84 protein-coding genes, 3 tRNA genes, 3 rRNA genes and 2 pseudogenes (2 of these 92 only partly in view) are annotated in these 115,343 nt (G+C 44.0%); 39 read left to right on the top strand and 53 right to left on the bottom strand.

The window, feature by feature from the left end:
* The 8 genes from pulA to BWX39_RS02905 form a co-directional block, all read right to left on the bottom strand.
* Positions 1-225: the beginning of a type I pullulanase gene (pulA, locus tag BWX39_RS02870; protein ID WP_028906347.1), read on the bottom strand. It extends 1,689 nt beyond the left edge of the window; 225 of the gene's 1,914 nt are visible here — the first part of the coding sequence; its start codon is at positions 223-225; its stop codon lies beyond the left edge, outside the window.
* A 59-nt stretch (positions 226-284) separates the two neighbouring features.
* Positions 285-2,441 (bottom strand): glycoside hydrolase family 97 protein, encoded by a 2,157-nt coding sequence (locus BWX39_RS02875; RefSeq protein ID WP_244271504.1) that lies wholly within the window; start codon positions 2,439-2,441, stop codon positions 285-287.
* A gap of 120 nt (positions 2,442-2,561) precedes the next feature.
* Positions 2,562-5,255 (bottom strand): 4-alpha-glucanotransferase, encoded by a 2,694-nt coding sequence (locus BWX39_RS02880; protein ID WP_028906349.1) that lies wholly within the window; start codon positions 5,253-5,255, stop codon positions 2,562-2,564.
* A gap of 665 nt (positions 5,256-5,920) precedes the next feature.
* Positions 5,921-7,141, bottom strand: a complete 1,221-nt coding sequence (locus BWX39_RS02885; protein ID WP_028906350.1) for a BaiN/RdsA family NAD(P)/FAD-dependent oxidoreductase — start codon at positions 7,139-7,141, stop codon at positions 5,921-5,923.
* 175 nt (positions 7,142-7,316) lie between these two features.
* The gene (locus tag BWX39_RS02890) at positions 7,317-8,198 is read right to left on the bottom strand and encodes a carbohydrate kinase family protein (RefSeq protein ID WP_028906351.1); all 882 of its coding nucleotides are present in this window, start codon (positions 8,196-8,198) and stop codon (positions 7,317-7,319) included.
* A gap of 11 nt (positions 8,199-8,209) precedes the next feature.
* The gene (locus tag BWX39_RS02895) at positions 8,210-9,364 is read right to left on the bottom strand and encodes an MFS transporter (protein WP_028906352.1); all 1,155 of its coding nucleotides are present in this window, start codon (positions 9,362-9,364) and stop codon (positions 8,210-8,212) included.
* Positions 9,365-9,381: 17 nt separating this feature from the next.
* Positions 9,382-11,280, bottom strand: coding sequence for a GH32 C-terminal domain-containing protein (locus BWX39_RS02900; RefSeq protein ID WP_028906353.1), 1,899 nt, complete (start codon positions 11,278-11,280; stop codon positions 9,382-9,384).
* A gap of 26 nt (positions 11,281-11,306) precedes the next feature.
* Entirely contained in the window at positions 11,307-13,625 is a 2,319-nt protein-coding gene (locus tag BWX39_RS02905; RefSeq protein ID WP_028906354.1) for a TonB-dependent receptor, read from the bottom strand.
* A gap of 335 nt (positions 13,626-13,960) precedes the next feature.
* Between BWX39_RS02905 and BWX39_RS02910 the strand changes: the two genes are divergently transcribed.
* Positions 13,961-16,609 carry a hybrid sensor histidine kinase/response regulator transcription factor gene (locus BWX39_RS02910; RefSeq protein ID WP_028906355.1) on the top strand — a complete coding sequence of 883 codons (2,649 nt, stop codon included), beginning with the start codon at positions 13,961-13,963 and terminating at the stop codon, positions 16,607-16,609.
* 754 nt (positions 16,610-17,363) lie between these two features.
* Positions 17,364-18,245, top strand: coding sequence for a hypothetical protein (locus BWX39_RS02915; protein ID WP_028906356.1), 882 nt, complete (start codon positions 17,364-17,366; stop codon positions 18,243-18,245).
* Positions 18,246-18,375: 130 nt separating this feature from the next.
* On the opposite strand, the gene BWX39_RS02920 is transcribed toward BWX39_RS02915, so the two are convergent.
* Complete coding sequence (locus tag BWX39_RS02920; RefSeq protein WP_028906357.1) at positions 18,376-18,822, bottom strand: hypothetical protein; 447 nt, start codon at positions 18,820-18,822, stop codon at positions 18,376-18,378.
* Between the two features lie 197 nt (positions 18,823-19,019).
* On the opposite strand from BWX39_RS02920, the gene BWX39_RS02925 reads away from it, so the two are divergent.
* The 10 genes from BWX39_RS02925 (at position 19,020) to BWX39_RS02975 (ending at position 29,366) form a co-directional block, all read left to right on the top strand.
* Positions 19,020-19,523: an RNA polymerase sigma factor gene (locus BWX39_RS02925; protein WP_028906358.1), complete on the top strand. Its 504-nt coding sequence runs from the start codon at positions 19,020-19,022 to the stop codon at positions 19,521-19,523.
* Positions 19,520-20,251, top strand: a complete 732-nt coding sequence (locus BWX39_RS02930; RefSeq protein ID WP_028906359.1) for a hypothetical protein — start codon at positions 19,520-19,522, stop codon at positions 20,249-20,251. Before BWX39_RS02925 ends, BWX39_RS02930 begins: the two co-directional genes overlap by 4 nt.
* Positions 20,248-21,162, top strand: coding sequence for a hypothetical protein (locus BWX39_RS02935; protein ID WP_028906360.1), 915 nt, complete (start codon positions 20,248-20,250; stop codon positions 21,160-21,162). Before BWX39_RS02930 ends, BWX39_RS02935 begins: the two co-directional genes overlap by 4 nt.
* An 87-nt stretch (positions 21,163-21,249) precedes the next feature.
* The gene (locus tag BWX39_RS02940) at positions 21,250-21,618 is read left to right on the top strand and encodes a desulfoferrodoxin family protein (protein ID WP_028906361.1); all 369 of its coding nucleotides are present in this window, start codon (positions 21,250-21,252) and stop codon (positions 21,616-21,618) included.
* Positions 21,619-22,142: 524 nt separating this feature from the next.
* Positions 22,143-23,675: ribosomal RNA gene (locus BWX39_RS02950) — 16S ribosomal RNA — on the top strand.
* Positions 23,676-23,830: 155 nt separating this feature from the next.
* Positions 23,831-23,904 (top strand) — tRNA-Ile (locus BWX39_RS02955).
* Between the two features lie 21 nt (positions 23,905-23,925).
* Positions 23,926-23,999: transfer RNA gene (locus BWX39_RS02960), tRNA-Ala, on the top strand.
* 190 nt (positions 24,000-24,189) lie between these two features.
* Positions 24,190-27,098, top strand: a 23S ribosomal RNA gene (locus tag BWX39_RS02965).
* Positions 27,099-27,208: 110 nt separating this feature from the next.
* Positions 27,209-27,321 (top strand): 5S ribosomal RNA (rrf, locus tag BWX39_RS02970).
* The 16S, 23S and 5S rRNA genes sit together here with 2 tRNA genes alongside, the layout of an rRNA operon.
* Before the next feature lie 359 nt (positions 27,322-27,680).
* The gene (locus BWX39_RS02975; RefSeq protein WP_028906105.1) at positions 27,681-29,366 is read left to right on the top strand and encodes a SulP family inorganic anion transporter; all 1,686 of its coding nucleotides are present in this window, start codon (positions 27,681-27,683) and stop codon (positions 29,364-29,366) included.
* Between the two features lie 447 nt (positions 29,367-29,813).
* Here the strand turns inward: BWX39_RS02975 and BWX39_RS02980 are convergent, their stop codons facing one another.
* The 8 genes from BWX39_RS02980 to guaB all read right to left on the bottom strand — a co-directional run bounded on the left by BWX39_RS02980 (position 29,814) and on the right by guaB (position 40,599).
* Positions 29,814-30,488, bottom strand: coding sequence for a DUF6630 family protein (locus BWX39_RS02980; RefSeq protein ID WP_028906106.1), 675 nt, complete (start codon positions 30,486-30,488; stop codon positions 29,814-29,816).
* A 218-nt stretch (positions 30,489-30,706) separates the two neighbouring features.
* On the bottom strand, positions 30,707-31,867 hold the full coding sequence (locus tag BWX39_RS02985; RefSeq protein WP_028906107.1) for an OmpA family protein: 1,161 nt from the start codon (positions 31,865-31,867) through the stop codon (positions 30,707-30,709).
* Positions 31,868-32,036: 169 nt separating this feature from the next.
* On the bottom strand, positions 32,037-33,884 hold the full coding sequence (gene mutL / locus BWX39_RS02990; RefSeq protein WP_028906108.1) for a DNA mismatch repair endonuclease MutL: 1,848 nt from the start codon (positions 33,882-33,884) through the stop codon (positions 32,037-32,039).
* Between the two features lie 13 nt (positions 33,885-33,897).
* Positions 33,898-34,170 carry a hypothetical protein gene (locus tag BWX39_RS02995; RefSeq protein WP_028906109.1) on the bottom strand — a complete coding sequence of 91 codons (273 nt, stop codon included), beginning with the start codon at positions 34,168-34,170 and terminating at the stop codon, positions 33,898-33,900.
* Positions 34,171-34,185: 15 nt separating this feature from the next.
* Positions 34,186-36,129: an OstA-like protein gene (locus tag BWX39_RS03000; RefSeq protein WP_028906110.1), complete on the bottom strand. Its 1,944-nt coding sequence runs from the start codon at positions 36,127-36,129 to the stop codon at positions 34,186-34,188.
* Positions 36,126-37,559, bottom strand: coding sequence for a peptidylprolyl isomerase (locus BWX39_RS03005; RefSeq protein ID WP_028906111.1), 1,434 nt, complete (start codon positions 37,557-37,559; stop codon positions 36,126-36,128). Before BWX39_RS03005 ends, BWX39_RS03000 begins: the two co-directional genes overlap by 4 nt.
* A 16-nt stretch (positions 37,560-37,575) precedes the next feature.
* On the bottom strand, positions 37,576-39,003 hold the full coding sequence (locus BWX39_RS03010) for a peptidylprolyl isomerase (protein ID WP_028906112.1): 1,428 nt from the start codon (positions 39,001-39,003) through the stop codon (positions 37,576-37,578).
* Positions 39,004-39,114: 111 nt separating this feature from the next.
* The gene (gene guaB / locus BWX39_RS03015; protein WP_076123210.1) at positions 39,115-40,599 is read right to left on the bottom strand and encodes an IMP dehydrogenase; all 1,485 of its coding nucleotides are present in this window, start codon (positions 40,597-40,599) and stop codon (positions 39,115-39,117) included.
* A gap of 352 nt (positions 40,600-40,951) precedes the next feature.
* Here guaB and BWX39_RS03020 point away from each other — a divergent pair, with 352 nt between their 5' ends.
* The 5 genes and pseudogenes from BWX39_RS03020 to BWX39_RS03040 all read left to right on the top strand — a co-directional run bounded on the left by BWX39_RS03020 (position 40,952) and on the right by BWX39_RS03040 (position 45,200).
* Complete coding sequence (locus BWX39_RS03020) at positions 40,952-41,566, top strand: DUF6088 family protein (RefSeq protein WP_028906113.1); 615 nt, start codon at positions 40,952-40,954, stop codon at positions 41,564-41,566.
* Positions 41,567-41,573: 7 nt separating this feature from the next.
* Positions 41,574-41,792: pseudogene (locus tag BWX39_RS03025) on the top strand (nucleotidyl transferase AbiEii/AbiGii toxin family protein); the annotation flags it as partial.
* 278 nt (positions 41,793-42,070) lie between these two features.
* Positions 42,071-43,180, top strand: coding sequence for a site-specific integrase (locus tag BWX39_RS03030; protein ID WP_244271498.1), 1,110 nt, complete (start codon positions 42,071-42,073; stop codon positions 43,178-43,180).
* A 379-nt stretch (positions 43,181-43,559) separates the two neighbouring features.
* Positions 43,560-44,159 (top strand): tyrosine-type recombinase/integrase, encoded by a 600-nt coding sequence (locus BWX39_RS12355; RefSeq protein ID WP_244271499.1) that lies wholly within the window; start codon positions 43,560-43,562, stop codon positions 44,157-44,159.
* Between the two features lie 12 nt (positions 44,160-44,171).
* Positions 44,172-45,200: a site-specific integrase gene (locus BWX39_RS03040; protein ID WP_027952936.1), complete on the top strand. Its 1,029-nt coding sequence runs from the start codon at positions 44,172-44,174 to the stop codon at positions 45,198-45,200.
* Between the two features lie 138 nt (positions 45,201-45,338).
* Here BWX39_RS03040 and BWX39_RS03045 read toward each other — a convergent pair whose 3' ends face one another.
* The gene (locus BWX39_RS03045) at positions 45,339-46,238 is read right to left on the bottom strand and encodes an IS982 family transposase (protein ID WP_076123173.1); all 900 of its coding nucleotides are present in this window, start codon (positions 46,236-46,238) and stop codon (positions 45,339-45,341) included.
* Positions 46,239-46,380: 142 nt separating this feature from the next.
* On the opposite strand from BWX39_RS03045, the gene BWX39_RS03050 reads away from it, so the two are divergent.
* Positions 46,381-47,175, top strand: a complete 795-nt coding sequence (locus BWX39_RS03050) for a nucleotidyl transferase AbiEii/AbiGii toxin family protein (RefSeq protein ID WP_317041803.1) — start codon at positions 46,381-46,383, stop codon at positions 47,173-47,175.
* 641 nt (positions 47,176-47,816) lie between these two features.
* Here the strand turns inward: BWX39_RS03050 and recQ are convergent.
* The 8 genes from recQ to BWX39_RS03095 form a co-directional block, all read right to left on the bottom strand.
* The gene (gene recQ, locus BWX39_RS03055; protein ID WP_028904970.1) at positions 47,817-50,000 is read right to left on the bottom strand and encodes a DNA helicase RecQ; all 2,184 of its coding nucleotides are present in this window, start codon (positions 49,998-50,000) and stop codon (positions 47,817-47,819) included.
* Between the two features lie 94 nt (positions 50,001-50,094).
* On the bottom strand, positions 50,095-51,327 hold the full coding sequence (gene clpX, locus BWX39_RS03060) for an ATP-dependent Clp protease ATP-binding subunit ClpX (protein WP_014708843.1): 1,233 nt from the start codon (positions 51,325-51,327) through the stop codon (positions 50,095-50,097).
* Between the two features lie 3 nt (positions 51,328-51,330).
* Positions 51,331-51,996 (bottom strand): ATP-dependent Clp endopeptidase proteolytic subunit ClpP, encoded by a 666-nt coding sequence (gene clpP, locus BWX39_RS03065; RefSeq protein WP_014708844.1) that lies wholly within the window; start codon positions 51,994-51,996, stop codon positions 51,331-51,333.
* An 835-nt stretch (positions 51,997-52,831) separates the two neighbouring features.
* Positions 52,832-54,274, bottom strand: coding sequence for a trigger factor (tig, locus tag BWX39_RS03070; RefSeq protein ID WP_028904968.1), 1,443 nt, complete (start codon positions 54,272-54,274; stop codon positions 52,832-52,834).
* 263 nt (positions 54,275-54,537) lie between these two features.
* Positions 54,538-56,205, bottom strand: a complete 1,668-nt coding sequence (locus BWX39_RS03075; RefSeq protein WP_028904967.1) for a formate--tetrahydrofolate ligase — start codon at positions 56,203-56,205, stop codon at positions 54,538-54,540.
* A gap of 619 nt (positions 56,206-56,824) precedes the next feature.
* Positions 56,825-57,844, bottom strand: coding sequence for a S41 family peptidase (locus BWX39_RS03085; RefSeq protein ID WP_028904966.1), 1,020 nt, complete (start codon positions 57,842-57,844; stop codon positions 56,825-56,827).
* Entirely contained in the window at positions 57,844-58,662 is an 819-nt protein-coding gene (locus tag BWX39_RS03090; protein ID WP_028904965.1) for a DUF3316 domain-containing protein, read from the bottom strand. Before BWX39_RS03090 ends, BWX39_RS03085 begins: the two co-directional genes overlap by 1 nt.
* A 7-nt stretch (positions 58,663-58,669) precedes the next feature.
* Positions 58,670-61,507: a DNA gyrase/topoisomerase IV subunit A gene (locus BWX39_RS03095; protein ID WP_028904964.1), complete on the bottom strand. Its 2,838-nt coding sequence runs from the start codon at positions 61,505-61,507 to the stop codon at positions 58,670-58,672.
* 366 nt (positions 61,508-61,873) lie between these two features.
* Here BWX39_RS03095 and BWX39_RS12860 point away from each other — a divergent pair.
* The 5 genes and pseudogenes from BWX39_RS12860 to BWX39_RS03115 all read left to right on the top strand — a co-directional run.
* Positions 61,874-62,061 (top strand): annotated as a pseudogene (locus tag BWX39_RS12860) (IS30 family transposase); the annotation flags it as partial.
* Between the two features lie 123 nt (positions 62,062-62,184).
* The gene (locus BWX39_RS03100) at positions 62,185-63,735 is read left to right on the top strand and encodes a glycine--tRNA ligase (protein ID WP_014708850.1); all 1,551 of its coding nucleotides are present in this window, start codon (positions 62,185-62,187) and stop codon (positions 63,733-63,735) included.
* 26 nt (positions 63,736-63,761) lie between these two features.
* Positions 63,762-64,454, top strand: a complete 693-nt coding sequence (locus tag BWX39_RS03105; RefSeq protein WP_028904963.1) for an FKBP-type peptidyl-prolyl cis-trans isomerase — start codon at positions 63,762-63,764, stop codon at positions 64,452-64,454.
* A gap of 75 nt (positions 64,455-64,529) precedes the next feature.
* Positions 64,530-65,987 (top strand): MATE family efflux transporter, encoded by a 1,458-nt coding sequence (locus tag BWX39_RS03110; RefSeq protein WP_028904962.1) that lies wholly within the window; start codon positions 64,530-64,532, stop codon positions 65,985-65,987.
* Between the two features lie 35 nt (positions 65,988-66,022).
* On the top strand, positions 66,023-66,658 hold the full coding sequence (locus BWX39_RS03115; RefSeq protein ID WP_028904961.1) for a DedA family protein: 636 nt from the start codon (positions 66,023-66,025) through the stop codon (positions 66,656-66,658).
* Positions 66,659-67,169: 511 nt separating this feature from the next.
* Here BWX39_RS03115 and lpxB read toward each other — a convergent pair.
* Positions 67,170-68,312: a lipid-A-disaccharide synthase gene (gene lpxB, locus BWX39_RS03120; protein ID WP_028904960.1), complete on the bottom strand. Its 1,143-nt coding sequence runs from the start codon at positions 68,310-68,312 to the stop codon at positions 67,170-67,172.
* A gap of 51 nt (positions 68,313-68,363) precedes the next feature.
* Positions 68,364-69,134 (bottom strand): 5'/3'-nucleotidase SurE, encoded by a 771-nt coding sequence (surE, locus tag BWX39_RS03125; RefSeq protein WP_028904959.1) that lies wholly within the window; start codon positions 69,132-69,134, stop codon positions 68,364-68,366.
* A 110-nt stretch (positions 69,135-69,244) separates the two neighbouring features.
* Between surE and BWX39_RS03130 the strand changes: the two genes are divergently transcribed.
* The 5 genes from BWX39_RS03130 to BWX39_RS03150 are packed head-to-tail and all read left to right on the top strand — an operon-like array spanning position 69,245 to position 75,264.
* Positions 69,245-70,012 (top strand): ParA family protein, encoded by a 768-nt coding sequence (locus tag BWX39_RS03130; RefSeq protein WP_024998705.1) that lies wholly within the window; start codon positions 69,245-69,247, stop codon positions 70,010-70,012.
* Positions 70,013-70,053: 41 nt separating this feature from the next.
* The gene (locus BWX39_RS03135) at positions 70,054-70,962 is read left to right on the top strand and encodes a ParB/RepB/Spo0J family partition protein (protein WP_028904958.1); all 909 of its coding nucleotides are present in this window, start codon (positions 70,054-70,056) and stop codon (positions 70,960-70,962) included.
* Positions 70,963-70,985: 23 nt separating this feature from the next.
* Complete coding sequence (locus tag BWX39_RS03140; protein ID WP_028904957.1) at positions 70,986-71,759, top strand: DUF5683 domain-containing protein; 774 nt, start codon at positions 70,986-70,988, stop codon at positions 71,757-71,759.
* A gap of 40 nt (positions 71,760-71,799) precedes the next feature.
* On the top strand, positions 71,800-72,921 hold the full coding sequence (locus tag BWX39_RS03145) for a lytic transglycosylase domain-containing protein (protein ID WP_028904956.1): 1,122 nt from the start codon (positions 71,800-71,802) through the stop codon (positions 72,919-72,921).
* 33 nt (positions 72,922-72,954) lie between these two features.
* On the top strand, positions 72,955-75,264 hold the full coding sequence (locus tag BWX39_RS03150; protein ID WP_028904955.1) for a RelA/SpoT family protein: 2,310 nt from the start codon (positions 72,955-72,957) through the stop codon (positions 75,262-75,264).
* 190 nt (positions 75,265-75,454) lie between these two features.
* Here the strand turns inward: BWX39_RS03150 and BWX39_RS03155 are convergent, their stop codons facing one another.
* Complete coding sequence (locus BWX39_RS03155; protein ID WP_028904954.1) at positions 75,455-76,063, bottom strand: HU family DNA-binding protein; 609 nt, start codon at positions 76,061-76,063, stop codon at positions 75,455-75,457.
* Between the two features lie 764 nt (positions 76,064-76,827).
* Between BWX39_RS03155 and BWX39_RS03160 the strand changes: the two genes are divergently transcribed.
* The 3 genes from BWX39_RS03160 (at position 76,828) to BWX39_RS03170 (ending at position 79,125) form a co-directional block, all read left to right on the top strand.
* A complete protein-coding gene (locus BWX39_RS03160; protein ID WP_028904953.1) occupies positions 76,828-77,280 on the top strand; it encodes a hypothetical protein in 453 nt (150 codons plus the stop codon).
* 76 nt (positions 77,281-77,356) lie between these two features.
* Positions 77,357-78,037, top strand: a complete 681-nt coding sequence (locus BWX39_RS03165) for a hypothetical protein (protein WP_028910934.1) — start codon at positions 77,357-77,359, stop codon at positions 78,035-78,037.
* 143 nt (positions 78,038-78,180) lie between these two features.
* A complete protein-coding gene (locus tag BWX39_RS03170; protein ID WP_147285770.1) occupies positions 78,181-79,125 on the top strand; it encodes a hypothetical protein in 945 nt (314 codons plus the stop codon).
* A gap of 181 nt (positions 79,126-79,306) precedes the next feature.
* Here BWX39_RS03170 and ettA read toward each other — a convergent pair whose 3' ends face one another.
* Positions 79,307-81,004 (bottom strand): energy-dependent translational throttle protein EttA, encoded by a 1,698-nt coding sequence (ettA, locus tag BWX39_RS03175; RefSeq protein ID WP_028904950.1) that lies wholly within the window; start codon positions 81,002-81,004, stop codon positions 79,307-79,309.
* A gap of 65 nt (positions 81,005-81,069) precedes the next feature.
* On the bottom strand, positions 81,070-81,897 hold the full coding sequence (gene lptB, locus BWX39_RS03180; protein ID WP_028904949.1) for an LPS export ABC transporter ATP-binding protein: 828 nt from the start codon (positions 81,895-81,897) through the stop codon (positions 81,070-81,072).
* A gap of 137 nt (positions 81,898-82,034) precedes the next feature.
* Between lptB and BWX39_RS03185 the strand changes: the two genes are divergently transcribed.
* Both BWX39_RS03185 and BWX39_RS03190 read left to right on the top strand, forming a co-directional pair.
* On the top strand, positions 82,035-82,781 hold the full coding sequence (locus BWX39_RS03185; protein ID WP_014708830.1) for an MlaE family ABC transporter permease: 747 nt from the start codon (positions 82,035-82,037) through the stop codon (positions 82,779-82,781).
* 33 nt (positions 82,782-82,814) lie between these two features.
* Positions 82,815-83,582: an ABC transporter ATP-binding protein gene (locus BWX39_RS03190; protein ID WP_028904948.1), complete on the top strand. Its 768-nt coding sequence runs from the start codon at positions 82,815-82,817 to the stop codon at positions 83,580-83,582.
* Positions 83,583-83,804: 222 nt separating this feature from the next.
* Here BWX39_RS03190 and BWX39_RS03195 read toward each other — a convergent pair whose 3' ends face one another.
* The 21 genes from BWX39_RS03195 to rsmA all read right to left on the bottom strand — a co-directional run bounded on the left by BWX39_RS03195 (position 83,805) and on the right by rsmA (position 108,394).
* Positions 83,805-84,203: a hypothetical protein gene (locus tag BWX39_RS03195; RefSeq protein ID WP_028904947.1), complete on the bottom strand. Its 399-nt coding sequence runs from the start codon at positions 84,201-84,203 to the stop codon at positions 83,805-83,807.
* Positions 84,204-84,217: 14 nt separating this feature from the next.
* Complete coding sequence (der, locus tag BWX39_RS03200) at positions 84,218-85,531, bottom strand: ribosome biogenesis GTPase Der (RefSeq protein WP_028904946.1); 1,314 nt, start codon at positions 85,529-85,531, stop codon at positions 84,218-84,220.
* A 167-nt stretch (positions 85,532-85,698) separates the two neighbouring features.
* Positions 85,699-86,580, bottom strand: a complete 882-nt coding sequence (era, locus tag BWX39_RS03205; RefSeq protein ID WP_028904945.1) for a GTPase Era — start codon at positions 86,578-86,580, stop codon at positions 85,699-85,701.
* Between the two features lie 80 nt (positions 86,581-86,660).
* Positions 86,661-87,680, bottom strand: a complete 1,020-nt coding sequence (locus BWX39_RS03210; protein ID WP_028904944.1) for a beta-ketoacyl-ACP synthase III — start codon at positions 87,678-87,680, stop codon at positions 86,661-86,663.
* A gap of 6 nt (positions 87,681-87,686) precedes the next feature.
* Positions 87,687-87,872, bottom strand: coding sequence for a 50S ribosomal protein L32 (gene rpmF / locus BWX39_RS03215; RefSeq protein ID WP_004365469.1), 186 nt, complete (start codon positions 87,870-87,872; stop codon positions 87,687-87,689).
* 24 nt (positions 87,873-87,896) lie between these two features.
* Complete coding sequence (locus BWX39_RS03220) at positions 87,897-88,415, bottom strand: YceD family protein (RefSeq protein ID WP_028904943.1); 519 nt, start codon at positions 88,413-88,415, stop codon at positions 87,897-87,899.
* 394 nt (positions 88,416-88,809) lie between these two features.
* On the bottom strand, positions 88,810-89,979 hold the full coding sequence (locus tag BWX39_RS03225) for a sensor histidine kinase (RefSeq protein ID WP_028904942.1): 1,170 nt from the start codon (positions 89,977-89,979) through the stop codon (positions 88,810-88,812).
* Positions 89,980-90,124: 145 nt separating this feature from the next.
* On the bottom strand, positions 90,125-91,684 hold the full coding sequence (locus BWX39_RS03230; RefSeq protein WP_028904941.1) for a hypothetical protein: 1,560 nt from the start codon (positions 91,682-91,684) through the stop codon (positions 90,125-90,127).
* 49 nt (positions 91,685-91,733) lie between these two features.
* Entirely contained in the window at positions 91,734-92,687 is a 954-nt protein-coding gene (locus BWX39_RS03235) for a PorV/PorQ family protein (protein ID WP_028904940.1), read from the bottom strand.
* An 11-nt stretch (positions 92,688-92,698) separates the two neighbouring features.
* Positions 92,699-95,461, bottom strand: coding sequence for a S8 family serine peptidase (locus BWX39_RS03240; protein ID WP_028904939.1), 2,763 nt, complete (start codon positions 95,459-95,461; stop codon positions 92,699-92,701).
* 17 nt (positions 95,462-95,478) lie between these two features.
* Positions 95,479-97,083 carry a BACON domain-containing protein gene (locus BWX39_RS03245; protein WP_028904938.1) on the bottom strand — a complete coding sequence of 535 codons (1,605 nt, stop codon included), beginning with the start codon at positions 97,081-97,083 and terminating at the stop codon, positions 95,479-95,481.
* Positions 97,084-97,118: 35 nt separating this feature from the next.
* On the bottom strand, positions 97,119-98,738 hold the full coding sequence (locus BWX39_RS03250; protein WP_028904937.1) for a BACON domain-containing protein: 1,620 nt from the start codon (positions 98,736-98,738) through the stop codon (positions 97,119-97,121).
* Positions 98,739-99,057: 319 nt separating this feature from the next.
* On the bottom strand, positions 99,058-99,312 hold the full coding sequence (locus BWX39_RS03255; RefSeq protein ID WP_036860264.1) for a hypothetical protein: 255 nt from the start codon (positions 99,310-99,312) through the stop codon (positions 99,058-99,060).
* A 497-nt stretch (positions 99,313-99,809) separates the two neighbouring features.
* Positions 99,810-101,108 carry a DNA recombination protein RmuC gene (locus BWX39_RS03260; RefSeq protein ID WP_076123213.1) on the bottom strand — a complete coding sequence of 433 codons (1,299 nt, stop codon included), beginning with the start codon at positions 101,106-101,108 and terminating at the stop codon, positions 99,810-99,812.
* 11 nt (positions 101,109-101,119) lie between these two features.
* Positions 101,120-103,600, bottom strand: coding sequence for a bifunctional UDP-N-acetylmuramoyl-tripeptide:D-alanyl-D-alanine ligase/alanine racemase (locus BWX39_RS03265; protein WP_028904935.1), 2,481 nt, complete (start codon positions 103,598-103,600; stop codon positions 101,120-101,122).
* Between the two features lie 140 nt (positions 103,601-103,740).
* Positions 103,741-104,169 carry a Fur family transcriptional regulator gene (locus tag BWX39_RS03270; RefSeq protein WP_028904934.1) on the bottom strand — a complete coding sequence of 143 codons (429 nt, stop codon included), beginning with the start codon at positions 104,167-104,169 and terminating at the stop codon, positions 103,741-103,743.
* Positions 104,166-104,981: a GSCFA domain-containing protein gene (locus BWX39_RS03275; RefSeq protein ID WP_028904933.1), complete on the bottom strand. Its 816-nt coding sequence runs from the start codon at positions 104,979-104,981 to the stop codon at positions 104,166-104,168. Before BWX39_RS03275 ends, BWX39_RS03270 begins: the two co-directional genes overlap by 4 nt.
* Positions 104,982-105,463: 482 nt before the next feature.
* Positions 105,464-106,408, bottom strand: a complete 945-nt coding sequence (rsgA, locus tag BWX39_RS03280; RefSeq protein WP_028904932.1) for a ribosome small subunit-dependent GTPase A — start codon at positions 106,406-106,408, stop codon at positions 105,464-105,466.
* A 56-nt stretch (positions 106,409-106,464) separates the two neighbouring features.
* Positions 106,465-107,025 (bottom strand): ribosome recycling factor, encoded by a 561-nt coding sequence (frr, locus tag BWX39_RS03285; protein ID WP_014708810.1) that lies wholly within the window; start codon positions 107,023-107,025, stop codon positions 106,465-106,467.
* A gap of 76 nt (positions 107,026-107,101) precedes the next feature.
* On the bottom strand, positions 107,102-107,578 hold the full coding sequence (locus tag BWX39_RS03290; protein WP_028904931.1) for a GAF domain-containing protein: 477 nt from the start codon (positions 107,576-107,578) through the stop codon (positions 107,102-107,104).
* Positions 107,579-107,593: 15 nt separating this feature from the next.
* A complete protein-coding gene (rsmA, locus tag BWX39_RS03295) occupies positions 107,594-108,394 on the bottom strand; it encodes a 16S rRNA (adenine(1518)-N(6)/adenine(1519)-N(6))-dimethyltransferase RsmA (protein WP_028904930.1) in 801 nt (266 codons plus the stop codon).
* Positions 108,395-108,471: 77 nt separating this feature from the next.
* Here rsmA and BWX39_RS03300 point away from each other — a divergent pair, with 77 nt between their 5' ends.
* The 4 genes from BWX39_RS03300 to BWX39_RS03315 all read left to right on the top strand — a co-directional run bounded on the left by BWX39_RS03300 (position 108,472) and on the right by BWX39_RS03315 (position 114,255).
* On the top strand, positions 108,472-109,485 hold the full coding sequence (locus BWX39_RS03300) for a lysylphosphatidylglycerol synthase transmembrane domain-containing protein (protein ID WP_028904929.1): 1,014 nt from the start codon (positions 108,472-108,474) through the stop codon (positions 109,483-109,485).
* 50 nt (positions 109,486-109,535) lie between these two features.
* The gene (locus BWX39_RS03305; RefSeq protein ID WP_028904928.1) at positions 109,536-110,990 is read left to right on the top strand and encodes an aminoacyl-histidine dipeptidase; all 1,455 of its coding nucleotides are present in this window, start codon (positions 109,536-109,538) and stop codon (positions 110,988-110,990) included.
* Positions 110,991-111,240: 250 nt separating this feature from the next.
* Positions 111,241-112,167 (top strand): magnesium transporter CorA family protein, encoded by a 927-nt coding sequence (locus tag BWX39_RS03310; protein ID WP_028904927.1) that lies wholly within the window; start codon positions 111,241-111,243, stop codon positions 112,165-112,167.
* A gap of 207 nt (positions 112,168-112,374) precedes the next feature.
* Positions 112,375-114,255, top strand: coding sequence for a DUF349 domain-containing protein (locus BWX39_RS03315; protein WP_028904926.1), 1,881 nt, complete (start codon positions 112,375-112,377; stop codon positions 114,253-114,255).
* Positions 114,256-114,679: 424 nt separating this feature from the next.
* Here the strand turns inward: BWX39_RS03315 and BWX39_RS03320 are convergent.
* Positions 114,680-114,750: transfer RNA gene (locus BWX39_RS03320), tRNA-Gln, on the bottom strand.
* A 293-nt stretch (positions 114,751-115,043) separates the two neighbouring features.
* Here BWX39_RS03320 and BWX39_RS03325 point away from each other — a divergent pair.
* Both BWX39_RS03325 and BWX39_RS03330 read left to right on the top strand, forming a co-directional pair.
* On the top strand, positions 115,044-115,277 hold the full coding sequence (locus BWX39_RS03325) for a hypothetical protein (RefSeq protein ID WP_028904925.1): 234 nt from the start codon (positions 115,044-115,046) through the stop codon (positions 115,275-115,277).
* Positions 115,270-115,343, top strand: partial view of a DUF2335 domain-containing protein gene (locus tag BWX39_RS03330; RefSeq protein WP_028904924.1) — the beginning only. Its footprint extends 358 nt past the window's final position; 74 of the gene's 432 nt are visible here — the first part of the coding sequence; its start codon is at positions 115,270-115,272; its stop codon lies beyond the right edge, outside the window. The genes BWX39_RS03325 and BWX39_RS03330 overlap by 8 nt, the downstream gene beginning before the upstream one ends.

The raw sequence follows: 115,343 nt of genomic DNA on the forward strand, positions 1-115,343 counted from the left end.
AGTCTCCCAAACATTCTCCGATGTTTGCTTCATCTTTATCTTCTTTTCAACTTTTCCGCCTTTTCCTGCTTCGTATATACGCAGTGTGGGTTTCTTTGGAGCATTCAATTTGAACGTCGTTTGCTTTGGTGAGTAGCTTACTTCGTTGAAAACATTCTGCGCTTGTGCTGTCAGCGTAAACAGAAAAGTTGCCATTAGCGTGATTATGCTGTATTTTGATTTCATACCAGTTATACTTTTACTTTGTTAAGTTTCCTATTTTATTTAATAAAGCAATCCGTTTATTACATCTTTGTTGGTCGTTCAACTCGTTCTTCGCCATTCCAACGTGCCTCTAAAGATACGGCAAAGCCACCACCAGATGCCATTGTCAGCTTCAAGACATCGCCTTTCTTCACTTTCTTATGGGTGATTTTGTATGCCTTTGGATTGTTCTTGTAGTCCGCATCCTTAGCGTCAGCATAGATAGTGCAGTCGTAAACGTAATCCTTATCAAGGAAATCGAGTTTCAAAACACTCTTGTGTCCGTTCTCATCGCACTTTCCTCCGATGTACCAATCATTTGAATTCTTGTCTTGACGCGCAACGGTGATGTAATCAGCAGGCTCTGCTTCCAAGTAGATGCTTTGGCTCCAGTCGCAAGGAACATCTTTTATGAATTGGAAAGCATCGTTGAATTTCTTATAGTTTTCAGGCAAATCGGCTGCCATTTGCAGCGGACTGTACATCGTTACGTATAGTGCGAGCTGACCAACGAGCGTGGTACGCACGTAGCTTGTATTGTCGCTCCAAGTCTTTAGCTGCGTTTCAAGAATGCCAGGGGTATAGTCCATCGGTCCTCCCTGCAAGCGTGTGAAAGGTAAAATAACGGTATGGTCGGGACGACTGCCACCAAAAGCCTCGTATTCCGTGCCACGTGCACTTTCGTTGCCTACCATATTAGGATATGTACGGCACAGTCCTGTCGGACGAACAGCCTCGTGTGCATTCACCATAATGCGGTGTTTGGCTGCTTCTTTAATCACGTGCATATAGTGATTGTTCATTGATTGCGAGAAGTGGTGCTCGCCTCGTGGAATAATATCGCCCACATAACCAGTCTTTACAGCATCGTAGCCGTACTTGTTCATTAGGTTGAAAGCCGCTTCAAGGTGGCGTTCATAGTTCTGAGTGCTTGAAGAAGTCTCGTGATGCATCATTAACTTAACGCCTTTTTCGTGCGCATACTTGTTCAGATAGTCGATGTCGAAGTCTGGGTAAGGCGTTACGAAGTCGAAAACATAGTCCTTTGAATGTCCATACCAGTCTTCCCAACCTACGTTCCAACCTTCAACAAGTACTTGGTCGATACCATTTTCGGCTGCAAAGTCGATGTATTTCTTCACATTCTCGGTTGTTGCGCCGTGTCTGCCGTTTGGTTCAGCCTTGCTGTAATCGGTTTTTCCGAGCTGAACAGATGGGAATTCGTCTGTGTAATTCCAGCTGTTCTTGCCCACAATCATCTCCCACCATACGCCAATATACTTGGTTGGGTGAATCCAACTTGTATCTTCAATCTTGCAAGGTTCGTTCAAGTTGAGTATCAAGTTGCTCGAAAGCATGTCGCGAGCATCGTCGCTGACGATTATTGTACGCCACGGAGTTTCGCAAGGAGTCTGCATATAGCCTTTCATACCTGTGGCATCAGGTGTCAGCCAGCTTTCAAACACCATGCTTTTGTCGTCCAAATTCAAGTGCATTGTGGGGTAATTGACACACGCAGCTTCGTGAAGATTGATGTAAAGACCATCGTTTGATTTCATTTGCAAAGATGTTTGCACGCCAGTTTCCGAGAATACAGACACCGTAGAGTTATTCCAGTTCACAGCCTCGCGGAAGCGACTGCGTATTTCCGACAGTTTGCTCTCCTGTGTTTCCTGTTCTTGTGTGTCGTAATCGCCAGGAAGCCACCACGCCTTGTGGTCGCCTGCCATGGCAAACTGTGTATGTTCTTCTTTGATAACGAAATAATTGAGTTCCTTTTGCTGCGGAAACTCGTAACGGAAGCCCACGCCATCGTCGTAAACACGGAAGCGAACCATTATCTTACGGTTATTTTTAGGTTGCAGCAAGTGTACCAACATTTCGTTATAGTGGTTGCGTATCTCAGAGGTTTCGCCCCAAACAGGTTTCCAAGTTTCGTCGAACGACGTTTTCTGTGTTTCTGTTATCTCGAAACCGTCCATCAAATTAGTTTCTTCCATACCCTTGCTGGCGTGTTTGCTCTTTGCCAACTCTAAGCCAAGGAACGACTTTTTAATAACATCTTTCGTGCCATACTGCACCGTATAGTAAGGTCTGCCGTTGTCAATACCAAACCCTACAACTACTTTACCATTCGGGGAAGCTGCCGTTTTCCACTTGTCGCTGTTGCTTTCTACGTTTCCTTGTGCCATTGCCATAACGGAACAGCACAGCAATACAATCAATACCTTAAATCTATTCATACCTGCTTTTTTATTATCCTTATAAATACAAGCAGTGGGACGCAGTAAAAATACGTCCCATTGCCCTATTCTTTGTTATCTTCCTGACCTGACAATCAGTTCTGTTATATTCTTGTTGAAGTCCTCGTTCTTCATCAGTTGTTCTATGCTGACGTGCATTCGGTATCGCCAATAGTGTTTCGGATTGGCAGGAATGTTTATGCGTTCGGCATCGGCATCAGCCAATCGGAGGCGTTCGTCCATACTCATCCAGTCTTGAATACCGAGGATACAAAGCATACTTGGCGATGTTAGGTGTCGCTCTACAATATCTTTTGCCAACCAACCCGGCATCGGATGCGGTGCAGGACCGCCTTGGTGCAACATGGTATTGTAGTATTCCTGCGCCCTGTTCCAGTCTTCGTCCCACCATTGGCGCAGTGTTGCCATATCGTGGGTAGAGATGGTGCTCACACTGCGGTAAGGATTGGCACCTAAATGTCCGAACTTCACTTTCGGGTCTTTCGGCATTGACTGTATTTCGAGGCTCAATATGCGAAGCTCGTCCATTACCCAAGCCACACAGTCGGGCACCATTCCCAAGTCTTCGGCGCACACAAGCATACGTGTTGCGTTCACCAACTTCGGCAACTTCTTCATTGCCTCCTGATACCAGTACTGGTTGTTGCGGCGATAGAAGTAATCGTTGTAAAGCGTATTGAATGCGTGCTTGTCGCAATCGTACAGACTTTCGTAGATGAAATCCAGCTGTACGCTGATGCGTGGGTGGAATTTGTTCGGGTCTTTATGGTCGCGAACAAAGAGTACATCGCTGATTAAGGCATACAAACCATCGCGAATCCAAATATCCTTGTCGGTTTCCATTCCCTTGAAAGCTGCCTCTACTTTGCGCTGTGTATCAAATTCAGGGCGCATCTTGTAGCGGTTGCCCCACGTCTTTTCTATGTATTTATCGCGCACTTCGTTGGCGTGCTCACGGAAAATGCGGTCTATTACCCAATCGGTAATGAACGGTTCGGTGAACAGTTCTTCCTGCCAACGCAGTCCGTAGCCCTCCACTTCTTCGCGTGTCATACCCAACGATGGCGCAAACTGACCCAGCAAGCCGTGCACGGCGTGTACGGGGATTTCCCAAATGCGGAAGAAACCCAACACGTGGTCGATGCGGTAAGCGTCGAAATAGTTTGCCATATTCTGGAAACGGCGCAACCACCACTGGCAGCCATCGGCTATCATAGCGTCCCAATTATAGGTAGGGAAGCCCCAGTTCTGTCCGTTTGCCGAGAAACCATCGGGCGGCGCACCTGCCTGACCGTTCAGATTGAAGTAACGTGGCTCTGACCACACGTCGCAACCGTTGCGATTTACACCGATAGGAATGTCGCCTTTCAAAATCACACGCTTTGCCGTGGCGTATTCGTGTACAGCCTTCAGCTGACTGCTCAATATGAACTGCACGTAATAATAGAACTCCACGTCCTTGTAAGCCTTGTTGCTGCTGGTGGAAAGCATCTTCCTTTCCGATTCGTCCCATTGGTTGTGGTCGGGCCATTGCGCAAAGTCGGCGGTGCCATACTTCTCGCGTAGCATACTGTATTGTGCGTAAGGCACCAGCCAACTCTTGTTTTCAGTAAAGAAAGCCTTGAATTCCTTGCTGCCGATAGCAGCCTTTCCTTCCTGCTCGTATATAAGTTTCAGATACTCTCCCTTTAGTTCGTTCACACGCTCGTAGTCCATTTGCGGCAGCGCATTTAGCTGTCGGCGTTCTTTCTCGAAGCGTTCTCTCTGCGCTTTGTCTTTCAAGGCAGGCAGCGCGTTGAGGTCTGCATACTGAGGGTGCAATGCGAAAATAGAGATACAGCTATATGGATAAGAGTCTGTCCACGTGTGTGTGGTGGTGGTATCGTTGATAGGCAGAATTTGTAAAACCTTTTGTTGCGTCAGGCTCACCCAGTCCACCATCTTCTTTAAGTCGCCAAAGTCGCCCACACCGAAGCTACTGTCGGAACGCAACGAGAACAATGGCACCAGCGTACCTGCTACACGTGTTGGCGGCAGGGTGAAGTTGGCTTCGTTGAGTTCGTATATCAAAGCGTCGCCCTCTTCCATTGCAGGCAACTCTATGGTGCGGTTGTTGCAGTTTTCCCACATCGGAGAGTACTCCTTGTTGGGGTTTAGAATGGCAAACTTAAACTCCAACTTGTTGCTTGCCAACTGGCTTACGTCGAGACAGGCTGCCCATTCGTTTATGGCAACTTGCGTCATCTTCACCGCTTTCTTTTCTTTCCACGAGCCCATTAGTGGGTCGGCACCTATCAGACAGAGCTTGTCGCCTACACCGAGTTGCGGAGCACGCACCTTCAAGCATACGAATTTGCTGAACTTTTCCAACTTCAAGTTCTCTATCTTTGCGCCTACTACACAGTCGGTAACTGCTGAAGAATACAGGAAAGCGTTGTCTGGAATTTCGCGCCAGTGGTCGAATATCCTGTAATTCAACGCCTGCGCCGAATTGAATATTACGCGGTGGGGCGCAACGCTCCAGCCACGACGTTCTTCGTGGTCGCCAACGTGGACACTATAAAAATAGTCTACCACCGTTCCCGGCTTTATATCTCTGTTGATTTCTACTGTCCAAAGAAAGCCGTCGCGCGTGTGCATTCTGTACTGGCACACCGAATTGGTTCCCGACTCCTTGCAGTTTACGATATTCAGGACAAGTTCTTGTCCGTAATATGTCTTGTATTCTATGCTAAATTGTAAGTTCATATAGCTGTTAGTTATTTTGGCTCAAAGGTAACAATAATAAAACGAAACTGCAAAATCTTTTTGCACGTTTTTCGGCTAACCGAGTGCAAACGTTTGCAAATCTGAAAACGAATGTTGTATCACGCTGAACAATGTCAATCGTAAATCGGTTTTTACACACCTTGCTACTGCTTTCCCTTGCTTAGGAATCATCTTTCGTAGCGAGTTTGCGATGTTAATAAAAGTTACTAAGTGTTTACAAAAACCTCTGTAAAGTGGCAAATAACGGGCTTTTTCTGCACGAATGTTTTTCTTTTTTCAAATATCGCAGCCATTTGTGTGCAGTCCTAATTTATTGAATAACAATTGTGTATGCGTTTAAGTGTGATACGTGTGCAACAGCGTTGAGGCTAAAACTTCGTATTTAGAGCACTAAATCCGATTTATTGACTATGTTTTGCGTGCTGAAACAGCCGTTTTTGCAATGCAAAAGCGGCTCTTTTGCAAGGTAAAAGAGCCGCTTTCACTCGGCGAAACCTATTGTTTTGTTTTGCAAAGGAAAAATAAGCAGCCTTCAATGGCGTATTTTCTATTTTTTAGCAGCTTCTATCTTGTATTTTCAAAATTAACATTTATCGCTACAACTGTTTTGCTTTTAACTTTCGTTTGCAGTTATGCGTGTGCTTTTATACGCTTGCTTCTTGCCCTGCCACATAGCCAGTTGTCCACGCTGCCTGCAAGTTGAAACCGCCCGTAATGGCATCAATGTCGAGCACTTCGCCTGCAAAGAAAAGACCTTCGCACACCTTGCTTTCCAGCGTGTTGGGGTTAATGTTCTTTAGGCTTACGCCTCCACACGTTACAAACTCATCGCGAAAGCTGCCTTTGCCCGAAATCTGGTGCACGTCGTTCGTAAGTGTTTCCACGAGTTTGTGCAACGCTTTCTTTCCCAATTCGCCCCAACGTTTCTCCTTCTCTATGTCGGAACGGTGGAGCAGATACTCCCAAAGGCGAGTAGGGAGGTCGTATGGACGAATGTTTGCCATTTGCTTTTTCGGGTTTTCGGTTGCTATGGCAACGAGATTTTGCTCTACAAGCTGCGTGTTGGTTTCGTACACCCAGTTCACAGCCACTGCCGATTGGTAGTTGTTTTCTGCCAAATGGCGGGCTGCATACGACGATAGTTTCAGCGTGACAGGGCCGCTCATACCCCAATGGGTAACAAGCAGTGCGCCTTCGCTGCGGAACTTGGTTGCAGGAATGGACAGCAGAACACGTTCGACCACCGTTCCCATTTGGTTGCAGAATGCTTTTTCTGCAATGTTGAACGTGAAAAGCGATGGCACAGGCGGTTCTATCTTGTGCCCTAAGTCTGCCAAATACTGCAAGCCTGCGGCACGTGGCGAACCTCCTGTCGTGATAATCACCCTGTCGAATGTGCGCAAAGGTTTATCCTTGAAGTGCACTTCAATCTTTCCCTGCGCTTGTTTTGCTATGCCTGTGAGCGAATGGTGCAGGCAGACGGTAACGCCAAGACGTTGCGCCGTGTGCGTTAAGCAGTCGATAACGGTCTGCGAATCTTGCGAGCGAGGAAACACACAGTTGTCGTCTTGCGTAACCAACCGAACGCCATGCGCCTCGAACCATTGGTAGGCATCGCTGTAATCGAACCTTTTGAAAAGCCGTTTCAGCAGTTTGTCACCACGTGGATAAGCCTGCTTCAGGTCGGTTATGTCGGCAAACGAGTTGGTAAGGTTGCAGCGTCCGCCCCCCGATACGCCAACTTTCGCCAATACGCGCCCTGCTTTTTCAAACACGGTAACAGCGGCATTGGGCTGTGTGGTCTTTGCCGAAATGGCAGCGAAAAAGCCTGCTGCGCCTCCTCCTATAATCGCAATGTTCTGCATTTACTCTATTTCTAATTGTTTCTACGGTAGCTACAAAGTTACGATAATTGCTCCAAGCGCACAAACGATAGTGTGCAAAAAGACGGTTGGGTACATAAAAAGCAAGGCACAATTTGCTGTTTTGCATTATGCAAAGAACAAATTGCGCCTTTTATATAAAAGAAGGAGAGGGGTTTTATTTCGCCTTTTCTATCAGTTCTTTTGGCAGAATGGGCATTGCGCCATTTTGTGTACATACGTATGCACTTGCCTCAACAGCCAACTTGTGGGCTTCAGGAATACATTTGCCTGCGAGAATGGCTGCAGCAAACGTGCCTGTGAACGAGTCGCCCGCTCCAACGGTGTCGGCAACATCGACCTTCGGTGTTTCTTGGAACGACACAAGATTAGGGGCAAACACGTAAGAGCCGTTTACGCCACACGTCAGCACGAGCATATCAAGGTTATATTTGCCAATGAGCAGCCAGCATTTGTTCTCCATATCCAAGCCGGGATAGCCGAAAATGCGGCCAATAGCAACCAACTCTTCGTCGTTAATCTTCAGTATGTTGCATTGTTTGAGCGAGTTGCGGATAATGTTCTCGTTATAGAAGTTCTGCCGAAGATTAATATCGAAGATTTTCAGACAGTCGTCTGGCGTGGCATCGAGGAACTGCTGAATGGTGTTTCGGCTTACGCTGCTGCGCTGTGCGAGCGAACCGAAGCAGACGGCACGGCAGTTTTTTGCCACTTCTTCAATCTCCGAAGTGAACGGAATGTTGTCCCAAGCCACACCTTCCTTTATTTCGTAAGTGGGAATACCCGCCTCGTCGAGCGTTACTTGTACCGTTCCTGTGGGATAATCTACCACAGGCATCAGGTAGTTTACGTGCTTCTTGTCGAACTCTGCCAAGGTTTCTTCGCCCAATTTGTCGTTTCCTATTGCACTGATAGCAATGGAATCGTGTCCGAATTGTCCTGCGTGGAAAGCGAAGTTTGCGGGTGCTCCGCCTATCTTTTTACCTTCGGGGAGGCAGTCCCATAGAGCCTCGCCCAAACCAACGATATATTGTTTCATAGCTATTGTGTTTATTTTATTTTAGGAATGTATGTGAAAAGGTAGAGTACACCTATTGCCATAATGAGCACGGCACCTGCTTGTCCCATACTGTCGCTTGCAAAACCCATAAGCAAAGGGAAGATGGTGCCACCGAAAAGTCCCATTATCATAAGTCCGCTCACCTCGTTTTGCTTCTCGGGCACACTCTCCAAGGCACGTGCCAGCACCATTGAGAAGATGTTGCTGTTGCCGTAGCCGACAAGTGCAATGGCTGTGTAGAGAATGGCTTTGCTGCTTCCTACATATAGTCCGCACATACTCAATGCCATAAGAACAACGGAGATAATGAAGAAATGTTTCATCTTCATCGTGCGAAGGAAGAACGAACCCGTAAGACAACCGATGGTACGGAAGATGAAATACAGCGAAGTGGCAAAGGCGGCGTCGTTGAGTGTCATATCCAAACGTTCCATCAGGATTTTCGGTGCAGTAGCATTGGTGCCCACATCAATGCCCACGTGGCACATAATGCCGAAGAAACTGAATAGCACAGCAGGTTTGCCCAGCAGCTGAATGCACTCTAAGAAGCTGCTTGCCTTGCCCTCAATCTTCTCTTCTTCGATAGGTGTAGACACAAGGAAGAGCGATGCCAACACGCCTATAATCATATAAATGGGGAAGAGAACACGCCAGCCAAGACCGAAGGAAGGTATGGTGGCCATTGCGCCCCACATAGCAATGTAAGGTGCAAGGAACGAGGCAATCGCCTTGATGAATTGTCCGAAGGTGAAGGTGGCAGCCATATTGCCTCCTTGCACCACTGTCATTACCAGCGGATTGATAGATGTCTGCATCAGTGCATTTCCGATTCCGAGCAGCGAGAACGACACCAGCATAAGTTCATACGATTGCCCGAAGATAGGCAAAAGCAATGAAAAGACAGTTATGATGAGGCTTAACAGCACGGTTTTCTTGCGCCCAATCTTGTTCATCAGCATTCCTGTGGGTACAGAGAATATCAAGAACCAGAAGAAAACAAGCGACGGAAATACGTTTGCCGTTGCATCGGTGAGATTTAAGTCTGCTTTAACATAGTTGGAGGCAATGCCAACTAAGTCTACAAAGCCCATCGCAAAGAAGCAGAACATGATGGGAATGAGCTTTAAAGTCTTGGAATTGTTCATAGTTCAATAGCCTTTTATTAGAGTGATAGCTCACTGATTTTTATGTTGCGGAAGCTTGACGATGCCCCCTTGTTATAAAACTTAACCGATGTGTAAGGCGTTGTTGGGAACACAAGGTTGGTCATTGCGATGCGACCGCCATCGACAAAGATTTCGACAGAGCATTTATCCACGAATATATCAACGTGGTAGGTCTTGCCCTCGCACAGACTTAGTGGTGCCCAAGTACCAAGAGCGAAGTCGTTTTTATAGTTGATTGAGTTGAAAACACGGAACGGCGTGTTGCCCACTCCTTGATGAATATCGGCATAGTTCTTCTCTATGTCGTGAGGAACGGCAAGCTTTCCAAACTCGATGAGTCCGCTTTCGGTGCGGTCCATAACGAGCTTTCTCTCTTTCATATCAAAGTAGATGTTTACTTTTTCGCCTTTTGCGTTGTAGAGTTCGATGCCTGTTGTTGCCATTGAAGCGGGTGTTACGTCCATCTCAAGTTCAAAGGCATTCTCCTTACTCTTGATGGTGTTCTTCCTGTCGGTAATGGTTTTAACGTTCATTGCAGGCAGTGTAAGGGCGTTTTTGCGCAATGCCTTGACCTCGGGAGCAACGTTGTTGGATACATACAGCTTGCCGTCTGTGCCCGTGTAGAGCTTCAATTCGCGTGGCAAGGTGTTGGCACCACGATATTGTTTGATAGGTGTAATGTTGGCATACTGCCAGTTGCTCATCCACGCAATGGAGAGAACACGGTCTTCAACGCCAGAGAAACAAACGGTGGCATAGTTGTCTTTGCCGTAATCCAAGAAGTTGTATTCGTTCGGAGGAGTATCGCATTTGAAGTTCTTTCCGTCGAAATCGCCCACGAAATATTCCGTGGCTGAACCGCCAAACAAGCAGCCAGGGTTGATGTTTACCAACATAACGTACTTCATTTTGTTCTTGTCGCCATCGACAGGAAGCTGTACAAAGTCGGGACATTCGAACTGATTAGGTTGCATTCCGTAACCTTTTCCAAAGGCACTGACGTAGTCCCACTTCTTTAAATTGGAAGATTTGTAGAAGCGCATCTCCTTGTCGGCTGATATAATCATATACCATTTCTTTGCTGGCTCGTACCAGAAGATCTTCGGGTCGCGGAAGTCTTTCAGCCCATCGAACGGCGTCAAGACTGGATTATGCTCGTATTTAGTGTACGTATAGCCCTTGTCGGTGCTGTAAGCCATACACTCTATCTGCCCGTTCTTGTCGCTTGCGGAGGTGTAGAGGGCTATAATGGCATTCTTTCCGTAGCCCGCCGTGTTGTCTTTATCTATTACGGCACTTCCAGAAAAGATGTGTCCTAAGGTGTCGCGGGCGATTGAAGGCTTCTCTTCTTTCCAATGAATGAGGTCTGTACTGGTAGCGTGGCCCCAGTGCATATTGCCCCATTTCGAGCCGTAGGGGTTGTATTGGTAGCAAAGATGATAGATACCGTCCATATAGAACATGCCATTGGGGTCGTTCATCCACCCGTATGAAGGTGTGTGGTGGTAAGATGGACGATAGAAATCGGTATTTGCCGTGTTCCATTCGTTCGATAGTTTCAGTACGTTAGGCTTGTAACAGATGGCGTCGTGCTTGAGATTGAGAATCTTAACCGTTGCCCTTGTGCCACTGCCCAACTCGAATGGGACGTAGTAATCTATCTTGTCTTGTGCCAAACGCACGTCCATCCACGTGTCAGCAGGGTTCGATGTGTCGAGCAGAACCCGTGCTTCGTCTTTCGCTTCTTCTATTGGAAGCAGCAAATACTTTGTTGGATTGGTGATGTTCAGTATGGTTGTGTCGCCTTTCTGCGACATTTGTATGGTCTGAGCCTTCGCTGATGTGGCTGCTAAAGTCATAGCAGCACACATTATATACATGTTGGTACGTTTCATAATTGAATGTTTAAGTCGTTAGAAGTTTAGAATTTGAGCGATGCAGAGAGTTCTACTGTGAATGGACGGAGGTAGCTGCCTGTCATCAAAACGTTGGAAATGTCTTTCGCATCTTCCTTCGTTATCAGCTCTGCGCCTGCTATACTGCCCTTTGCACCTGTCTGGTTGAGGAAGTTTACAACCGTGCAACCCAACGCCAACTTGTTGTTCACCTGCCAGTTTACGCCGCCGAAGGTTTCCCAATGACCGTTGAAATAGTAGGCGTCGTTGATGTTTGCGTAAGTCTTACTGAAGTATCGGAAGCTTGCCCACAGCTTCAAATCCTTTGTAAGCATATAGCTTGGGTCGAACTCGATAAGCACTTTTGGTATCTCGGCAACAATGTTTCCTGTTGCATTAATCTTGCCAACGTATCCATCAGAGAACGTAATGGAAGTTTCATACTTCTTGTAAGTCGGTTCCTGATAGGTGAAAAGGAAGTGTATATCCAATCCTTTCAATGGGTGTGCAATAAGGTCGGTTGTCCACCCCCAAGTTTTTATATCGTATGTTAATGGTGTCGCCATAATTTCGCCACCATGTTGCAAATTTAGTGTAGAATTGTTGTTTGTCTTTGAAATATAAGAGAACAGCGAAGTTAATGTTAGCCATGAATTGTTGTAATATACACCTGCTCTTCCTAAAGGCACCGCTACTTTTCCTGTATTTGGTAATGTTGCTGGAGCGAACGATTCAAAACGAAGATGCTGAACAATATAAGTAAAGTCGCCAGTAAGTCCAAAGTTATTATTAATTTTATAGGTTGCAGCAGCCGAAACATCATAATTAAACCAATTGTAATCTATTGGATTTGGTGTAATTTTTGTTCCATCGGGAGCAATTGCACCAATATAGTAATCTGCAAATCTGCCAACATAGCCACCAGTGGCATTTTTAACAGCTGCATTAACACCTTTAAGTTTCTGGCTTTCTAATCTGAAACCATAGTAAAGATTAAGTTTAGGCGTTACGTCCCAATCGTGAATCATGTATAAAGCTAATTTGTTTTCGTGTCCACGATAGAATTCTGAAGCATTCTTATTAAAATCGTAGAAGTAGGTTGAGTGCTTATTTGTGTCGTAAAGTCTGACTGGAAAGCTCCCATCTGACGGCACACTTTGGTCGTACATAGATGTGTTTGAACGGTAATCGATGTGGTAATACCACTCGTTTATACCTAAACGTAAGGTTGAAGTAGTAAACTTTTTCTGTAATTCTGATGTTAAAAGAAATTCGTTAATGATTCCTGAATTTAAACTTGACATTCGCGATTGGACGTAATCGCCTGTATAAGGTGTTGTTCCTCCAGTTATAGTTGGCATTACATAATTGTATGCTGTTGGATTGTCTTTTATATTTATAAGCGACATAGGGCTTTGATAAACTAAAGCTCCACGTGCGTGGTCGTATCGTGCTGCTATTTTCCAGCTATATCCATTATCCCAATTGTATTTATTTGTTAAAGAAAATTCACTCGAACGGTTTACTGTGGCATCATACATCGTAGTTTGTTTCAGTTCGCCCGTGTTCATATCACGATATGTAATCGTGGCATCGGTGGGCAGATAAGATGTAGTACCAAGCTTGAACTTGCCATATTCCTTTACGCTACCATCGCCAACATATATGAAAGGTGCCGATTGCGTGGCGTAGTTGTACACTGGGTGCGAATTAGAATAGTGGTACATTGCCGTAAATTCGCCTCGGTTGTTATGGTAACGTTTGGTAAGGGCAGCCTTGTAGATTTGTGTACGGTCCTGCAACTGGCTCGATTTTATTTTAAAAGTGCCAGGGTCGAAGTCCTGATAGATACTTGTGCTGTAGAACCAGTTGTTGCCGAAACCGCCATTGGCGTTCAACGAGAACTCCTGCAAGCCGAAATGGTTGGTCTTGTAGTTGAACGTGCCGTGAAATCCCTCCTCTCCAAGTTTGGTAAATGAACTGACCGCATAGCCGATATTACCTGTCGTAAGGGCTGTTTCCGATATTTTTAAGAGTCCGACGTGTCCCAGACTCGCATCAGAACGCCAAATAGTATTTACGCTATGCGGATTGGTTGCATAGGTAACGGGCAGTCCGTTCTCAAGAACATTTACATCTGACATAGGGAGTCCAATCTGTATTTCGCGTGGTCCATTTGCGCTTGCGGCGTTGAGCATTACGTTTCGATTGCTTTCTTCCTTCGATTTCTCTTCACTTTGTTTTTCGTTTTTCACCTGAGCAACAGCCCCTGTAAAAAAGAATGCTAAAGCAATAACAGTAGTTACCGTCCTTAGTTTAGTTGAAAAATAGGTAATCATATTCATTATAGATTTTAATGTTATCTGTTAGTGTTGAACTTGCTGCAAAGTAAGTGTATATTTGTAAAAGGCAATATAAAATTTGTTGCACAGAGTGGTAAAATTGTCTTAATGCAACAAATGTGTGTGAAGTTGAAAGATTATTGCTCGTATTGTACTGTAAAAAGCGCGAAGCAGCAATCTTGAAAGGTTGAAAATAAAGGCTGACGATGATAAAAATATGTTGTATTTTCTTTACTTATAATTCTTATTAATACACAAAAACTTGTATCTTTGCAGATATATCATCTTGAGAAAGAGTAGTGTAGAAAAAAGGAAACAACTAAAACGACAAGGAAAAGATGTATAAAAAGGCTCACATAGTTCTGTGTTTTGTGGGATTATTGGTGCTTGCGGGCTGCAATAGAAACACAAAAAAGTATGTTATCGGCGTATCGCAGTGCTCCGAAGATATATGGCGTAACAAGCTGAACGACGAATTATTGATGGAAACCTATCAGCATAAAGACGTCGAATTGCTGTTTGCTTCGGCAAAAGACAACGACAAACTGCAAACCGAACAAATAGAGAAGTTTATTCAACGAGGCGTAGACCTGCTCATTATATCGCCCAATCAGGTGCACTCCATAACGCCTGTGATAGACAAAGCCTACGATAAGGGAATACCCGTAATACTGTTTGACCGAAAAACCGACTCGCAGAAGTACACCGCCTTTATAGGTGCGGACAACGTAAAGGTGGGAAAAACAATAGGAGAATTTATTGCAAAGACCCTGCACGGCGAAGGAAAGGTGATAGAAATAAAAGGATTAGACAACTCTTCGCCTGCCATAGACCGCCACAAAGGTTTTGTTCAGGCATTGAGCAGATATCCTGATATTCACTTGAAACGCACCCTTTCTGGTGAATGGACAAAGGAATCGGGCTACAAAAGCATAAAAAGTGCAATTGCAGATGCCAAGGATTGCAACATTGTATGGGGGCAAAACGACCGTATGGCAGAGGGTGCGCAGCGCGCTATGGCAGAAGCAGGCGTACATAACGTGCAGTATGTCGGAACCGATGCGCTGCCAAGCAAGGGTGGTGGCATAGAAGCTGTGCACAACGGCAAGCTGCTTGCATCGTATATCTATCCCACTCGTGGCGATATGGTGATGCAATTGGCAATGAGAATTTTGAAAAAACAGCCATTTCATCGGGATAATTACCTCAAGGGAGCATTGGTAACGAAAGACAATGCCAAGGTGTTGCTGCTGCAAAACGAGGAGATGATGAAGCAGCGAAGCAGACTTTCTGACTTGAATAGCAAGGTGGATATTTACCTTGCACAATACAATCACCAGAAAATATATATGTTTTTGGGCGGCGTTATCATTGCGTTGCTCATCGGACTTATTGTTTACATCTACCGCACCATTATTCTCCGTCGCGAATTGGAAGAGCAAGCCACCAACGCAAAGCTGCAGTTCTTTACCAATATCAGCCACGAATTGCGCACGCCATTGACGCTTATAGCCGACCCAATAGAGCATATCGTGAACGACAAGAACTTAACGAAGCAGCAGCGCAATATGTTGCAGATTGTGGAAAAGAATGTTTCCATTCTGATGCGCCTTGTAAACGAAATCCTTGACTTCAGAAAGATACAGAACAAGAAGATGGAACTGACGCTGAGCGAGTTTGAACTGACAGACTATCTGAAAGAGTGGGTAAGTACGTGCGAGTCTATTGCAACGAAACGGAAGATAAAAGTGGAGTTGATAACCCCTGCGCCCATTCGTCTATGCGCCGATATACATAAGGTGGAACGCATTTGTTACAACTTGTTGAGCAATGCCTTAAAGTACACAAGCGAAGGTGGAAGCATAACGATAAAGGCGAAAAGTACCGATGAAACCGTCGAAATTTGCATCAAAGACACAGGCAAGGGAATTGCAAAGGAAGACATAAAACACATATTCGACAGGTTTTACCAAGTAAGAAACAGCAACAAAGACGGCACGGGCATAGGTTTGGCAATTGTAAAGGCATTTACCGAACTGCAAGGAGGTACCGCAAAGGTGGAAAGCGAAGTGGGAAAGGGCAGCGAATTTACAATAACTCTGCCGAAACGTGTAGCAGGCGACAACTTCCAACCTGCCGAAGAAACGTACACAATGAACGATTTCTTGGACGAAAGTTCAGCCGTAACCGATATTTCAACCGAAAACAAAGTGTCGAAAATAACTTCCGACCGTCAGGAAGATAAACCTCGTGTGCTCGTTATCGACGATAATGCAGGCATTCGTGCATACGCAACTGCGCTGTTGGGCGACGAATACGATGTAATGGAGGCGTCTGACGGAAGCGAAGGACTGAAGAAGGCTGTCAGGGAAGTGCCCGATGTTGTTGTTTGCGATGTTATGATGTCGGGAATGGACGGTTTGGAATGTTGCAAACACTTGAAATCCGACAGTCTGACGTGCCATATTCCTGTGATTTTGCTTACTGCCAAGACGCTGGACGAGCATCGTGCAGAAGGCTATGCGTATGGTGCCGATGCCTATCTTACCAAACCTTTCAATGGGAATGTGCTGAAAGCGCGCATTAAAAACCTGATTACCAATCGGAAACTTATGAAGATTGTGTTTGGAAACGATGCGCAACAAGAGCCGATGGAAGCGGTTGCGCAGAGTGCAGAAAGTCAGTTTGTAGAGAAGTTCCGCACCATAATACAAGGCAACCTTGGCAACTCAGACTTGAATGTGGAAACTATCAGCCACGAGATGGGTATCAGCAGGGCGCAGCTGTATAGGAAAATAAAGTCGATAACAGGCATTTCGCCCAACGATATAATTCGCGAAGCACGTCTGAGACGTGCCGACCGCTTGCTGGAAACTACCGATAAATCGGTTTCGGAAATAGCTTACGAGGCGGGTTTCTCGTCGCCGTCGTACTTCACAAAGTGCTATCGAGAGTTTTTTGGTCGCACGCCCAACAAGAAGCATTAAAGCTTTTATGGCGCAATGTTTGGTAGACAATGTGTGCGTAGAGGCTAAAACGTTGTAAAGAATGGCAATGTTTGGTGTCTTGGTTGTTCTTTGTTGTGTTGCAAAGAATATCTGTTTATTTGTTAATATATATAAAATCTAAGTCTTGAATAGTTAATTTTCTGACCGTGAAACATGCCGATACTCGTATTTTTCTGCACAGCAAGCAAGTCGATTGCAAATAAGGGCACTTTTTGCGTGCAATATTTATCTTTCTGTTAATCAGTGGTTAAGATGCTGTTGTGGGTATAAGTGTGAATTGAATAAGCCTTTTACGTGTGGAGTATAAGGCATAAAATATTGCAAAACGAACAAAAACGTGTGGTGAAAGCTGCACTTTGACCTTTCAAAAGAGCCTCTTTTGCACGGTAAAAGCGGCTCTTTTGCAATGTAAAACCTATGCTTTTGCAAAACCATTCTTTCTTTTTAAGTTTTCAAGAGCTGTTTTCATTGTTTCACGTTTCTATTTCATCGTTTTCCCTTGCGTTAAATTCAATGGTGGGTTTTAAATAGTCTTAACACTTTTGGATAACTTTTCAAGGTTGTAGACAATAAGGAGTTGATTTGCAGATAGGTGTTGGAAATATGATGAATTGTGCCCTTGGCACAAAGCACAATCATAAGTTTAATTCTCAAAACATTGGGTAAACAATTGTGGTTATAGGATTTATTGCTTATTTTTGCAGTAGAAAACAAGAATTTTAAAAGACAAACTATGAGAAAGTTTTTATTGCTTTTGTTTACGTTGGCAGTGTCTTTAGGTTGTACGTATGCAACGCCCAAAGTGCCTAAGAAGAAAGTGCAAAGGAAGAAGACAGCATTGGTGAACGTGAAGACTAAAGCGAAAGACGATGCCAATGTTAGCAACCCAAATCTGCCAGTAATAATACAAGAAGATAGATACGGGTGTTACTATGCGGATACAGCGTCTTGCAACGAATTCTCTACAGCAGGAATGGTGAACTGGGCTGGCGAGAGAAAGAAATTGTATGACAAGAATGCAGATACAGTAAAGAAGTGTCTTCAGGCATTGAAGCCACAAACAAGTGTTGTTCCTGCTAAGAATGCAGTGGCGTTTCGCAAAGCAATGGACAATGAAATGAGGTCTTGGAGGAAGTTGGAAGCATTGATGCGCGATTTCGGTAATATTTCCATTGAAGCTCAATACGTGTTGAATGACGGTACGATTTGGTTAGTTGTCGGTGCTGGTATGCATAGCGATTTGAGCTATACTCGTTTTGCTTGTCTGCAAGAAGACTTGAATACTTTAAGCGGTGTGTTGGTAAAAGCAGCAAAAGAAGACAAAGGGTTGTTGCTGGACACACTTTATGCACAGATGCAGTTGCTTCGCCCGGTTGTAAAAGCACAGCCACTGAAAAAGAAATGGAAATATACAATGGCTGAAGCAAGAAAAGAAGCACAGCGACTCAATTATTCGTGTTCCGTATCTACCGTTAAAAAGGTGATGGGGGAATGGCTTGAAGCCCGCAAGACGGTTGGCGGTTTGTTGGCAGAACCTTATCGTACAGCCTACAATCTGCACACTACAACAACCGTTCACTCGTTTATTGAGCTTTTTATGGACATAGACCAATGATGGAATATGATGCGGTTTTAGTTGCAATATGATGAAATAATATGAGTGGGATTGCCTGTTTAAGGGCAATCCCACTTGCGTTTTTTTAGAAGTTAATGGTGTTTTTGCATTAGAAAATTATGAACCATGATTATTCTTGTTCGAAGTAGAATTGGTCGAAGATGTCGCCTGCTGTAACTTCAACAGTTACATAACGTTTTGTATTGGTCTTGTTTGGAACAATGGTTACGGTTAAAACGTTTTCCTTGATGTTTGCTGTTGTCCAACCTCCATATATATTGTGTTGGTCGCTTTTAGGCGAAGTCTTGTCGAAGTTTCGCCAATCGTAAGTATTTACGGTGTTATTCACCTTCTCTTCAACTGAGCAAAGCCAAAAACCGTTGTAGTTTTTGCATTTAAAATGGTAGGTACCACCTTTTTTCGTAACAGTAAAAACTTTCTTTGCCTTTGTTAGTAATGATACTCCTTCGTATTTCCATTTCATAGATTCCCATCGTCCAATAGGTTCATCAGAGGTACATGAAATAGTGAAGATGCTGATAAACAGTGCTGTGATGAAGTAACTTAATCGTTTCATTGTTCTAATTTAAAGTGTTATAATAATAAATTAATGATAATAATAAAATGTAACAGTCCGTTTTATACTGCATCACAAAGGTATAAAAAATAGAAATGAGAAGCAGTATATAAGTGCTTTTATTGTTAAAAAAGACTAATTGCGGTTTGAAAAAGCCACGATAATGTGTTATATAGGTGTAAGTTGATAAAACATAAATGAACGAAGAAGCATTTGCACAGATTGTTCCTCAACTTCGGTGTTGTGCCATAAAGGCAGGAAGAAGAGTGGGAGCTACGGAAACAGAGGCGGAAGACATAGCGCAAGACGTTATGCTTCGTCTTTGGCAGATGCGCAATGATTTGGGCAAATTTGTATCGTTGGAAGGCTTGGTGGCGCGAATGGCGCACAACTTAACGCTCAATTTGCGCAGGGCTGGTAATGCTGAAACGATAGGGAACAGCGAAACTGCTTGTATTGCTGATGTGCAGCTATCGCCTTCAGACGTTTTGGAAGCAAAGGAAAACTTGGAATGGTTGGAGAGAAGAATAAACGATTTGCCAACAACCGAGTACACCATATTATATATGCGGCAGGTGGAACAGCGTTCCAACGAGGAGGTTTCGCATTTGTTAGGCATCGCATCAACATCGGTCAGCACGTTGTTGGCTCGGGCGAGGCGAAGGCTGTTGGAAGATATAAAAAGGAGGAAAGGAAGATGACATTATATAATAAGAAAGATATAGCAACGCTGCTCGACAAGTTTATGGCGGGCGCAACGACGATAGAAGAAGAGCAAACACTTGCCGACTATTTTCGTTCGGAACAGCGTGTGCCTGCAGAATGGGAAGACTATAAAGATATGTTTGCTTACTTTGACAATGGAATGGTAGAAGTAAGTGAGCAAAAAGAAGATATTGCCAAAGCACGACCTGCTGCAATAGTACTGTGGAAGCGGATAGCGGTTGCAGCTACTCTGCTGCTTTTGATAGGATTTGCAGGCGTGTGGATAAATAACAATGTCTTTAAATATAATAAGGTGGCTGAGAAAACGGCAACTGCACCAATAGCAAAACGGCAATTGGAAACTGAAGACAGGCAGTTGGCGAAGAACGAAAGCGAAATGCAGCAGTCTTCAAATCTTGATAATCAAGAAATAGCAGCGGCAAAACCGATTGTAAATAAGAAAACTGTGAAGGTGCGAAAGGTTCAAGCATTGAATGGTGATGCGAAGGAACAATATCGTGCAAAGGCAGAACAAGCAATCGAAATAGCTCGCCAACAAGCTGAAGACGATATTGCAATGGTGAGCAAGGAGATTTCCGATGCACAGACCAATGTGTATGTTGCCAGTCAGCAAGCGCAAGGCATTAAGGTGGTTTACAATGAAAATGGAACAATTTATTATAGGAACTGCAGTTTGAAATCGAAAAATATTATTGAGTTATGAAACAGTTAAAAGCAATATTAACAGGCATCGCATTGGCTGTAATGCCAACGCTAGCACAGGCACAAGCACATATAGAGAGTGCCTATAAAACGTTTTTGAAAGAAAACGAAGTAGCGAAGTATGAGTTTAGGAAAGAGCAGCGAGAAGATAAAACCAAGCAAGACTTTCTGAATATTTATTCTTTCACGCTTACGAAAAAGCAGAAACAGCAGATAGAAAATTTGCGAAAGGCATTCGACAGCGACTCGAAGGCTGCCTATCAGTTGGTGTCTGCGAATAAGGGAAATAAGCTGGCATCGTATAGATTGATGGGACCCGATAGGACAGAAGTATTTGTTGGCGAGAAGTATGATAATATGATACAGTTACTGTTCAGCGACCCTACCGACTCGTTGCGTCGTTATGGTTATGCCTTGGAATGGACGGACAAGGAAGACGGCACAACTGTTGGAAGAATAATCAGTTGCTTGTCTGTTCAGCCGAAGTATCGCAAGAGCGAGCAGACCTACAATGTGTTTAACGATTTTGCCAAGAAAGGTAAGCCTCTTAGAAGTTTTAATAGAAATGTAAAGATACAGGGCAATGCGGGTAAGAGTGGCAATTATCTCTCGAATCAAATCGACGGTAACACTTATTACGAAATAAATGGTGTGTATAAAATGGCTTCTGAACTGAGCAATACGGAGTGGTTGTCGCAGTTCAATGCAATGAAAAGGTTGGTATATAAAGTTCCCAACGGTATACAGACCTCTTATTATATATCAACAATTTACGACTTGTGTAGAGCTTCTGAACAGTTAGATGCCGATACGAAGAAGTTGGTAAAATCAGAAATAGAATCTATGCGTGCAAAAGTGAAAGATAGAATGCTGAAAGAAGTGCTTGCAAACGCTGCAAAGAACTTGAAATAAAGTTTTTGTATTTATTACAAAATAAATTTGCGCATTACAAAAGATTTCGTTATCTTTGCAGCACAAAAACATTAACAAGAATATATTATGGCAAAAAGAAACGAAATTTATAAGTGTTCAGAGAGTAACAATATCGTAGAAGTTATCATTCCATCAGATAAAGACCTTTGCGGATTTGAGAAAATAGTAGAGAATACAACTGATGCAGCAACGGAAAAGCACGTTCCTGTTGTTGAGAAAATCGAAGGTGGCTACCGTGTAACTGTGGGCGAGGTTGAACACCCTATGACAGAAGCACACTCTATTCAGTGGATTGAGCTCATTACAGAGAATAACGAAGTACTTCGTAAGTATCTCGAACCAACAGAAAAGCCTGTTGCAGAATTTAAAACAGACGCAAAAGAAGTTTACGCTCGTGAATATTGCAACCTTCATGGTTTGTGGAGGTCAAAATAATTAAATCAAGTAAACCATCATAAGTGTAGAGCTGTCCGCAGTTAATGCGGGCAGTTTTTTTATTTGTGATGTCTTCAATAATTAGATGTCTATTTTTGAACACCTATTTATATATAAGGTGTTATTTGCTCCTTTTGTTGATTTATATCAAATCTCTCCTGCAAAATGCAGTTTTTTTCATTTTTCTTCTTGAAACATTTGGTTCGTATTGTTTTTTGTTATACCTTTGCACTCGCTTTCAAGAAATGCCGCCCTGCGGTTTCTTTTTAGCGGATTCGTTCTTTGAAAAGATTTACATATACAGAGAAGTAGTACAAGAAGCGTCTGCCGCGTCTTTGATGTTGGCAGATGGGTAAAAGAAACGTCCTATCATTTTTCTTGATTTTGGTGTTTTGAACTTGATACTTCGGATGAAGGTTCTGAGCAGAGACAAATGGAGTGCGTCGCCTCGCTGGTAAGGCAATGGGTTTTTCCTTGTTGTTCCTTACAAGTGTTTGTGATTGCATTTTTTTATATGATTTTTTACAATGGAGAGTTTGATCCTGGCTCAGGATGAACGCTAGCTATAGGCTTAACACATGCAAGTCGAGGGGAAACGGCATTATGTGCTTGCACATTCTGGACGTCGACCGGCGCACGGGTGAGTATCGCGTATCCAACCTTCCCTCCACTCGGGGATACCCCGTTGAAAGACGGCCTAATACCCGATGTTGTCCACATATGGCATCTGACGTGGACCAAAGATTCATCGGTGGAGGATGGGGATGCGTCTGATTAGCTTGTTGGTGCGGGTAACGGCCCACCAAGGCTACGATCAGTAGGGGTTCTGAGAGGAAGGTCCCCCACATTGGAACTGAGACACGGTCCAAACTCCTACGGGAGGCAGCAGTGAGGAATATTGGTCAATGGACGTAAGTCTGAACCAGCCAAGTAGCGTGCAGGATTGACGGCCCTATGGGTTGTAAACTGCTTTTGTTGGGGAGTAAAGCGGGGCACGTGTGCCCCTTTGCATTTACCCTTCGAATAAGGACCGGCTAATTCCGTGCCAGCAGCCGCGGTAATACGGAAGGTCCAGGCGTTATCCGGATTTATTGGGTTTAAAGGGAGTGTAGGCGGTCTGTTAAGCGTGTTGTGAAATTTAGGTGCTCAACATCTACCTTGCAGCGCGAACTGGCGGACTTGAGTGCACGCAACGTATGCGGAATTCATGGTGTAGCGGTGAAATGCTTAGATATCATGACGAACTCCGATTGCGAAGGCAGCGTACGGGAGTGTTACTGACGCTTAAGCTCGAAGGTGCGGGTATCGAACAGGATTAGATACCCTGGTAGTCCGCACGGTAAACGATGGATGCCCGCTGTTAGCGCCTGGCGTTAGCGGCTAAGCGAAAGCATTAAGCATCCCACCTGGGGAGTACGCCGGCAACGGTGAAACTCAAAGGAATTGACGGGGGCCCGCACAAGCGGAGGAACATGTGGTTTAATTCGATGATACGCGAGGAACCTTACCCGGGCTTGAATTGCAGACGCAGGATACAGAGATGTTGACTCCCTTCGGGGCGTCTGTGAAGGTGCTGCATGGTTGTCGTCAGCTCGTGCCGTGAGGTGTCGGCTTAAGTGCCATAACGAGCGCAACCCCTTTCCTTAGTTGCCATCAGGTGATGCTGGGCACTCTGGGGATACTGCCACCGCAAGGTGTGAGGAAGGTGGGGATGACGTCAAATCAGCACGGCCCTTACGTCCGGGGCTACACACGTGTTACAATGGCCGGTACAGAGGGACGGTGCGATGCAAATCGCATCCAATCTTGAAAGCCGGTCCCAGTTCGGACTGAGGTCTGCAACCCGACCTCACGAAGCTGGATTCGCTAGTAATCGCGCATCAGCCATGGCGCGGTGAATACGTTCCCGGGCCTTGTACACACCGCCCGTCAAGCCATGAAAGCCGGGGGTGCCTGAAGTTCGTAACCGCGAGGAGCGACCTAGGGCAAAACTGGTGATTGGGGCTAAGTCGTAACAAGGTAGCCGTACCGGAAGGTGCGGCTGGAACACCTCCTTTCTGGATTGGGCTTTTGTTTGTTCGTATCTTATATTGTTCGATACACTTTTTTTGAGAGAGGGATATGGAGTTTCCCTTCTTGTACCTGCGTCTTTGTTTACATATATGGAAATGAAGGAAGCCGTGGTAGTAGCCTGGAGGCTCTTACCCAACTCAGTCCTATAGCTCAGTTGGTTAGAGCGCCACACTGATAATGTGGAGGTCGGCAGTTCAAGTCTGCCTGGGACTACACTTCTTTTATGTTCTTTTCGGGGGATTAGCTCAGCTGGCTAGAGCACCTGCTTTGCAAGCAGGGGGTCAACGGTTCGAATCCGTTATTCTCCACTTTTTCGATGCATCTCATGCTTCATGCGTTTTGTTGCATTGACATCGTTCTTTGACTTATTGACACAAGCAAGACTGTAAAGTAAGACATTTCATTCCGCTTTTTTGTGGAGTGGTTATAGATTTCAAGATACAGCTGAAAGTATGAGCAACCCTGTGGCGCGTATTTCATATATGTGCCACTTGGCGAATAGAAAGTAACTAAGGGCGTATGGCGGATGCCTAGGCTCACGGAGGCGATGAAGGACGTGATAAGCTGCGATAAGCTCCGGGTAGGTGCAAATGACCTTTGATCCGGGGATTTCCGAATGGGACAACCCAGCACTCTGAAGGAGTGCTATCCTGATTTTCGTTCAGGAGGCTAACGCAGGGAACTGAAACATCTTAGTACCTGCAGGAAAAGAAAATAACTTAATGATTCCCCCAGTAGTGGCGAGCGAACGGGGAACAGCCCAAACCCACGACGTGGCAATGCGCCGTGGGGGTTGTAGGACCACGTTGTCGTACTCTGATTGTGAGGAGAACGTTCTGGAAAGAACGACCGTAGCGGGTGACAGTCCCGTATCCGAAGCATGACGAGGCGTAGTGTCATCCTGAGTAGCGCGGAACACGAGTAATTCTGCGTGAATCTGCCGGGCCCATCCGGTAAGGCTAAATACTCCCGTGAGACCGATAGTGAAGTTAGTACCGTGAGGGAAAGGTGAAAAGCACTCCTATTAGGAGAGTGAAATAGTTCCTGAAACCATACGCCTACAAGCGGTCGGAGCATATTTTGTATGTGACGGCGTGCCTTTTGCATAATGAACCTACGAGTTACCATGCCCAGCGAGGTTAAGGGGTTCAGCCCCGTATCCGCAGTGAAAGCGAGCCTGAACAGGGCGTTCAGTTGGGTGGGGTAGACGCGAAACCAAGTGATCTACACTTGACCAGGTTGAAGTTCCGGTAACACGGAATGGAGGACCGCACGGATAAGCGTTGAAAAGCTTCCCGATGAGTTGAGTGTAGGAGTGAAAGGCCAATCAAACTTGGAGATAGCTCGTACTCCCCGAAAGGCATTTAGGTGCCGCGTGCGATGTTCTCCGTGAGAGGTAGAGCGACCGATAGGTCAAGAGGGCTTCACCGCCTATCGAGACCTGACGAACTCCGAATGCTCACGGATGGTAGTCGTGCAGTAAGGGGGCGGGTGCTAAGGTCCGTCCCCGAGAGGAGAAGAATCCTGACCGTCGTCTAAGGTCCCCAAATTCTGTCTAAGTTAGTCTAACGAAGTCTGGTCCCGGTGACAGCTAGGATGTTGGCTTGGAAGCAGCCATTCATTCAAAGAGTGCGTAACAGCTCACTAGTCGAGGGTCCGGGCGTGGATAATAATCGGGTATGAAGTCAGATACCGAAGGCGCGGGATAGCAATGTATATTAAAAGTATCGGTAGGGGAGCATTCCATATGCGTTGAATGGTGATGGTGATTGATCCTGGAGCGTATGGAAAAGCAAATGTAGGTATAAGTAACGATAAAGGGGGTAAGATTCCCCCTCGCCGTAAGACTAAGGTTTCCCGGGCGATGCCAATCATCCCGGGGTTAGTCGGGTCCTAAGTCTCAGCCGAACGGCGATGGCGATGGCAGACACGGTCAATATTCCGTGACTTGCCCATTCAGCGATGTGGAGACGGAGCAGTGACACTGTCGCGCCCTTACGGATATGGGCGTTGAAGGCTTTAGGCTATGATGGGTGCAGGCAAATCCACACCCTGAGCTGATGGTCGATAGTACGGTTTTCCCCTCGGGGCGAACCGATAGCACAGGTAATCATACTTCCAAGAAAATCCGCTAAGCTCAATGTTTGGGCAACCCGTACCGCAAACGGACACACGTAGTCGGGTAGAACATACTAAGGCGTTGAGAGATTCATGGTTAAGGAACTAGGCAAACTGACCCCGTAACTTCGGGATAAGGGGTCCTCGTTTTTTACGAGGCGCAGAGAATAGGTCCAGGCAACTGTTTAACAAAAACACAGGGCTGTGCCAACTCGAGAGATGATGTATACAGCCTGACACCTGCCCGGTGCTGGAAGGTTAAGAGGAGAGCTCAGACTTTTGTCGAAGGCTTGAATTGAAGCCCCAGTAAACGGCGGCCGTAACTATAACGGTCCTAAGGTAGCGAAATTCCTTGTCGGGTAAGTTCCGACCTGCACGAATGGTGTAATGATCCGGACGCTGTCTCAATCATGATCTCAGTGAAATTGTAGTATCGGTGAAGATGCCGATTACCCGCGATGGGACGAAAAGACCCCGTGAACCTTTACTACAGCTTAGCATTGACCTTGGTCATCCGATGTGTAGGATAGGCCGGAGGCTTTGAGGCGCGCACGCCAGTGTGCGTGGAGCCATCCTTGAAATACGGCCCTTTGGCTGTCTGAGGTCTAACGCGCTTGTTGCGCGGACATTGCTTGGTGGGTAGTTTGACTGGGGTGGTCGCCTCCAAAAGCGTAACGGAGGCTTCCAAAGGTGCCCTCGGGTCGATTGGTAACCGACCTCACAGAGTGTAATGGCATAAGGGCGCTTGACTGGGAGGCAGACATGCCGAGCAGGCAGGAAACTGGGGCATAGTGATCCGGTGCAAGTGTATGGAAACTGCATCGCTCAAAGGATAAAAGGTACTCCGGGGATAACAGGCTGATCCCCCCCAAGAGCTCATATCGACGGGGTGGTTTGGCACCTCGATGTCGGCTCGTCACATCCTGGGGCTGGAGAAGGTCCCAAGGGTTGGGCTGTTCGCCCATTAAAGTGGCACGCGAGCTGGGTTCAGAACGTCGTGAGACAGTTCGGTCTCTATCTATCGTGGGCGTTGGAGTTTTGCGTGGTTCCGCCACTAGTACGAGAGGACCGTGGTGGACAGACCTCCGGTTTGCCAGTTGTGCCGCCAGGTGCACCGCTGGGTATCTGAGTCTGGTATGGATAAGCGCTGAAAGCATCTAAGTGCGAAGCCTTCCGCAAGATTAGAACTCCTCATTAGGGTCGTCACAGACGATGACGTTGATAGGGTGCAGGTGTAAAGACAGCGATGTCAAAGCCGAGCACTACTAATTGCCCGAAGCTTTCATTCCGGTGTTTATTCTTTTTGCTGTACGCGTGTCTTGTATGGCTTGTTTTACATATCCTTGCTTGTGGCATGGTCACCCTTACTGTGTGCTGAGGAGCACACTGATGGTTTTTATCAGGTGGTTATTGCGTCGGGGTTCCACCTCTTCCCATTCCGAACAGAGAAGTTAAGCCCGATTGCGCCGATGGTACTGCAATGCAATGTGGGAGAGTAGGTAGCTGCCTTTTTTTGTATTGAAGCCCCGACTGCGATGAGTGGTCGGGGCTTCTTGCGTTTGTATGGGTTTAGTGAAAGCTGGTATAAGGAAAGGTTATACCTTTCTTTAAATATAGGAATAAGGAGAGTTCCTTTCTTCGAGATGACTCTTATACAACTATCAGGATTGAAAGAAGCCTCAAATCCTACCAGTTTTTTGTAGTAAAAATGAGATAGAATTGGTGGAGAGTGGTGATGAAACAATTCCTTCCATTGTAGTGTTAGGATAAGAACTTACTTGTATTTGCGACAGGCGAACTATTACTTTGCTATGTGGTATATTTTTGCTAACTTTGCAGTTATAACATTATTCTAAATAAGTTTAAGAGAAATGAAGCTATTTGGATACGCTCCCGTATTTTGGACATCTTTGAGAGAATACAGCAAAGAGAGTTTAAGTGCTGACGCAATGGCAGGTATCATTGTTGGCATTGTTGCATTACCTTTAGCCATTGCTTTTGCAATAGCATCGGGCGTTTCTCCAGAAAAAGGTATTATAACAGCCGTAATTGCAGGATTCATTATTTCTGTTTTTGGTGGCAGTAAAGTGCAAATCGGTGGTCCTACTGGTGCTTTCATCGTTATTGTTTATGGCATTATTCAAGACTATGGCTTCGATGGACTTATGGTAGCCACCATTATGGCTGGTTTATTTCTTATTTTACTTGGTTTTCTGAAGTTGGGAACCATCATAAAATACATTCCTTATCCTATTGTAGTAGGTTTTACGGCAGGTATTGCCCTTACTATTTTTACTACTCAAGTGAAAGATTTGTTTGGTTTGACGGTAACCAATATGCCTTCAGACTTCTTGAGTAAATGGGTAACATACGGTCAATCGTTAAGTACCATCAATTGGTGGAGCACTGCGGTTGGTTTTTTAAGCATAGTTATTATTACGAACACAAAGCGTTTTTCAAAGAAAATTCCGGGTTCGTTAGTTGCAATTGTTGTCATGACTTTGGCAGCTTGGATATTGCAGCAATATTGTGGGGTGTGCTCTATAGAAACCATTGGCGACCGCTTTACTATTAGCAATAAATTGCCCGAACTGTCTTTGCCAACTATCAACTTTGAAATTATGAAAGGTTTGGTAGCTCCTGCGCTCACAATTGCCTTGCTTGGAGCTATTGAGTCGTTGCTCTCTGCCACTGTTGCTGATGGTGTAACAGGTGAACGGCACGATTCTAATTCTGAACTGATAGGGCAGGGACTTGCCAATATGCTTGTACCATTGTTTGGCGGAATACCTGCTACGGGTGCTATTGCACGTACAATGACCAATATAAACAACGGCGGTAAATCGCCTCTTGCAGGTGTTGTTCACGCTATCGTGCTTTTGCTAATCTTCTTGTTTATGATACCTTTGGCGCAATATATACCAATGTCGTGTTTGGCGGGTGTATTGGTTGTAGTGGCTTACAATATGAGCGGTTGGAGAACTTTTGCAGCTTTGCTTAAAACACCTAAGTCGGATATTGTTATTTTGCTTGTTACCTTCCTCCTTACTGTGGTATTCGACCTTACGGTTGCTATCCAAGTAGGCTTGCTTATTGCTTGTTTGCTACTGATGCGTCGTGTAGCGGAAATAACAGACGTGCGTCTTATCACCGATAAGATTAATTTGAACGATGATACCGATGTGCTGTTGGATAAGAAGTATCTTACCATTCCCGATGGTGTGGAAGTGTACGAAATCTATGGTCCTTATTTCTTTGGACTTGGCAACCGTTTCGAGGAACTTATGTCTACTATGGGTGATAAGTCGAAAGTCCGTATTATTCGTATGCGTAAAGTGCCGTTCATTGATTCTACGGGACTTCATAATCTTGCTGTAATGTGCGAACAATCGCGTAAACAAGGCATACCAATTGTACTGTCGGGTGTCCTCCCGAATGTAGAAAACGTATTGTTGAAAGCCAAATTCGACGAACTTTTAGGTCGTGAGAACATTTGTAGCCATATCAATTTAGCACTGGAACGTGCACAACAAATCGTATTGACTGCAACGAAATAATATTTGTCGTATTATGTTGTTAGATAAAACTTTGGTATCATATAATATCTGCGGGATTGCTTATTTATAGGCAATCCCGCATTATTTTATTGTAAAACTAAGGATTTCTCTTGTTTCTAAATTTCTTTACGAGTAAATAATAATTTATTTACACGTAAAGAAATATTTACTTACGTGTAGAAAAATATTTATTTACGTGTAAGTAATTTAGTAAATAAAATATTTGTAGAGAAAATGCATTATAGAACGGAATAAAAGTAACTGATGCCTATGCTGATACTTGGGTTATTCTTCGCAGAGTTCTTGTAAACTTTAAAATCGCATTGAAGTTCTTCCGATGTTCAATGCGATTTTTTGCTGTGGGTACAGCCCCCAAGTTCATATCCTATCAGCATAGTAACAGCGAGGTATCGTATGGCAAGTCTTTGGAAATACTGGAGATAAGAGTTAAGGAAATAAAACAGATTCAAAGCTAATCAGTGACTGAAAGCCGAGAGGTTTCCACTGCTCGTTAAGCAGAAGGCACCATTGGGAAATGTCGCCATCGGCTGCTAAAGAAGCATCATCAATGGGAAGATTATGCTGTTGCAGGCATCTCAGGCCTCGCATTTTCCATAGGAATGTCTCCAAATCGTCTTTCCAGTCGAATCCAGCAATGAAGTTGGCGTTGCCAATCGCAAAGAGCATAACTATACTTCGTAGATTTGTATCGTTATCTTCTTCTTCATACCAATCGAATAACAAGTCTTGATAATCGTATAATTGTTCTGGAACAGCTTTTATTTCCATCTGACAGAAAGTCTTGGGATTCTCTAAACTCCGAAGAACGACCTTCATTATCTCTTTGTCCTCCCCTGTAATATGCTTTGCTAATTTTATTAATTCTTCTTTCGTAGCAGGAAGTGGCAGTCTTGGTACAGAAGGTTTATCCTCTTTTATACTATTTGACTTCGAAAACCAACCTATGAATATTGGGATACCGAATAGCAAGGCTCCAAACACACAGATGCTGCCCTTGATATATTCACCATGCTTGAACATACTGATGGCTCCCCACAGCATCGCGAAAGGAATTACAGTGATAGCAATACTGATGCAACCATTGGATAGTTTCTCTTTCATATTCTTCGGATTAGTTATGTTTTTTATTTTATCTCCTTATCGGTTTCAGTTCTTTGATGATACCTGAATGGGAATAAAGAGCTATATTTCTTCAAGAAGAATCCTGCTTGATTAAAAGACAAAAAAACTACGAAGGTATTTTTATTTGTCTTAAACAAAAAGAGGTCGTGCCAAATAGACACGACCTCTTTGTATTTTAAGTCTTATAAAACTCTTTATTAGTCTGTAACCTGAACAGTTGCACGACGGTTGAAAGAGATTGGTGTCAATGTTTCTACACCACCCTTACCAACTTGAGTAATCTTGTTAGATTGAACACCCATCTTAACAAGTTCGCCTGCCAAAGTCTTAGCACGTTCTTCAGACAACCATTGGTTGCGCTGTGGAGTACCTGTTGCGCTATCAGCATAACCTGTAACGAGGAGGTTGTTGTTGTTCTCAACAGCATACTTAGCAAGAGCACGTACGTTTACGAGGTCCTTCTGAGAAGCGATGTTTGTCTTGTCGATGTTGAAGAATACTGAGATAGGAGTAGAAATCAATTCCTTAACAGATTCGCTTATAGTCTCAACTGGCTTCTGGTTTGCAAGTGCTTCGCGGAGACGAGCATTTTCAGCTTCAGCATCGCGGAGACGTGAATTCAAAGCATCGAGAGCAGCTTGATGTTGTGCATTGATAGCATCGAGGTCTGGAGTCTTTTCCCAACCAGACTTGCCGAGGTTGAACTGAAGACCCAATTCAGCATAGAGGTTGTTGTCGTGTGAGTCCCAACCACGATTGCCGTACCCTTGGTCGTAACCATCAAGGTCGCCTTCGTAGCGATTCCAACCAGCTTCGGCATAGATGCGTACAACTTTGCTTACACGCCAAGAAGACTGAATACCTGCGCTAATACCTGTAGCATAATAGTTCTCGCTCATAGAACGACCAACACCAGCACCAACAAAAGGAATAACATTCCAAACGCGCTTTTCGTTGTAACCGCAGAGCATATTGCTAAGGTTGAACATAGCCTGACCTTGTGTAATCCAATACTTGTTGTCATTGTCTACTTGTGAAGTTGGCGAATCATTAGCTCCTACGCGCTTACCCCAAATACCTTGTGCCTTGATACGAAGACCAAGACCTGGAGTGAACCATTTACCAATAGCTACTGCTGCACCTGGGTTGCTGCGGAAATCCTTGATAGGACTTCTGTCCAAGTGAGCACCATGTTCCTGACCAGAATACCATGCATTCCAATCTGCACCTACCTGAACAAACCAATTGCTCCAAAATGAATTGGTGGCAACACTATGCTTTTTTGTAGGCACTTCTTCTTGAGCAAAGCCAGCCATTGATACGCTAGCAAATGCTAATACCATTAAAAATTTTTTCATAACTTTTATTTTATTATACAATCAAATTATCGTTTATCTTGTAATTAGTAAGTTAGAACTTATCGAATTATGTGGCAAAAGTAAGCATAATTTTTTATATAAGCATCATTTCTAACAAAAAAAGTGCTTTTTTTAGGAAATATTTTTAATAAAAGGGGATATTCTCTCCTTATTCCAGCATCTTTTCAATGTCAAGTTGCTTTAATATTGTCAATATCGTCTTGCCAGTTGGGGTATAGTTTACATTATTGCAAGCAAACAGCTCGTTTATTAAATTCTCCATTTCCTCGTTTCCTAAGACCTGCCCATGCGGTATGGCAGCATTTCGTGCAAGGCTTAAAGCTAACGCTTTGTCTATTTCTTCGTTCACAGAACTGCCATCTTCAAGAGTTGATGCTACCATATCGCCAACAAGGACTGATATGTTTAAGCCCTCGATACCAGCAGGCACGCCATTCACAGCATAGCTTCCACCGCCCATATTGCTCAGTTCAAACCCCATTGTTTGCATTTCTGAAAGTACCTTTTGTAATGTAGCTTCGTTACTTGTAGGCAGGTTTACCATTTCTGGAAAAAGCATCTTCTGCGTGTGGGAAGTATGTTCTTTCAGTTGTTTCAGATACTGTTCGTATAATATACGTACGTGCGCGCGATGTTGGTCGATAATCATTAGTCCCGACTTTACAGCAGTCATAATGTAGCAACCTTTATATTGATAATGAGCGGGCGAACGCTCTTCAGCAACGCTCGCTTTACCAACTTCGTTGGAAGTGAAGATTGACTGTTCGTCAGATTGGTTCGGAGCAGATAATACATTCTCTGTATCTGTTGAAAAGTCTTCATTTAACCCCTTATAAAGTTCTTCCCATTGTGTTTGCGATGCAGCAGAAGACTTGCTGCTCTTAGTTTCTTTGAATGGGTTGTAACTTGGATTGAAGTTTACGGTAGGCGCACTTACGTTTGCTGAAGGATTGAAAACAGGAATGTTAGGCTTACCTTCTGTATCAAAATCAATAGCTGGTATATCGTTGAACCTGCCCAATGCTTCTTTTACTGCAGCCATAAGAATTTGCCAAATAGCTTGTTCGTTCTCAAACTTTATCTCTGTTTTGGTGGGATGTATATTTACATCTATATTCTCTGCGGGCACTTCAAAGTACAGGAAGTAAGGTACCTGTTCGCCAAAAGGCACCAAACGTTCGAAAGCATTGGCTACTGCTTTATTGAAGTAGGGGTGTTTCATATAGCGGTCGTTCACAAAGAAATATTGCAATGCACCTTTCTTCTTTGCTGATTCGGGCTTGCCAACAAAACCATAAATGCGACAAAGTGTTGTTTCCACTTCTACTGGAAGTAGGTTTTGATTGAGTCGCTTACCAAAAACTTCAACTACTCGTTGGCGTAAGCTACACGCTTTCAGCGAAAATATTTCAACTCCGTTGGAGTGTAGCGTAAAAGTAATGTTAGGATATACCAATACGATGCGTTCGAAAGCAGAGATGATATTGTTCAGTTCTGTTGTGTTCGACTTTAGGAACTTGCGTCGTGCAGGCACATTAAAGAAGAGATTTTCTACTTTGAAGTTGCTACCTACGGGACAAACGCAAGGTTCTTGCCCAATGAACTTGCTGCCAGAAATAGAGAGCGAAGTACCTATATCGTCTTTTTCTTGGCGTGTTTTTAGTTCTATCTGGGCTACCGCAGCAATAGAAGCTAATGCTTCGCCACGAAACCCCATTGTAGTTAAAGCAAAAAGGTCGTCGGCTTTCCGTATTTTAGATGTGGCGTGGCGTTCGAAAGAAAGGCGCGCATCGGTTTCCGACATACCTTTCCCATCATCAATAACTTGTATTGACGTACGCCCAGCATCGACTATCAGAACGTTTATTGTCTTTGCACCAGCATCAACAGCGTTCTCTACCAATTCTTTTACTACGGAAGCTGGACGCTGTATAACCTCTCCTGCAGCAATTTGGTTTGCCACACTGTCTGGTAAAAGTTGTATTATATCGCTCATTTTTCTCTCTTTCTTACATAACATAAACTATCAATAGAACTGCCAGAATAGTTAAAACTGCTGCAATTCCCACTATTGTCATAAAGCGGTTGTTTGCCTTTTGACGAGTATTTCGCTCACTATGGAAATCGAAACTAATTTTTCTATCGTTTGCTCCCATTTCCTTTTCGCCTTCACCCTCTAACTTTACCTGCTCTTTTAGTTTGTTCAGACGTTCTTTTCGTTCATCGACGTAGATATATTCGTGATGAAATCGTCGTGGCTTTGGTAAATTAAAGAATATCATAAAAGCGAAAAACTATTATTGGTTAGCAATCTGTTGGCGTGGTGGCGTAGCCACTTCGCTTGGGCGAATATCTGTATCGTCTTTTCGTGCCACCTTTCTAAATATGTCGTACTTGTCTTTGGGTCTTACGGCTTCGTACCAATGAAAGTTTGGAAGCAATGTTTTATCGGGTGGAATTTGAGTGATAGGGTACAAGGTAGATGTGAACTTGTTTGTCCAAATCTTCTCTAACTGTCGTTGGGGAGACATATAGATACGCATCGTATCGGTTTCCAAATAGTTCAAACCTATAAGCGAACTGTCTCTTTCTTCTATTGGATAGTATATCGTTACCACGTTGCTAATGGCTTGTGCTGTCCTTATTTTGCCTTCAACAAACTGTGCATGCATTGTTTTCGATGCTATTTGGTTGTAATGTTCCTTGTCGTTAAGTTCTTCTATTGATAGCGCATTGCCTAAAATATGTGCCTCGCGAATAGTAGAATCGTTCATAAACACTTTAATAGAGTCACCTAACAATTGTCTGTTATCACTCCAAACGATAGGCTCTTGGTACATTACCAAGCAAGAATCTTTCGTGTTGGCAATGAAAAAGCCACATACGGCTTGTATATCGGTACGATAGGCACGCACATTATCTACACCAAAAATCTTACGATATGCTTGTGGCGTATCAATATTAAAGGCTTTCATGCTAATGGTATCTGCGTGAATAAACAATGTATCGTTACTTTCCGAGAAGTCTTTGGCAACAGGACCAGGGGTCCCACCGTATGCAATGGCTGCCGTATCGGTGTAATGAACATAATCACCCTTAAATGCGTGCTTACTTTTATAATCTATATAGTCTACATTACCTTTGCCTTCGCCAACGTGCGTCTTGCTATTATATAATAGGTGGTCGCCCGTTATGGTGCGTTTCTTTAGGTCGTCTACAATCTTTACGTTGCCATGTCCTTCGCTGTGTCCAGTATTTGCATTGTAAATAACGTCTTCTCCAGTTATGGTGCGTTGCTCTTTGTGGTCGATTATCTTAACTTTGCCATGTCCTTGGGTATGTCCAGTCTTGCTATTATAAGTAACATCTTCGCCCATTATGGTGCGTTTGTTTACCTTATCGTTTATCTTTACGTTGCCATGGCCTTCTGCATCGCCTGTTGTACTGTTGTAAATTATATTGTTTCCTTCGATATCACGCTGTGGCGATTTAATTGTAGAATAGCCATTCAGCTGCATATAATCGGTTTTGCTGTTGTATGTTCCATCGTTCGTATGCACAACCTCGCCTCGTTTAGTACGAATAACCGATTTCCCCAATACGTTCATCAAGCCCGTATCGGTATTTCCGCGCGCCGTAGGAGTATTGATATCATACTTCGGTGTGTGTATTACAACATTGCCATAGAAGTTTGCATCGTGTGTGTTGGTGTTGTAATCGCCTTGGTCAGCCACTACCACGCTGTTGCCATAGGTCAATGTGCCACGTCCACCGAAGTAATTGGCTACATTTGAAACCATATTGTAATCCAGACTATCGCACTTCAGCGACTTAAGTGGTTGGCGCACAACAACCCTTTCGCGTGCTCTTAAGGTTTGCAAATAACCATCGTAATAAGCTCGCTGGCAGGTGATATGTGTGCCGTCTTTGCGTTTTAAGTCTACATTCCCAAGTGCTTGAAACGTACTTTGCTGTTCGTTAAGATAAGCACTATCGCACAACAAGGTCATGTCCTTATATCGAAACTTAACGTTTCCCTTTGCTATTTGCACGTTAGGCATCTCCATTTGGTTGTAACGCAAGATGTCTGCGTGGTCAATATACACCTTAGCTCCCTGCTTCTGCTTATCTTTTTGTGCAGAAACAGAGAGCGACACGCTTAGTCCAAACAGGCATAGAATCAAGTAATTGAAGATTCTATGCCCGTATAAGTTCGTTATTCCTTTGTTATTTCGCCTCATCTAATCCAACCTTCATATTCGAAATCACAGTCTCGATACTCTGGTGCCATCTTAACATAAGTTTCTTTTACCTTCTTTTCAATCCATTTGTGGATAATGTCCTGACGCTTTTTCGCAATAACAATATCCTTCATGGGTTGTAAGTCTTCAGTAATTGTGGCACGATGTTCGTCTACTCTGCTCTTCAATTTAATGATAGCACAAACTTCTTTGCCTCTTGCATCTATCATTTTGAAAGGTGCTGATATATCGCCAACCTTCATTGTTTCTACAACACGGGCTATTTCGGAAGGCAGGTCTTTCATTGCAAAGTGAGAAGTACGTGCCATTCCAGTAGCATTTATCATAAGTCCGTGATTGTTTCTCGTATCCTTGTCGTCTGAAATGAAAGCAGTAGCTTCATCGAAAGTGAACTTTCCTGCTTTAATATCATTGGAAATAGAATCCAAACGATTGGTTGCAGCCTCTAATGCTGCATCTGATACTCTCGGTTTCAACAAGATGTGACGGCAATTTATTTTATCGCCACGACGGTCTATCAACTGTATGATATGGTAACCGAAGTCGCTTTCCACTACCTTTGAAATCTTCTTAGGGTCGGTTAAGTTGAATGCTGCAGCTGCAAATGCAGGGTCGAGCATACCACGCCCCATATATCCCAACTCGCCACCTTTACGTGCAGAGCCTGGGTCTTCAGAATAAAGACGTGCCAATGTCTCAAAAGAAGTTTCTCCATTCGTTACGCGTTCCGTATAATTGCGGAGTTGATCTTTTATTCTACTTACTTCTTCTGCCTCTATCCTTGGAGTTTGCGTTAGAATTTGTACTTCAACATTGGTTGGAATCATAGGTATGCTGTCCGTAGGAAGTTTTTTAAAGTATTCGCGCACTTCTGCTGGCGATACCTTTACTTCGCCTACGAGTTTCTCTTGCATCTTCTGTACCAATTGACGATTCTTGAAATCGTCGTGCAAATCTTGTCGTATCTGTGCAATACTCTTGTGTTGATACTCTTCCAACTTCTCTTTTGAACCTATCTGAGGAATTGCAATCCAAGCGTTGATTTGCTGTTCTACGCCTTGTGCTATTTCCGATTCGGTTACAACAATACTGTCTAATGCAGCCTGAGTCAAGAAAAGCTTTTGTACAGCAATCTGTTCGAGAATCTCACAATTAGGATTTTTCTTCCATTTTACGCCTTCAGCTTCGCTTTGCAAACGCATAATTTCGACGTCAGACTTAAGAATAGGCTCATCGCCCACTACCCATAGCACCTCATCGACAACACTTTCGGGGTTGGCAGCCTCGACTTCTGTTGAGTCGTTTTTCGGTACAAACTGAGCAGTAGATAGCAATCCAGCTGGCAAGCCCATCATTGTAATGGCAGTGCCAGCAAGAATAGATGCTACACAATATTTTCTTATATTCATAAAATTCTTTTCAACATTAATGCTTGTTTACGGTAGCCAATACTTCGCGATTGACTGTTACCGCATATTTCTTGCGCAAATCTTTCACCCATTCTTTTTCCAACACCTCTTGGTAGTCAGATACTACTTGGCTGCGCACATCGTCCAATTCTTCTGGAGCTTTGAGTTTCTTTCCATAAACAGCATCAATAGGATAGTCCTTTACAGGTTTAACTTCTGTTTTTTGCTTGAAAATCTCTCTATCTACCAATGCGTTGTCGCCAGCTTTGAACAGTCCTTTCTCTACACGAACACGGATTGTGCTATCATTGTTGAATGTAGTGCGTAGTGTTTTTCCCCATTCTTTAAATGGAACTTTTGCAATACAGTTCTTCACAGCCTTTACATCGCCTTGATTTTGCACGTGGTAAGCAATGCCTTTGAAGCGTGGTTCTTTCCACGCATAGTTCTTTTTGTTCTTCTTAAAGAACGACTGTAATCCTTCTTCGTCAGCCGCAGCTTTGTCCCAAATGGTGCGAGTGCTCATTTCAATGAGAAGAAGTCCGTCGTGATATTCTCTGATAAGATGCTTCAAATTAGCATCTTTGGCTTCCATTTCCGCAAGTCTCTTTTCCACCAACTGTTGTGGGGTTACGCCATTTCCTGCCTCTACCGCCATATCCTTCAGCTTTTGGTCAATGATTTGTTCGCGCAAGTTGCGTGCCTCAATGAAGTGATAAATGTCTGCTTTTAAAGAGTCGTATGGTTGAAATTCCTCTTTTTCGATATACTTAATGATGTGATAGCCAAATGGCGACAGCACGGGGTGGCTTATTTCGCCTGGTTTCATAGAGAACAAAGCTGTTTCAAAGCTCTGTACGGTCTGTCCTTTCGTAATCAAAGGCAACTCTCCGCCACGTGCTGCTGAACCAGGGTCGGAAGAATATTTCTTTGCCAATTCGGCAAAGTTACCACCTTTTTTCAGCACATTATATATAGAGTCGGCTCTGTTGGCAATTGCCGTTTGCTCGCTGTCGGTGGCTTTTTGCTTGAGTGCAAGCAAGATATGCGCACAGCGAACCAAGCCGCCACTATTTTCTATTCTGTCTCTTGTTTCCTTATAAATCTTCCGTGCCTCTGCTTCTACGTCTGCATCGGTAATCATTGATGGGCGTACCTGCTGGTCGCGATAAGTCATAAACTCCTGTTTAAAAGAAGTAAGCGTATCGAGTTTCGCATCTAATGCCGCTTGCACTTTCAATTTGTAATTGATAAACAAGTCTACATATTCTTCTACCGACTTCTTGTCAATTACTCCTTCTGTATTATTCTTGTTGTAAGAATACTCAAATTCAGAACGATTAATGGGCTGACCATTTACAGTCATGATGACAGGGTCGTTTTGTTGTGCAAAAACCATCGTGCTGCTAAGCAGTGCGGCAGCGAAAAATGCTATTATTCTCATTTCAAACGATATTCATTCTATGCCTCGCTTGTATTGAGGCTTGTTTTAAACTTATTATTTATAGTGAAACGATATTCTTTTCTCATTATAACGAGAGCGGAGCTTGTTTTATTATTCGGGACGCGAATAGTTTGGTGCTTCGCTCGTTATGGCAATGTCGTGTGGGTGGCTTTCCATCACGCCAGCGTTGGTAATGCGTGTGAAACGTGCATTGTGAAGTTTCTCAATCGAAGCTGCACCACAGTAACCCATACCCGAACGCAAACCGCCTACAAGCTGATAAATCACTTCTTGTACGGTACCTTTGTATGGTACACGACCTGCAATGCCTTCTGGAACAAGTTTCTTGTTGTCGCTAATGTCGCCTTGGAAGTAGCGGTCGCGCGAACCGTTCTTCTGTTCCATAGCTTCCAACGAACCCATACCTCGATAGCTCTTGAACTTACGTCCGTTGAAGATGATGGTATCGCCTGGCGATTCTTCTGTTCCTGCTACCAACGAGCCTATCATTACGCTGCTGCCACCTGCTGCCAAAGCCTTTACCACATCGCCTGAATAGCGTAAACCGCCGTCGGCAATCAGTGGAATATCGGTATTTTTCAATGCCGAATAGACATCGTAGATAGCACTCAGCTGTGGTACACCTACACCAGCAACCACGCGTGTGGTACAGATTGAGCCAGGACCAATGCCTACTTTCACTGCGTCAGCACCGTTTTCAACAAGGAACTTTGCAGCTTCACCCGTTGCAATGTTGCCTACTACAACATCAAGGTTAGGGAAAGCCGTCTTCACATCGCGTAATTTGCCAATCACACCTTCAGAATGTCCGTGTGCCGTGTCGATAACAATAGCATCAACACCTGCTTCCACCAATGCCGAAGCACGCTCCATCGTATCGGCTGTAACACCCACACCAGCTGCAACGCGCAAGCGTCCTTTCTCGTCCTTGCACGCCATAGGCTTGTCTTTCGCCTTTGTAATGTCCTTGTATGTAATCAAACCCACCAAATGGTTGTCTTTATCGACAACTGGCAGCTTCTCTATTTTGTTCTCTTGCAATATTTGTGCAGCCGCTGTAAGGTCGGTTTGCTGATGCGTTGTTACAAGGTTTTCGCTTGTCATCACCTCGTCGATGGTCTTGTCAAAGCGGCGTTCGAAGCGCAAGTCGCGGTTTGTAACAATACCTACCAAGTGGTTGTCTTCATCAACAACAGGAATACCACCGATATGGTATTCTGCCATCATTGCCAAAGCCTCTCTTACGGTTTTTTCTCTACGAATGGTAACAGGGTCGTAAATCATACCATTCTCGGCACGCTTCACGATAGCAACCTGTCGTGCTTGCTCCTCGATGGTCATATTCTTGTGTATCACACCGATTCCACCCTCACGTGCTATGGCAATAGCCATCGAACTTTCCGTTACGGTGTCCATCGCCGCTGTAACGAAAGGAATGTTCAGTTCTATGTTACGTGAGAACTTGGTTTTCAACTCCACCCCTTTGGGTAGTATCTCTGAATAAGCTGGTATTAAAAGGACGTCATCGTAAGTCAATCCGTCCATTACGATTTTATCTGCAACAAATGAAGACATAGTGTATATTAGAAAATTTATTGCGTGCAAATTTACTAATTATAATTCATTTCAGCAGGTATTTTCCCACTTTTCTACCTTGTATTAAAAGTATTTAACGCATTTTTCTGCTTATCTTATAATCACTTGTTTCGGTGCATCAGCGAAACGACAAGCGCATAGGGTTGCCTGTTTCAACTGGCAAGACTCAAATATTATAGGAACAATAGTTTTATTGTGATAGCAGGATAAGCTATAAAAAAAGTTTTGTTTGAATTGATTTCCTACAGAATTGTTCTTGAAAAACGCTGAAATATGATAAGAAATACCTATCTTTGCATTTGAAAAATCATCAAAATTTCAAAGGTTTTGTATGGAAGAAAAGCATTCAACAGGAAAAAATATCACACTGAAAGCTCAAATAGAGGCTTTGCCTAAAGACAGTGTGCTTTTTCGTTCGGACTTTCCAGAGTACCATTCTGAATTTGTTGGAAGTATCTTGGCAGAACTTACATCAAACGGATTGTTGGTAAAAATAGCCCAAGGAATATATGTAAAACCGAGAAAAAGCCGTTTTGGTCAAGTTCTGCCATCTATTGAGAAAATAGTTCAAGCTATAGCGACTCGGGACAATGCAGAGATATTGCCCTCTGGAATGACAGCTTTAAATGCTTTGGGACTTTCAACTCAAGTGCCAATGAATTATACTTATCTGACTACTGGTAGTGAGAGAACAGTAAAATTAACCAATCATCAGATAGTCCTCAAGCGTGGAGTACCAAAGAACTTTTGTTATGAAACACGTTTGATAGCCTTACTGGTACAGGCTTTAAAGACGATTAAACAGGAGAATATTGGCACCAAGGAATTACAAGTGATACGTGAAATCATTTCTAAGGAGCCAAATAAGGAAAGCTTAGCAAAGGACATTGATATGATGCCTGTTTGGATGAAGAGGATTGTAAAACCAATGCTTAATAACAATTAAGAGGGATATGGGTAAATTGTGGTTAAGCAACAGCATATTGGATCGTCTTGCAATGTTGCAGCAGACGGAAATCAGACATTCGGGAATCAACCAAATAGCAATAGAAAAGGACTGGTGGGTAACAGTTACACTTAAGGCATTGTTTCAAACAGACTGCTCCGAATCATTAATCTTCAAAGGTGGCACTTCTCTTTCCAAGGGCTTTAACATTATCGAACGCTTTTCTTATCCAAAGTAAAATGTTATCCAAAGTAAGCACTACGATATAATAAAACTCTCTGTTTTTCAGTTTTACTTTTGATAATGTTGTTTTGATAAAAATTATTGCTATATTAAGGGCTGTGTTTATCACCCTAATTAATAATAGCAATAATTATGTATAACAAATCAAAGGACATCAGGCAATTGGTCGCCGAGACAGTTCTGTTTCTCCAAGACCAAAAGTATTCGTCTGCGTGTATTGAGACACATCGCAGACGGTGGCGAGACGGCATTATTTCGTATATGGATAGCCGTGGTATCACACAGTACTCATCCGTAATAGGCGAAGAGTACCTTTCTTTGGCGACACGGGATGTTGCCCCTTCTACCAAACGCGCACGATTGCGCAGTATCCACATGCTTACGGAATATTTGGAAACAGGAGGCATCCGCAGACGAATTGTGCATTTGGTAGAGCATCCGTTGCCAGGTGAGATAGGACAGATAGCACAAGAGTATCTACAGGGGATGCAAGCGGCAAGAAAGAACGAACTGACAGTGCTCAATCACCGTAGAATGCTGAGCTATTTCATATCTGGACTCAGTATCAAAGGGATATACAGAGTGGATGACGTCTCCGAGAGAGACATACTAGATTTTGTGGACAGTACTCCAGTGGCTAAAAGTCACCACTATTACACAATTAAGAGCTTTACACGTTTCCTATTCGAAAAAGGTTATACGTCCGCGAATCTCAGCTATGTGATTGAGCGCAACAATTTTCCCCATCATGAGAAACTTCCCTCTGTGTACAGCGCAGAGGAGGTGTGCAGAATAGAGCAGTCGGTAGAGCAGTCAAGCCATGTTGGGAAGCGGGACTATGCGATATTGCTCCTTGCATCCCGTCTCGGACTTCGGGCCTCTGACATCGCCAACCTCACATTTTCTAACATTAACTGGGATAAGAATCTGATGGTACTTGTCCAGTCAAAGACAGGTAACCCTATCGAACTGCCCTTGTTACGCGAGGTTGGAGAGGCTATCGTCAATTACCTGCGCTACTCACGTCCTGTGTCTGACCTGCCCAATGTATTCCTAACAGCCTGTGCACCCTATCGGCCGATGACGCATATCAGCCTGAACGGTGTCATTTCCAGAATCATGCAAGAATCCGGCATAGACATCACTGGGCGCAAGTTCGGTCCCCATTCCATGCGCCATTCTCTTGCGAGCAACCTCTTGAAAGCGGGTGTCTCTATTCCGATTATATCAAGTGCTCTTGGCCATAAGAGTTCCCAAACTACGATGGGATATTTGAGGATCGACGCAAGTAACCTGAGGAAGTGTTCCCTTGACGTACCAGAAGTGCCAGACTCTTTCTATGAGCAGAAAGGAGGTGCGTTTTATGATTGACTATACATATAAGAGCGTATTCACTCCATTTTTTAGAGATTTTATACACGTCAAAGAAGCCATGGGATTCTCCACTCCCAAGATTGAGTATATACTCAAAGATCTTGATATGTTTTTCCTCGGGAAAGGCGTGGAGGAGCCAATCATCAAGAAAGAGATGCTTGTTGCCTGGCGCCAGGGCAAAGCAAATGAGTCAGAGCGAACTCTTTATGACAAGTGGTCAATAATCTCGCAATTTTCAAGATACATGTGTCACCTTGGCTTCCCTTGCTATGTCCCTCACATGCCGAAGAAGAATTTTGGGCCAGGATCGTACATGCCGTATATCTTTACACATAAACAAATATCGGCGCTTTTCAAGGCAAGCGATGGCATGGTCATGTCTTATAACAATATGGAGAGCAAGATGTTTTGCATTCCTGCCCTGTTAAGGACTCTATACGGTACAGGTATGCGTATCGGTGAGGCTTGTTCACTGGTGAATCAGGATGTAGACCTGAAGAATGCACAGATTCTGACACGAAAGACGAAGAACCAACAGCAGCGTATCGTTCCTATCTGTCAATCGTTGGCTACCGTACTGGAACAGTATAGGCAGTATCGTGATAGAATAGCAATTCCTGGAATTTCACTACCTAATGCACATTTCTTTGTCGCTCCGAATGGGCGAAGCCTAAGCCCAGGCAATATGCATGACTGGTTCCGCAAACTTTTGAAAACATGCGGCATACCATTCATTGGAGGCAACCACGGGCCGAGGGTACATGACCTCCGCCATACGTTTGCCGTCCACTCGCTCATGCAGCAGGTGAGGGCTGGCGCTGATATTTATTGCGCATTACCCATCCTGTCTGTATATCTGGGACACAAGACCTTGTCAGGAACAGAGAGATATGTCCGTCTGACACAGGAGATGTTCCTGACATCATCAATCTGGAAGAGTCCGTTTCTTCTTACGTGTTTCCGTCAATGCCCTTAATGAAGAGAGCCGATGAGTGACAACAGTTTCGCAAGGCACCTGACAGCCTTTTTCACAGAATATCTTGCCAGTGAACGGGGATTCAGCCACAATACGATAAGGTCGTACAGCAACACCTTTGTATCCTTTCTGTCCTATATGGAATCTGCCTGCCATGTCAAACCGGAGAGGATGGAACTGAAATACGTCAACAGGAGTAACGTGCTCTCGTTCCTAGACTGGCTTCAGGACAACAACGGGATTAAAGACACAACCCGAAACCAACGGCTGGCGGCCATCCATGCCTTCTGTCGCTATATGCAATATGAGGATGTTGCCCATCTTGAGCAGTGGCAGCAGGTCTTGTCCATCAAGATAAAAAAAACAGTCAGGCACAGCGTTAATTACCTTTCCCTTGAAGGAATCAGACTGCTTTTGTCGCAAATACCACATGACACAAAATCAGGCAGGCGTGACCTTGCAATCATATCGTTACTTTATGAAAGCGGGGCACGTGTACAAGAACTGATAGACCTCACTCCGCAAGATTTGCACTTGGACAGTCCCTGCTATGTTACTCTTTATGGAAAAGGAAGGAAGAAACGCCTTGTGCCGATACAGAATCCGCAAGTGGCCATCATCAGATCATACATAGCAGAGAACAGGCTTGACCTACAGTCCGCTAACTGTAGACCGCTTTTTCAGAACAACCGGGGCGGCAAGCTTACCGGGGCAGGTATCACGTTTATACTTGGGCGACATGTGGCTAACGCTAGGATAGTCAACCCTGAGTTGATTCCCAAAAGAATTACACCACATTGTTTGCGGCACAGTAAAGCCATGCATCTATTACAGGCAGGAGTGAATCTTGTGTACATAAGGGATATACTTGGTCATGTGTCCATACAGACAACGGAAGTATATGCAAGGGCAGACTCTAAGCAGAAAAGAGAAGCACTTGAGGCGGCATATACCGAAGTCCTGCCTGCTTTGGGAGAAGAAAAGACATCGTGGGAGAGGGACTCCGAACTGAGGTCTTGGCTGAAAAGCCTTGGCAAGTAACAACAAATATTATCCAAAGTAGTTTTCAAAAGTAACCGCTATGACTTGTTAATTTATAGAATCAGTTGAGGACTTACTTTGGATAACATTTTACTTTGGATAAGATAGTTTATCATTAACGTGAGTTCGATATAAGCTCTATGCAATTATTCTGCTTTTATCAATTATTTCTATGTTCATTTCTGGCTTCTTTGGCAACAGATTGTATGCAATGAGTCCTGCTATCAGATTTGTTGCAAAGTTATCAAAAGAGCGATGTCTGGTGTGTTCTATCTGACATACATTCTTCAGTTCATCGTTCACCGTCTCTATCACAGAACGCTTTCTGAGCAACAACTTATCATACAGGCTCATCAGGGAGTTCTTCATGTTCTTCTTTATCTTTGTCACTAAATGTATATTGTCCACAAAGAGCATCTCAAAGAGGTTCTGACTGATATACCCCCTGTCTGCGAAGAGTTTCCCAAACAACCTCTCGGTGAAGCGTTTGTCCTTCAGTGGCTCCCTGTCATCTACGTTTCCTGGCGTGAGCTTCCACTGGATAATCTCTCCCTTGTCATTGATGACAAGATGTAGCTTGAAGCCGTAGAACCAGCCCATGGTGCACTTTCCCTTTGCCGCCCAGCCCCTCATGGTCCTGTGCTGCCGCTCACGCTTGATGTGGCAGGAAGCCAGTGGTGTGGAATCAATGATGGATATGCCTGAACACTTGCCCAGTGCACATGTCTGGAGAAACAGCAACAGGTGCAGTGCGACCTGTGCTTGTCGCTCGACGAAGCGGTTGTAGGAAATCCGATGTGGGAAGTCTCCACGCATATGCTGGCAGATATAGCCTAAGTAGAAGGACTTGAGGTCTCGGAAGCGGTGAGTGTGGAACAGGACCAGAATGGTCATGATTTCACTGTCTGACATACGGGAAACACGGTTACGGTGCCGCTTGCCGGGTACCTGAAGCGTATGTTTTTTCAACTCTGGAGTAAAATACTTGCAAAAATCGTCGAATATACAGAATATTTCTATTAAATTTGTATCAGTCATAGGAGTGGGTATTTGTTTGTAACTCTTTGGTTTACAAGTATAAAGGTACAAAAAATATTCCACTCCTACAACTTTTAAAACAACTTTCTTATATCGAACTCACGTTATCATTAGTTCTGATAATTTTTCGGAAGACATTGATTTGGCTATTAGTCATTCGTTCTTTGGTATTGAGAAAACGAGCAAGAACCAACGTGAAAAGTTGCGTAAAACAGCACGTGCCTATATTCACGAAGTACTTTCTACGCAATTAGATGCTAAGTTGAAGGCTATGGGAGTTTCTGGATATAGTATAGAAAATATAACACAAGTCCAAGATAAGAATGGTGAATGGCGTCCGATAGATTCTGATAAAGACCCTACGGTTATTCTTTTGCACTATCCGTCGATTGTTGAAGATGCTATCTCATACATTCCTTCTCGTGTAAAGATTGAAATCAGTGCTCTTTCTATGGACGAACCGTCTGAACAAAGAGAAATCCATTCATTGATTGAAGAATGTTTTGAAGGTGAAGATGCTGGTGCTATCAGTAAAGTCAGAACTGTACTACCTACTCGCACTTTCTTGGAAAAGATATTTTTAATAGCCGAAGAATTTCAGAAGGATAAGCCGAGGCATCTTCGAATGTCCCGCCATTTATACGATTTGGAGAAGCTAATGGATACTCAATATGGTCGTGATGCTTTGTCTGACGGCTCTCTATACAATGAGATTGTAGAGCACCGTAGAACGTACTATGCCCTAAAATATATAAATTATGACCTTCATACTCCTTCTACCATTAATTTTATGATACCAGAGAAAGAGTTGGAATTATGGAAAACTGATTATGCCGCAATGAAACAATTTTTCATATATGGTCAATCTCTTGAATTTAATGAACTAACACAAAGGATAGAAGAACTGAATGAGCGAATAAAGAAAATCGTATTTTGAATAGAAAGCATTTTGTATTTGCTTCTTTTATATTTCCTATTTAATCTTGATGTGGCAGAAAAGAAGTATATTGATGTAAAGTTTTTCATCAGTATAGCTTATCTCTGATTTGTGAATAAAACTCAAACAGATGGCTTGAATTGTTAAAAGTAAGGCGTGGAACATCGCTGAGAATCGCGTTTTTTGAGCAAAAAGTTTTTTGTTTACGAATATTTGAGTTTTTCACGTGCAATAGATAAGCTGCTTGTAATCAGCGATAAAGCTTGCGAGTGGGATAGCAGTGTGCAGTTGTAATACTGCTTTTATAATACAAAACGAACAATATAAAGGAGATAAAGGATAAAAAAGTGTTACCAAACCGCCACTTTGGCGTTCTAAGACAATAGCTTTCACCGAGCAAAACCTATTGTTTTACCTTTCAAAACCGCTGCTTTTGAAAAACGGAAACGAAGTTTTTGGTTTTTCAATGCTATTTTTATTGTTTCACGGAAATATTAGCTCATTTTCCAAATGTTAAAAGACGGAGCGAGAAACTACCGCTATGCTACCTACATTGCCGTTGTGTTTTACCGATAAAGCTGTGCGACAAGGGCAAAAAGAAACCGCCCTTTCCAAATGGGAAGAGCGGTTGAAAATTCCTGTTAGTTTGCCATTTCGGATATGAACTTTATGCGAACCAAGCGAATTTCTTCTTCGGTGTAGTCCTCGTCAAGTTCTTTGAGGGCTTCGTTGATGCTGTCGGTATGGCTGTTCATAAAGTAATCGTAGATGTCGTCTATCTTATCTTCGTCGTAAATATCCTTCAAGAAGTAGTCGATGTTGATTTTTGTGCCACTGTACACGATTTCTTCTATCTTTGAAAGTAGCTCGTCGAAGCCGAGACCTTCGGCAACAGCAATGTCGTCCAACGGCAGTTTACGGTCGATACCTTGAATTATCTTCACTTTCTGCATCGATTTCTTTGCCACGGTGCGCACGCGCAGCTCTTCTGGACGCTCGATGTTCTTTTCCTTGCAATACTGTTTAATGAGCTTGCAGAACTCTTCTCCGTAGCGTTTTGCCTTGCCCACGCCTACGCCCTGTATATTTTGCAGCTCCTGTTCGGTAATGGGATACATCATAGCCATTTGGTCTAACGATGGGTCTTGGAAGATAACGTAGGCTGGAATGCCCAGTTTGCGTGCCAAATGCTTGCGCAGGTCCTTCAGCATTGCGTAGAGTTCAGGGTCGGCAACGCTTGTTCCACCTACCATACTTTCGTCTATTTCGTCGGTTTTGAACTCTTTGTCCATTACAATCATAAACGATTGTGGGTTCTTTAAGAAGCGTTTGCCTGCTGCCGTGAGCTTCAGTAAGCCGTAGTTCTCTACGTCTTTCTTCAGAAAACCGTCCAACATAGCTTGGCGAATGACAGGATTCCACACCTTCGGGTCTTCTTTTTCGCCGAGTCCGAACTCTTCGAGAAGGTTGTGCTTGTGGTCTCTTATGTCGTCAGTACCACGACCTTTGACAAAGTCGATAACATATTCTTGGCGGAAATTCTCCTTCAATGCCTTCACCGCTTGCAATACGATGGACAATGGTTGCTGGGCTTCTATCTTTTCTTTAGGGTGCAAACAGTTGTCGCACATACCGCAATTGTCTTTCGGATATTCTTCGCCGAAGTAGTGGAGCAGCAGTTTGCGGCGGCAAACCGACGATTCGGCGTATGTTTCGGTCTCTTGCAGCAGCTGTCTGCCTATGTCTTGCTCGGCAACGGGCTTGCCTTCCATAAAGTTTTCGAGCTTCTTGAGGTCGTTTTTCGAGTAGAAAACAATACATTTGCCTTCTTCTCCGTCGCGTCCAGCACGCCCTGTCTCTTGGTAATAGCCTTCCAAACTTTTCGGAATATCGTAGTGGATAACGAAGCGAACATCGGGTTTGTCGATGCCCATACCGAAGGCAATGGTTGCAACAATGACGTCGATGTTCTCCATCAGGAAGTCGTCTTGCGTCTTTGAGCGCGTTTCCGAATCGAGACCAGCGTGATACGGTTCTGCCTTTATTTCGTTGGCTTGCAGCACGGCAGCCAGTTCTTCCACCTTTTTGCGTGAAAGACAGTAGATGATACCGCTCTTGCCGAGGTTCTGCTTGATGAATTTGATAATCTGCCGATTGGTATCTTCCTCGTTCTTCTTGGGTCGTACCTCGTAGTAAAGGTTAGGACGGTTGAACGAACTCTTGAATTCGGCACAGTCTTCGATGCCCAAACTCTTCACAATATCTGTGCGCACCTTGTCGGTAGCTGTGGCAGTAAGGGCTATTATCGGGGCTTTGCCAATCTGGTCTACGGCTTGTCGTATCTTACGGTACTCTGGTCGGAAGTCGTGTCCCCACTCCGAGATACAGTGCGCCTCGTCTATGGCATAGAAACTGACCTTCACTGTCTTGAAGAACTCTATGCTGTCTTCTTTGTTTAGCGATTCCGGTGCAACATAAAGTAGCTTTGTCTTACCGCTTTGAATATCGGCTTTAACGTTGTCAATCTCTGTTTTCTTCAACGAAGAGTTCAGATAATGCGCCACGCCATCTTCCTCGCTGATACCATTAATGACATCTACTTGATTTTTCATCAATGCTATCAAAGGGGAAATAACGATTGCCGTGCCTTCCATTATGAGTGAAGGCAATTGGTAGCAAAGGCTCTTACCGCCACCCGTAGGCATCAACACGAAGGTGTCGTTGCCCTCTAACACGTTGCGGATAATAGCCTCTTGTGCACCTTTGAATTTATCAAAGCCGAAAAAGTGCTTTAGCTTTTCTGTGAGATTGACTTCTTTTGCCATGTTAATAGTTTAGTGTCCCTTATATAGAAAGGTAGGTTTGTTGTCGTCGCACCCACACCATTGTGTTGGAATGAATGCAACGTTTGTGTGGGGTTCAGGCTGTTTCGAGTTTGTTGAGCTTCGCTTTGTCCAATTGTTGTTGTGCATATTGGGCTGTTACCTCGTACTTCTTCACTTTCTTTGAAGGCAGTTCAAACATCGTGTCCATCATAACTGCCTCGACAATAGAGCGAAGTCCACGTGCGCCCAATTTGTATTCCACAGCCTTATCAACGATATAGTCGAGCGATTCTTCAGTAAATGTAAGGCTAATGCCGTCCATTTTGAAGAGTTTTATGTATTGCTTGACAATCGAGTTCTTTGGTTCGACAAGTATTTTGCGCAGTGCTTCCTTGTCCAATGGGTCGAGATAGGTAAGCACAGGCAGACGTCCGATGATTTCGGGGATAAGTCCGAACGAGCGTAAGTCTTGCGGAAGCACATACTTCATTAAGTCCTTCTTGTCTATTTTCGCCACATTCTGCACCGAGTTGTAGCCTACGACGTGCGTGTTGAGGCGTTGTGCTATCTTGCGTTCTATGCCGTCGAATGCGCCACCGCAGATAAAGAGAATGTTTCGCGTATCTACGTGAATGTAATCTTGGTCTGGGTGCTTGCGTCCGCCCTTTGGTGGAACGTTCACCATTGTGCCTTCGAGCAGCTTCAGCAGTCCTTGCTGCACACCTTCGCCACTTACATCGCGTGTAATGCTTGGGTTGTCGCTCTTTCGTGCTATCTTGTCTATCTCGTCGATGAATACAATTCCTCGTTCAGCAGCAGCCACATTGTAGTCGGCTACCTGCAGCAAGCGAGAGAGAATACTCTCCACATCTTCGCCCACATAACCTGCTTCGGTGAACACGGTAGCATCGACAATGGTGAAGGGAACGTTCAGCAACTTGGCTATGGTGCGTGCCAAGAGGGTTTTTCCCGTACCTGTTGAACCTACCATAATGATGTTGCTCTTCTCTACTTCTATGCCGTCGTCGTCCTTTGGCTGCTGCAATCGCTTGTAATGGTTGTAAACCGATACGGCGAGATAGCGTTTCGCTTCGTCCTGACCGATGATATATTCATCAAGATAAGCCTTTATTTCTTTTGGTTTGGGTACCTTGTTCATATCAATATCGGCGACATCTGAACTTTGTTTGCCCAATACTCCAGACTCTACAACGATATTGTTGGCTTGCTGCGCACAGTCTTCGCAGATGTAACCTGTGAGTCCTGTGATGAGAAGCCGTACTTCGTTCTCGCTCCTTCCGCAAAAACTACATTTCTTCTGAGGCATTGTTTACTTCTTTCTGATTAATACTTGGTCTATCATACCATAATCCTTAGCTTCCTCAGCCGTCATCCAGTAGTTGCGGTCGCTATCGTTCCACACCTTTTCGTAGGTCTGGTGAGAGTGGTTGCTGATAATGGTGTAGAGTTCTTTCTTGAACTTCATTATCTCTTTTGCCTCGATTTCGATGTCTGAAGCCTGACCTTGCACACCTCCGAGTGGCTGGTGTATCATAACGCGGCTATGCGGCAATGCCGAACGCTTGCCCTCCTGACCCGCTACAAGCAATACGGCTGCCATAGAAGCTGCCATACCTGTGCAGATGGTAGCTACATCGCTGGAAATGAACTGCATAGTATCGTAGATGCCAAGTCCTGCCGTTACGCTTCCACCGGGCGAGTTGATGTAGATGGAAATGTCTTTCCCAGGGTCTACAGAGTCTAAATAAAGAAGCTGTGCCTGCAGTGTGTTGGCAGTATAGTCGTCAATTTGTGTGCCGAGGAAGATGATACGGTCCATCATTAAACGCGAGAACACGTCCATCTGTGTTACGTTCAACTGGCGTTCTTCCAATATATATGGGTTAAGATACTGGTTTTGCATACTTGTAACCTCGTCTAACACCATACCGTTTATGCCCAAATGTTGGGTTGCATACTTTCTAAAATCGTTCATTTTGTATCCTTATATTATTTTAATTAGACAATAACAAAAAGCGAATATGCTGCTTTTGTTTATTGCCTTAAATACAAAGACTGTGCCATTGCAAAAGCGGGCGTCTTGTGTATTCTAACACAAAGATAAGAAAAAAATGGCAATTACTCAATAAAAAACTACTTTTTTAATTCTACCGATTGTAGTTTTTTCGCTCTTTTGATAGAAAGAGAACTGTGCAAGCCGTATTTCGGGTAGTTGATAGATTGGCAGGGGGCGGGCAAATGGTTTTACTTTATCTGAATAAGCTTGTCCTTTCAGGCATCTTTCTGCTTCGCTTGTATTCTGTATTTTATAAACGGAAAAAAGATAAAAATGGTGTAAATATTTTTCACAAGCGTAGCTATTGTGTAACCGTTTTATTATCAGTGTGTTATAAAACCTATTGTTTCGCATTGTAAAAGAGCCGCTTTTGCACGGTAAAAGCGGCTCTTTTGCCTTGCAAAACCTACGCTTTTGCAACGTCAAATCGAAATTACCGTTTTCTTAACGAATTATCTTTACAAAACCACCGCTTCAATATAGGGGTGTGAGTCATCTCGTTTCTCATATTCACAACGATTTTTCTTCGGTGTCAGGAACGTGACGAATCACGCCCTTACCTGCCGATGTGCATTGTAAAAACATGAGTCCTATTATTTAAAAGGTTGGACACCGCTTTATAAAACATAAAAAAGCAATATCCTTTCCAACGGCCTTCTCGATTGAAAGTTTGTGGAAAGGATATTGCTTTTATTATTCTATATCCATTATTTGCTGTGCAAGGCACAAGCATTAATGGTTTGTAGGCATTGTTTTACTTGTCTTCCTTTTCAGCTTTGTCAGCCTTCTTGGTTCTCTTTGCCTTTGCTGGCTTTTCTGCTGCAGCCTCTTCTGCAGGCATCATAAGCTTATTGAACTCGTCGAGAGAAACAGACTTCTTCTTCAACTTGACAACAGATTTCAATGCCACAGAGAGCTTACGGTCGAGCGCAGCCTCAATGAATGAGTCGATGTTCTCGCGCTTCTTCATCATTTCTTCAACATAGTTGTTCACGTATTCGTCAGGAACGTTGTTCATACCGTATTGTGCAAACTGCGCACGTGCCATTTGTGCAGCACTTTCGCGTATGTCGGCGTCTTCAACCTGAATGTTGTTAGCCTTTGCAATCTGGTCTCTAACGAGGTGCCACTTAAGTTCCTTGATGCTTGGCTCGTAGTTCTTTTCTACAAATTCAGCACCCTTGTCTTCGTTGTTGGCAAGCATAACACGCTTCAACAATGCGTCTGGGAACTGGAGGTCGCCCACTTTCTTGTCTGCGTATGCACGCAAGTCTTGCATAAACTTGTAGTCTGAATCTCTTTCAAGTTGCTTGCTGATGCCTTCAGCGATAGCAGCACGGAATGCAGCCTCGTCGTTGATGTTTGCTTCAGCACCGTAAACGCTGTCCCAAAGTTCCTTGTTGTTCTCTGCATTCACGAAGCGAGAGATTTCAGTAATCTGATATGAGAAGTCGCCAGTGTGGTTTTCAACCTCCTTGCGGTCAATCTTCAGCAACGAAGCAATCTCTGCGTCGCCTTCAGGGTAAGCCTTGCGTGGGTTGAAAGTGATAATATCGCCCAGCTTACTGCCGTCGAAGAGTTTCTTTTGGTCATCTACCTTGATGTATTGAGGCATCATCACAGCACCTTCTACGGTGATACCACCTTCGAGTGTGTTGCCGTTTGCGTCAAGCTCACGAATGTCTCCCTTAAGCATATCGCGCTTTTCAGGCTCAAATTCTTCAGCCTTGTCGTAATGTCCTGCACGATTTGCGAACATTTCCACTTGCTGGTCGATGAGTTTATCGTCTACCTTTATTTCGTAGTAGTCAATGGTATCCTTGTTTGTAAGCTCGATATTGAATTCTGGTGCAACGGCAATGTCGAACTTGAAGGTGTAAGGAGCTGGCTTTTCAAGCTCTACTGCTTCTTGTGTTTCAGAAGCCATAGGCTGTCCGAGCATATGGATTTTGTTGTCTACAATATATTTCTGAAGGTTTTCACCCAAGATTTTATTAATGGCGTCCATCTTTACCTGTGGACCAACTTGGCGTTTCAGCAAACCCATTGGCACTTGCCCCGGACGGAAACCAGGAATGTTAGCACGCTTGCGATAGTCTTTGAGTGCCTTCTCAACTTCTTCCTTGTAATCAGCTTCTTCGACAACAATAGTCAAAAGACCATTCAGTTTGTCGGGGGTTTCAAATGAAATTTTCATCTTTGAAGTATTATATGTTTATTGTTTAATTATCAAATGTATAAGTTTCAAAGGCAGAACGATAGAACGTCTACCCACTTCGAGGCGCAAAGGTACTTAAATTTTGCCTAACTACATAATATATAGAGATAAAAAAAACATTTTTAAGAATTAGCCTTACTTATCATCTCTATTGCCAATCGTAGGCAGACAAGGCTGCAAGACAGAAAAAAGCCTCGAAGAACATCAACGTTCTCCGAGGCTCGCAAGTTATGGATAATGCTTTATGACAAGCCTTCTATTACGCCATTCACTACGTGGATATTCTCTGCCTGTGGTTTTTTCGGCAAACCAGGCATACGCATTATGGTACCAGCAATGGCTACAATCATACCTGCACCAGCGTTGATGACAAAGTCGCGAATGGTAATGGTGAAGTCGGTTGGTACTCCGTAAGCCTTTGCATCTTCAGAGAACGAGTACTGTGTCTTCGCAATACATACGGGGAAGTTCTCGAAACCGAGTTCCTTAATGCGCTGCAAGTCTCGTTTAGCGGCAGGGCGAAGCACCACTTTGCCTGCTCCGTAAACCTTCTTCGCTATCTTTTCAACCTTTGTAACAACATCGTCGTTCTCATCGTAAACGAAGTTCAGCGGTGCAGATGGGTTCTTTTCGATGGTATCGACTACCAGATGTGCCAATTCTTCTGCGCCCTTTCCACCTTCGCCGAAGGCTGTATTGATGGCAAAACCTACGCCCTGTGCCTCGCAATGTGCTTTTACGAGTGCCAATTCTTCGTCGGTGTCGGTGGCAAAGCGGTTCAAGCAAACCACAACGGTTTGTCCGAATGCCTTCAAGTTGGCGATGTGCTTGTCCAAGTTAGGAAGACCTGCCTTCAAGCCTTCTACGTTTGGCTTGCTGATTTCTGCAACATCGATACCTCCGTGCATCTTCAAAGCCTGTGCAGTAGCAACGAGAACTGTAAGCACTGGAGAGATTCCTGCCTTGCGACACTTAATGTCCAAGAACTTCTCTGCGCCCAAATCGGCACCGAAGCCAGCCTCTGTAATACAGTAATCAGAGCAGCTCATAGCCATCTTGGTTGCCAAAACGCTGTTGCAACCGTGTGCAATGTTGGCAAATGGGCCACCGTGTATAAACGCCGGTGTATTTTCGATGGTCTGTACAAGGTTTGGATTGATAGCTTCGTGTAAGAGTGCAACGATAGAACCTGTAACATTCAGTTCGCGCAAGTAGAGCGGTTTGTTTTCAAGTGTGATACCGAGGATAATGTTATCGAGGCGGCGATGCAAGTCTTCTTCGTCAGAAGCCAAGCAGAGAATAGCCATAATCTCCGATGCAGGTGTAATATCGAAACCGCTTTCGCTAAGCAAGCCATCGGTGCGGCTGCCCAAACCCGTGATGACGGTGCGCAGATTGCGGTCGTTTACGTCTAAAACACGACGCCACCATATTTCTTTCATACCGAAGCCATCGTCCTGATGCTGGTACAAATAGTTGTCCAACATTGCAGAAATCATATTGTTAGCCGAAGTGATGGCGTGGAAGTCGCCTGTGAAATGGAGGTTGATTTTCTCCATTGGCAACACTTGCGCATAGCCACCGCCTGCAGCTCCACCTTTCATACCGAAGCAAGGGCCGAGCGAAGGTTCGCGAAGGGCAGGTATGGCATTCTTGCCAATGCGGTTCATACCAAGTGCCAAACCTACGCTAACGGTGGTTTTACCGATACCCGCCTTTGTTGGAGTGATGGCAGTAACAAGAATCAGCTTCGACTTCTTTACCTTTTCATCATCGATAAGTTGATAAGGAACTTTAGCAATGTGCTTGCCAAATGGTTCAAATTCGTCTGCTGGAATATTTGCTTTCTTTGCAATACTATCAATTAATTCAAGTTTTGCCTCGTGAGCAATCTCAAAATCTGTTTTCATTTGTTTGTTCTTCTTTTTAAAAATTATTAGCGTTAACTGATGACAATTAGTTGTTAATTGTTGCCAAAAGTATGAATTTTATATCTTACTACCAACTTTTTGACGATGTTTTTATACTTAAAAATACATAATCGCACATTTTTGAAACATTGTGCAATGGTATTGCAAACCGCAGATAGCAATATTGCAGACCATAGAGAAATTGCAACGACTTTCGTGCAGAGAACTCCGCATTGACGAAAATCTACACGGACTTGTTGGAAGAATGTAAAAATGGAAATGTAGAAGTTTAATGGGAATAACTCGCTTAATGAATGAAAAGAAGCCCATAAAGCTGTAAATATTTTTCACAAGCGTAGCTGTTGTGTAACTATCTTGTTACCAACGTGTTATAAAACCTATTGTTTTGCATTGTAAAAGCGTAGGTTTTGCACGGTAAAAGTGGCTCTTTTGCATCGCAAAACAGCCGCTTTCGCAATGTCAAATCGAAATTATCAATTTCCTTGCAAATTATTTTTACAAAATCAGTGGTGTTTTCAGCAACTGCAACAAGCAGAAAAAGGATAATCAATACCCTGAAAACGCATCGACTGTTTCGTGAAAATGGCTCACCTTATTATTATATAAGGTGGCGTGCAAACTCTATGATGGTGTCTTTGCCACGTTGGAAATCTTCGGAAGTAAGGTCTACCTTATAGTCTGGGTCTATGCCAAATTCGGTCATTTGCTTGTCCTTGTCGTACATCGGACAAGCTGAAAAGCGCACCGACCAACCATTAGGAAGCTCGGCAGAGAAAGGCAATCCTGCTCCTCCGCCAGTGCGGTCGCCCACCGTTTTCACATTTGGGAAACAGCGCATATACTTTACAAACTCGTTGGCAGCCGAGAAAACGCTGCGGTTCGTCAGCACGAACACAGGCTTTTGCCAACGTATGCCTTTCCCAGGCTTTAAGATTTGCTGCTTCATGGGCGAAAAGTCGCTGTGCCCTTTTCCCGTTTTGTGTTGCATATAGCCTACAAGTACCGACTTGTTGGTGAATCTTGCAGCCAGTTCCTCCGCATTGTTGAGTGCACCTCCGCCATTGTTTCGCACATCTATGATAAGGGCTCTGCAAGGTTGGAAGTAGAGAAGAATGTCGTTGAGGTTGCCCGCACCTATTCCACGTTGGAAACTTTCGCAGCGCAAATAGCCAATGTTGTCGTCGAGAATGGTATAGTCCAATCCGCTCGCTATCAAGTAATCGGTTTTCAGGTATTTACGCAAGAGCGAGTCGGAATAGTTCTGCGGATAGTCTTCGCGCCACGACCAATAGCGCGCAGCGTTGAAAGAGGTGTATAGATTCACGTGTCCGTCTTTCAGTTCGGACAGCATATTTGCCATAACTTCAAACTGTTGGCGTTCTGTCATCGAATTGTCGAACTGCTTCAAGTACTTTTCTCGCACTGCATTCCAGTCTATTCCTTTCTGCTCAAAGAAACAATAGTGCTCGTCGAGTATCTTCCAAAGTGCCTCGGCATTGCCCTGAACGGTGTTCGGGTATTCGTCGTTGGTAACGCAAGATGAGAGGAACGACATTATAAATAATGTGTATGCAAGCACAAAAGCTGTGTGGCGGAAGGGGCGTTTATACTTTTTCATTACGGAATAATCTTTGAAATAGAGAACTTTCGCACGATGCCTACCACAAGAAGGTTACTCCACGTGTGGTATTTCAAACCGTTTATGCGTGCTTGCTGAAAGTCGCCCAGATAGCCAAGGCGCAACGTGGTGTGGTGCAAAGTAAAATCGAGGATAAGCATTTGCCGAAGCGAGGGAGCGGAAACAAGGGTGGTGGGCACGATATTGTGGTCGTAGTCGCCCTTTGAAAATATTTCGTAGTAGCTTTGTCCGAAGTTAGGTGCAAACATCAAACCTACGAGCGGAGCTTGCACTTCGTATCGAACTTGGAAGGGCTTGCCCCACAAACGGAACGCATAGGCAGCCGAAGCCGACGGCGACAGATTCACGTTCAGATACGCTTGTGCAGGGTTGTTTCCATTGCGCATATTGTATAGAAAGCCTAAGTTGGCATCGATGCCGCCGCCAATCGTTGCTGCGAGTGTGCCATAGCCCACAGTCCATTTGCCAAAAGTGTAGTGCAGGTTGTACTGAAAGTTATACAGTCCGCCTATATTGTTGTTTTTCTCCGAAGCGTTGTGCGTGTAGGACAGGTGTGCTTGGTGGATAATCTCACGCAAAATGGGCGTGCCGTTATCACGTAGCGTATGCGAAACATAGCGCAGCTCGCTGCCTGTGTATTCGCTTGGCGAGAGATAGGTGTCTAATTGATTAACGTGCCCAATGCCAACAAGCTGCGCTTTCGTAATAATCTTCTTGGAACACAGCGTGTCTTGCGCATCAACAGCAACACCGTATAGCAACAATGAAAAGGCAAGGAGTACTTTCTTCAACACCATAATAACTTTAATTATCAAAGAATTGCAGACTCAATTGTTGCTCTCCGCCGTTGTCTTCCTTCGGTTTTTCAGCCTTTGCGACAGGTTCCGACGGTGCTTGTGCTTCGGGTTCAGCTTGCTTTGCAGGCTGTTCTTCTATCGTTTCGGCTTCCGTAGGTTCTACTGTTTCGATTTCTTCAGCCTCTTCCGATTCTGGGAAACGAATGGGCTCGAGTTGTTTAATCTTGCTTACTTTGAAGGTTGTAAGACGTTTGCCCTTTGCCTTGAAGCCTTTTACGCCCACAAACTCTTCGGCATCTATCACTTCCGTGCCACGTGCTGCATCGCTTCCGCCGTACGTTATCTCTGCACGAGGGTAGGCATCGTCGGTCAGGAATACGAGTTTGGACTTCGGATTGTCGCCAATCACACTCTGATGGCGTGTCGAATTTTCCATACAGAAACGCTTTAAGTAGGGATAACCGTTGTTGTCGGCATCGTAAACCACCGCTGTCCACGGCTTTTCGGGGTTGAATTTCTCGATGCGGAAGATGTTATCCTCGTAGTGGTTGGCTGCATCGAAGTTGGTAGTGTAGAACTCTCCATTGTTGAGAACTACAAGAATGGTGTCCTTATCGTTAAATTCGCCCAACAAACGACCCTGCTCTTCGTAGTTGATACGATTGACATCGGCATCGAACCACACCTTTCTGCCACCCAAGGTAGATACTCCGTGTGCTTTCAAAGATACACGGTCTACAGTTTCTTTCGTAAGCAACACGCCGCGGGCAGTCTTCGATTTGATAAGCACATTGGAGAAATCGCGCTCGAAATAGCGCATCAATCGTGCCCTGCCAGGTTGGTCTTTCAATATAATCTTGATGGTTTCGGCTTCTCCGTTCGGGTTAGCAGTAAAGTAAAACACTCTCGAACCCGGCTTTCCTTGCGTAAGGTCGTAATCCCTGTCGCGGGTAATGGAAACCACGTTGAAACGCTTTATGTAGTAAGGACCTTTTTCGCCGTCGCGATAAACCGCATTGTAAATGGTACGGCGGTCGTTGCGCTTGAACACTTGCACGTGCATAACGCCCTTTCCGACAAATACTTTGTCGGCAATATGAATGATGCGATACTTGCCGTCGCGGAAGAAAACGATGACATCGTCAAGGTCGGAACAGTTCTGAACGAACTCTGCTTTCTTCAAGTCGGTGCCTATGAAGCCACCCTTTCGGTCGATGTATAGCTTCTCGTTGGCGTCTACTACCTTTGCAGCGACAATGGTATCGAAACTCTTTATCTCCGTTCGGCGTGGGTAGTCCTTGCCGTATTTTGCCTTCAAATGCTTGAACCATTCGATGGTTACACGCACCATTTCGCTGAGGTCTTTGTCTATTTCGGCTATCTCGGCTTCTATCTTTTGGATTAATTCGTCGGCTTTGTCCTTGTTGAATTTAAGAATGCGCTGCATCTTTATCTCGAGCAAGCGGAGTATGTCCTCGCGTTTCACTTCACGAATGAAGTCCTTTTTAAAAGGTTCTAACTTGGAATTGACGAAAGCAACCACCTCGTCCATTGTTTTAGAAGTCTCGAACTTCTGTTCCTTATAGATGCGTTCCTCTATGAATATGCGTTCTAACGAGTTGAAGAAAAGCTGTTCTTCCAACTCGCCCTTCCTTATTTCGAGTTCCCTGCGCAACAGTGCTTGCGTGTGGTCTACCGAATGTTTCAGTACGTCAGACACGGTCAGGAACTGCGGTTTGTTATCGGCAATGACACAACAGTTGGGCGAAATGGAAATCTCGCAGTCGGTAAAGGCGTACAAAGCGTCCATTGTCTTGTCGCTCGAAGTGCCTGGTGTCAGGTGTAATTGTATCTCCACTTCCGACGCCGTCATATCTTCTACCTTGCGTATCTTTATTTTTCCCTTTTCAACAGCTTTGGTAATCGACTCTTGAAGCGAACTTGCAGTCTTGGTGAAAGGTATTTCGCGAATGACAAGCGTCTTGTTGTCAATCTTCTCAACCTTGGCACGCACCTTCAAGGAACCGCCCCGCTGTCCGTCGTTGTACTTTGAAATGTCGATGCTGCCGCCTGTTGGGAAGTCTGGATAAAGCTCAAACTTCTTTCCGCGTAGATAGCTTACAGCGGCATCGCATATTTCTGCCATATTGTGCGGAAGGATTTTAGACGACAATCCAACAGCTATGCCTTCTGCACCTTGCGCCAACAGCAATGGAAATTTGGCAGGTAGGGTAACGGGTTCTTTATTTCTTCCATCATAAGATTGCTGCCATTCGGTGGTCTTAGGGTTGAAAATGGTCTCCAATGCAAACTTGGACAGACGCGATTCGATGTATCGGGGAGCTGCAGCACGGTCGCCAGTGAAGATGTTTCCCCAGTTTCCTTGCGTGTCGATGAGCAGGTCTTTCTGTCCCATCTGTACGAGAGCGTCGCAGATAGAAGCATCGCCATGTGGGTGAAACTGCATCGTATGGCCTGCAATATTGGCAACCTTGTTGTATCGTCCGTCGTCCATTCGCTTCATAGAGTGGAGAATACGGCGTTGAACAGGCTTCAATCCATCGTCAATATGGGGCACGGCACGTTCTAAGATTACATAACTTGCGTAATCCAAGAACCAGTTTTTATACATTCCTGATAGGTGCTTGACAGCCGAAGCATCGAATCTGTCGGTTGGAACATAGTCGTTTCGCAACTCGTCCGCTTCGTCTTCGTCCGTCATTTCAGCATCGGCAAACACTTCTTCATCGCTTTCTGTGTCTGCCATATTGCCGTTATTGCCCGTTGTTTCTTCGTTCAGTGGGTTTTCACCCTCGTTGTTTTCAATTATCTTATCGTCGTCCATAAACAGTTGGATTGTCTCTATTTTTGAGGCTCAAAGGTACGAAGAAAACTCGAAATATGCAAATTAGAGCAGCGAAACAAACATCTATTTATTATAGGTGAAAGGAAGCCATAATGAATCTGAACGGAGTTGATGTTATTTCCCCTGCTTGTTTTCTTCTTTTTCTTAGGGGATTGTATTATCTTTGTACGTAGAAAATAGAATTATTTAAGCTTTGAGAAAAATTTATCAGAACTGTGATAATAATTTATCTAAGCTTTGATAAATTTTTCTCAAAGCTTAGATAATTCGATAGAATGCGTATAGAATTATGATTTTGTAGGCATCTAAATATGATTTTATACGTATCTAAACAGAAAAGGAAGCAAGAAAGGGAACATTGAAAACACAAATAAGCTCATCAGGCAATACATACCAAAGAAAGCAAACTTCGATGATTTCACAGACAAAAAGATTGCGACCATACAGAAGAAAATAAACAGAAGACCTAAATATCCAAACACCAAAATGCGAGTTCTACAGAAAAATATAATAATTTTGCACTTGCTGGTTGACTCTACGAATTAATTATAACGTCATTCTTTCGCAAACTTTCACAACTTTTAGTTCCCTTATTCCGTTAAAAAGCCGTAACTTTGTGCCAAATTCCGAATAAACAAAGATAAAAGAAATATATTATGGCACAAGAGGATACATTCAAAAAGATAGTAAGCCATTGCAAAGAATATGGTTTTGTTTTTCCAAGTAGTGATATATACGATGGTCTTGCAGCGGTTTACGACTACGGTCAGAACGGTGTAGAACTTAAAAACAACATCAAGCAGTATTGGTGGCAGTCAATGGTGTTGCTCCACAACAACATCGTTGGCATTGATTCGTCTATCTTTATGCACCCTACGATATGGAAAGCAAGCGGCCACGTTGATGCTTTCAACGACCCTTTGATTGACAATCGCGACTCTAAGAAACGTTACAGAGCCGATGTGCTGATAGAAGACCAGCTCGGCAAGTACGAAGAAAAGATGGATAAGGAAATCGCCAAGGCTGCAAAGAAATTTGGCGACAGCTTCGATGAGGCGCAATTCCGTGCCACCAATCCCCGCGTATTGGAGTATCAGCGTAAGTACGATGAACTTCACACACGCTTTGCCAATGCGATGGAGGCTTCAAACCTTGAGGAATTGAAGCAAATCATACTTGATGAAGGTATCGTAGACCCTATTAGCGGAACAAAGAACTGGACCGATGTGCGCCAATTTAATCTTATGTTCTCAACCGAAATGGGTGCTTCTGCCGATTCATCAAGCACGATTTATCTGCGTCCAGAGACAGCACAGGGTATCTTTGTTAATTTCTTGAATGTTCAGAAGACCGGTCGTATGAAACTGCCGTTCGGTATCGCACAGATTGGAAAGGCTTTCCGTAACGAGATTGTAGCGCGCCAATTCGTGTTCCGTATGCGCGAATTTGAACAAATGGAAATGCAGTTCTTCTGCCAACCGGGCACGGAAATGGAATGGTTCAACTATTGGAAGCAGTATCGTTTGGCGTGGCACCAGGCTCTTGGTATGGGTAACGAGAACTATCGCTATCACGACCACGAGAAGTTGGCGCACTATGCAAATGCTGCAACCGACATCGAGTTCCATATGCCATTCGGTTTCAAGGAAGTAGAAGGTATCCACTCGCGCACCGATTTCGACCTTTCACAACACGAAAAGTACTCGGGCAGACAGATAAAGTACTTTGACCCAGAACGCAATGAGAACTACACACCTTACGTTGTTGAGACTTCTATCGGCGTAGACCGTATGTTCTTGAGCATTATGTGCCACAGCTACACCGAAGAACAGCTTGAAAATGGTTCGAGCCGCATCGTTTTGAGCTTGCCAGAACCGTTGGCTCCTGTTAAGTGTGCAGTGCTTCCGTTGGTAAACAAGGACGGTCTGCCAGAGAAAGCACAAGAGATTGTGGACGATTTGAAGTTCCACTTCAACACCACCATCGAGGCAAAGGACTCTATTGGCAAGCGTTATCGTCGCCAAGATGCCATTGGTACGCCTTTCTGCGTTACCGTTGATGGCGACACGCTTACCGATAACACAGTTACTCTGCGCTATCGCGACTCTATGAAACAAGAGCGTGTGCCTGTTGCAAAGCTACGTGAAATCATTGAAGACCGTGTTTCTATAACTTCACTGTTGAAGAAACTCGACGTAAAAGAATAAGACTATATTTACAGTAGAATAGAATTATGCAAAATAAAAACGAATTAAGAATGCGCTTGCAAAGCCTCTTCTTCTCTGCAACTTTGCTGTTTGCAGCTATGTTTTCGGTTGGTTTGCTCTCTTCTTGTTCGGAAGATGAAAAGGAAAACGAAGAGTTTGCCAACTGGAAATCCAAGAATACGACGTATTGGACAAACCTTTACAACACAACAAAGCAAAAGATTGCCAATGGCGACACGTCTTGGAAGCTCATCTTAAATTATACTTATCAGGGACAAACAGTAAATGAAGGAACAAAAGACTATGCACCCGAGAACTACATTATTGTTCACGAGTTAGAGAAAGGAACAGGTTCGGGCTCACCATTGTTCACCGACTCGGTGCTTGTTCACTATCAAGGACGCCTCATACCTTCGCCAACTTACACTGCAGGAGTAGTTTTCGACAGCAGTTGGGGCGGCAATGGCTTGGTATTCAACCCTAAGACATCACGCCCAGCCCAGCTTTTGGTGGGCGGAGCTAAAGGTGCTGTTATTGATGGATTTGCTACTGCTTTGCAGAAAATGCACATCGGCGACCATTGGGTGGTTTACATTCCTTACCAGTTAGGCTACGGTGCTAGGAAGAATGGAGCTATTCCAGCTTATTCCAACTTGATTTTCGATTTGCGTCTGCACTCTTATTACAGAGCAGGAACAAAAGTTCCCGATATTATTTAAGGACATACCAGCCAGCTCTTAGCGAAGACTTACGGTGGGCATATTGTCTGCCTTCACAACCCTACCTTATATATTATGGTGTTCAGCAAGACTGTAACCGATGCGCTCTTAGAGAAAATCAGGAACGGTAATTCTATGACGATGGGCGAGAAATTAAATCTCATCGTCCAATTAAGTATTCCGTCCATTCTCGCACAGGTTACTGCTGTTATGATGTTCTACATCGACGCCTCGATGGTAGGTTCGTTGGGAGCAACCGCTTCGGCTTCAATCGGATTGGTAGAACCTGCCACGTGGCTCTTTGGCTCGTTGGTTGCAGCGGGCGGAATGGGCTTTTCGGTGCAAGCCGCACATTTCATTGGAGCCAACGACTTCGAGAAAGCGCGCGCCGTAATGCGGCACGGATATATCTTTGGTTTGGCTTTCAGCTTTATACTGATGGCTGTTGCCGCACTGTTGGCTACGCCGTTGCCCCGTTGGTTGGGCGGTGGTGCCGACATTCAGCACGACGCTTCCATCTACTTTCTCATCTTTTCGTTTGCAGTGCCAGTGCATTTGGTAGAGTATTTATCGGCTGCAATGTTGAAAGTGTCGGGCGATATGCGCCACCCAAGCCTTATCTCCGTGTTGATGTGCGTTATGGACGTGGTCTTCAACTTCATCTTAATCTTTCCTACGCGCACCCTTACCGTATTGGGATTTCAGTTTGAAATGTTCGGATTAGGCTTAGGAGTCAAAGGTGCTGCCATCGGTACGCTACTGTCGTTTGTCGTAGCTGCCATTCCTTTAATCTATTTTGCCATCTTCCGCAGTCCTATATTGGCGTGGAAACTCGACACCAAACGTTTCGTATGGGTGTGGGATTACATCGTCCACGCTGTAAAGATAGGTGCGCCTATGGCGATGCAATACCTTCTGATGAATGGTGCACAGGTGGTTTCTACTATGATTGTCGCACCCTTGGGCAACTTTGCTATTGCTGCAAATTCGTTTGCCGTAACAGCCGAAAGCCTGTGTTATATGCCAGGTTACGGTATTGCTGAAGCAGCAACGACGCTTGTCGGACAAAGTGTCGGAGCGAAACGGAAAGAACTTTGCAAGAGTTTTGCCTATATGACAATCTTCATCGGTATGGCAGTTATGGCGTTTATGGGCGTGGTTATGTACATCTTCGCTCCCGAAATGATAGGAATGCTCTCGCCTGTGCCCGAAATCAGAGAGTTGGGTGTTGCCGTTCTGCGCATCGAAGCCTTTGCCGAACCATTCTTTGCTGCAGCCATCGTAGCTTATAGCGTATGTGTTGGTGCTGGCGACACGTTCAAACCATCGCTAATCAACCTTGGCTCTATGTGGTTCGTGCGCCTTACGCTGGCTTATGCCCTCGCTTCCACCTATGGCTTGCGTGGTGTTTGGTTTGCAATGGCAGTAGAACTTACGTTCCGTGGTTCTATGTTCTTGATACGGATTTACCGTGGCGGTTGGCTGAGAAATATTGCCGACACCCCACAAACAGAACAAGCGACAGTTTCATAAATACAGAATTATATTATTAAAAGAAATATTTTAAAATGCATTGGTTTTCGTCTCTCTTAGACACACTTAATTATTGGACAATCTTCCTCGGTATGTATATCGAAGGAACAGTTATCCCTTTCCCTTCCGAGCTCATCGTTTCGCCCGCTGCCTACCACGCTGCAGCAGGGCATCTTAACGTGTTCTGGGTGGTTATAGTTGCCACATTAGGCGCAGTTGCAGGCTCAACAACCAACTATGTTGCAGCTTATTATCTCGGACGACCTATTATTTACCACTTTGCAAACAGCAAATTCGGGCATCTCTGTTTGTTGAACGAAGACAAAGTGAAAACTGCCGAGAAGTATTTCTACGACCATGGGGTTATAGCAACCCTTACAGGGCGACTTATTCCTGGTATCCGACAAATCATCTCGATACCTGCAGGCTTGTCAAAAATGACCTTTTGGAAGTTCCTGCTTTATACTACCATCGGTTCAGGAATATGGAACTGTGTACTTGCCATACTCGGCTGGTATCTTCATTCTGTTGTTCCAGAAAGTCAGCTCACAGCAAAAATAGAAGAGTATAACGACTATCTAAAATACGTTATCTTAGGTATCGTTGCCTTAGTGGCTGTTTATTTCGTGGTAAGATACTACATAAAGAAAGCAAAAGCAAACAAGCAATAAGCACAAACGAGGGTGCATAGAAAGCCCAAACAGCTGCACACTCGTTTCAAAATCCTCCACTATTCATAGCAACGGCTCTGTACACTGCATTCTTCAGCAGCGCACAGAGCCGTTTGTTTTCACTATTTTATAGCGTTTCCACCATATTCTCTCTTTCCCTTGAACGCGGTTTCAACTTATCAAAATTTTTGTTTCACAAATTATTTACACGTAAATAAATATTTTTCTACGTGTAAGTAATAATTTCTTTACGTGTAAATAAATATTTCTTTACGTGTAAGTAATTTATTAGTGTTCGGCAAAAACGATATAAGATGTTAGAACAAGCAAGGGTAAAGCATGCAAAAAACGCTCCCAAACCTATATGACGATGAGGCTTGGGAGCGTGGAAGAAATGTATTTGATATAAAAAACTATTTTCCTTAACTATGTCTTTGAAAGTCTTTTCTGCTGCGCTAAATTTAAAAATGCGTCATTCTTTCAATATCAAAAGCAATGAGCGACAGTCCATTTACTGCTTTCGTGTTAATAAATACACCATCAGGTTGGCTGCATTGTCGGGTGCAATGTGGTCGCCAAGCTTTTCTTTCATCTGTTCATACTCGGCAAGCATAGTCTCGCGATAAGGCTGTTCGGGTAGAATGCGATAGAGTTCATTGGCAATATTCTTTATTTTAAATCGGTCGGCAAGTAGTTCCTGCACTACTTCCTTGTCGGCAATGAGATTTACCAACGATATGAAGCGCACCTTTATGATGTGTTTGAAAGCAAAACGAATAAGGTTTGGCAGTGGTGTTTCGTAGCAAACCACTTGTGGAACATTAAACAGAGCTGTTTCTAAAGTTGCCGTTCCGCTTGTTACAAGGGCGGTTGTGGAGTGCGAAAGCAGTTCGTACGTACTGTTTTTTACAATCTTCGCATCGTGTTTGCTTATAAATCGATCGTAGTAAGTAATGTCTATCGACGGTGCACCTGCTATTACCATTTGGTAATCTTCAAAGCGTGAGGCAGCTTCGAGCATCGACGGCAGGTTGTCTTTTATCTCTTGCTTCCTGCTTCCTGCTAAAATGGCAATGATAGGCTTTTCGTTTAGACCGTTACGACTGCAAAACTCCTCCTTTGTTTCTGTGTACTGACTTTTGAATGTGGCAACTTCTTCGGCTGTGGGATTGCCTACGTAGTGTATTTTATAGTTGTGTTTCCGTTCGTAGAAGCCGATTTCAAACGGCAAGATAGAGAACATCTCTTTCACATCTCGCTTTATTGCGCGAATACGCCACTCTTTCCACGCCCATATTTTGGGTGAAATATAGTAATAAACAGGAATTTTGGTATTCTTGTGAACGAACTTTGCAATCTTCAGATTAAAGCCTGGGTAGTCTACAAGTATTACCACATCGGGCTGCCACTTCACAATGTCCTCCTTGCAGAACTTCATATTCTTCATAATAGTAGGCAAATGCAACAGCACAGGAACAAATCCCATATAGGCAAGTTTCTTGTAATGGCGCACACACGTACCGCCAACGTTTTGCATTAAATCGCCACCGAAGAAGCGAAACTCTGCCGCTTCGTCAAATTTCCTAAGCGATTGCATCAAGCGCGATGCGTGCAAATCGCCCGATGCTTCGCCAACTATCAGATAATACTTCATTCTTCAGACGGTTATTGTTAATATATTAATCAAAGAGAATTGTATTTGAACTTACTGTTCCCACGCTTTCAGCTTGTCCAACACATCGTAGTCGGTAATGTCGATGCGTGTTGGTGTTACCGAAACATAGCCTTCTTCCAATGCCCAACGGTCGGTATCGGTTGCCAAAGGCTCGTCGTTGCGATATTTGCCCAGCATCCAATAATAGTCAAAACCCCTTGGGTGCTCGCAGCGAAGAGTTTCTTTTATCCAGCTACCGTACCCCATTCGACAGACTTTGATACCCTTGAAGCTGTCGCGGATAGGGAAGTTTACATTCAGGCAAACACCCTTGGGCAAACCATCGCTCAACACTTCCTTTACTATCTTTACGACATAGCTGCGGAGATGTTCAAGATTGGCATCTGGGTTGTAGTCGCACGACGAGAAAGCAACGGAAGGAACGTACTTTAAGCAGCCTTCTCGGGCAATGCCCATTGTGCCGCTGTAATGCGTATTCACCGAAGAGTTGTCGCCGTGATTAATGCCGCCGAGTATCAAATCGGGGCGTCTGCCATTTAAAATCTGCTCGAAAGCAATCTTCACACAGTCTACAGGAGTTCCTGTACACGACCATACTTCACAGTTAGGTATGTTGTTGCGGCGATTTAAACGCAGGCTGTCGCTTGCTGAGAAAGCACACGAAAAACCTGAACGTGGTCCCTCTGGGGCACAAATCAAAACTTCGGCAAAGTCAGAGAGAAACGAAGCCAATGTTTTAATGCCATTAGCCTTATACCCATCGTCGTTGGAGATGAGGATAAGAGGTCGTTTGCAATTCATAAATTTTATTTTCTTTTGCCTGCAAAAATACGAAAAAAGGTTTATAAATAGTGCTTTCTCGCTTAAAATATGTATCTTTGTCGGCAAAACAAGTATAGGAAAAGAAGAAAATGGGAAAAATAATCGCAATGGCAAACCAAAAGGGTGGTGTAGGAAAAACAACCTCTACCATCAATCTTGCTGCATCGCTGGCAACGCTTGAGAAGTCTGTTCTCGTTATCGATGCCGACCCACAGGCGAATGCTTCAAGCGGTTTGGGCGTTGATATTAAAGAAGTGGATTGCTCGTTGTACGAATGTATTATCGACCACGCTGATGTTCGCGATGCCATTTATACCACAGATATTGAAGGAATGGACATTGTTCCGAGCCATATCAACCTTGTTGGTGCGGAAATAGAGATGCTGCAAATAAATAATCGTGAAGAGGTACTGGAGAAACTCTTAGCTCCTATTCGCAACGATTACGACTATATACTTATTGATTGTAGCCCATCGTTGGGTCTGATTACCGTAAACGCCTTGACAGCAGCCGATTCTGTCATCATTCCCGTGCAATGCGAATACTTCGCACTCGAAGGAATCAGCAAGTTGCTGAACACGATTAAAATCATAAAGAGCAAGTTGAATCCGAAGCTGGAGATAGAAGGTTTCTTGCTTACGATGTACGACAGTCGTTTGAGATTGGCACGTCAGATATACGATGAAGTGAAACGCCACTTCCAAGAGTTGGTATTCAAAACCGTTATTCAGCGCAATGTGAAACTCTCTGAAAGCCCAAGTCACGGCTTGCCGGTAATTCTTTACGATGCCGATTCTACAGGTGCAAAGAATCATCTTGCCTTGGCGAAAGAGATTATAGAGAAGAATAAGAAGTAAGGGAATACGATTTTATCCCTTTGAAACTTATCAATAGAAAAATGGCAGTACACAAGAAATACAATAGAAATGCGAAAACAAACGCACTTGGCAGAGGCTTAGATGCTTTGATTTCAACAGAAACAGTAAGTACGCAAGGCAGTTCGACCATAAACGAAGTGCCCATCGAGCAAATTGAAGCGAACCCTAATCAGCCACGAAGAGAGTTCGACCAGATAGCATTAGAGGAACTTGCGAACAGCATTAAGCAGCTTGGGTTGGTGCAACCCATCACGCTTAGACAGTTAGACGAAAGCAAATTCCAGATTATTGCAGGCGAACGACGTTGGCGTGCATCGCAGTTGGCAGGGCTTACAGCTATCCCTGCTTACATTCGTACTATCAAAGACGAGAACGTAATGGAGCTTGCGCTGGTGGAAAATATACAGCGCGAAGACCTGAACGCCATAGAAATAGCCCTCGCATACGAGCATTTGCAGGAAAAAAGCGGTATGACACAAGAGCGAGTTGCCGAACGAGTAGGAAAGAGTCGTGCTGCTGTTGCCAACTATCTACGCCTACTGAAACTTCCTGCACAGGTGCAAATGGCTTTGCAAAAGAAAGAAATAGATATGGGACACGCACGTGCGTTGCTCTCATTGAACAGTCCTTCGCAGCAAATAAAGCTGTTCCACGAAATTCAGAAGAACGCTTTTAGCGTGCGAAAGGTGGAAGAACTCTGCCAACAGCTTAACAATGGCGAGGATATACAGACTGCCAAGAAGAAGATTGCGGCTAAATCGAAACTCCCAGAGGAGTTTAACATCTTGAAAAAGCGTCTTTCCAACTTCTTCAATACGAAGGTGCAGATGACTTATGGAGCTAAGGGTAAAGGTAAAATCAGCATACCTTTTGCTTCCGAAGAGGAGTTACTGCACATTATGGAAGTAATGGACAAACTGCAAAAATAAGCGAAAACATAGTTTAAAGTTACGTGAAGCAACTTCAAAATATATTCCACGCTTTGTCGCTAACGTTATTATTGGCGATAGGTTGCACTGCAACAGCAAGGGCACAGGTAGTTTATGACGACTCCGTAAAGATTTTATATCCCAAGGCAGACAGCGTTATAACGATATTGAATGCTGAAAACGGTAAGGTGGAAACCGACTTTTCACTCTCGGCAGAGAAGGCTTTGAAACTTAATAAGGTAGCAGCCAAAGACAGTATGTGCTTGATGAAAGACTGGAGCAAGTGGCGTCCGAAGCCAAAAAAGGCTTTATGGTTGGCGATTGCATTACCTGGAGCAGGGCAAATCTATAACCGTAAGTACTGGAAGCTGCCTATATTTTATGGTGGAATAGCAGGTTGCGTCTATGCAATGACGTGGAACAACCAGATGTATCGCGACTATCAAAGAGCCTATATAGACATAACGGACGACGACCCCAATACGCAAAGCTACAACAAGTTCTTGCATTTGGGTTCAAAAGTAACGGAAGAGAACAAGAGTTTCTACCAAAATCTGTTTAAAAAGCGTAAGGACCGTTATCGCAGATGGCGCGATTTAAGCATTTTTGCCACCGTTGCCGTCTACGCTTTGTCGGTGATTGACGCATACGTAGATGCGTCGCTTTCCGACTTCGACATCTCCGACGACTTGTCGTTGCGTATCGCACCTGTTGTAATGAACGGCAATTCACCTACCACCAAGACTAATTTGTTTAAGAGTTCGGCAATAGGCATAGGGTGCAGCCTGACTTTTTAGAAAGCAAATACAAGGTTGAAGTGCCACGAAAAAGAGAATAATGATAAAAGAAAGAAACATATTTGCCATTGCATTGCTATTGATGAGTGTTTGTGCCACATACGCACAACACCAAGTAGTGAAGGACAACCGTGGCAGAACCATGCAGATTTATATTCCGAAAGCCGAAGAAAAGGCGGGCGGACTTGAAGTAGAATACACCGATACAAAGTTCTACGGACAGAAAAACGAACTCAATTCTGCTGCATCACCAATAGAAATGGAAGATGAGGCAGCTGCCATCAGCCGTCTTATCAAAAGAGTTACAAGCTCGTTGAGCCTCACTTATAATCCCGAAGTGCAGAAATACATAGACCGATATGTAAAGCAGGGCCGCCGTTCTACAAGTTGCTTGTTGGCACGAGCAAGCTATTATAATCCTTTTTTCGAGGAAGCGTTGCGCCATTACGGATTGCCAATGGAACTAAAGCATTTGCCTGTGATAGAGTCGGGGCTGAATCCGAAAGCCATTTCGGGCAAGGGCGCAGCAGGCTTGTGGCAGTTTATGCCTACAACGGGACGGCAATACGACTTGCAGATAAACACTTTCGTGGACGAACGGCTCGACCCTATCAAGTCTTCGTATGCCGCTGCGCGTATGTTAGCCGACCTTTACAATCGTTTTGGCGATTGGTCTTTGGCTTTGGCAGCCTACAACTGCGGTCCTGGAAGGGTGAGCAATGCTATTGAGAAAGCAGGCGAAGCAGCCGATTTTTGGCAGATTTACGAGTTCCTACCCAAGGAAACGCGCGGTTATGTGCCAGCTTTCATCGCTGCCAATTACGTAATGAACTATTATGCCGAATACAACATACTGCCCGAACCAACGGGTTTACCCGAAAAAGCAGGCAAAGTCGTGGTTACAGAAGACATTTCTCTCGCAAAGGTTGCTGATGTCTTGAATATGGATATTGCCGATTTGCGTATGTTGAACCCGCAATACCGACAAGGCATAGTGAAGACGACAGACGGCACGGCAACCCTTTTGCTGCCATCGGAAAAGGTGAAATGCTTTACCGACAATGTTTCTCGATTGTATGAGAACGGCGAAAACTCAGAAAGCCAACGCTTGGAAATGGCTGCAAGAGTCGTGAAAGGAACAATGTACAACCCACATAGTTAATCGACTAATAATACCAAAAAGAGAACAACGGATATGGAGAAAGAGAACGAAAGCAACAAAATTGACGAGGTAAAAGAAGACCAAATCATCGAAGATGCGTTTCAGCACCTGTTGAAAACTTATTTGGCATCGCCTCATCGTAAGAAGGTAGACATCATAACAAAGGCCTACCACTTTGCCAAGCAAGCTCACAAGGGCGTGCGCCGCCTTTCGGGCGAGCCTTACATCTTGCACCCCATAGCTGTTGCACAGATAGCTTGCGAAGAAATTGGCTTAGGTTCTACAAGTATTTGTTCGGCTCTTTTGCACGATGTAGTGGAAGATACAGACTACACGGTAGAAGATATTGAAAACATATTCGGCGCAAAAGTCGCGATGATAGTCGATGGCTTGACAAAGATTTCGGGCGGTATCTTTGGCGATAAGGCTTCTGCGCAAGCCGAAAACTTCAAGAAACTGCTCCTCACAATGAGCGACGACATTCGCGTTATCCTCCTCAAGATATGCGACCGCCTGCACAATATGCGCACCCTCGCTTCGCAACCCGCCAACAAGCAGTACAAGATTGCAGGCGAAACGCTTTATATCTACGCTCCATTGGCCAATCGTCTGGGGCTCAATAAAGTAAAAACCGAACTCGAAGACCTTAGTTTCCGCTACGAACACCCCGACGCTTATAAGGCGATAGAGTCGAAAATAGCCTCTACACAGGCACAGCGCGACTCGCTTTTCGACAATTTCACCGCTCCTATCCGCGCAGAACTCGACAAAATAGGATTGGATTACGAGATTAAAGCCCGCGTGAAAAGTCCTTATTCCATTTGGAATAAAATGCAGACAAAGCACGTTCCGTTCGAGGAAATATACGATATTTTAGCCGTTCGCATCATCTTTAAGCCCAAGAGCAGGGAAGAAGAAGCCAACGAATGCTTCAAGATTTATGTGGCAATCAGCAAGCTCTACAAGAGCCACCCCGACCGTTTGCGCGATTGGGTGAACCACCCGAAAGCCAACGGCTACCAAGCTTTGCACGTTACACTGATGTCCAAGTTGGGTCAGTGGATAGAAGTTCAGATACGTTCCGACCGTATGGACGAAATTGCCGAGCAGGGTTTTGCTGCCCATTGGAAGTATAAGGAAGGCACAGAGATAACCGAGGACGAGGGAGAATTGAACGATTGGCTGCACACCATAAAGGAAATACTCGACGACCCACAGCCCGATGCCATGGATTTCCTCGATGCCATCAAGCTGAACCTCTTTGCTTCCGAGATATTTGTATTTACACCGAAAGGCGAAATTAAGATGATGCCAGCGGGTTGCACCGCTCTCGACTTCGCTTTCCAGATACACACGTTCATTGGCAGCCACTGCATTGGTGCGAAGGTGAACCACAAACTCGTACCGTTGAGCCACAAACTGCAGAGCGGCGACCAAGTAGAGATACTCACATCTAAGGCGCAACGTGTGGAAAAGTCGTGGATTAACTTCGTGTCTACCGCTAAGGCGAAGGGCAAGGTATTGGCAATCTTGCGCAAGGAAGCACGGGAAATACAGAAAAAGGGCGAGGAAATACTCGAAGAATGGCTGAAGAAGCACGACTTTGAAATGTCTACTTGGGTGCTCGACCGACTTTGCAGCTTGCACGAAATACAGAAACACGCCAACCTTTTTATAGCCGTTGGCGAAAAGTCGATTATCCTTGGCGAAGCCGATTTAGACGAGTTGCAGGGCAAGAACAGGCACAAGCAAGACAAAGACGACAGCGTGTCTACGTGGCGCAAGTATGTTCCATTCCTCAACCGCAACAAAACTGCCGATGCCACAGCTGCTGACGGTAAAGTAGACGAAAAGGCAGTGTCAGGCTTAATCGTCGTTGATAAGGACCTGAACAAGAAGAAACCAATCTTCATAAACGAAGACAACATTGCTCGATACATCTTCCCAAGCTGCTGTCACGTTATTCCGGGCGACGACGCTATGGGCTTTATCGACAACAACTCCCACATCGAAATCCACAACCGTGCGTGCCCAGTGGCTGCAAAACTGAAAGCGAGCTTCGGTTCGCGCATTCTCGATGCAAAGTGGGATATGCACAAGAAATTGTTCTTCGATGCTACAATAGAACTGCGAGGCATAGACCGCCGAGGCATATTGCTCGATATATCGAAAGTAATTTCCGACCAGTTGGGTATGAATATGCGCAAGATAACGCTGAAGAGCGACAACGGAATCGTTGTAGGCACTATTGATATGGGTGTTCACGACCGCGAAGATGTCAAACTCATCAAGGACAGTTTGCTGAAAATAGAAGGTATGCAATCTGTTTTAGAGATTTTGTAGAATATTTCCGCTTGGTTGAGAAACTTCTTATACCACAAAAAACGTCTGCGGGACTGCCTTTTAATAGGTAGTCCCGCAGTTGTTTTATGGCAAAACAAGCCTTTGCCCTCCTTGTTGTACGCTGCAAACAATCGCGTACACCCATTATAGGAGCACGATTTATCACCTTCCTATCATACATGAGTGCCCATTACCCTTGGCTTTCTCCTCGCACATACGCCTTGCGATAGCGCGAACCGACATCGCGGAGCTTGCCTTCCGCTTCCAGTCGGGCAGCAATGCGGTAGGCATTGGCAGAGGAAAGGTTGAGGCAGTCGCGCAGGTCGGCAACTGTGATGAAAGGCTTAGCGGAGAATAAATCATCGAGAGCCTTGTCTGTGAGCTCTGCCGTTGGCACGGAAGAGGTGCCGTGCCGATAAGTAATGTTCTCAAACTTGGTGTGCTGAAGCGTGTCCAACATTTCAATGTCGGGACGAAACTTCACCGTGCGAACCTCGGCGTTCCGCAGCCGATGGCGGTGCGTGCGCGGGTCTTCGTACACGTTGCCCCTAACGGCGAGCGAGAAGTAGCCAATTCCAGGCAGGTGTACGCCGTTGCCAGACATCAGTTGGTCGGCAATCTCGTCTTTCAAAGCAGCTATCGTTCCGATAACGTCAGCTCGTGTAAGTGTGGTTGCTTCTTGTATATTCTGTCCTATACGCTCCAGTCCCACCATTTGGTTCTCTACAGTTACAGCCCTGTATTCAGCCTTTTCCGCCGACTTGCTGTGATTCTTTATAAGTTTGTAATTTACACTCATATATCGTTCTATTTAATTCTTTCTTGCTTCCTTTTCTGTTTAGATACGTATAAAATCATATTTAGATACCTACAAATTCATAATTATATACGCATTCCATTGAATTATCTAAGCTTTGAGAAATACTTATTAAAGCTTAGATAAATTATTATTACAGTTCTGATAAAAACTTCTTAAAGTTTTGATAATTCTACTTTCTGCGTACAAAGATAATACAATCCCCTAAGAAAAAGAAGAAAACAAGCAGGGAAAATAACATCAGCTCCGTACTCTTTCCATTTCTTCCTCTATATTTGCATCATTCCAAGCTTATGAATTTTTAACTTTTCTCTGCAAATATTCGTCATACTATTTGCTTTATTGAGATTTTATACTTATTTTTGCAATTGTTCTTGCACCAATTTACGTACTCTTGTACATTATTGGCAACGGAACCATATATGATAAGGCGTTTACTTGACGCTTTGTTCTTGACACTTGGAAACTTCGCAACTTTCTATCACAGTCAGGAATGAAGCAACGGTAGATGTCCATGGATGTGTATAAATCACCGATTTCCCTTATATGTTATATAAGGTATGATTCGGTTCTTACATATCGGCGTGGGCTTCTGCGTTGCTCGTTCAACTGTGATGGGCAATGCGAAGGCCTCCAAGTGTGGGACGGGTAACAAGTACAGACTCCCACGCTTTTTTCGTATATGATACAACTAAATTATTAAACAAGATTCTATTGGGAGTTAGAATCATAACCCAATTATCTGTATGAATAAAGTTTTATATTTCTTCTTGACATTACTTATTTATTATTTCGTTCTTGTAACTCTTGTAACACTTAGTAGTTTTCCAAACACCGGGCATCATTTTCTTCTTAAAGATATTTCTAATATCTTCTTCAGTGGCTTAATATCAAATATTTGTGGCTATGTTCTTTATAAGAAAAAATATGAAAAAAGATACGATTTGGTATTGCAAAAATATAGCAACGATCATTTCCTGTTTATGGCGTGTCAATTGATGGGTATGTTAGCTATTGGAACTTTCTTGTGGCTATTCTTATTTGGTGCCGGAATAACAGATGGGACAACCTATCAAAGTATCTTGGCTATTTGCTTATTTGTATTTTTCTTCTCGCCAAGCCCATTGAAGATAGTGAGGGCTAAACAACATAATTATTATAATAAGCATGTAAACGATGATACAGAACATAAAGACTGAAAGTCCATATAGTGCTTAAAGTTAGTGTAGGAATAGTTAATTATAAGTTTGGTAAAGCAATTATAAAAAATGATTTATGAAACAAAAAATTGTGTTTACTTGTATGACGATATTACTTTTTGGATGTAAGGAAAGCGTGCGAAATGATTTAGATTTGTATGGTAATACTTTTATCAATATAGATTCTAAAGAATTTAAAGTTCCATCAGACTGGATACGATATAATCTGATGGATAGCGCATGTAGTATTATGATGCCACCAAATATGAAAGAAACAGTCTGGGATGGTTTTCATTTTATAGACAAGTCAGAAGGTACAATTTTTTCATTTAATGATACAACTGATAGTCTAGAACATTTTTATTCCCGAGTGGCGATAGATTACTTTAGAGCGAACCAAGGTACATTTGCAAAACGAAATGAATATCTTGTTTTAGACAAGGAGGCTTATACAGCACTTGACAATATGGTAGATGCAGAGCTAGAAAGTCCGGACTTAATCCTTAATGGACCATTCTATGATTGTTCTGAAACAAATCAAATGCCCAGCACGGATAACGGATTTACTAGCACATACTATCTTGATACATATTATAGACGAAGGGGACTTACTGGTAATGGACCAGTATCAGTTCATATCTTTATTATGCAGAATGATGATAAGATGGTAAAAATGATGATTTCGTATCATGACAAAGATTCACTCACTTTTAATAACCTCTTCCAGTCTATAAAAACCTTTAAATGGAATGAGTAAACATAGATTTTAATTAGAATCTAAACAAATTGTTAGAAATTTTTTTTGTTTTCTATATAGGTTAGCTTTTGGCAATATGAATTATCTTCTTTATCTTTGTAGGCACAATAGTGATGGAATCGTTCTGCTTAATATTTATTTGTATGTTAAATAATAAATCTGTTATATTAGATAGTGTGATGTTGATTAAAAATGTTTATGTTTTCCAATCTGTATTGGAGTATATTGGTAAAGTTATTTTGTTTGTAGCAACTGTGGTTTCCTTAACATCTTGTAGTCGTGCGCAAGCCTCTCGTGCAGCAAAACAACAGGAGGTAAAGAACGAGGAAAACGTGGCAACAAACGATCCTTTAGCACAGTTCTATGCGTGTGGTTTACCTAAAGATGCGTATCCTGTAGCATTTTATGGAGAAGATAGCATTCCGTATAACAATTTGAACGACCTTCAGAAACGAGAATACCTAGATAAAAGCAACCTTGTTAGTGGCATTCAAGACTTTGAATCATTTTACTTCTTCATTCAACCTATCGCTGGCTCAGAGGACGAGTTTAGTTCGTTTTATAACATTTGGATGTATAATGAAGCTACAAAGAAAATCAGCAAGATATTCTCACACCATATAGGGGAATACTCTGAAATGCAGATAGATGGAGTATATTGGAGTTACGATATACAAGATAATGATGAAACATACAAAACATCATCGGGTAGCAAAGGTGTAATGCATCATAAAACTGCAACTCCTGTAGTTGTAATAGCTGCGAGAAATATACCAATGACCCCACACCCAATTTATCTTACAGTTATTCTGAATCCTTTAATAAAGAAAGAGAAAGTGATAGAAGAGAAGTTTATCAGCTTTATGAGTATAAACGATAGCAGCCTTCCTGTTGCTGAACAAGAGCTTTCAAGAAAGGTTATTCTCACAACAACAACTACTACATCATCTAAGGATATCCCTGCACCTAAAGATGCAGACTTCGCTGTTAGGAACATTCTTTATCCTTCTTTGAATGCCTATTCAACAACAGGGAATAGTATAGGAACGTTAAGTCTTCCTCATGAGGAAATAGACGTAATAAGATAATAGCAGGAAATAATACGCACTTGTAGTGTTGTTTGTATTCAACCTGCTTCTTTCTTGATGTTAGGAACGTGATGAATCACGCCCTTACAGCACTAATGCCAAAATAATATACATAAAAAAGGTGAGCAAAACGTATGCTTTGCTCACCTTTTTCCTTTGTTTTTCCTACTATGAAAGCTGATTAGTCTTCCATCAACTTGCGGTAGCGGCCTTTCTTTATTTCTTCGTTGCCAAGGCGGCGTGCCTTGTTTATTTCGTATTCAGAGTAGGTGCCCTCGAAGAAGAATACTTCGCCATTGCCTTCGAAAGCAAGAATGTGCGTACAGATGCGGTCTAAGAACCAACGGTCGTGGCTGATTACAACGGCGCAACCTGCAAAGTTTTCCAGACCTTCTTCCAATGCACGCAGGGTGTTCACGTCGATGTCGTTGGTAGGTTCGTCGAGCAAGAGTACGTTTCCTTCTTGTTTCAGTGCCAAAGCCAGCTGCAAGCGGTTGCGCTCACCACCAGAAAGAACTCCGCAAAGTTTGCTTTGGTCGGTTCCAGAGAAGTTGAAACGTGAGATGTAGGCACGTGCATTGACGTCGCGTCCGCCCATTCTTATGTTTTCGTTGCCTTGTGCAATGACATCGTAAACCGACTTGTTGGGGTCTATGTCCTTGTGCTGCTGGTCTACATAAGCGAGTTTTACGGTTTCGCCCACCTCGAAACTGCCGTTGTCGGGCGTTTCCAAGCCCATGATAAGGCGGAAGAGTGTGGTTTTACCTGCGCCGTTTGGACCTATCACGCCCACGATACCGTTAGGGGGAAGCATGAAGTTGAGGTCGCTGAAGAGAACTTTCTCGCCGAATGCCTTCTGCACGTGTTGCGCCTCGATAACCTTATTACCCAATCGAGGACCGTTCGGAATGAAGATTTCGAGTTTCTCTTCGCGCTCTTTCTGTTCTTGGTTGAGCATTTGCTCGTACGAATTCAGACGAGCCTTACCCTTTGCCTGACGTGCCTTTGGTGCAAGGCGAACCCATTCCAATTCGCGTTCGAGTGTCTTTCTGCGCTTGGAAGCTGTCTTTTCTTCCTGCTCCATACGCTTTGTTTTCTGGTCGAGCCACGAAGAGTAGTTGCCTTTCCAAGGTATGCCTTCGCCACGGTCGAGTTCAAGAATCCATTCGCTAACATCGTCGAGGAAGTAGCGGTCGTGGGTAACTGCAATAACCGTACCTTCGTATTGTTGCAGATGCTGCTCCAACCAGTCGATGCTTTCAGCGTCCAAGTGGTTGGTAGGCTCGTCGAGCAACAACACGTCGGGCTTTTGCAACAATAGGCGGCAGAGTGCCACACGGCGACGCTCACCACCCGAAAGGTGCGTTACAGGAAGGTCGCCGGCAGGGCAACGCAAGGCTGCCATAGCACGTTCGAGCTTTGAATCCATGTTCCAAGCATCGGTAGAATCTATAATATCCTGCACTTCGGCTTGGCGTTGCATCAGCTTGTCCATCTTGTCGGGGTCGCCATAATACTCTTCCAAACCGAACTTCACGTTAATTTCGTCGTATTCGCGGAGCGCATCGTAAACGTGCTGTACGCCTTCTTGTACGTTTTCCTTGACGGTTTTCTCTTCGTTCAGCGGTGGATCCTGTGGCAGATAGCCTACGGAATACCCAGGGCTGAACACCACTTCGCCCGATGTTGGTTGCTCAATGCCCGCAATAATCTTCATTAACGTGGACTTACCAGCACCGTTCAAACCGATGATACCTATCTTGGCACCATAGAAGAACGAGAGGTAAATGTTCTTCAGAATTTGTTTTTGATTTTGTGGGATAATCTTTGAGACTCCCACCATTGAGAAGATAATCTTCTTGTCGTCTACTGTTGCCATTTATTTTATTGTTGTTTTGATTTGTTATAAGTAGGATTTATGAACACCTTTTTGACTTCTGCACCTTATTCTCCGTCTGCTTCTTTTGCTCGCTTGCGTTCGTCCAAGAGTTGGAAATCTTTCTTTTGCAGCACAAATTCCGTACCCAAGTACTTTTCTTTCACAATCTTGTTGGCAGCCAATTCTTCGGGTGTTCCCTTGAAAAGTATCTGTCCTTCGAAGAGCAAGTAGGCACGGTCGGTAATGTTCAGTGTTTCGTGCACGTTGTGGTCGGTAATGAGAATGCCGATGTTGCGGAACTTCAGTCGCCAGACAATGTGCTGAATGTCTTCCACCGCAATAGGGTCTACGCCTGCAAAAGGCTCGTCGAGCATAATGAACTTAGGGTCTATCGCCAGGCAGCGTGCTATTTCGCATCTGCGTCGTTCACCTCCCGAAAGACGGTCGCCAAGGTTTTTGCGTACTTTCTCCAAGCGGAACTCCTTGATAAGGCTCTCCATCTTTTCTATGCGCTGCTGCTTGGTGAGCTTCGTCATCTCCAACACGCTCATAATATTGTCTTCGACGCTCATCTTTCGGAATACGCTTGCCTCCTGTGGCAAGTAGCCGATGCCAGCCTTGGCACGCTTGTAAACAGGATAATTGGTGATTTCCTGCTCGTCGATATAAACGTGTCCTTCGTTTGGAACTACCAAGCCAGTGGTCATATAGAACGATGTCGTCTTGCCTGCGCCGTTCGGACCCAACAAGCCAACAATCTCTCCTTGTCGCACATTGATGCTTACGCCGTTGGCAACGGTGCGTTTGCCGTATCGTTTCACAAGTCCTTCGGTGCGAAGAACGCTGCTTTTATCGCTTTCGGGTTCAATGATTATGTTTTCAGTGTCGAGCATTTGCTATTTTGTTTCTGTGTTGCAAAAGTAGTAAAATAAATGCTAATATCATTGATATTGATTAAAACAATGGTTTATATTGCAGTTTTTTAGCGGATTTTGGTTACTTTTGCATCTGCATAGATAAACAAAGAACAATGCTTATATTCAATTGGCTGACAATTTTCGGCAAATACTTGCTTTTAATGGGGCGTGCATTCAGTCGTCCTGAACGTTTCCGTATGTTTTTAAAGCGATATGTCAAGGAGATGTCGCAGCTTGGTGTCGATTCCGTTGGCATCGTCTTGCTTATTTCGTTCTTCATCGGAGCCGTTATCTGCATACAGATAAAACTGAACGTTCAAAGTCCGTGGATGCCTCTTTGGGTATCGGGATACGTTACGCGCGAAATTATGTTGCTTGAATTTTCGTCGAGTATCATGTGTCTTATCCTTGCAGGAAAGGTGGGGTCGAACATTGCTTCGGAATTAGGCACGATGCGCGTTACCCAGCAAATCGATGCTTTGGAGATTATGGGCATTAACTCTGCCAGCTACTTGATACTGCCGAAGATTGCGGGACTTATTACGATTATGCCTTTCTTGGTTGTCTTTTCTGCTGCAATGGGTATCGTGGGAGCATACGCAACTGCTTACGTCGCCCACATTATTACACCGGTAGACCTGACAGCGGGGCTTCAGCACGACTTCAACCCGTGGTTTATGTATATGAGTATCACAAAGAGCCTTTTCTTTGCCTTCATTATTGCGAGCGTATCGTCGTTCTTTGGCTATACGGTGAAAGGCGGTTCGGTAGAAGTGGGCACGTCTTCAACCAATGCGGTGGTAAGTTCCAGCGTGCTGATTCTGTTCAGCGATGTGTTCCTGACACAACTTTTAAGCTAACACGACACCTTTTCTTAATCGGCATAAACAAAGATGATAGAAGTTAAAAACCTATATAAATCGTTTGGAAACAAAGAAGTTCTTCACGATATAAACACGAAGTTTGAAGATGGTAAGACCAATCTTATCATCGGACAGAGTGGTGCAGGAAAGACGGTGTTGGTGCAATGCCTTGTCGGACTGCTTGAACCGACGCGCGGCGAGGTGCTATACGACGGCCGCAACTTCGTAATGATGAGCAAAAAGGAAAAGATTTTAATGCGAAGAGAGATGGGAATGATTTTCCAAGGCTCTGCTTTGTTCGACTCGCTCACCGTTTTCGAGAATGTCCGCTTTCCGCTTGATATGTTTTCGGATATGACTCCGAAAGAACGCGATAGGCAGGCGCAGAAGTGTATCGACCGTGTGAATCTCACGGGAGCAGAAAACAAATATCCGGGAGAGATATCGGGTGGTATGCAGAAGCGTGTTGCCATTGCGCGAGCGGTGGTAATGAACCCTAAATACTTGTTTTGCGACGAGCCAAACTCTGGGCTCGACCCTAAGACGTCGTTGGTAATCGACGAACTTTTGTCGGATATTACAAGAGAATTCAATATTACGACCATCATCAACACCCACGATATGAACTCCGTGATGGGCATTGGCGAGAATATAGTCTTCATTGCCGACGGAAGAGCAGAGTGGCAGGGCAACAAGGAAACAGTGCTGTCGGCTAACAACAAGAAGCTGAACGACCTTGTGTTTGCGTCCGATTTGTTCAAGAAAGTGAAAGAAGTAGAGAACGAAGAAGTCAAGTAAACAGCATTACTGTGGAAATATAATTTTAAAAGCTCCTAAGCTTTCGTCGGAAAGCTTAGGAGCTTTTTATTGATTGCTCGGTATCTTTCGGTGGTTCGCTCGGTATCTTTTGGCGGTTTGCTCGGTATCTTTTATTTCATCGGCTTGCTGAAACAATAATGCCGCTTATCCTCTTTTGGGATAAACGGCATTCGTTGTTTGGTTTCTATTATAATGATAACGTTAGCGCATATACCATAAACCGCGCCTTTTAAGCATCGGAACAACCACTTCTTCGGTGGTGCTGTCGCCGTAATGCAGTAAGAGGAAAGCACTTGCCGTGCTGTCTTTTGCAAAGAACTTTACATTCCGAATGCTTACTTTCTTTATGCCTTTACGCTGTTTGTCTTGTCGTTTGGTAAACGCTTTAAAGTTCTCAAACATTTGGCGTTCGTAACTTTCAGGCAGTTTGTCGGGCAGGTTCATACCTTCTAAGAATTGTTTGTATTTGCCCGAAATAAGATTTTCGTAATAGTGTTTCGCAGCTTCTGCCGCTATCGCACCGTGGTCTGTTTCCTTCTTTTCGCTGCAAGAGGAAAGTAGAAGAACTGCAGGGAACAGGGCATAAAGTAGTTGTTTCATACTTCTATAAATGTTTACTTCTGACGTATAAACACGTTGATTGGACAACCGTTGAGGTTCCAACGCTCGCGTATCTTGTTTTCCAAGAAGCGGCGATAGGATTCTTTTACGTACTGAGGCAGGTTTGCATAGAACACAAACGATGGTATCTGCGTGTTGGGCAACTGCGAACAGTATTTTATCTTGATGTATTTGCCCTTTACCGATGGTGGAGGCGTTTCCTCTATGATGGGCAACAGCACTTCGTTGAGTTTGGTTGTGCCAATGTGCATGTTTCTATTCAGATACACTTGCTTTGCTACATCGAGTATCTTGAAGATGCGTTGCTTGGTGAGTGCCGATGCAAAGATGATGGGAAAGTCTACAAACGGAGCCATACGCTCGCGAATGGCATTCTCGAAAGTCTTGATTACCTTTTGGTCTTTGCTCTCTACAAGGTCCCATTTGTTTACAACTACCACCAAACTCTTGTTGTTTCGCTGAATTAACTGGAAGATATTCATGTCCTGCGCCTCAATTCCGCGCGTGGCATCAATCATCAGAATACACACATCAGAGTTTTCAATGCTGCGAATAGAGCGCATGACGGAATAGAATTCAAGGTCTTCTGTTACCTTGTTCTTGCGGCGGATACCTGCTGTATCAACAAGATAGAAGTCGAAACCGAACTTATTGTAACGCGTGTAGATGCTGTCGCGCGTTGTGCCGGCTATCTCTGTAACGATGTTGCGGTCCTCGCCGATAAAGGCATTGATGAGGCTCGACTTGCCAGCATTAGGGCGTCCAACGACGGCAAAGCGTGGAATTTCGTCTTCAAGTCCTTCATCGGGCACGTCTTTCATACGTTCAAGGAGCAAGTCGAGCAGGTCTCCCGTGCCACTACCAGTCTGTGCGCTGATGCAAACAGGGTCGCCAAGACCTAAACGGTAAAAGTCTGCCGACATATAGTATTCGCCACTGTTGTCTACTTTATTGGCAACAAGGATTATAGGGAGCTTCGTGCGGCGAAGGATTTGTGCCACATCTTCGTCCCAGTCGGTAACTCCCGTTTCGTTATCGACAACAAAAAGCACCAAGTCTGCCTCTTCCGTAGCCACTAAAACCTGCTTGCGGATAGCATCTTCGAATATGTCGTCGGAATTAACAACCCAGCCACCAGTATCGACAACTGAAAATTCGCGTCCGTTCCATTGGCATTTTCCGTATTGGCGGTCGCGCGTTGTGCCTGCCGTATCGCTGACAATGGCACGGCGGCTTTGGGTTAATCGGTTGAAAAGTGTAGACTTACCCACGTTGGGGCGGCCTACGATTGCTACTAAATTTGCCATTTATTGATGGTCTTTCCCACGCTGAGAAACATCTCAAGGGGTCAAGGTGAGGTCTGCACCTTATGAATATTTGCCGAAGATGACCACGTCTCCAGCCCTCGCACTGTGCGAGAGTTCGCCCTACATACAGTCAGGGCGTTGCTTGTTGTTTCGTTTGGCTTCTTTCCTTATTCAGGATTGTAGCCGAAGTTGCCCAACTCTTTCTGTGAGTTGCGCCAGTCCTTGTCCACCTTAACAAAGGTTTCCAAGTATATTTTCTTGTCAAAGAACTTCTCAAGGCTCTTTCGTGCCTCGGTAGAAACCTTCTTCAATGCCTGTCCCTGATGCCCGATGATGATGCCTTTCTGGCTGTCGCGCTCCACATAGATAACAGCATTGATGTGTATTTTCTTTTCGTCTTCCTTGAAACGCTCTACCACAACTTCAACAGAGTAGGGCACTTCCTTGTCGTAATAGCGAAGAATTTTCTCTCGGATAATTTCCGATACAAAGAACTTTGCAGGCTTATCGGTCAGCTGGTCTTTGTCGAAGTACGCCGGACTTTCGGGCAACAGCTCTTTAACGCGCTTCATCAGCGTGTCGGTACCGAACTTGTTCTTTGCCGAAATAGGCAGAATTTCTGCCTTGGGCAGCAGTCCGTGCCACTTTTCAACAAGAGCGACGAGTGTCTTTTGGTCGCTTTCATCGATTTTATTGATGAGCAAGATAACTGGAATTTGCATTTTTGCCACCTTCTCCAAGAAGTCTGTATTCTTCTCTGGTTTCTCTATAACGTCGGTAACATAGAGCAGAATGTCGGCATCGGCAAGGGCAGACTCCGAAAACTGCAGCATTATTTCCTGCATCTTGTAGTTCGGTTTCAGCACACCGGGAGTATCGGAAAACACGATTTGCATGTCTTCCGTATTCACAATGCCCATAATTCGGTGGCGAGTAGTTTGTGCCTTGAATGTTGCAATGCTGATTTTCTCGCCGACGAGTTGGTTCATCAGCGTGCTTTTACCCACGTTGGGGTTGCCTACTATGTTTACAAATCCAGCTTTGTGCATATCTTTGAATTAAAAAACGCACCTATCTTTGTTTGCAAAGAAAGATGCGTTAATCTTTTGTTATATACGAACTAAGAATTTTATTTCTTTGCCACTGCAGAAGCTCCGTCGTATGCCCACTTGTAGTAAGATGCGCCGTGAACAAAGCCTGCACCAAAGGCTGTGAATACAATGTTATCGCCTTTCTTCAGCTTAGCTTCCTCGTCCCAAAGTGCAAGTGGAATAGTTGCAGCACTGGTGTTGCCATAGTGCTGAATGTTGATTATCACTTTTTCCAATGGAACATTGGCACGCTTTGCCACAGCTTCGATGATTCTGAGATTGGCTTCGTGTGGAACAACCCACGCAACATCGCTTTCTGAGAGGTTGTTGCGCTTCAAAATTTCCATAATGTCGCTGCTCATGCTTGTTACAGCATACTTGAAAACCGTGCGTCCCTCTTGATAGAGATAGTGTAAGCGACGGTCTACTGTAAACTGAGATGTAGGACAGACAGAGCCACCTGCCTTCATGTGCAGGAATGGCAGACCCTTGCCATCGGTACGAAGGAAAGAATCCTGTACGCCAATGTTTTCTTCGGTAGTTCCTTCAACAAGAACTGCTGCCGCACCATCGCCAAACAATACGCACGTCTGACGGTCTGTGTAGTCTACAATCGATGACATCTTGTCGGCAGCTATAATGATAATGCGCTTATAGCGTCCGCTCTGTATCATCGTTGAAGCTACGTCGAGCGTATAAAGAAATCCGCAGCAAGCGGCAGAGAAGTCGAAACCAAAGGCATTCTTCAAGCCTAACTTGCCTATAACGATAGAGGCGGTTGATGGAAATTTATAGTCTGGAGTTGTTGTTGTAACGATAAGTGCATCAATGCTGTCGGGGTCGGCTCCTGTTTTCTCTAAGAGCTGCTTTGCCGCCTTGCGCGCCATATAGCTTGTACCAAGTCCCTCCTCGGTTAAGATTCGGCGTTCCTTGATGCCCACACGTTCCATAATCCATTCATCGGTGGTATCGACCATACGCGACAATTCCTCGTTGGTGAGGATATAGTCGGGTACATAGCCGCCGATACCAGTGATAATGGCATTTATCTTCTCCATTCTCGTTTACTCTTCAGTTTCGTGTTCGATAGCAACCATACCACGATAGTAGCCGCAACTTGCGCAAACTGTGTGGTAAACGTAGTAATCTCCGCAATTAGGGCATACTGCCAATGTTGGAGCTTCTGCTTTATCGTGAGTTCTTCTTTTGAGTGTACGAGTCTTTGACTGTCTTCTTTTAGGATGTGCCATAATTCTTTAAACGTTTAATATTTTTTATTTTTTTAATTTTAATAGGGCTTCCCAGCGCGAATCCATAGGTTTCTCGTCTTCCGAACCGCTTCGGGCGGCAGAGTGTTCCTCAAGGGCTCTTATCATAGCAGGGTTGCATTTTCCAGGTGCATGCACATGCTTGATAGGCAGAGCAAGAAGTATAAATTCGTAGACGAACCATGAAACATCGAGTATTCCTTCGTTCTCGGCCACCGTAACAAGGTCGTCGTCTTCTGAGTATGCGTTTCCAAACTTAGCTTCAAGACGCTGTTGCGTCTCGATAGGTTGCTCCATATCGTCCAAACAAAGGTCGCACGGCAGTACAACCGTTCCTTTTTCGTGGAAATCGAGTGTGAAGTAATCGTTCTGCGTGCGTACTATCTTTAACGAAACGTGCACGTTTCCGCGACTCACTTCGGGAGCATCAACTGCCTTAAAGTAAGTATCGTCAAGGTCGAACTCGAAGCTATTCAAGCCGTCGGCAAGACCCTTCAAATCTATTTTAAGGATATCCAAGTCCATAATCGGTGTGCAAAGTTACGAATATTTTTCTGATATTAAGCAAATTAAAAGCAAAAATTATATATTTGGCTATTTGCAAGAAGTTTTATAGCGACAACTTCACATATTTTATTTTATAGGTGGAAAGAAGGCAATAAAGGTGTAAATATTTTTCAAAGAAACATCTTTTACTTAACTCGCTTGTTATCAGTGTGTTGCAAAACCTATTGTTTTGCGTTCCAAAAGCGTAGGTTTTGCACGGTAAAAGCGGCTCTTTTGCATCGCAAAACCTACGCTTTTGCAATGTCAAAGCGCAGTTATCACTTTTTAACAGAATTATCTTTACAAAACGGAAGCGGAAATTCGGTGTTCCCTTTCGATAGTAAAGAGGAAATGAACCTACAAATAATAAGGATTATTCGTTTGATTTCAGTTCTATTCTGAATGTGGTTCCCTTGCCCAGTTCGGAACTTTTCACAAAGATTTTACCGTTATGGTATTCCTCCACAATGCGTTTGGCAAGACTTAACCCCAAGCCCCAACCACGGCTTTTGGTGGTGAATCCGGGGCGGAATACATTGCGCATATCTTTCTTTTTTATGCCTTTGCCCGTGTCGCTGACCTCTACTATAACACGTTCGCCAACGGTTTCTACACGTAGCGTAATTGTTCCCGACTCGCCGCCCATAGCATCGACCGCATTTTTACAAAGGTTTTCTATTACCCATTCGAACAGCGAAGCATTGAGGCGGATAATTATATCGTCGGCAGGAAATACCTTTTTCAGCTGGATAGTCTTCGATGTGCGACGGTCCATATAGTCGATAACGTGGTCGAGCACTTCGCTCAGACTCACTGGAACGGCTTCGGGCAGCGAACCAATCTTCGAGAAACGGTCGGCAATGAGCTGCAACCGCTTCACGTCTTTGTCCATTTCGGGCAGCAAATCGTCGTCGGGATAGGTTTCCTTCAATATGGTAGTCCATGCCATAAGCGACGAAATGGGGGTGCCAAGCTGGTGGGCTGTTTCTTTGCTAAGACCTACCCAGACCTTGTTTTGCTCTGCTCGCTTCGATGTAAGGAGCGCAAATATAGCCACCACGACGAAGAGCATTACCACACCCAACTGCACGTAGGGATAGAGTGCCAGTCGTTTCAGCATCAGCGAATCGTCGTAACACACGTCGATATATTCGTTTGAAGCGTCGGAAAGTTGTATTCTTATGTTTTGCTTGTTGCTTTTCAGGCGTTTTGCCATAGCCGATACATACAACAAACTGTCTTTGTAGTTCTTGGCATTGATAACGACGTTGCGGAAGTCGGTTACGTTTTCATCGTTGTCGAGCACCACGACGGGAATGGTATTGTTGTCGTTGAGCACTTTCAGAACCAATGCAAGGTCGGTATTTTCGTCGGCTTGGCTCAGTGCGCGCATCGCCTCTGCCCACACTTCCATCTTAGTGCGTTCCTGCCGAGCCAAATCTTTCGTAAGGATATTCGATGCTACCAACGACACAACTGCAATTGCAATTGCCGCCACAACAAGAATTATCTTTACCTGCCTTATTCTATCTGTCCATTGCATAACGCTTATATAAACGACTGAAAACCGATTTTATTGTATGCCGTTATGCCCTCTTTGGCACGTATGGAAACAATAAGGGCGCACCTGAAATTCAGGTACGCCCTTGTAGTGTAAGTTTAATGATAACCGAATTAGAGGCAAGTCATCACTTTATAAAAACCTTCTTGGTTGTTCCGTTAGAAGACTTCACGATGTTCAGACCTTTCTGCAAGTGCTGGAGTCTGTAACCATCGACTGAATAGTACGTCTCGGTGGTGTTGTCGTTGACGGTGGCATTCTCGATACCTGCATAGACTACTTCGGTAGTCAGTGGGTCGCTTGAATACTTCTTGCCATCTTCCTCGTATACCATTACTACTGAAAGCTTCTTTATAGAAGAGTCGTAGAAGTGCAACAGACGCTGGTCGTCTGCTATCTTAATGTCTTCATTCTTCTTGTCTTGATAGTTGAAAGGAATATTAATCATATCGTTATCAATGTAGAAGTATTGAGATTTCTTGAACTCGAAAGGTTCTGTGTTATCACCAATGTAGACATTATAGTACATCTTGGCGGGGTCGAGGTAGTTGCCATCAACATCTGCGTTCTTTACATAGAAAGCCAATGTAATGGTGGTCATCGAGTAGTCGTAGCTTTCAACAGCCGAACAGTAGTGCAACTTCGGTGTTTCTGGCTTGGCAGCCTTCTGTTGGTATGGAGTCAGAACCAAATTTTCAAGATTTTCGAGGTCTTCTGTCGGAATATTCTTCGCACTGCTCTTACCCATTATAATCTTGAGTATCTTGTCGTTGGTGAACGCACCCGTTGTGCTGTTGATGTTAAATTCGAGCTTTTCGGCAATGGTTGTAGCATCGTTGTAGGCTGCTGCGAAAGCGTGATACTCTGATGGGTCGCTCGAATACTTCAAGAAATCTTCTTTTACAGCTTTGCCAAGATACTGGTTAGTCAGCATAACAGCCTTGTTGCCGTCTTTTGTAAGCTTCACCCAAATGTCGGCAAGTTTCTTGCTTTTTGAAATTCCTTTCAAGTAAATGTCGTTACCGTCGATTGCAGCCTCGATAATGCGTGGAGATGTTTCACCCTTGCAAGTAAGCGTGTACTGTTTTTTGGCAGCCGAAGCAGGAGGTGTAACAAGCTTGTCGGTGAGAGGTTGGATAGTAACAGCCCAGTCGCCGTAACGACTTTCCCACATATTCTTGTTGTCTACCATTCCCAATATTTCGTCCTTAGAACCAGCTCCTAACATCGTAAGTGTAGAACCGTCCCAAGTGTACTCCATATAGTTCTTGCCTGCTACAACAACTTCGTACTTGTTGTTGTCTTTGATTGACATACGGTTAAGCGTGAATATACGTTCAGAGTTGCCCGAATCCTCATCGTCGTCGCCACTGTTGTCCTTGTAGATTACTTGAGGCAGCTTTGCCTTGTACTTTCCGTCGCTGACCTTTTCTAATTTCAGCCAAGACTTACTATTAAGTCCTGAAAGAGGATTGTAAATGTAAAGGCAACCATCATCGCCTTCCACAATTTTAGAAACCAAACCTTCGTATCTACCGACGTCTGTGCCTGTCCAGCCTTTCTTTACCCAAGAGTCGCTGCTACGGTACATATTATCGATTAATTTTCCTTTTGGTGTGTCTACTATCTGTGCTGAAGCCGTGAGGCTCAGTGCTAATGCGCAGATAGAAAATAAAGTTTTTCTCATAATTCTATATATTTTAGATTAGATAAATAAATAATTCATTCATTTTATTTTAGAAATCATATCCAAGTCCAAAGGTGCAATAGCTGCTTCCAGCATCAACAGTTTTCAGCATATAAGCTCCGTTTATGCGCAGTCCGCGATACTTAACGCCTGCACCCATGGTAAAGTGGCTGAGGTTGTGGTCGCCATATTCGTAACCTGCCCGCACCGACACCATATTATTATAGGTGTATTCGAGTCCGCCACCAACCATAAACACTTTAGATTCTGATGGCTGGAAGAAATATCGTGTAGACAATGCTGCACCAACTTGGTGCTTGTCTGCCATATCAACCGACAATGCTCCACCTACTGCAACGTGTGTAGGCATTGAAGCCTTGTAGCCGTTGCCGTAATCGAGTTTAGGACCTATTGCAGCTACCTTGGCATCTACCATGAAGTTTGCAGCCTTGTTTGCTATCGTCATATCGTTGTTCTGATAGGAAGCTCCTACGGTAAATGCGCCACCATTGGCATTTTTTGAGAGGTGGCTGAATATGATATTTCCCATTGCATAGGCTGAAAAGCCTTTACCTATCATATAAGCATAACCAAAGTCGATGGTCCAATCGTAGGGCTTGTACTCTTTGGTTGGCTCTCCAAGCATATTAGAACCTTTGAACTTTAGTCCACCTGCATAGCGGAAACCAGCAAATGCTGCGTGTCGCTTGGCAAACTTATAGCCCACAGTGGCTGTGTATAGCCCGAATGTTCCTTCAATACCTTCTTCCTTTTCGTATATGGAAGCAGAAGCATCTGCTGTAAATTTCTTATCCACGCCGAAGAGTGCAGAAGGATTATTGTATAAGTACATTCCCTCAGCAGCTACCGAGGCATTGCCCATAGCAGCTGTTCTTGCATCGGTATTTGCAGTTAATATAGGAAGAGTCTGCCCTTGGGCATTAGCCTGCGTAGCACCGAAAAGTGCTGCGCAAGCAATTATGATGATGTGTTTTGACTTCATACTCGTTGTAATTATCGTTTAATGAACATTTGGGTGTATTTGCCCTTACTCGTATGTACGGTAAGTTTGTAAGTTCCAGGGTGTAGTTTGGCAAGGTCAAGCGTAGCTACATTGTTCTTGTCTGGAGTTACGGTAGCTTTTATTACTTGCTCCCCTACGGTAGAACTGATAACAAACTCTGCCTGTTTTACTTCAGGGTTGAGCAGAGCATTGATGTCTTTCTTCACTGGAATCGGATAAACTGCATAAACAGGAGCAGACTTTTTCTCAACGACACGAATTTGGAAAGAACCTTCAGAAGAGGTTTGGTGTCCGTCTGATGCAAGAATGCTAATGCGGGTTATACCCTTTGCCAATGGCTTTAGCTGAAGAACGTCGTTGCTAATTTCAGCTGTGGCAATGTTGCCGTTTGAAACATTGGCTTTGTAAGAAAGCGGATTGCTGCCACTGTTCGTATAATGTCCCTTCAAAGGAATGTTCACAGCACCTTCGTCTAATCCTATTATATAGTTGTCGAATGGATTCTCCAACTTCGGAGGCATATACTTGAAAATCTTAAATGTAAAGCTCTTCTCTGATTTTGCTCCTAAGTCGTCTGAGAAAACAAACGTACAAGTGTGGCTGCCAGCTTCAAGAACGGGTACGATTGTAACGGTTACAGTAGATTTGTTTACTGTGTACGATACGCCTTTGGTCTCGCCAGTAGTCTTTAAATCCCATTCGTGCCCATCAGGGTCAGCAACTTTGAAGCTGAAAGTCTTTCGGTCATTGTTGTTCAATTCGATAACTCCTTCTGGGAAATCAGTAGCTTCTGGAGCATGGTTGAGTTTCGTTGTACATTTCTGAATAGCAGGTTCTGAGAGGTTGCCCCAACGGTCTACTGCCACTACGGCAATGCTGTATGTCTTGTTATCTTTAAGATTGTCGAAAGTAAACTTAAGCGTTTCGCCTAAATTGTGTCCCATACCATTTATTTCCTGATAGTTCATATCCTTGAGATTATCAGCTGTCAGTTCGTTGGGACTGATGTACAATCTATAGAATGCTGCGGTCTTATCCTCATCTTTTGCAATGCTCCATTCAGCAGTAATATCCACGAAGTCTGGCGTAAGGGTCAATGTTCCAACCTTCTCTGGTGCAATCTTTGTATCTGTTTCAAAGGCTGCTTCAGCATCGATATATCCTTTACCTAACTTTCCTTTATATATAGGATTTATTTCGTCAATGTTGAAAGGTCTGTATGCAGTAATCAAACGTGTCTTCAGTTCTTCATTGGTGAAACCTTGCTTTCCGAAATACGACGCAATAAGTCCTGCAATACCAGATACGTGTGGACAAGCCATCGATGTTCCTTGTAGATAGCCATAGCCTGAAGCTACTTTAGCCTTTGGCATAGTACTCAAGACACCTCCTTCTGTTCCGAAGGTTTCTTGGTCTCCGCCTGGTGCCATAATGGTAACCCACTTAGCAAAGTTACTATAACTTGCTTTGGTGAAATCCCAAGCCATTGCCGAAACAGAAACAGTGGGAGCATAGCAAGCTGGATAAGCAGAAAACTCTTTGTTCTCATTGCCTGCAGCAAATATAACAACACCGCCCTTCATTGGAGAGTCTGGTCGTTGCTGACCTGCAGCATCGCAACCTGCCATCTTGATGAAATAGTCGATAGATTCTTTTAGTAATCTCGGCATTTCAGTAACATTGGCTGTTGATGAATATCCCCAAGAGTTCTGACAGATGACTGCTCCATTGTCTGCTGCGTATTTAATAGCAGCCGCTGCGTCGCCTTGCTCGTTCTTCTTTCTGAAAATCTGGCAACTCATAAGTCGTACACCGCTTCCTGCAGAACCATCGCCACCTGCTACGCCTGCAACACCCTTTCCGTTGTTGTTGCGTGCACCAACAGTACCAGCAACGTGTGTGCCGTGTCCGTCGTCGTCAGGTTCGATTTTGCCTCCAACAACACCGTCTGCCGTTACGAAGTTGTAACCGTAAACGTCGTCTACAAAACCGTTACCGTCATCATCAACATTTGGTTGGCCGTTCTTTTCCTTTTCGTTTATGTAGAGGTTATCCACCAAATCTTCGTGGGTAATATCAATACCACCATCGACAATGGCAACAATAACATTGCTCTTACCTGCTGTGTACTTTTCCCATACAGGCTTTACGTTACAGTCAGCTCCTTTCTTTGCGTGTCCGCTTACAGAACCATCGTTGTAATAATGCCACTGTTTTGAAAGATACGGGTCATTAAAGACACCTGCAGCATCTTTCATTTCTGCGCTCGCACTTGAACCATTATAGGGCTTTGCTGTAACTTTTGGACGCTCAATGGGCAGAACACGTTCTGCATACTCTATTCCATTCACTTTGTTGAACTGTTGCAGTACAGCTGAAACGTCTTTGCTTTCGTCGAAATAGATGGTGTACCAACGGTCGAGACCCTCTGCCACTGTTCGTGCTTCATAGATTCCTGCAGGCTTGAAAACTCTTTCCATTTTATAGGCACCTGAGTATTTCATTGCAGAAGCCATTGCAGAAGGAATATTCTGCATTTCTACATTCCCATTAGGAGAGCTTGGTATAACGTGGTTGGTTCCCTTTGCCAACTTTACATTAATGCAGCCTTTTACTGCAAAAATATCCTTGTCAATGGTAACAGAGCGTGTATTGGAATTGGTTGCGTCCAAATCCAAGCTATCTTGACACGATGTTGTGAGCATCATACCAAAGATTGCACACACACATATATATATAATAGATTTTTTCATTACTATTCCTTTCAATATTATTTCCTTGGATTGTGTTTCTTAAGCATACTCTCTACCTTTGCCAGCGTTTCTTGCTTGCTTCCAGCAAATACATTCGGTTTGTAAAGTACGCCGATTTGCATTACTGGCTGTCCTTCATTCACATCGGCAAACTTTTCGCCAGAGATAGCCAATGTCAGATAATCAGAGCGACGGGCATAGACGTGGAACTTGCCAGTATAGCCTACAAACTCAAAGTTATTTGAAGTAAGCAACTTGTCAAACTCACGTGTTATAAACCATTCTTTACCATGTTGCCATATACCTAAGTTCGGTTGGCTGAAGCTCAGGCTATACTGTTCAACACTTCCCACCATTTCTTTTGGAGCAGGATGTTCTCCACCACGGGTGTAGAAGAAGTATGTGCGAGTTACCAATATTGGGTCTGTTGTCTTGTAGACGATAGCCTCGATTTCCCTGTTCTTAGAAATCTGTCGTTTAACTTCTTCGCTGTTCTGGCTCTTTTCGTAGTCCTCTACTGCACTGACTTTTTGGTCTGCTTTATTCAGGAGATGGAGCGGACCAACTTGAAGCTCTTTGAATGTCTCGTATTCTTTGTCTTGAATGTGCATCTGATAGAAGAACAACACGACACTATTGTTACTTTCCAAAATATCTACGTCCATCGTTATAAGCTCTTTCTCATTGACGTAGTGGTTAGGATCCTTTGTATCTCTTACATATCCATTTGCTTTTACGAAATCTTGGAAAGCCTGCGTTTTCACAGATTCGACACCTTCTCTGGTCAGTGAACGTGTGAAGATACGGGTAGGCATAAAGTATTGTGTGTCGTGAACATAGAATACTTCCTTGAATAAAGGTGACGGTGTCTTGAAAGTATAACTTTCCTCGTACAATCCTAATTGAGGGTCTGGGGCACCATACTCTGAAAGCAAACTTCCACGGCGATACTCAAAGTCCATCATCTTATGAAGACTGAAAGGGGCACCAGGGTTGCATGCCAATATGAAAGTAGCCACACCTGGTTGTTTTACAACCACCTCTTTGTTCTTTCCTGCATTTGATATTGTAAGCGTTATGCTTCTTTCTATTGCACTGTAATTTGTCTTGGAAATGAACTTCAAGGCATTCTTCTTCTTGATAATCTGCAACCAATCAGGTTTTTCGCTCTGAACCATTTCGTACATATTACTTTCCAAGTTCACGTCCACAATGGTTGTGCCTCCTGCTTGTGGCAGGATAATTTCACCATTGGCAATTTCCAACGAAAGGTCGGCAGCACTTTGGTTTACCATTATCTTTTCAACAGCCAAACCGCCATCTACAAGAATGTAGCTGCTTCTTTCCGTTCCACTCGTATTGGCATCAACTTTTACGACAAACTCGTTTCCGTTTTGGGTGATGTGTATCCAATTCTTGGGAGTTGTTGCAATCCATTCTTTACAGTTCGTGTTCACTGTAATGGTCTTCTCGCCAATCTGATTGGTAAACTTTATCTCCTTTTCAGAGACGCTCAGCTGCGGTTGTTCGAAATCGACACTCTCGGCGCAGCCTGCCACCATTGCTAATAGCAGGCATACAGATGAGAGTCGCAGCAGTTTATATAAATTCATTATACGCATATCGAATAAAATTTAAATAAGGTATAACCACTTAATTAAAACTTCAACACTTTCTTTACTTTCATAAAGTTCTTCATCATCTTCCCTTGAGCCTTCAAGCCCTTGCTGCCTCCGTTGAATACTGCCTCGTCGTAGTTGTAAAGTAATGCGAGAATAGGAACGTTGTTGTCTACTACAGATGTAACAGCAATGAGCAGATGGTCGCGTTCGCGAGCAAAGAAGTGGGTGTTGTCTACAGAACGAAGGAAAGAGAATCCTTCTTCTCCAAGTTTCTTCTGGAGCTCTTTCGTTACAATCCATTTGTTTCCGTACTTCCATAAACCAAGGCTGGTATCCTTGAAGAGAAGAGCACCAATCTGTACGCTTCCAAGTTTTTCAGGAGCCTTTCCGTCCTTATCGGTTGTATAGAATATGTGGATACGTCCATAAGCAGCACTTGGGTCTGCATTTGCCTTCAGCGTGTATTGAAGCTGTGAAACTTCAGTCTTCTTAAATTCGTTATAACTGCGTTCTTCTTCTTTGCTTCCTGCATTCTTTTCAAATTGCTCAACTTCAGGTACCTTTACTGTTGCTACCTGCAAGAGTTCAATTGGATAGTAAGGCATTTTCTCAAAAGTCTTGTATTCTCCAATCTGCTTTGTAATTGGCTTAAATGTAAGGTTTACACCTTGGTTACCGGGCTTTTCAGATATATAAATCTTCAACGACATAAGCTCTTTCTCGTTCGTGTACTCTCTGTCTGATTCAGAATTGGTGCGTACATATCCGCTGTCGGTGAGGAATTTCTCGAATGCTTTATTCTTAACGGCTTCTACAGCATCGAGTCCGTCGCCAACTGTAACAATCTGCGAAGATGTAACGCCGTCAGGGCTGTAATACTGTATCAAGGTAAATATTGGCGATGGGGTAATGAATGTGTACATTTCCTCAAGTCCAAAGCCTGGCATAGCAGTTTGATAATCGCGTAAGTAGCTGCCACGTTCAAGTTCGTATTCCATAATTTTGTGGGCATCTTGTGGCATACCTGGGTTGATTGGAAGGATATAACGTTGTATGCCCGACTGTGAAACAACGATTTCACGAGTCTCGCTTCCACTCTTTGCATATAGTTTTACCTCACGTTTCTGATAAGTATCGTTACGCTTGGCAATCAATTTTATCTCTTCATCACGCTTCATTATCTTAAGCCAATCTACTTCTTCGCTGGTTGTAATGTCGTAAACCGATGAATTGGTTGTAACATCAACCACCTTTTCTCCACCCATCTGAGGAAGATAAATTGCTGTTGGTGTAATATCAAGCACCACGTCGGCTGCACTTTGTTTTACTTCTACCTTACCAGTAGCACCGTTGGCATTCACGAGAACGTAGCTTGTGCGGTCGGTACCCATCTTGTTTTCAGCAACTTTTATTTTCAGTATGTTGCCATCTTGAAGCACCGACACCCAATCACCCTCTTGAGGAGATGAGGCAATCCAGTTACTTTGGTTAGTAGTTACGCTGATGTTTCTTTCACCAACTCCTTTGTCAAAAGTTACATTGTTTTCTGAAAGAACCAATGTTGGTAACTCAAATTCGTCTTCCTTTGCGCAAGAGAACAGGCAAAGAAGAATTCCACCTAAGAATAGGGGAAAGATTGTCTTTTTAAAATCCATACTTTTCAAGGTTTTATTTGATATGAAATTAATATTTAAAGATTAGACTGATATATGCTAAAAGAGCTAAGCAACTTGTGCACATAACGTGAATTTTTACATTCAAATTATTATGCATATTTAGTTTTTATTTAGATTTTGCATCGCAAATATACTAATAAATGAGGATAAAAACAAATCTATTAGTTAAAAGAACTTAACGATTTAATATTTATTATACACTTCCTCCTCTGTATTGTATTATTTAACAGTATTTTATTTGTATTGCTAATTATTAATTCTATTTGCTTTGTCATACCTTTTATAACTGTCTTTTCTTTTAGAAGAAATGCGCACAGCGTTGCCCATAATGTAGCTTTTGTTGTAACAAGTGGGTAATAGGGTTTATCTGTGTGGGTGCAAAATGAAACTCAACATTATCCTTTCTCTTCTTTTTCTGTTTACTTGAATTTACAGAAAGCAGCAACAAAGTTGCTGTCTGGTTAATTCTCATAGTTACTTGTTTACTTGTATAATTATAATTTTCAGCTGCAAACTTATCTGTTTTTAGCGGAATAGCCAAGTTTATCTGCATATATTTACTGTCTACTAAAAAAAATACTCAATAATAATGATACGTCAGCAGTACCGATAAAGGCTTCAGTATAAAATTAAGTAGAGAAGTAGTTGCTCTTTTGGGACGGTTAAGGCAGATTTTCGATAAATCCTTTTAGTTTTGTAAAAATAATTCTCTTAAAAAGTGATAACTGCGCTTTGGCATTGCGAAAGCGGCTCTTTTGCGCTGCAAAACCTACGCTTTTACCGTGTAAAACAGCCGCTTTTGGAATGCAAAACAATAGGTTTTATAATACGTTGGTAATGAGATTGTTACACAATAGTATTGTTTGTGAAAAATATTTACGGTTTTGTAGTCTTGTTTTCAGCCATACAATAAGGATTGAAGGAGAAGTAACGCAGGGGGCAATTTGTATAAAATAAAGGCTGACTCCGTTTCTGAAGTCAGCCTTTATGCTTTATGGTGTTCATTAAATCCACGAGGTGCTGCTACTGCTATATATAAATAAGGTGTAGCTATAAGCCTTCGGGGAGTTCTTTCTTAGGCGTTATGCCCAACGACTTCATATTTTCGAGGCGGCGGACAATGTTTCCCTTGCCTTCGCTAAGCTGCAAATGGGCTTTCTCGTAGTCGCTTTGAAGTCGCTGTATGCCAGTTCCGATTTTCAAGAAAGTCTCGCCAAACGAAACAAACTTATCGTAAAGGTCGTTCGACGCATGCAAGATTTCGTCTACATTCTTATTCATACGATAGTTCTGCCACATCGTACGGGTGAGCTGCAAAGCCATCAAGAGGTTGCTCGGGCTCAACAAGATGATGTGTTTGCGGTAGGCGTACTGCAGAATAGAGGGGTCTGTCTTAATTGCTGCTGCGTATCCACTTTCGTAAGGAATGAACATAAGCACATAGCCAATGCAGTTTGGTACTATCGTTTCGTAGTTCTTAGCCGACAGTTCATCTACGTGCTTCTTTATAGACTTGATGTGCTCTTTCAGGAACAGCTCCTGTTCTGTTGCATCGGTAGCGTTTACGGCAGCCTGATAAGCTGTCAGCGAAACCTTCGCGTCGATAACAGCGTGCTCGCCGCCTGGCAAATCAATTACTGCATCGGGGCGGAAGCTGTTTCCTTTTGCATCTTGATAGTTTCGTTGCAGGAAGAATTGTTCGTTCTTTGTCAGTCCGCAACTTTCCAAAGTGGTTTCCAATATCATCTCGCCCCAATCGCCCTGCATCTTCGTGTCGCCTTTCAGTGCCTGTGTCAGCGATGCTGCATCGTTGCCAATGCGCTCGGTTTGCTGGCGCAACTCCTTTATGGCACGTTCGTTATCTTCACGAATGCTTTTCACGGTTGAGGTTTGAACTTCCTGCAACAGTTTTATCGTTTCTTCAAATCTTGTTTTTATTTCGGTTTTGTTGCTTGCTCCCTCTTTTGTTGCAGCCGTTACGTTCTGGTTGAACGCCTCTATGCGCTCGTGCAGCGGCTTCAGAAGTGCGTCTAACCGTTCTTTATCGGCAGCGTTCAGGTGCTCTCTGCTTTCCGAAAGCATTTGCGCAGCCATTGTGCGCATCTCTTCTTGCATCAGTTTTTTGCTGGTTTCCATCTGCTTCTGCATTTCGCTGAGCAGTTTCTGGCTGTGCTCACGCTCGGCATTTACGCTGTCGGCAGCATTTTTCTGTGCTGTTTCCAACTGGCTTTTCGCAACGCCAAGGTCGGCAGACAGCTTCTGTGCGGTAGTGGCAACTTGGCTTCGTGTCCACAGAAAGACGAGAAGCGCACCGAGAAATAAACCTAAAAAGAAATAAAGAAATACCATTTCGCTTGTATTTAATCTTGAAAATAAACTCTTTTTACACGGTTGCTGACCGTTGTCAGTACCTCGTATGGAATGGTTCCCATCGCATCGCTCAATACCGTTACGGGCAAATGGTCGCCAAATATTTCAACGCTGTCGCCTTCTTCACAATCTATTCCCGTTACATCTATCAATGCCACGTCCATGCAGATGTTGCCCATATAGTAGGCTCGCTTGCCATTGACGAGGCAATAGCAGTTGCGGTTGCCCAGTTTGCGGTTCAATCCGTCGGCATATCCAATCGGTATGGCTGCTATGACGCTGTCTTTTTCGATGATGCCACGGCGAGAATAGCCCACGGTTTCGCCTGCTGGAACATTCCGAAGCTGCAATATGATGGTTTTAAGTGTCGATACGTTGCTCATAACAGCATTGTCGCGCGGGTTGATACCATAGAGTCCGAGTCCTAATCGGCACATATCCAGCTGACGTTCGGGGAAGTGTTCAATGCCTGCCGAGTTGTCCATGTGGCGCAAGATGCGATGACTGAAAGCCGCCTGCAACTTCTTGCTGCCCTCATTGAACAGCGCAAACTGTGCAGCAGAGAACGAATCGAAGTCGTTACTGTCTGAACCAACGAAGTGAGAGAACACCGAACGTGGTATCAACGCATTCTGATGGTGCAGCTTTTCTATGAGATGGTCGAGGTCGGTGCGAGGATTGAAACCCAAACGGTGCATTCCCGTGTCGAGTTTTATATGCACAGGGTACCCCGTAATGCCTTCTTTCTCCGCTGCTTTAATCAGTGCGTCCAACAGACGGAAGCTATAAACCTCTGGTTCAAGCTCGTAATCGAAAAGCGTTTTGAACGAACTCATCTCTGGGTTCATTATCATAATATTGCCCGTAATGCCGTTTCGGCGCAGTGTGGCACCTTCGTCAGCCACCGCAACAGCAAGATAATCGACACGATGGTCCTCCAAAGTCTTGGCTATCTCTACTGCCCCAGCTCCATAGGCATCGGCTTTTATCATACAAACAAGCTTCGTTTCGGGCTTTAAGAAGGAGCGGTACCAGTTCAGATTGTCTACTACGGCATTCAGATTCACTTCCAATACGGTTTCGTGCACCTTCTTTACCAACAGTTCGGTAAGCTTATCGAAACCGAAAGAGCGTGCTCCTTTGAGCAAGATAACTTCGTCGTGCAAGGATTTAAACACTTTGCTGCCGATGAAATCGGCTATGTTATCAAAGAAGAACTTTGTTTCCAAGCCTTCAAAAGCCTGCTGCTGTCGTCCAAGTGCGGTGCCAATGCCGATAAACTTCTTTACACCACGCTTCTTTATCAATGCTGCCACGTCGGCATAAAGCTGCTGTTCGGTTTCGCCACTTTGATAAATGTCGCTCAAGATAAGTGTGCGCTCGCGGCGGTTCTGGTCGGGACGGCGGTTCATAAAGTCGAGTGCGATGTCGAGCGAGTTTATATCGGAGTTGTAAGAGTCGTTGATGAGCGTGCAGCCGTGTTGCCCTTCTTTCACTTCAAGGCGCATTGCGACAGGCTCAAGCGTTGCCATACGCTGCGCCAGCACATCGGGCAGAATGCCAAAATGCAGTGCAACCACAGCGCAGGTGATGCAGTTGCTGACACTTGCCTCGTCGATGAAAGGCAAAGTAAAGCTGCCGTGTGTAGCGTCTTGCCATATATAAAAGACGGTCGATACCGTGTCGCTCTTCTCTATACGGTCTACAAAGAAGGCGGCAGTGGTGTCGTGTTCCGACCACGCAAGCAGTTTTCCATCGTAATGAGCCGCTGAAATGCACTTCGCTGCTATCTCATCGTCGAGCTGATAGACCAAGGCTTGCGTGCCTTTGAACAGCAACAGCTTCTCGTTACACTTCTCTTCCAACGATGAGAAGTTCTCTTGATGAGCAGCACCTAAACTCGTCAGCACACCCACCGTAGGCTGAATAATATCGTGTAACGCCTGCATTTCGCCTACTTTGCTGATGCCTGCCTCGATTAAACCGATTTGCGAACTTTCGTTCAGCAGCCAAACCGACAGCGGAACGCCTATCTGCGAGTTGTAGCTCTTGGGCGAACGTGTTACATTCTTGTCGTATGCAAGTAGTTGCGACAGCCATTCCTTCACCATAGTCTTGCCGTTCGACCCTGTAATACCTACGATGGGAATGTCGAATGCCTTGCGGTGGCAGGTTGTCAGTTGCTGAAGAGCAGCGAGCGTGTTGCCCACTTTCAGGAAGTTTGCGTGTGTATAAAGTGTAGAAAAGTTGTCGGGAACGCTCTCAACCACGAAGTTGCGCACGCCTCGACGATACAATTCGGGAATGTAATGATGCCCATCGTTGCGGTCGGACTTCAGTGCGAAGAACAGTGTTTCTTCGGGAAAGCAGAGCGAACGGCTGTCCGTCAGTAGGAAACTGATGCTTGCAGCAGTATCACCATATCGTTCTGCGTTTATGAATTGTGTTATTTTTTCTATTGAATAGCTCATTGTTGAAATATTAACAGAAAGCTGACAAGCCGCTATGAAATGTACAAAATCGGTTGCTTTCTATAATTTACAGAATACAAAGATACTGCAAAAACGAGGCTGCCGTATAGCTTTGACTTTCTTTTTCACCTTTTTTATCCTTATCGTTTCTGTTTTGCTGCACATTCGGGGCATATCCCTTTCAGCATAAAATTCACGTTGGAGAGTTTGTAACCTTCGGGCAGATGAATTTCGGGAATATCCACTTCGGGCAGACAAGTGGTGCGTTGGCACTGTTCGCAGTAGAAGTGGGCGTGCATATCGCGGTCGGTTTCGTAGTCGTCGCTCATGCAAAGCTCGTAGCGCACAATGTCGTTGCCGTCTTCTACCTGATGCACCACGTGCTGATTGCTGAAAAGTGTGAGCGTTCGGAATATGCTCGACTTGTCGATGGTTTGCAGTTCTGTTTCCAATTCCTTCATCGAAACAGGTCCATTGTATCGAGAAATAGCCTCTGCAATCAATATTCTGTTGGCAGTAGGCTTTACGTTGTGTTTTGTAAGATGCTCTAAAATCTGCTCTAAGTTCATTGGCTTTCTATTATTAGTCCGTTGTATTTTTGCGACAATAGCTTTGCCCGCTCCATTGTTTGTGCCATAAATTCCTTGTACTCGATGCCCTCTGGGTTGAAAGGACGGTGGGCAAGGGCTTCTTTCACAGGCTTCCACTCGCGCAGAAACTCTTTGGCTGAGGCTGAGAAATACACATCTACAAGGCGTTCCCAGATATATTCCACAGCCTGCTCGTTGGGGTGCAGCATATCGGCTTTGTAGAAACGATAGTCGCGAAGTTCGTCGTTCACAATCTCGTAAGCAGGAAAATAAGCCACATTGCCGTCGGTATAGTCGGCCATTGCTTCGTGAACGGCTAAGAGCAGCGTGGCTTTAGAGAGCTGGCTCTCGTGGTAGCCATACTTCGCATAGCGTATCGGGCTGACCGTGAATATTACTTTCACATTGCGGTTGCGCTCTCGCAGCAGTTCTATGGCACGGCACAGATAGTCTTTGCAGGCAGCTATGCTGAGTTCCTGCTCGTCGAAAAGTCGTTGCGGACGCTTGTTGCAGTTGTCTACAATCTCTCCTGTTGCCTTCTCAATGTAGACGTGGTTGGTGCCCAAAGTAATGAAGACGGTGTCGAAAACCTCGCTTCTTCGTTCTACCGTGTGCAGTATCGAAGCTGGGTTGTACATCACACCGAACGGATTAACAAGGGTTCGGAATTTCCAATCTATAAATTTCTCGCCGATATTGCTTGCGAAACACGAGCCAACGAACAATACACGTTCGCACGGCATTATCTCGAAACTCGGTTTCGGCACATTGACTATCGTTCTAAACTCCATATTTACAAAGGTACTGCTTTTTGTTCAGAAGCACAAAAAGTTTAGAAATGTTTTTCGTAATCTTCTGTTGGAAAGGTGGATTGAATGTGTAAGGGAGTGGTTTATCACGTTTTTCCACCCACGAAAAAGCAGCGCAGATATGAGGAAAATCATAAATCAAACGCCTATATTAAACCTTTGATTTTGTAAAGATAATTCGGAGGGAAAATGATAATTTCGATTTGACGTTGCGAAAGCGTATGTTTTGCAATGCAAAAGAGCCGCTTTTACCGTGCAAAACCTACGCTTTTAGAATGCAAAACAATAGGTTTCATAACACACTGACAGCGAGTTGGTTACGCAATAGATATGCTTGTGAAAAATATTTACACTTTTATAATGTTTTTTCGCCTATATAATAAAGGTATATAGGAGAAGTTGGGCGGTGGATAAAAGGGCTGTTTCTATGCAGAAAGGCGAAACGATATGCCTGTCTTTCTTATTTAAAATGCCTCACGGTATTTGTTTTCGTCCTTGTCTTCGAGCATAGAAAGGTAGCTGTTGTAGCGACTTTCGGCAATGTAATGCTCTTCCAAGGCTTTGAGAACGGCGCAGCCAGGTTCGTGTGTATGGGTGCAGTTGTTGAACCGACACGTTTCGGAGAACTTGAAAATTTCGCGGAAGTAACTTGTGAGTTCTTCCTTGTCGATATCGAAAGTGCCAAATCCTTTAATGCCCGGTGTGTCTATGATGTAGCCTCCGTAGGGCAATTGCAGCATTTCGCTGAATGTCGTGGTGTGCATTCCTGTGTTGTGCGAGTCGGAAATTTCTGCAGTACGCAGGTTGGCGTCGGGCAGCAAACCGTTGATAATGGTAGATTTGCCAACGCCACTATTGCCGCTCAGCAGTGTTACCTTGTCTTTGAGTAGAGGGTGCAGCTGTTCGATACTTCTTTCTGCTGGGGCATCGTCGGTGGCTTGCAGCGTTACACACTTGTAGCCAATGCTTTCGTACAAGTGGATAGCGGCATCTTGGTATCGCCGTTCGTCGTCGTCGAGCAAGTCGTATTTGTTGAAAACCAAGACAACGGGCACACGGTAGGCTTCGGCACTTGCAAGAAAGCGGTCGATGAACGTAGTGGAAGTTTCGGGATAGTTCACCGTAACCACGAGAAAAGCCTGGTCGAGATTGGCTGCTATGATGTGGCTTTGCTTGGAAAGATTGGGCGACTTGCGGATAATATAGTTCTTTCGGTCTTCAATCTCCGAAATAAAGGCGGTTCCTTCTTGGTTGATGATAAGGTGCACGTAGTCGCCCACTGCCACCGGATTGGTGGAGCGGATACCCTTTAAGCGGAAATTGCCCTTTATTTTGCTTTCAATAGTTCGTCCGTCGTCGGTTCTTACGGTGTACCAACTACCTGTATTCTTTATTACTAAGCCACGCATTATAATACAACAAACCCTTTATTTGCCTGCGATGAGGCAAATAAAGGGTAATGTTTTTATACTGTCATAATTTCTTTTTCCTTGTCGGCGAGAAGCGCATCAATCTTCTTGATGTACTTGTCGTGTATCTTCTGTAAGTCTTCCTCTGCGTCTTTCTCCAAGTCTTCTGAAAGTCCGTCCTTGATAGCCTTCTTCAGTTTGTCTTTAATATCTGAACGGGCGTTGCGCACTTCCACCTTTGTGCGTTCGCCAATCTTGTTGCTTTGCTTCACAAGGTCGCGACGACGCTCTTCGGTTGGCTGTGGAAGATTGAGGCGGATAAGCTCTCCGTTGTTCTCTGGGGTAATGCCCACGTCAGAGTCCATAATGGCTTTTTCAATATCGCGGATAGCCTTTTTGTCCCACGGCTTGATAGCAATGGTGCGAGGGTCGGGCACTGTTACGGTTGCAACTTGGTTGAGTGGCACCATCGACCCGTATGAACTTACTCGTATTCCATCGAGAATTGCTACGTTGGCACGTCCTGCACGAATGCGTTGCAACTGCTCGTCGAGATACATAGCAGCCATTTCCATACGCTCTTCGGCCTCGTTTAATGTTTCTTTAACGTCTATCATAAGTATGCGTATTAATTGTTTCTAAATACAAATTTAGGGATTTATTCGTAACTGTGCAAAGTTTATAGGCTTTTTTCTATCGGTTTGCGTAGATTTCAGCTGCTAAAATGCGCATAGCTTGCTCTAAGTATTGAGCATCAATGTCGTCGAAGGCATTCAGCTGTGTGCTGTCAATGTCGAGCACGCCAACCGTTTCGCCCTCCTTATTATATATAGGTACCACGATTTCCGAACGAGAAAGCGAGCTACAGGCTATGTGTCCGGCAAACTGTTCTACGTCTGGAACAACGAGCGTGCGACGTTCTGCGAAGGCTGTTCCGCAGACGCCCTTTCCCACAGGAATGTTGTAACAGGCGGGAGTGCCTTGGAAAGGACCCAACTGCAACGTGTTTTCCTTGTTCAGAAAGTAGAAACCTGTCCAGAAAAAGGCGTCAAATGTGTGGTGAATGGCTGCCGAAACGTTTGCCAAGACGCCAACCTTGTTGTCTGCTTCGCCTTCTATGAGGGCGGCAATTTGCTTTAATAATAGTTCGTATGTTTCTTTTTTATTCATTGGTTCTTTATTTGTTTATGCGTTTATGGCTGTCATTTCGGCTTCTACCATATTGGTTAGTTCTACGAATTGTGCAATCGTCAGCTGTTCGGGGCGTTTTGTCATTACTTCCTGCTCGTAGAAACCTTCGCGCGGTTTGGCTGGGAACATCTGGCGCAGGCTTACTCGCAGCATCTTGCGGCGTTGGTTGAATACTGTCTTTACCAAACGCTTGAAAAGCTTTTCGTCGCAATCGAGTTTGCTGACGTTGTTGCGTGTCATTCTGATAACGGCACTCTTTACCTTTGGAGGCGGATTGAAGACGTCCTCATCAACTGTAAACAAGTATTCCACATCGTACCACGCTTGGATTAATATCGAAAGAATGCCATACGTTTTGTTGCCAGGTTGCGCTGCCATACGCAAGGCAACTTCGCGCTGTATCATACCCGTACAACAGGGAATGAGGTCTTTGTAGTCGAGCATCTTGAAGAATATCTGCGACGAAATATCGTAGGGGTAGTTGCCTGTAAGAACAAACTGCCTGCCGCCGAATACGTCTTCGAGTTGCATACGCAGAAAGTCTTCACCCAAGATGTTTTCCCGTAGGGTTGGGAACCTCTCGTATAGGTACGCCACGCTCTCTGTGTCTATTTCCACAGCTTTCACTTCTCGGGGCTTTTCCACAAGGTATTGGGTGAGCACTCCCATGCCCGGCCCTATTTCTAAAACTGGTATATCGGGGCAAGCGTCCACAGTGTCGGCAATGCGCTTTGCTATATTCAGGTCGGTTAGAAAGTGCTGTCCGAGGTTCTTTTTGGGCTTTACTAATTTCATAAATTTTCTTTATTTGGCTACAAAGTTAGAAAATTTATTTTGTTTTTAAAAGCATTTATAGTATCTTTGCTTTCAGAATGGGAACGAAGAAGTTGCTCTATAATATCGTTAAAATTGTGCTACCTCTTATTTTGGGCGGTGGCATTCTTTATTGGATGTATCGTGGCTTCGACTTCGTGCAGATGCGTAAGGTGGTGATGAACGAAATGGATTGGACGTGGATGTTACTGTCTATGCCGTTCGGAATACTTGCGCAGACCTTTCGAGGTTGGCGTTGGAAGCAGGTATTGGAACCTATGGGCGAGCAAACACGCAATTCTGTGTGCGTCAATTCCATTTTCCTTTCCTATGCTGTCAGCCTTGTGATACCTCGTGTTGGCGAGTTTGCACGCTGTGGCGTGCTGAACCGTTACGATAAAGTGTCGTTTCCGAAAGCTTTGGGAACAGTTGTTACCGAGCGAGCAGTGGACACTGTCATCGTGTTGTTGATTACAGCAGTTGCCATTCTATCGCAGATAAAAGTGTTTACAAACTTTTTCTTCAGGACAGGAACGAGTGTAGACAACATCTTCAATAAGTTTTCAGCAACTGGTTGGGTCGTTACGGGCATTTGTGCATTGGCTGTTGTAATCTTGCTCTACATCATTCGCCGCCATATACCTATATATAAGAAAGTGAAAGATGCGCTGGCGGGAATTTGGCAAGGCGTTATTTCAGTGAAAGACGTAAAGAACATTCCACTATTCGTATTTTACAGCGTGGCTATATGGGGCAGCTACTTCCTTCACTTCTACTTAACGTTCTTCTGTTTTCAAGAAACAAGCTGGCTGGGTGTAACTTGTGCGTTGGTGTGCTTCGTTGTTGGCTCGATAGCAGTTATTGTTCCAACGCCAAATGGTGCAGGACCGTGGCATTTTGCAGTGAAGACAATGCTTATACTCTACGGTGTTGTCGATGTAAGGGCACTCTATTTCGTGCTAATCGTGCATACGCTGCAAACGCTGTTGGTGATTTTGCTTGGCATCTACGCTTGGATAGCCTTGGCATTCACGCACAAGGAAGCGTTGAAAACAAGCAATGTTGATAATTAAGAAACAGATATAAAACAAACATATACTAACCCTTTAAAATAAACAAAACTATGAGTGAAATTAGAAATCTCAGCCCAGAGCTTCTTTGGCGTAACTTTGACGATTTGACACAAATACCACGTCCAACTGGACACATGGAAAAAGTGCAGGCTTTCTTGCTCGATTTCGCAAAGAAAGTTGGGGTTGAAGCATTTGTAGACCCAGCTGGTAATATTGTAATGCGCAAGCCAGCTACTCCAGGTTACGAAAACCGTAAAGGCGTTATACTTCAGGCTCACATGGATATGGTACCACAGAAGAGCCCTGACAGCAACCATAACTTTGAAACAGACCCTATCGAAACTCACATTACCGATGGTTGGGTGTATGCAAACAATACGACACTCGGTGCTGATAACGGTGCTGGCGTTGCTGCGATTATGGGTGTTATGGAAGACAAGAGTTTGAAACACGGACCTATCGAAGGACTTATTACAAGGGACGAAGAGACGGGTATGTTCGGTGCAAACGACCTTCCTGCAGGCGAATTGCAAGGCGATATACTGCTGAACTTAGACTCTGAAACATGGGGCAAGTTCGTTATCGGCTCGGCTGGCGGTGTTGATATAGACTCAACGTTGAAGTATAAGGAAGTTGCCAACGACCAAGAAACAGCTGTTAAGGTTACATTGAAGGGCTTCCGTGGTGGCCACTCTGGTCTTGAAATACACGAAGGACGTGCTAACGCAAACAAGGAAATGGTACGTTTCGTTCGCAATGCTATGGCTGAACTCGGTGCTCGCTTAGCTGTATGGCAAGGTGGCAATATGCGCAATGCTATTCCTTTCAAGGCAGAAGTTGTACTTGCACTGGCTAAAGACAAAGTTGCAGCACTCAAAGAAATGGTGGAAGCACAGCGTCAATTGATTGAAAGCGAGTTTAAAACGATTGAAAGCAACGTTGAATTCTTTGTTGAAGATGCTGAAAAGCCTGCTGCGCTTGTTCCTGCAGAAATTCAAGACAACATCATCAACGCTATCTATGCAGTCCACAATGGCGTTTTGCGTATGATTCCTGCTTATCCTGACGTTGTTGAAACTTCTTCTAACCTTGCCATAGTAAACATTGATGCAAACAATACTCACTTTAAAATCCTTGTTCGTTCTGCTCGTGAAGATATGAGAGAATATCTTGCAACACAGATTAAGAGTTGCTTCGACTTGGCTGGTATGAAGACAGAGCTCAGTGCAAGATACAATGGTTGGGACCCAAATCCAAACAGCGAAATCTTGAACTTGTTGGAGAAGGTATATAAAGAACAAACTGGCGAAGATGTAATTGTACAGGCAGACCATGCTGGACTCGAATGTTCAATTATTCTTGGCAAGTATCCACACCTCGACGTTGTTAGTCTTGGCCCGACTATTCGCAGCCCACACACAGCAACAGAACGTTTCAAGATAGACACCGCACAGCCTTTCTGGGACTTGTTGGTGAAGGTTTTGGAAGAAATTCCTGCTAAATAAAGAAAATTTTTCTGCTAAATAAGGCAGTAAACCACTGCTTCTTATAACACAACAAATCCGTTACTCAAGTTAAAAACTTTGTGTTTTACTTGTGCTAACGGATTTTTTTGTCTACTTTTGCAAGCGTAAAACCAATATTTTAATTTATAATGGACGATTACCTTTCGAATATTTTAAACGAATAACGTGAGGATAGCAGCCTGATAGATGCTAATCCCCACCATAACTAAACTAATTGGAGATTAGCAAAATGAAGACATATTGGAATATTAGCGGAAAGCTGAATACGATAAAGGAATGGCAACCTAACTGCTGGATACAGGTTACTTGCCCTACCGAGCAAGAACAACAGGAATTAGAAGAAACTTATAATATCCCCGATTATTTTATTTCGGACATTAGCGATACCGACGAGCGTGCACGTTACGAGTACGACGACGGTTGGATGCTCATTATCTTGCGTATTCCCTACGTAAAGGAAATACGTTCCCGCACACCTTACACGACAGTGCCTTTGGGTATTATCCACAAGCGCGACGTAACTATAACGGTGTGCAACTTCGAGACCAATATGATGCTCGACTTTGTTTCGTTCCAGCAAAAGCGTGGAGAAGGCTTCACCGACTATGTGGATATGATATTCCGACTTTTCCTTTGCTCTGCCGTTTGGTACTTGAAGCGATTGAAACAGATAAGCACCCTTATCGACAAAGCGAAGCACAACCTTGACCAAGAGGTGAACAATGAAAGTCTTATCGGCTTGAGCCGCTTGCAAGATTCGCTCACTTACTTTGTTACATCTATTCGTGGCAACGAGAATTTGTTGGCTAAACTGAAGTTTAAACTACAGGTCGATGAATTGGACGCCGACCTAATCGAAGACGTAAACATCGAGATGAGCCAGGCACGCGAAACTGCGAGCATCTACACCGACATTCTCGAATCAACAATGGATACCTATTCGAGCATCATCAACAACAACATGAACACAGTGATGCGTACGCTTACATCGGTTTCTATTATTATGATGTTCCCCACGCTCATCGCTTCGCTTTTCGGAATGAACCTCATAAATGGTATGGAAGCTTCAAAGTGGGGATTTGTAATTGCACTCATTATTTCTGTTTTCGTATCGGGACTGACGTGGTGGATACTGCGCCACAAACGCTTAATATAGCGCAAACAGTGTCAATATAGCACGAAAACAAGCAAAACAAATATAATTTTTAAATCTAAGCATAAAAAAGAAAGTATAAATTTAGGTGGTTTAAAACTTTTTATCTAAGTTTGCACTTTAATAGATAGTATTGCGCTTGCGGCTATTATATAAGGTGGCTGGGGCGCAAAATCAATGAAAAAACTCGAATCATAAACTAACAGTGAAATGATGGACTCTCAAGAGAATGCCCTTAATCAGGGAACAGAAGAAGTAAAGCAGTCTGAAACGACTGCAGAACAAACCGTAAACGAAGCCGAAACAACAGCAGAAACTGCACAGGAAACGGTAACAGCGGCAGCTGACAACCAACAATTAAGGGAAGAAGACACCCTCGCAAACAAAGTCTATAACTCTAAAAAGGAGATTGTAGAACGCATTAAGACAATTGCCGACAGCGAGGAAACTCCAGAGAAAGCAGAAATAGACCATCTGAAGACGTCGTTCTATCGACTTCATGTTGCTGAGCGCGAAGCGCAGCAAAAGGCTTATCTCGAAGCAGGTGGCGAGCCAGAGAAGTATCAGGTGATGCCCGATGAAGAGGAAGAAGCGTTCAAAGCAGCAATGGCTGTTATCAAGGAGAAACGTCAAAAAGCATTCTTGGAACAGGAAGACCTTAAGCAAGAGAACCTGAAGAAGAAGGAAGCCATTATTGAAAAGATAAAAACGATGGCTACAACACCAGAGGAAGCAAACAGTAACTTCCAGGAGTTTAAGGTGTTGCAGCAAGAATGGAAAACCATAAAGCCCGTTCCAGCCGAAAAGGTTAACGAATTGTGGCGCAACTACCAACTATATGTTGAGCAGTATTACGACTTACTGAACCTCAACCGCGAAGCTCGCGAATACGATTTCAAGAAGAATCTTGAGAAGAAAACACAACTTTGCGAAGCTGCAGAGAAGCTTGCAGACGAGTCGGACGTTATCAGTGCTTTCCACCAACTGCAAGATTTGCACCAAGAATATCGCGAAACAGGTCCTGTTGAAAAGGAACTTCGCGAGCAAGTATGGCAGCGTTTCAAGGCAGCCAGCACCGTAATCAATAAGCGTCATCAGCAGCATTTTGAAGAAATACGTGCTGAAGAAGAAGAAAATCTTGTAAAGAAGACTGCACTTTGCGAGAAGATTGAGGACATCGTAAAGCAGGAACGCAAGAACACAAGCGACTGGGACAGCCAGTCAAAAGAAATCATAGCTTTGCAGCAAGAGTGGAAAACCATCGGTTTTACACCTCAGAAGATGAACACTAAAATATTTGAACGCTTCCGTGCTGCATGCGATGAGTTCTTCACGAAGAAGGGCGAATACTTCAAAGAACTGAAAGAAAAGTACGCCGAAAACGCAAAGCGCAAGCAAGAACTTGTAGAAAAGGCGCAGGCATTGAAAGATTCTACCGATTGGAAGAAGACTTCAGACAAGCTCATTGCCCTTCAGAAGGAATGGAAAACCATCGGAATGGTGCCAAAACGATTGGGCGACCAACTCTGGGAAGACTTCCTTGCAGCGTGCAACCACTTCTTTGAAGCCCGCAACGCAGTGCATGCTGACGAGCGTAACGAGGAACGCGAGAACCTTGCAAAGAAGAACGAGATTATAGAAAAGCTCAAACAACTTGCCGAAGGTGCAGTAGAGAACCTGCAGGAAGAAATGCGCAAGCTCACCGATGAGTTCAACTCGATAGGCCACGTGCCATTCAAAGAGAAGGACAAGATGTTCAAAGAGTATCACGAGACACTCGACAAGCTCTACAAAACATTAAACATCAAGGCTTCTCGTCGCCGTATGGACAACTTCCGCAACAACTTGAAGAAGGTTGCACAGCGTGGCGAAAACGCTATCGACAACGAACGCGGACGCCTTATGCGTCGCTTCGAGCAGCTGAAGCAGGAAATAAACACTTACGAAAACAACCTCGGCTTCCTCAATATCAGCAGCAAGAAGGGTAATAGCCTTATCGACGATATGAACCGCCGTGTGCAGAAGTTGAAAGACGAATTGGCAGAAACAAGGCAAAAGATAAAGACTATCGACGCTGAAAAGAAAGATTAAACCTTTCGTTCGCATATAAATAAAAAGGCACTCCTATATAGGGAGTGCCTTTTTGTTTGGTTATAACAGCTTGTCTGCTTAGTTTTATTTTGATAAAGCAACGAGTTTAATGGAAGCTTAGTCAGGGAATTGATTTTCTTTTTCTTGCTTATGACAAGAGCAGAAAAACGCCCTTGTTTTGTAAAGATTATTTGTAGGAAAAATAGTAATTTCGATTTGACGTTGCGAAAGCGGCTCTTTTGCAAGGTAAAACAGCCGCTTTTACCGTGCAAAACCTACGCTTTTGCTTTGTAAAACAATAGGTTTTGCAAAGTGTTGATAACGAAGAGGTTACGCGATAGATTTGCTGGCGAAAAATGTTTACACATTTATGGTCTATCGAAAAAAGCCAAACAGCTGAATTGCTATTTGGCTTTTTGTTGTGTTGGGATACTCGGACTCGAACCAAGAATAACAGGACCAGAATCTGTTGTGTTACCATTACACCATATCCCAATATGTTTGCATCTCTTTCAGATTTGCGGTTGCAAAGTTACTACTTTTTTAGTGAAGTGCAAAAATTATCCGAACTTTTTTTCAAATTCTTGTTTTCTGCGGGTATGAAATCCTTTTTACGGTTACGTTGTCTTCCTATTGCAAGTTCTCTTGTCTTATTTTGTCAGTCTTGTCTTATTTTCTGAAAGTCTGTAAAATAATGAATAGAACCTAATTGGTATAATCAAATTTAATGTTAAATATTTGCAGATATGATAAGTTTGGTGTAAATTTGCAAAAAATAGGAAGAGAAAATGTGCATAGCTAAGGAAATATTTGATTTTGCGCTGAAAGGTGTGAAAACATTTCGTCAAGCTTCTTTAGGAAACTTCAACGAAGAGTCTGAAGAGGTTAAGCACCTAAAGGAAGAGATTATGAATAACTCTTCCAGTACTTCCACAGACCGTCAGAATCTTCGTAGCGACCAACGTGCTATCTATGGAGATGTTCGCAAAACTTACAATAAAATAGTAATAGACAATGTCTAAACATTCAATTAGTACACGAGAAACACATGTAGGTGTAGGCGATGCCATAGGAAAGCAGGTAGAACA

The organism is Prevotella intermedia ATCC 25611 = DSM 20706 (genome assembly GCF_001953955.1).
Taxonomy (GTDB): domain Bacteria; phylum Bacteroidota; class Bacteroidia; order Bacteroidales; family Bacteroidaceae; genus Prevotella; species Prevotella intermedia.

Bases quoted from the DNA above. Each gene is read 5' to 3' on its own strand.
- BWX39_RS02875 (WP_244271504.1), bottom strand. From the start codon at position 2,441: ATGGCAATGGCACAAGGAAACGTAGAAAGCAACAGCGACAAGTGGAAA.
- BWX39_RS02880 (WP_028906349.1), bottom strand. From the start codon at position 5,255: ATGAACTTACAATTTAGCATAGAATACAAGACATATTACGGACAAGAA.
- BWX39_RS02885 (WP_028906350.1), bottom strand. From the start codon at position 7,141: ATGCAGAACATTGCGATTATAGGAGGAGGCGCAGCAGGCTTTTTCGCT.
- BWX39_RS02890 (WP_028906351.1), bottom strand. From the start codon at position 8,198: ATGAAACAATATATCGTTGGTTTGGGCGAGGCTCTATGGGACTGCCTC.
- BWX39_RS02895 (WP_028906352.1), bottom strand. From the start codon at position 9,364: ATGAACAATTCCAAGACTTTAAAGCTCATTCCCATCATGTTCTGCTTC.
- BWX39_RS02900 (WP_028906353.1), bottom strand. From the start codon at position 11,280: ATGAAACGTACCAACATGTATATAATGTGTGCTGCTATGACTTTAGCA.
- BWX39_RS02905 (WP_028906354.1), bottom strand. From the start codon at position 13,625: ATGAATATGATTACCTATTTTTCAACTAAACTAAGGACGGTAACTACT.
- BWX39_RS02910 (WP_028906355.1), top strand. From the start codon at position 13,961: ATGTATAAAAAGGCTCACATAGTTCTGTGTTTTGTGGGATTATTGGTG.
- BWX39_RS02915 (WP_028906356.1), top strand. From the start codon at position 17,364: ATGAGAAAGTTTTTATTGCTTTTGTTTACGTTGGCAGTGTCTTTAGGT.
- BWX39_RS02920 (WP_028906357.1), bottom strand. From the start codon at position 18,822: ATGAAACGATTAAGTTACTTCATCACAGCACTGTTTATCAGCATCTTC.
- BWX39_RS02925 (WP_028906358.1), top strand. From the start codon at position 19,020: ATGAACGAAGAAGCATTTGCACAGATTGTTCCTCAACTTCGGTGTTGT.
- BWX39_RS02930 (WP_028906359.1), top strand. From the start codon at position 19,520: ATGACATTATATAATAAGAAAGATATAGCAACGCTGCTCGACAAGTTT.
- BWX39_RS02935 (WP_028906360.1), top strand. From the start codon at position 20,248: ATGAAACAGTTAAAAGCAATATTAACAGGCATCGCATTGGCTGTAATG.
- BWX39_RS02940 (WP_028906361.1), top strand. From the start codon at position 21,250: ATGGCAAAAAGAAACGAAATTTATAAGTGTTCAGAGAGTAACAATATC.
- BWX39_RS02975 (WP_028906105.1), top strand. From the start codon at position 27,681: ATGAAGCTATTTGGATACGCTCCCGTATTTTGGACATCTTTGAGAGAA.
- BWX39_RS02980 (WP_028906106.1), bottom strand. From the start codon at position 30,488: ATGAAAGAGAAACTATCCAATGGTTGCATCAGTATTGCTATCACTGTA.
- BWX39_RS02985 (WP_028906107.1), bottom strand. From the start codon at position 31,867: ATGAAAAAATTTTTAATGGTATTAGCATTTGCTAGCGTATCAATGGCT.
- mutL (WP_028906108.1), bottom strand. From the start codon at position 33,884: ATGAGCGATATAATACAACTTTTACCAGACAGTGTGGCAAACCAAATT.
- BWX39_RS02995 (WP_028906109.1), bottom strand. From the start codon at position 34,170: ATGATATTCTTTAATTTACCAAAGCCACGACGATTTCATCACGAATAT.
- BWX39_RS03000 (WP_028906110.1), bottom strand. From the start codon at position 36,129: ATGAGGCGAAATAACAAAGGAATAACGAACTTATACGGGCATAGAATC.
- BWX39_RS03005 (WP_028906111.1), bottom strand. From the start codon at position 37,559: ATGAATATAAGAAAATATTGTGTAGCATCTATTCTTGCTGGCACTGCC.
- BWX39_RS03010 (WP_028906112.1), bottom strand. From the start codon at position 39,003: ATGAGAATAATAGCATTTTTCGCTGCCGCACTGCTTAGCAGCACGATG.
- guaB (WP_076123210.1), bottom strand. From the start codon at position 40,599: ATGTCTTCATTTGTTGCAGATAAAATCGTAATGGACGGATTGACTTAC.
- BWX39_RS03020 (WP_028906113.1), top strand. From the start codon at position 40,952: ATGGAAGAAAAGCATTCAACAGGAAAAAATATCACACTGAAAGCTCAA.
- BWX39_RS03030 (WP_244271498.1), top strand. From the start codon at position 42,071: ATGGATAGCCGTGGTATCACACAGTACTCATCCGTAATAGGCGAAGAG.
- BWX39_RS12355 (WP_244271499.1), top strand. From the start codon at position 43,560: ATGTCTTATAACAATATGGAGAGCAAGATGTTTTGCATTCCTGCCCTG.
- BWX39_RS03040 (WP_027952936.1), top strand. From the start codon at position 44,172: ATGAGTGACAACAGTTTCGCAAGGCACCTGACAGCCTTTTTCACAGAA.
- BWX39_RS03045 (WP_076123173.1), bottom strand. From the start codon at position 46,238: ATGACTGATACAAATTTAATAGAAATATTCTGTATATTCGACGATTTT.
- recQ (WP_028904970.1), bottom strand. From the start codon at position 50,000: ATGGCAAAAGAAGTCAATCTCACAGAAAAGCTAAAGCACTTTTTCGGC.
- clpX (WP_014708843.1), bottom strand. From the start codon at position 51,327: ATGCCTCAGAAGAAATGTAGTTTTTGCGGAAGGAGCGAGAACGAAGTA.
- clpP (WP_014708844.1), bottom strand. From the start codon at position 51,996: ATGAACGATTTTAGAAAGTATGCAACCCAACATTTGGGCATAAACGGT.
- tig (WP_028904968.1), bottom strand. From the start codon at position 54,274: ATGAAAATTTCATTTGAAACCCCCGACAAACTGAATGGTCTTTTGACT.
- BWX39_RS03075 (WP_028904967.1), bottom strand. From the start codon at position 56,205: ATGAAAACAGATTTTGAGATTGCTCACGAGGCAAAACTTGAATTAATT.
- BWX39_RS03085 (WP_028904966.1), bottom strand. From the start codon at position 57,844: ATGAAAAAGTATAAACGCCCCTTCCGCCACACAGCTTTTGTGCTTGCA.
- BWX39_RS03090 (WP_028904965.1), bottom strand. From the start codon at position 58,662: ATGGTGTTGAAGAAAGTACTCCTTGCCTTTTCATTGTTGCTATACGGT.
- BWX39_RS03095 (WP_028904964.1), bottom strand. From the start codon at position 61,507: ATGGACGACGATAAGATAATTGAAAACAACGAGGGTGAAAACCCACTG.
- BWX39_RS03100 (WP_014708850.1), top strand. From the start codon at position 62,185: ATGGCACAAGAGGATACATTCAAAAAGATAGTAAGCCATTGCAAAGAA.
- BWX39_RS03105 (WP_028904963.1), top strand. From the start codon at position 63,762: ATGCAAAATAAAAACGAATTAAGAATGCGCTTGCAAAGCCTCTTCTTC.
- BWX39_RS03110 (WP_028904962.1), top strand. From the start codon at position 64,530: ATGGTGTTCAGCAAGACTGTAACCGATGCGCTCTTAGAGAAAATCAGG.
- BWX39_RS03115 (WP_028904961.1), top strand. From the start codon at position 66,023: ATGCATTGGTTTTCGTCTCTCTTAGACACACTTAATTATTGGACAATC.
- lpxB (WP_028904960.1), bottom strand. From the start codon at position 68,312: ATGAAGTATTATCTGATAGTTGGCGAAGCATCGGGCGATTTGCACGCA.
- surE (WP_028904959.1), bottom strand. From the start codon at position 69,134: ATGAATTGCAAACGACCTCTTATCCTCATCTCCAACGACGATGGGTAT.
- BWX39_RS03130 (WP_024998705.1), top strand. From the start codon at position 69,245: ATGGGAAAAATAATCGCAATGGCAAACCAAAAGGGTGGTGTAGGAAAA.
- BWX39_RS03135 (WP_028904958.1), top strand. From the start codon at position 70,054: ATGGCAGTACACAAGAAATACAATAGAAATGCGAAAACAAACGCACTT.
- BWX39_RS03145 (WP_028904956.1), top strand. From the start codon at position 71,800: ATGATAAAAGAAAGAAACATATTTGCCATTGCATTGCTATTGATGAGT.
- BWX39_RS03150 (WP_028904955.1), top strand. From the start codon at position 72,955: ATGGAGAAAGAGAACGAAAGCAACAAAATTGACGAGGTAAAAGAAGAC.
- BWX39_RS03155 (WP_028904954.1), bottom strand. From the start codon at position 76,063: ATGAGTGTAAATTACAAACTTATAAAGAATCACAGCAAGTCGGCGGAA.
- BWX39_RS03160 (WP_028904953.1), top strand. From the start codon at position 76,828: ATGAATAAAGTTTTATATTTCTTCTTGACATTACTTATTTATTATTTC.
- BWX39_RS03165 (WP_028910934.1), top strand. From the start codon at position 77,357: ATGAAACAAAAAATTGTGTTTACTTGTATGACGATATTACTTTTTGGA.
- BWX39_RS03170 (WP_147285770.1), top strand. From the start codon at position 78,181: ATGTTAAATAATAAATCTGTTATATTAGATAGTGTGATGTTGATTAAA.
- ettA (WP_028904950.1), bottom strand. From the start codon at position 81,004: ATGGCAACAGTAGACGACAAGAAGATTATCTTCTCAATGGTGGGAGTC.
- lptB (WP_028904949.1), bottom strand. From the start codon at position 81,897: ATGCTCGACACTGAAAACATAATCATTGAACCCGAAAGCGATAAAAGC.
- BWX39_RS03185 (WP_014708830.1), top strand. From the start codon at position 82,035: ATGCTTATATTCAATTGGCTGACAATTTTCGGCAAATACTTGCTTTTA.
- BWX39_RS03190 (WP_028904948.1), top strand. From the start codon at position 82,815: ATGATAGAAGTTAAAAACCTATATAAATCGTTTGGAAACAAAGAAGTT.
- BWX39_RS03195 (WP_028904947.1), bottom strand. From the start codon at position 84,203: ATGAAACAACTACTTTATGCCCTGTTCCCTGCAGTTCTTCTACTTTCC.
- der (WP_028904946.1), bottom strand. From the start codon at position 85,531: ATGGCAAATTTAGTAGCAATCGTAGGCCGCCCCAACGTGGGTAAGTCT.
- era (WP_028904945.1), bottom strand. From the start codon at position 86,580: ATGCACAAAGCTGGATTTGTAAACATAGTAGGCAACCCCAACGTGGGT.
- BWX39_RS03210 (WP_028904944.1), bottom strand. From the start codon at position 87,680: ATGGAGAAGATAAATGCCATTATCACTGGTATCGGCGGCTATGTACCC.
- rpmF (WP_004365469.1), bottom strand. From the start codon at position 87,872: ATGGCACATCCTAAAAGAAGACAGTCAAAGACTCGTACACTCAAAAGA.
- BWX39_RS03220 (WP_028904943.1), bottom strand. From the start codon at position 88,415: ATGGACTTGGATATCCTTAAAATAGATTTGAAGGGTCTTGCCGACGGC.
- BWX39_RS03225 (WP_028904942.1), bottom strand. From the start codon at position 89,979: ATGCAATGGACAGATAGAATAAGGCAGGTAAAGATAATTCTTGTTGTG.
- BWX39_RS03230 (WP_028904941.1), bottom strand. From the start codon at position 91,684: ATGAGAAAAACTTTATTTTCTATCTGCGCATTAGCACTGAGCCTCACG.
- BWX39_RS03235 (WP_028904940.1), bottom strand. From the start codon at position 92,687: ATGAAGTCAAAACACATCATCATAATTGCTTGCGCAGCACTTTTCGGT.
- BWX39_RS03240 (WP_028904939.1), bottom strand. From the start codon at position 95,461: ATGAAAAAATCTATTATATATATATGTGTGTGTGCAATCTTTGGTATG.
- BWX39_RS03245 (WP_028904938.1), bottom strand. From the start codon at position 97,083: ATGCGTATAATGAATTTATATAAACTGCTGCGACTCTCATCTGTATGC.
- BWX39_RS03250 (WP_028904937.1), bottom strand. From the start codon at position 98,738: ATGGATTTTAAAAAGACAATCTTTCCCCTATTCTTAGGTGGAATTCTT.
- BWX39_RS03255 (WP_036860264.1), bottom strand. From the start codon at position 99,312: ATGCAGATAAACTTGGCTATTCCGCTAAAAACAGATAAGTTTGCAGCT.
- BWX39_RS03260 (WP_076123213.1), bottom strand. From the start codon at position 101,108: ATGGTATTTCTTTATTTCTTTTTAGGTTTATTTCTCGGTGCGCTTCTC.
- BWX39_RS03265 (WP_028904935.1), bottom strand. From the start codon at position 103,600: ATGAGCTATTCAATAGAAAAAATAACACAATTCATAAACGCAGAACGA.
- BWX39_RS03270 (WP_028904934.1), bottom strand. From the start codon at position 104,169: ATGAACTTAGAGCAGATTTTAGAGCATCTTACAAAACACAACGTAAAG.
- BWX39_RS03275 (WP_028904933.1), bottom strand. From the start codon at position 104,981: ATGGAGTTTAGAACGATAGTCAATGTGCCGAAACCGAGTTTCGAGATA.
- rsgA (WP_028904932.1), bottom strand. From the start codon at position 106,408: ATGCGTGGCTTAGTAATAAAGAATACAGGTAGTTGGTACACCGTAAGA.
- frr (WP_014708810.1), bottom strand. From the start codon at position 107,025: ATGATAGACGTTAAAGAAACATTAAACGAGGCCGAAGAGCGTATGGAA.
- BWX39_RS03290 (WP_028904931.1), bottom strand. From the start codon at position 107,578: ATGAATAAAAAAGAAACATACGAACTATTATTAAAGCAAATTGCCGCC.
- rsmA (WP_028904930.1), bottom strand. From the start codon at position 108,394: ATGAAATTAGTAAAGCCCAAAAAGAACCTCGGACAGCACTTTCTAACC.
- BWX39_RS03300 (WP_028904929.1), top strand. From the start codon at position 108,472: ATGGGAACGAAGAAGTTGCTCTATAATATCGTTAAAATTGTGCTACCT.
- BWX39_RS03305 (WP_028904928.1), top strand. From the start codon at position 109,536: ATGAGTGAAATTAGAAATCTCAGCCCAGAGCTTCTTTGGCGTAACTTT.
- BWX39_RS03310 (WP_028904927.1), top strand. From the start codon at position 111,241: ATGAAGACATATTGGAATATTAGCGGAAAGCTGAATACGATAAAGGAA.
- BWX39_RS03315 (WP_028904926.1), top strand. From the start codon at position 112,375: ATGATGGACTCTCAAGAGAATGCCCTTAATCAGGGAACAGAAGAAGTA.
- BWX39_RS03325 (WP_028904925.1), top strand. From the start codon at position 115,044: ATGTGCATAGCTAAGGAAATATTTGATTTTGCGCTGAAAGGTGTGAAA.